The organism is Streptomyces sp. ISL-99 (assembly GCF_018614005.1).
GTDB classification, from domain to species: domain Bacteria; phylum Actinomycetota; class Actinomycetes; order Streptomycetales; family Streptomycetaceae; genus Streptomyces; species Streptomyces flavidovirens.
In genome coordinates this window covers 57,672-149,511 of record NZ_JAGGPC010000017.1, presented here as the reverse complement: position 1 = coordinate 149,511, position 91,840 = coordinate 57,672, and the positions used below count along the sequence as shown (strand labels likewise).

The 91,840-nt window shown below is 70.7% G+C and carries 76 protein-coding genes and 3 pseudogenes (1 of these 79 running past the window's edge); 51 read left to right on the top strand and 28 right to left on the bottom strand.

Annotation, left to right across the window (positions count from 1 at the left end; translation table 11 throughout):
• Nucleotides 1-222 (bottom strand): annotated as a pseudogene (locus J7E91_RS11095) (hypothetical protein); the annotation flags it as partial.
• 136 nt (nucleotides 223-358) lie between these two features.
• On the opposite strand from J7E91_RS11095, the gene J7E91_RS11090 reads away from it, so the two are divergent.
• Nucleotides 359-934: a TetR/AcrR family transcriptional regulator gene (locus J7E91_RS11090; RefSeq protein WP_214901411.1), complete on the top strand. Its 576-nt coding sequence runs from the start codon at nucleotides 359-361 to the stop codon at nucleotides 932-934.
• A gap of 152 nt (nucleotides 935-1,086) precedes the next feature.
• A complete protein-coding gene (locus J7E91_RS11085) occupies nucleotides 1,087-3,306 on the top strand; it encodes an MMPL family transporter (RefSeq protein ID WP_214901409.1) in 2,220 nt (739 codons plus the stop codon).
• A gap of 134 nt (nucleotides 3,307-3,440) precedes the next feature.
• Here J7E91_RS11085 and J7E91_RS11080 read toward each other — a convergent pair whose 3' ends face one another.
• On the bottom strand, nucleotides 3,441-3,824 hold the full coding sequence (locus J7E91_RS11080) for an SsgA family sporulation/cell division regulator (protein WP_214901407.1): 384 nt from the start codon (nucleotides 3,822-3,824) through the stop codon (nucleotides 3,441-3,443).
• Nucleotides 3,825-3,980: 156 nt separating this feature from the next.
• Between J7E91_RS11080 and J7E91_RS11075 the strand changes: the two genes are divergently transcribed.
• The 4 genes from J7E91_RS11075 (at nucleotide 3,981) to J7E91_RS11060 (ending at nucleotide 7,844) form a co-directional block, all read left to right on the top strand.
• Complete coding sequence (locus J7E91_RS11075) at nucleotides 3,981-5,057, top strand: energy-coupling factor ABC transporter permease (protein ID WP_214901405.1); 1,077 nt, start codon at nucleotides 3,981-3,983, stop codon at nucleotides 5,055-5,057.
• 1 nt (nucleotide 5,058) lies between these two features.
• Complete coding sequence (gene cbiQ / locus J7E91_RS11070; protein ID WP_214901402.1) at nucleotides 5,059-5,820, top strand: cobalt ECF transporter T component CbiQ; 762 nt, start codon at nucleotides 5,059-5,061, stop codon at nucleotides 5,818-5,820.
• A gap of 5 nt (nucleotides 5,821-5,825) precedes the next feature.
• Nucleotides 5,826-6,575, top strand: coding sequence for an energy-coupling factor ABC transporter ATP-binding protein (locus J7E91_RS11065; protein WP_374224665.1), 750 nt, complete (start codon nucleotides 5,826-5,828; stop codon nucleotides 6,573-6,575).
• A gap of 111 nt (nucleotides 6,576-6,686) precedes the next feature.
• Entirely contained in the window at nucleotides 6,687-7,844 is a 1,158-nt protein-coding gene (locus tag J7E91_RS11060) for a serine hydrolase domain-containing protein (RefSeq protein ID WP_214901452.1), read from the top strand.
• A gap of 75 nt (nucleotides 7,845-7,919) precedes the next feature.
• Here the strand turns inward: J7E91_RS11060 and J7E91_RS11055 are convergent, their stop codons facing one another.
• Nucleotides 7,920-9,548, bottom strand: coding sequence for a penicillin-binding transpeptidase domain-containing protein (locus J7E91_RS11055; RefSeq protein ID WP_214901398.1), 1,629 nt, complete (start codon nucleotides 9,546-9,548; stop codon nucleotides 7,920-7,922).
• A gap of 532 nt (nucleotides 9,549-10,080) precedes the next feature.
• On the opposite strand from J7E91_RS11055, the gene J7E91_RS11050 reads away from it, so the two are divergent.
• Both J7E91_RS11050 and J7E91_RS11045 read left to right on the top strand, forming a co-directional pair.
• Nucleotides 10,081-10,641 (top strand): hypothetical protein, encoded by a 561-nt coding sequence (locus J7E91_RS11050; protein ID WP_214901396.1) that lies wholly within the window; start codon nucleotides 10,081-10,083, stop codon nucleotides 10,639-10,641.
• 69 nt (nucleotides 10,642-10,710) lie between these two features.
• Entirely contained in the window at nucleotides 10,711-11,250 is a 540-nt protein-coding gene (locus J7E91_RS11045; RefSeq protein WP_214901394.1) for a hypothetical protein, read from the top strand.
• 330 nt (nucleotides 11,251-11,580) lie between these two features.
• Here the strand turns inward: J7E91_RS11045 and J7E91_RS11040 are convergent, their stop codons facing one another.
• Complete coding sequence (locus tag J7E91_RS11040; RefSeq protein WP_214901392.1) at nucleotides 11,581-13,302, bottom strand: dolichyl-phosphate-mannose--protein mannosyltransferase; 1,722 nt, start codon at nucleotides 13,300-13,302, stop codon at nucleotides 11,581-11,583.
• Between the two features lie 61 nt (nucleotides 13,303-13,363).
• Between J7E91_RS11040 and rsmI the strand changes: the two genes are divergently transcribed.
• The 15 genes from rsmI to J7E91_RS10965 all read left to right on the top strand — a co-directional run bounded on the left by rsmI (nucleotide 13,364) and on the right by J7E91_RS10965 (nucleotide 31,859).
• Complete coding sequence (gene rsmI, locus J7E91_RS11035; protein WP_308376346.1) at nucleotides 13,364-14,257, top strand: 16S rRNA (cytidine(1402)-2'-O)-methyltransferase; 894 nt, start codon at nucleotides 13,364-13,366, stop codon at nucleotides 14,255-14,257.
• 150 nt (nucleotides 14,258-14,407) lie between these two features.
• The gene (locus tag J7E91_RS11030) at nucleotides 14,408-14,815 is read left to right on the top strand and encodes a hypothetical protein (protein WP_214901383.1); all 408 of its coding nucleotides are present in this window, start codon (nucleotides 14,408-14,410) and stop codon (nucleotides 14,813-14,815) included.
• An 82-nt stretch (nucleotides 14,816-14,897) separates the two neighbouring features.
• The gene (locus J7E91_RS11025; protein ID WP_214901381.1) at nucleotides 14,898-15,767 is read left to right on the top strand and encodes a TatD family hydrolase; all 870 of its coding nucleotides are present in this window, start codon (nucleotides 14,898-14,900) and stop codon (nucleotides 15,765-15,767) included.
• Nucleotides 15,768-15,946: 179 nt separating this feature from the next.
• Nucleotides 15,947-17,278: a ubiquitin-like domain-containing protein gene (locus tag J7E91_RS11020; protein ID WP_374224667.1), complete on the top strand. Its 1,332-nt coding sequence runs from the start codon at nucleotides 15,947-15,949 to the stop codon at nucleotides 17,276-17,278.
• Between the two features lie 233 nt (nucleotides 17,279-17,511).
• Nucleotides 17,512-18,399, top strand: a complete 888-nt coding sequence (gene rsmA, locus J7E91_RS11015; protein WP_308376344.1) for a 16S rRNA (adenine(1518)-N(6)/adenine(1519)-N(6))-dimethyltransferase RsmA — start codon at nucleotides 17,512-17,514, stop codon at nucleotides 18,397-18,399.
• Nucleotides 18,396-19,295 (top strand): 4-(cytidine 5'-diphospho)-2-C-methyl-D-erythritol kinase, encoded by a 900-nt coding sequence (locus J7E91_RS11010; RefSeq protein ID WP_214901377.1) that lies wholly within the window; start codon nucleotides 18,396-18,398, stop codon nucleotides 19,293-19,295. Before rsmA ends, J7E91_RS11010 begins: the two co-directional genes overlap by 4 nt.
• Before the next feature lie 78 nt (nucleotides 19,296-19,373).
• Complete coding sequence (locus J7E91_RS11005) at nucleotides 19,374-20,708, top strand: acyltransferase (protein WP_214901375.1); 1,335 nt, start codon at nucleotides 19,374-19,376, stop codon at nucleotides 20,706-20,708.
• Between the two features lie 136 nt (nucleotides 20,709-20,844).
• Nucleotides 20,845-22,644: an ABC-F family ATP-binding cassette domain-containing protein gene (locus J7E91_RS11000; protein WP_214901372.1), complete on the top strand. Its 1,800-nt coding sequence runs from the start codon at nucleotides 20,845-20,847 to the stop codon at nucleotides 22,642-22,644.
• A 229-nt stretch (nucleotides 22,645-22,873) separates the two neighbouring features.
• Nucleotides 22,874-24,676, top strand: a complete 1,803-nt coding sequence (locus tag J7E91_RS10995; RefSeq protein ID WP_214901370.1) for a PQQ-binding-like beta-propeller repeat protein — start codon at nucleotides 22,874-22,876, stop codon at nucleotides 24,674-24,676.
• 84 nt (nucleotides 24,677-24,760) lie between these two features.
• Nucleotides 24,761-26,530 (top strand): PQQ-binding-like beta-propeller repeat protein, encoded by a 1,770-nt coding sequence (locus J7E91_RS10990; RefSeq protein ID WP_214901369.1) that lies wholly within the window; start codon nucleotides 24,761-24,763, stop codon nucleotides 26,528-26,530.
• 236 nt (nucleotides 26,531-26,766) lie between these two features.
• Nucleotides 26,767-27,450, top strand: a complete 684-nt coding sequence (locus tag J7E91_RS10985) for a LuxR C-terminal-related transcriptional regulator (RefSeq protein WP_214901447.1) — start codon at nucleotides 26,767-26,769, stop codon at nucleotides 27,448-27,450.
• A 73-nt stretch (nucleotides 27,451-27,523) separates the two neighbouring features.
• Nucleotides 27,524-28,570 (top strand): galactose-1-phosphate uridylyltransferase, encoded by a 1,047-nt coding sequence (gene galT / locus J7E91_RS10980; RefSeq protein ID WP_214901367.1) that lies wholly within the window; start codon nucleotides 27,524-27,526, stop codon nucleotides 28,568-28,570.
• Nucleotides 28,567-29,538, top strand: a complete 972-nt coding sequence (gene galE, locus J7E91_RS10975; RefSeq protein ID WP_214901365.1) for a UDP-glucose 4-epimerase GalE — start codon at nucleotides 28,567-28,569, stop codon at nucleotides 29,536-29,538. Before galT ends, galE begins: the two co-directional genes overlap by 4 nt.
• Nucleotides 29,535-30,698, top strand: a complete 1,164-nt coding sequence (gene galK / locus J7E91_RS10970) for a galactokinase (protein WP_214901363.1) — start codon at nucleotides 29,535-29,537, stop codon at nucleotides 30,696-30,698. The genes galE and galK overlap by 4 nt, the downstream gene beginning before the upstream one ends.
• Nucleotides 30,699-31,085: 387 nt before the next feature.
• The gene (locus tag J7E91_RS10965) at nucleotides 31,086-31,859 is read left to right on the top strand and encodes a response regulator transcription factor (protein WP_214901445.1); all 774 of its coding nucleotides are present in this window, start codon (nucleotides 31,086-31,088) and stop codon (nucleotides 31,857-31,859) included.
• On the opposite strand, the gene tamR is transcribed toward J7E91_RS10965, so the two are convergent.
• Nucleotides 31,818-32,315 (bottom strand): MarR family transcriptional regulator TamR, encoded by a 498-nt coding sequence (gene tamR, locus J7E91_RS10960; protein ID WP_214901360.1) that lies wholly within the window; start codon nucleotides 32,313-32,315, stop codon nucleotides 31,818-31,820. The genes J7E91_RS10965 and tamR overlap by 42 nt on opposite strands.
• Before the next feature lie 401 nt (nucleotides 32,316-32,716).
• On the opposite strand from tamR, the gene J7E91_RS10955 reads away from it, so the two are divergent.
• Genes J7E91_RS10955 through J7E91_RS10935 form a run of 5 tightly spaced genes read left to right on the top strand, consistent with a single transcriptional unit; the run spans nucleotide 32,717 to nucleotide 36,676 of the window.
• Nucleotides 32,717-32,899: a hypothetical protein gene (locus J7E91_RS10955; protein WP_214901358.1), complete on the top strand. Its 183-nt coding sequence runs from the start codon at nucleotides 32,717-32,719 to the stop codon at nucleotides 32,897-32,899.
• A gap of 37 nt (nucleotides 32,900-32,936) precedes the next feature.
• Entirely contained in the window at nucleotides 32,937-33,626 is a 690-nt protein-coding gene (locus J7E91_RS10950; protein ID WP_251015491.1) for a hypothetical protein, read from the top strand.
• A 3-nt stretch (nucleotides 33,627-33,629) separates the two neighbouring features.
• Nucleotides 33,630-34,631 (top strand): hypothetical protein, encoded by a 1,002-nt coding sequence (locus J7E91_RS10945; RefSeq protein ID WP_308376341.1) that lies wholly within the window; start codon nucleotides 33,630-33,632, stop codon nucleotides 34,629-34,631.
• Nucleotides 34,628-35,557 (top strand): hypothetical protein, encoded by a 930-nt coding sequence (locus J7E91_RS10940; RefSeq protein ID WP_214901356.1) that lies wholly within the window; start codon nucleotides 34,628-34,630, stop codon nucleotides 35,555-35,557. The genes J7E91_RS10945 and J7E91_RS10940 overlap by 4 nt, the downstream gene beginning before the upstream one ends.
• Nucleotides 35,558-35,566: 9 nt before the next feature.
• Nucleotides 35,567-36,676, top strand: coding sequence for a serine hydrolase (locus J7E91_RS10935; protein WP_214901354.1), 1,110 nt, complete (start codon nucleotides 35,567-35,569; stop codon nucleotides 36,674-36,676).
• A gap of 27 nt (nucleotides 36,677-36,703) precedes the next feature.
• Here J7E91_RS10935 and J7E91_RS10930 read toward each other — a convergent pair whose 3' ends face one another.
• Nucleotides 36,704-37,393: a TetR/AcrR family transcriptional regulator gene (locus J7E91_RS10930; RefSeq protein ID WP_214901352.1), complete on the bottom strand. Its 690-nt coding sequence runs from the start codon at nucleotides 37,391-37,393 to the stop codon at nucleotides 36,704-36,706.
• Nucleotides 37,390-38,373 (bottom strand): acyl-CoA desaturase, encoded by a 984-nt coding sequence (locus J7E91_RS10925; RefSeq protein ID WP_214901350.1) that lies wholly within the window; start codon nucleotides 38,371-38,373, stop codon nucleotides 37,390-37,392. Before J7E91_RS10925 ends, J7E91_RS10930 begins: the two co-directional genes overlap by 4 nt.
• 232 nt (nucleotides 38,374-38,605) lie before the next feature.
• Here J7E91_RS10925 and ppc point away from each other — a divergent pair, with 232 nt between their 5' ends.
• Nucleotides 38,606-41,332 carry a phosphoenolpyruvate carboxylase gene (ppc, locus tag J7E91_RS10920; RefSeq protein WP_214901348.1) on the top strand — a complete coding sequence of 909 codons (2,727 nt, stop codon included), beginning with the start codon at nucleotides 38,606-38,608 and terminating at the stop codon, nucleotides 41,330-41,332.
• Nucleotides 41,333-41,405: 73 nt separating this feature from the next.
• Here ppc and J7E91_RS10915 read toward each other — a convergent pair whose 3' ends face one another.
• The 7 genes from J7E91_RS10915 to J7E91_RS10885 form a co-directional block, all read right to left on the bottom strand.
• On the bottom strand, nucleotides 41,406-42,170 hold the full coding sequence (locus tag J7E91_RS10915; protein ID WP_214901346.1) for an LPXTG cell wall anchor domain-containing protein: 765 nt from the start codon (nucleotides 42,168-42,170) through the stop codon (nucleotides 41,406-41,408).
• 218 nt (nucleotides 42,171-42,388) lie between these two features.
• A complete protein-coding gene (locus tag J7E91_RS10910; RefSeq protein ID WP_214901344.1) occupies nucleotides 42,389-42,856 on the bottom strand; it encodes a hypothetical protein in 468 nt (155 codons plus the stop codon).
• 66 nt (nucleotides 42,857-42,922) lie between these two features.
• Entirely contained in the window at nucleotides 42,923-43,513 is a 591-nt protein-coding gene (gene pth / locus J7E91_RS10905; protein ID WP_214901342.1) for an aminoacyl-tRNA hydrolase, read from the bottom strand.
• A 145-nt stretch (nucleotides 43,514-43,658) separates the two neighbouring features.
• Entirely contained in the window at nucleotides 43,659-44,243 is a 585-nt protein-coding gene (locus tag J7E91_RS10900; protein ID WP_214901334.1) for a 50S ribosomal protein L25/general stress protein Ctc, read from the bottom strand.
• A gap of 188 nt (nucleotides 44,244-44,431) precedes the next feature.
• Entirely contained in the window at nucleotides 44,432-45,409 is a 978-nt protein-coding gene (locus tag J7E91_RS10895; RefSeq protein ID WP_214901332.1) for a ribose-phosphate diphosphokinase, read from the bottom strand.
• Nucleotides 45,410-45,518: 109 nt separating this feature from the next.
• The gene (gene glmU, locus J7E91_RS10890) at nucleotides 45,519-46,970 is read right to left on the bottom strand and encodes a bifunctional UDP-N-acetylglucosamine diphosphorylase/glucosamine-1-phosphate N-acetyltransferase GlmU (protein ID WP_214901330.1); all 1,452 of its coding nucleotides are present in this window, start codon (nucleotides 46,968-46,970) and stop codon (nucleotides 45,519-45,521) included.
• Nucleotides 46,971-47,173: 203 nt separating this feature from the next.
• Nucleotides 47,174-48,037 carry a hypothetical protein gene (locus tag J7E91_RS10885; protein ID WP_214901328.1) on the bottom strand — a complete coding sequence of 288 codons (864 nt, stop codon included), beginning with the start codon at nucleotides 48,035-48,037 and terminating at the stop codon, nucleotides 47,174-47,176.
• Between the two features lie 155 nt (nucleotides 48,038-48,192).
• On the opposite strand from J7E91_RS10885, the gene J7E91_RS10880 reads away from it, so the two are divergent.
• Nucleotides 48,193-49,542, top strand: coding sequence for a sensor histidine kinase (locus tag J7E91_RS10880; protein WP_214901326.1), 1,350 nt, complete (start codon nucleotides 48,193-48,195; stop codon nucleotides 49,540-49,542).
• A gap of 124 nt (nucleotides 49,543-49,666) precedes the next feature.
• On the opposite strand, the gene J7E91_RS10875 is transcribed toward J7E91_RS10880, so the two are convergent.
• Both J7E91_RS10875 and J7E91_RS10870 read right to left on the bottom strand, forming a co-directional pair.
• Nucleotides 49,667-50,215: an SUKH-3 domain-containing protein gene (locus J7E91_RS10875; protein WP_214901324.1), complete on the bottom strand. Its 549-nt coding sequence runs from the start codon at nucleotides 50,213-50,215 to the stop codon at nucleotides 49,667-49,669.
• A 10-nt stretch (nucleotides 50,216-50,225) separates the two neighbouring features.
• Nucleotides 50,226-50,840, bottom strand: a complete 615-nt coding sequence (locus J7E91_RS10870) for a YwqJ-related putative deaminase (protein ID WP_374224666.1) — start codon at nucleotides 50,838-50,840, stop codon at nucleotides 50,226-50,228.
• A 244-nt stretch (nucleotides 50,841-51,084) separates the two neighbouring features.
• Between J7E91_RS10870 and J7E91_RS10865 the strand changes: the two genes are divergently transcribed.
• The 3 genes from J7E91_RS10865 to J7E91_RS10855 all read left to right on the top strand — a co-directional run bounded on the left by J7E91_RS10865 (nucleotide 51,085) and on the right by J7E91_RS10855 (nucleotide 56,260).
• Nucleotides 51,085-52,068 carry an HNH endonuclease gene (locus J7E91_RS10865; RefSeq protein WP_214901320.1) on the top strand — a complete coding sequence of 328 codons (984 nt, stop codon included), beginning with the start codon at nucleotides 51,085-51,087 and terminating at the stop codon, nucleotides 52,066-52,068.
• Nucleotides 52,069-52,075: 7 nt separating this feature from the next.
• Nucleotides 52,076-55,048, top strand: a complete 2,973-nt coding sequence (locus J7E91_RS10860) for an SUKH-4 family immunity protein (RefSeq protein WP_214901318.1) — start codon at nucleotides 52,076-52,078, stop codon at nucleotides 55,046-55,048.
• A 318-nt stretch (nucleotides 55,049-55,366) separates the two neighbouring features.
• On the top strand, nucleotides 55,367-56,260 hold the full coding sequence (locus J7E91_RS10855; RefSeq protein WP_214901316.1) for a cellulose-binding protein: 894 nt from the start codon (nucleotides 55,367-55,369) through the stop codon (nucleotides 56,258-56,260).
• A 211-nt stretch (nucleotides 56,261-56,471) separates the two neighbouring features.
• Here J7E91_RS10855 and J7E91_RS10850 read toward each other — a convergent pair whose 3' ends face one another.
• A complete protein-coding gene (locus J7E91_RS10850; RefSeq protein ID WP_251015490.1) occupies nucleotides 56,472-57,227 on the bottom strand; it encodes an enoyl-CoA hydratase/isomerase family protein in 756 nt (251 codons plus the stop codon).
• A 259-nt stretch (nucleotides 57,228-57,486) separates the two neighbouring features.
• Between J7E91_RS10850 and argJ the strand changes: the two genes are divergently transcribed.
• The 4 genes from argJ to J7E91_RS10830 all read left to right on the top strand — a co-directional run bounded on the left by argJ (nucleotide 57,487) and on the right by J7E91_RS10830 (nucleotide 62,976).
• A complete protein-coding gene (gene argJ, locus J7E91_RS10845; RefSeq protein ID WP_214901312.1) occupies nucleotides 57,487-58,644 on the top strand; it encodes a bifunctional glutamate N-acetyltransferase/amino-acid acetyltransferase ArgJ in 1,158 nt (385 codons plus the stop codon).
• Nucleotides 58,645-59,184: 540 nt separating this feature from the next.
• Entirely contained in the window at nucleotides 59,185-60,615 is a 1,431-nt protein-coding gene (locus J7E91_RS10840; RefSeq protein WP_214901310.1) for an asparagine synthase-related protein, read from the top strand.
• Nucleotides 60,612-62,102 carry a class I adenylate-forming enzyme family protein gene (locus J7E91_RS10835; RefSeq protein WP_214901303.1) on the top strand — a complete coding sequence of 497 codons (1,491 nt, stop codon included), beginning with the start codon at nucleotides 60,612-60,614 and terminating at the stop codon, nucleotides 62,100-62,102. Before J7E91_RS10840 ends, J7E91_RS10835 begins: the two co-directional genes overlap by 4 nt.
• A 49-nt stretch (nucleotides 62,103-62,151) precedes the next feature.
• Nucleotides 62,152-62,976, top strand: a complete 825-nt coding sequence (locus J7E91_RS10830) for a TauD/TfdA family dioxygenase (RefSeq protein WP_214901301.1) — start codon at nucleotides 62,152-62,154, stop codon at nucleotides 62,974-62,976.
• Nucleotides 62,977-63,062: 86 nt separating this feature from the next.
• Here the strand turns inward: J7E91_RS10830 and J7E91_RS10825 are convergent, their stop codons facing one another.
• Genes J7E91_RS10825 through J7E91_RS10810 form a run of 4 tightly spaced genes read right to left on the bottom strand, consistent with a single transcriptional unit; the run spans nucleotide 63,063 to nucleotide 67,582 of the window.
• Entirely contained in the window at nucleotides 63,063-64,325 is a 1,263-nt protein-coding gene (locus J7E91_RS10825; RefSeq protein ID WP_214901300.1) for an MFS transporter, read from the bottom strand.
• A gap of 3 nt (nucleotides 64,326-64,328) precedes the next feature.
• Nucleotides 64,329-65,528, bottom strand: coding sequence for an argininosuccinate synthase (locus J7E91_RS10820; protein WP_214901298.1), 1,200 nt, complete (start codon nucleotides 65,526-65,528; stop codon nucleotides 64,329-64,331).
• A gap of 39 nt (nucleotides 65,529-65,567) precedes the next feature.
• Complete coding sequence (gene argH, locus J7E91_RS10815; protein WP_214901296.1) at nucleotides 65,568-66,980, bottom strand: argininosuccinate lyase; 1,413 nt, start codon at nucleotides 66,978-66,980, stop codon at nucleotides 65,568-65,570.
• On the bottom strand, nucleotides 66,977-67,582 hold the full coding sequence (locus J7E91_RS10810) for a GNAT family N-acetyltransferase (protein ID WP_214901294.1): 606 nt from the start codon (nucleotides 67,580-67,582) through the stop codon (nucleotides 66,977-66,979). The genes argH and J7E91_RS10810 overlap by 4 nt, the downstream gene beginning before the upstream one ends.
• Before the next feature lie 194 nt (nucleotides 67,583-67,776).
• Here J7E91_RS10810 and J7E91_RS10805 point away from each other — a divergent pair, with 194 nt between their 5' ends.
• Both J7E91_RS10805 and J7E91_RS10800 read left to right on the top strand, forming a co-directional pair.
• Nucleotides 67,777-68,247, top strand: a complete 471-nt coding sequence (locus tag J7E91_RS10805) for a hypothetical protein (RefSeq protein ID WP_214901293.1) — start codon at nucleotides 67,777-67,779, stop codon at nucleotides 68,245-68,247.
• Nucleotides 68,248-68,252: 5 nt separating this feature from the next.
• On the top strand, nucleotides 68,253-68,975 hold the full coding sequence (locus J7E91_RS10800) for a hypothetical protein (RefSeq protein ID WP_214901291.1): 723 nt from the start codon (nucleotides 68,253-68,255) through the stop codon (nucleotides 68,973-68,975).
• On the opposite strand, the gene J7E91_RS10795 is transcribed toward J7E91_RS10800, so the two are convergent.
• The 3 genes from J7E91_RS10795 to J7E91_RS10785 are packed head-to-tail and all read right to left on the bottom strand — an operon-like array spanning nucleotide 68,938 to nucleotide 72,255.
• The gene (locus J7E91_RS10795) at nucleotides 68,938-70,245 is read right to left on the bottom strand and encodes an MFS transporter (RefSeq protein ID WP_214901289.1); all 1,308 of its coding nucleotides are present in this window, start codon (nucleotides 70,243-70,245) and stop codon (nucleotides 68,938-68,940) included. The genes J7E91_RS10800 and J7E91_RS10795 overlap by 38 nt on opposite strands.
• On the bottom strand, nucleotides 70,235-71,224 hold the full coding sequence (locus J7E91_RS10790) for a DMT family transporter (protein ID WP_214901287.1): 990 nt from the start codon (nucleotides 71,222-71,224) through the stop codon (nucleotides 70,235-70,237). The genes J7E91_RS10795 and J7E91_RS10790 overlap by 11 nt, the downstream gene beginning before the upstream one ends.
• Before the next feature lie 50 nt (nucleotides 71,225-71,274).
• A complete protein-coding gene (locus J7E91_RS10785; RefSeq protein ID WP_214901285.1) occupies nucleotides 71,275-72,255 on the bottom strand; it encodes a TauD/TfdA family dioxygenase in 981 nt (326 codons plus the stop codon).
• 422 nt (nucleotides 72,256-72,677) lie between these two features.
• Here J7E91_RS10785 and J7E91_RS10780 point away from each other — a divergent pair, with 422 nt between their 5' ends.
• From J7E91_RS10780 to J7E91_RS10740, 9 genes are read left to right on the top strand one after another with little or no spacing between them, the layout of a single operon-like run.
• Nucleotides 72,678-73,703 carry an Lrp/AsnC family transcriptional regulator gene (locus J7E91_RS10780; protein WP_214901283.1) on the top strand — a complete coding sequence of 342 codons (1,026 nt, stop codon included), beginning with the start codon at nucleotides 72,678-72,680 and terminating at the stop codon, nucleotides 73,701-73,703.
• Complete coding sequence (locus J7E91_RS10775) at nucleotides 73,700-75,001, top strand: M20/M25/M40 family metallo-hydrolase (RefSeq protein ID WP_214901275.1); 1,302 nt, start codon at nucleotides 73,700-73,702, stop codon at nucleotides 74,999-75,001. The genes J7E91_RS10780 and J7E91_RS10775 overlap by 4 nt, the downstream gene beginning before the upstream one ends.
• 52 nt (nucleotides 75,002-75,053) lie before the next feature.
• Nucleotides 75,054-76,304, top strand: a complete 1,251-nt coding sequence (locus J7E91_RS10770) for an ATP-grasp domain-containing protein (protein WP_214901273.1) — start codon at nucleotides 75,054-75,056, stop codon at nucleotides 76,302-76,304.
• Between the two features lie 4 nt (nucleotides 76,305-76,308).
• Complete coding sequence (locus tag J7E91_RS10765; RefSeq protein WP_214901271.1) at nucleotides 76,309-77,529, top strand: lysine N(6)-hydroxylase/L-ornithine N(5)-oxygenase family protein; 1,221 nt, start codon at nucleotides 76,309-76,311, stop codon at nucleotides 77,527-77,529.
• Between the two features lie 7 nt (nucleotides 77,530-77,536).
• A complete protein-coding gene (locus J7E91_RS10760; protein ID WP_214901269.1) occupies nucleotides 77,537-77,902 on the top strand; it encodes a cupin domain-containing protein in 366 nt (121 codons plus the stop codon).
• On the top strand, nucleotides 77,892-79,001 hold the full coding sequence (locus tag J7E91_RS10755; protein ID WP_214901267.1) for an FAD-binding oxidoreductase: 1,110 nt from the start codon (nucleotides 77,892-77,894) through the stop codon (nucleotides 78,999-79,001). Before J7E91_RS10760 ends, J7E91_RS10755 begins: the two co-directional genes overlap by 11 nt.
• Nucleotides 78,998-80,638, top strand: coding sequence for a class I tRNA ligase family protein (locus tag J7E91_RS10750; RefSeq protein WP_214901265.1), 1,641 nt, complete (start codon nucleotides 78,998-79,000; stop codon nucleotides 80,636-80,638). Before J7E91_RS10755 ends, J7E91_RS10750 begins: the two co-directional genes overlap by 4 nt.
• Nucleotides 80,639-80,693: 55 nt before the next feature.
• On the top strand, nucleotides 80,694-81,932 hold the full coding sequence (locus J7E91_RS10745) for an acetyl-CoA carboxylase biotin carboxylase subunit family protein (protein WP_214901264.1): 1,239 nt from the start codon (nucleotides 80,694-80,696) through the stop codon (nucleotides 81,930-81,932).
• Nucleotides 81,919-83,184 carry an MFS transporter gene (locus tag J7E91_RS10740; protein ID WP_214901262.1) on the top strand — a complete coding sequence of 422 codons (1,266 nt, stop codon included), beginning with the start codon at nucleotides 81,919-81,921 and terminating at the stop codon, nucleotides 83,182-83,184. Before J7E91_RS10745 ends, J7E91_RS10740 begins: the two co-directional genes overlap by 14 nt.
• Nucleotides 83,185-83,195: 11 nt before the next feature.
• On the opposite strand, the gene J7E91_RS10735 is transcribed toward J7E91_RS10740, so the two are convergent.
• On the bottom strand, nucleotides 83,196-84,248 hold the full coding sequence (locus tag J7E91_RS10735) for a hypothetical protein (protein ID WP_214901260.1): 1,053 nt from the start codon (nucleotides 84,246-84,248) through the stop codon (nucleotides 83,196-83,198).
• 119 nt (nucleotides 84,249-84,367) lie between these two features.
• On the opposite strand from J7E91_RS10735, the gene J7E91_RS10730 reads away from it, so the two are divergent.
• A complete protein-coding gene (locus tag J7E91_RS10730; protein ID WP_214901258.1) occupies nucleotides 84,368-85,273 on the top strand; it encodes a LuxR C-terminal-related transcriptional regulator in 906 nt (301 codons plus the stop codon).
• 53 nt (nucleotides 85,274-85,326) lie between these two features.
• Here the strand turns inward: J7E91_RS10730 and J7E91_RS10725 are convergent, their stop codons facing one another.
• The 3 genes from J7E91_RS10725 to J7E91_RS10715 form a co-directional block, all read right to left on the bottom strand.
• Nucleotides 85,327-86,952, bottom strand: coding sequence for a cation acetate symporter (locus J7E91_RS10725; RefSeq protein ID WP_214901256.1), 1,626 nt, complete (start codon nucleotides 86,950-86,952; stop codon nucleotides 85,327-85,329).
• On the bottom strand, nucleotides 86,949-87,353 hold the full coding sequence (locus tag J7E91_RS10720; protein ID WP_214901255.1) for a DUF485 domain-containing protein: 405 nt from the start codon (nucleotides 87,351-87,353) through the stop codon (nucleotides 86,949-86,951). Before J7E91_RS10720 ends, J7E91_RS10725 begins: the two co-directional genes overlap by 4 nt.
• Before the next feature lie 234 nt (nucleotides 87,354-87,587).
• Nucleotides 87,588-89,222, bottom strand: a complete 1,635-nt coding sequence (locus J7E91_RS10715; protein WP_308376319.1) for an MFS transporter — start codon at nucleotides 89,220-89,222, stop codon at nucleotides 87,588-87,590.
• Nucleotides 89,223-89,512: 290 nt separating this feature from the next.
• Between J7E91_RS10715 and J7E91_RS10710 the strand changes: the two are divergent.
• Together J7E91_RS10710 and J7E91_RS10705 are read left to right on the top strand one after the other, a co-directional pair.
• Nucleotides 89,513-90,174: pseudogene (locus J7E91_RS10710) on the top strand (ABC transporter ATP-binding protein); the annotation flags it as partial.
• Nucleotides 90,161-91,840: pseudogene (locus J7E91_RS10705) on the top strand (ABC transporter permease) (its annotated part continues 535 nt past the right edge of the window); the annotation flags it as partial. The pseudogenes J7E91_RS10710 and J7E91_RS10705, both read left to right, overlap by 14 nt.

Here is a 91,840-nt window from a genome sequence, read left to right as displayed (position 1 = left end):
GGGCGTCTCCTCGGGCGTCGAACGTTCGGGTACTGCGTTGGTTCGTTCGCGGTGGTTGCGTTCAACGCCCTGCGGGGAGCGCCCCGGCACGTCCCCTCCCGGCACCGTTGACTGCTGGGCGGGGGCGCTGGGGGAGCCGGCCGGGGTGTTCCCTCCTGGCACCGTTGGCTGCTGGGCCGGGGTGGTTTCTTGCGGGCCGGCGGGCCCGGGTGCGTCGCTCACCCCACAATGCTTTCCCCGGGGAGGGGGCGCGGCAACTTGTGGCACAGAACACCATCGAAACGGTTTCGTTTCGATGGGGTGGCGGCGTACGGTTGTGGAGTACGAAACGGTTTCGTTCAGTTGGAGGTGGGTTGCCATGGCGCGTACGCGGCTCACGGCTGAGCGTGAAGGTGAGTTGTACGAGGCCGTGCTGGATCTGCTGCGTGAGGGCGGTTACGACGGCCTCACCATGGACGCCATCGCGTCCCGCACCCGGTCCAGCAAGGCCACCCTCTACCGCCAGTGGGGAAGCAAGCCCGAACTCGTCGTGAGGGCGCTGCGCCACAACAAGCCCGTCAGCGTCGGTGACATCGACACCGGCACGCTGAGGGGTGACTTCCGTGCCCTGGTGGAGCGGACCGACGACTGCCAGCTGGAGAGGGACTCCGCGCTGATGCGGGGTCTCGCCCAGGCCGTGCACGAGAACCCCGATCTCCACCAGGCGCTGCGGGAGTTGCTCATCGCGCCCGAGCTCACCGGGCTGGACGGCATGCTGCGGCGTGCTGTCGACCGGGGGGAGATCCCCGCCGAGACGGCCGCCCTGCGGTACGTCCCGCACATGCTGGTCGGCGCCTTCGTCGCCCAGGAACTCATCGAGGGCCGGTCGCCCGACCGGGCCTTCCTCTCCGACTACATCGATGCCGTGGTGCTGCCCGCGTTGGGCGCCGCCTGATGGCCCCGGTGTAGTGCAATCGCGGCGCCGTGGAGTGCCCACCCGGCGTCCGTCCCCGCAGCAAAGCTCCACCTGACGCGTACCGCTCTCGTCGTCGGGCTGGTCAACCCATGCCCTGTACGTACCAACGACCTGACCGGGAGTACGCCCTCGTGGCCACATTCCTTTACAAGATGGGCCGGCTCGCCTTCCGCCGCCGCCCCTTCGTCGCCCTCGCCTGGATAGTGCTGCTGGTGCTGGCCGGTGTCGGCGCCGCTTCGGCGTCCACTGCTGCCTCCAGTTCGTTCTCGATACCGGGGACCGAGGCTCAGAAGGCATTCGATCTGCTGGACGAGCGCTTTCCCGGTGCCGCCGCGGACGGTGCCACCGCCCGCGTGGTGTTCAAGGCTCCCGAAGGGGAGCGGATGACCGACGCCGGCCACCGGGAGGAGGTGGAGAACGTTGTTGATCGTCTGAAGTCCGGGGCCGGTGCCGATCAGATCGCCTCGGTCGTCGATCCGTACGCGGCCAAGGCGGTGAGCCGTGACGGTACGACGGCTTACACCCAGGTGTCGTACAAGGTCAGTGGTATGGAGCTGAGTGAGGCGGCTCGGGAGGCCCTCGTCGAAGCCGGTGACGAGGCTCGGGACGCCGGGCTGACCGTCGAGATCGGCGGTGACGCTCTGCAGGCCGTGCCCGAGACCGGGGCGGGTGAGATCGTCGGCGTCGTGGTCGCCGCGATCGTGCTGGTTATCACCTTCGGGTCGCTGGTCGCCGCCGGGCTGCCGCTGCTCACCGCGATCATCGGTGTGGGTATCGGTGTCTCCACCATCACCGCGCTCGCCAATGTTCTCGATCTTGGACCCACCACCTCGACGCTCGCGATGATGATCGGGCTCGCGGTCGGCATCGACTACGCGCTGTTCATTGTTTCGCGTTACCGCGCCGAGCTGGCCGAGGGGCGTGAGCCCGAGGACGCCGCCGGGCGGGCTGTCGGGACTGCTGGGTCCGCCGTGGTGTTCGCCGGACTGACCGTGGTGATCGCGCTGGTGGGGCTCGCCGTCGTCAACATTCCCATGCTGACGAAGATGGGCTTCGCCGCGGCCGGCACGGTCGTGATCGCCGTTCTCATCGCGCTCACGCTGGTTCCGGCGCTGCTCGGGTTCGCCGGCAAGAAGGTCTTCGGGCGTAAGGACCGGAAGCGGCAGAGGGGTGCTGCCGCTGAGGGGAAAGCCAATATGGGTACGCGGTGGGCTCGGTTCGTACTGCGTCGGCCGGTTGCCGTGCTGGTCACCGCCGTCGTGGGGCTGGGTGTGGTCGCCGTACCCGCCGCCTCGCTGGAGATGGGGCTGCCCGACGACGGGTCGCAGCCGGTCAGTACCACTCAGCGCAAGGCGTACGACCTTCTGTCCGACGGGTTCGGGCCCGGCTTCAACGGGCCCTTGATGCTCGTGGTCGACGTGGAGGGAGCCGAGCGGCCGCAGGACGCGGTCGGGCGGGTCACCGACATCGTGAAGGGCATGGACGGCGTCACCGCCACTGTGCCGGGGCCGCTGAACAAGGCCGGCGACACGTCGGTCATCACGGTCGTGCCCAAGGACCGCCCCAGCTCGGAGGGGACCGAGGAGCTCGTACGCTCCATCCGTGGGGCCGGTGCGGGTGTCAAGGAAGAGACCGGCGCCGAGGTGCTGGTCACCGGGGCCACGGCCATGAACATCGACTTCTCGCAGAAGATGAACGACGCGCTGCTGCCCTACCTCGCGCTCGTCGTCGGCCTGGCGTTTCTGCTGCTGATGCTGGTCTTCCGCTCGGTGCTCGTCCCGCTCAAGGCGGCGCTCGGGTTCCTGCTGTCCGTGGTGGCGGCGCTCGGCGCGGTGGTCGCGGTCTTCCAGTGGGGCTGGCTGGCGGACGTGATGGGCGTTGAGCAGACCGGGCCCGTGATGTCGATGATGCCGATCTTCATGGTGGGCGTCGTCTTCGGTCTCGCCATGGACTACGAGGTCTTCCTTGTCACGCGCATGCGTGAGGCTTACGTCCACGGGGAGCGGCCGGGGCAGGCCATCGTCACCGGCTTCCAGCACGGCGCGCGCGTCGTCACCGCGGCGGCCGTGATCATGATGGCCGTCTTCGCCGGGTTCATCGGGTCCAGCGAGTCGATGGTCAAGATGATCGGCTTCGGGCTGGCGATCGCCGTGTTCTTCGATGCCTTCGTCGTACGGATGGCCATCGTGCCCGCCGTGCTGGCGCTGCTCGGCAAGAAGGCGTGGTGGCTGCCGCGCTGGCTGGACAAGGCGCTGCCGAATGTGGACGTCGAGGGCGAGCAGCTGCGCAAGGCGCTGGGTGACGGTGCCGGTGATGCCGCTGAGGGCGAGCGGGAGCTGGTGCGCGCGTAGGCACTAGGCACGAAAAAGCTCCGGGGCCGCTCCTTGAGCGGAGGGTGGTCCCGGTCGCGCACCGGCTCGTGGGGACGGGATCCGGTGCGGCGGTGAGGTCCCCCCGGCCACAAGGCCGGGGGGACCTCACCGTTTCAGTGGGTGACCTCAGGGGTGACGGGCTCCTCGGCCGCGTGCGTGCGGCGCAGGAAGCGGAGCAGCGGCGCCCGGTCGAACTGGATCACGGCCATGCCCTGCTCCGAACGCAGCTCCATCACGGCCTGCACCCTGCCGCACGGCCACACCCGTACATCACCGCTCTCGGTTTCGGCCGGACGGGTCATGCCCGCCTCCAGCAGGGCCCGGGTGAAGACCCATTCGTTCTCCGCGCCGTCGGGCGAGACGTCCGGCGGGAAGATCAGGCGCACGGCGCGCGGGTCCTCCTCCGGGTCGTAGCGGAGGGCGACGGGGACGGCGTGGCGCTGGGGGCCGTCCGTGACGAGGCAGGCCCGTGCGTGGTCCTCAATTACTGGATGCATCGGGCTGCTCCTCAGGTTCGGGGGCTTTTGCCCTCTAATGTCCCATATCTTGGGGCGCGCGCTCCGCTCTATTTGTGACCTGTGCGCTCTTGCGACCTCTTTGCAAGAGGGCAATCATCGAACGGTTAATTACACCGCAGGAAGCGGAGCCTCCCCATGCATGTCCCCGACGGATTCATCAACACACCTGTCTCGGCTGTGGCGGGTGTCGCAGCGGTGGGCGCCGTCGCCGTCAGCCTGCGCGGCGCACGCCGTGAACTGGACGAGCGGACGGCCCCGCTCGCCGGGCTCGTCGCCGCGTTCATCTTCGCCGTACAGATGCTCAACTTCCCCGTCGCGGCCGGCACCAGCGGGCATCTGCTCGGGGGCGCGCTCGCCGCGATACTCGTCGGGCCGTTCACGGGTGTGCTGTGCATCTCTGTCGTGCTGCTGATGCAGGGCATCCTCTTCGCGGACGGCGGGCTCACCGCGCTCGGCGTCAACATCACCGTCATGGGCGTGGTGACGGTCGTCGTCGCCTATGGGCTCTTCCGTGGACTCGTGAAGGTGCTTCCGCGCCGCCGCTCGTCGGTCACGGCCTCCGCGTTCGTCGCCGCCCTGATGTCCGTGCCCGCAGCGGCCGCCGCCTTCACGCTGATCTACGCCGTCGGGGGCACGACGGACGTGCCGATCGGGAAGGTGCTGACCGCCATGGTCGGCGTACACGTCCTCATCGGCATCGGCGAGGCCGCGATCACCGCGCTGACCGTGGGCGCCGTCATCGCCGTACGCCCCGACCTGGTGCACGGCGCGCGCGGGCTCTCCGCGCCGCTCAAGCTGCTGGTGGGCGGCGAGCTGGTGGACGCGGCTCCGGCGTCGCGGGAACCGGATCCCGTCGCCGCTCGCTCCACCCGCAAGGTGTGGGGGGCGGGGCTGGCCGCCGCGGTCGTCCTGGCGGGGTTCGTCTCGTTCTACGCTTCCGCCAGTCCCGACGGGCTGGAGAAGGTCGCCGCCGACCAGGGCATCGACAAGAAGGTCGAGGAGCACGCCGCCGCGGACTCCCCGCTCGCCGACTACAGCATCAGCGGCATCAGTGACGGCCGGATCTCCGGCGGCCTCGCGGGCGTCGTCGGCGTCGGCGCGACCGTCGTCGTCGGCAGCGGCGTCTTCTTGACGGTGCGGCGCCGGCGCGGGCAGCAGCAGCCGGCGGTCGTGGCCACGTCGGCCCGTACCGGGGAAAAGGAAACGGCCTGACATGGGCGCGGGGCACGCACACAAGCTCTACCGCCACGGGCACAGCGTGGTGCACGCCCTGCCGCCGCACTGCAAGCTCGCCGCCGTCTTCTGCTTCGTGCTGGTCGTCGTCTCCACGCCGCGCGAGGCGATGTGGGCGTTCGGGTTGTACGCCGTACTGCTCGGCGGGGTCGCGTACGCCGCGCGCGTGCCGGCCGGGTACCTGCTCAAGCGGCTGCTCATCGAGGTGCCGTTCGTGGCGTTCGCCGTCCTGATGCCGTTCGTGGCCCAGGGAGAGCGGGTGGAGGTGCTCGGCATGTCGCTGAGCGTCTCGGGCCTGTGGGGCGCGTGGAACGTCCTGGCCAAGGGCACGCTCGGCGTCGCCGCGTCTGTGCTGCTCGCGTCCACGACGGAGCTGCGGTCGCTGCTGCTGGGGCTCCAGCGGCTGAAGCTGCCGCCGCTGCTCGTGCAGATCGCGTCGTTCATGATCCGCTACGGCGATGTGATCACGGACGAGATGCGCCGGATGTCGATCGCGCGGCGCTCGCGCGGATTCGAGGCGCGGGGCGTGCGGCACTGGGGAGTGCTCGGCAAGACGGCGGGTGCGCTCTTCATCCGCTCGTACGAGAGAGGCGAGCGGGTGCATCTGGCCATGGTCAGCAGGGGGTACACCGGCACCATGCCGGTGATCGACGAAGTGACCGCGACGCGGGCGCAGTGGTCGTACGCGGCGGCGCTCCCGGTGTCCGCGCTGGCGGTCTGTCTGCTGGGATGGAACCTATGACCCCCATGACCATGTCTCTTGAGGTGAGCGGCCTTGCGTACGCCTACCCCGACGGCCACCAGGCGCTCTTCGGCGTCGACCTGAACGTCGCGCGCGGCGAGCGGGTCGCGCTGCTCGGGCCGAACGGCGCGGGCAAGACCACGCTCGTACTGCACCTCAACGGCATCCTCACGGCCGGCGCGGGTTCCGTGACCGTGGCCGGGCTGCCGGTCGGCAAGCGGCACCTCGCCGAGATCCGGCGCCGGGTCGGCATCGTCTTCCAGGACCCCGACGACCAGCTGTTCATGCCGACGGTCCGCGAGGACGTGGCCTTCGGCCCCGCCGCCGCCGGGATGCGTGGCGCGGAGCTGGAGGCGTGTGTGACGGCGGCGCTGGAGCGGGTGGGCATGGCGGAGTACGCCGACCGGCCGCCGCACCACCTGTCGTTCGGGCAGCGGCGCAGGGTGGCTGTCGCGACCGTACTGGCGATGGAGCCGGAGATCCTGGTGCTGGACGAGCCGTCGTCCAACCTGGATCCGGCGTCCCGGCGCGAACTGGCGGACATTTTGCGGTCGTTGGACGTGACGGTGCTGATGGTCACGCACGATCTTCCGTACGCCCTTGAGCTGTGCCCGCGTTCGGTGATCCTGAGCGGCGGAGTGATGGTGGCGGACGAGCGGACGCAGGAGCTGTTGTCGGACGAGGCGGTGATGCGGGAGCACCGGCTGGAGCTGCCGTTCGGCTTTGACCCGGGGTCGGTGCGGGTGGAGGTGTAGGGGGCGGGCGGCGGGGTGGGGAACAGGCTCCGCGCAGCGGCACCCCGCACCCCCCGCTCCCCGTTCGCCGGGGCCATTGTCACCATGGGGGGCATGAGCGCGAGCGCAGTAGTGGATGCACAGGGCACGGTGGCTGCCGGATTCGAACCGGTCAAGGACGCGTTCGTACGTAACTTCGGGCAACGCGGCGAGCGCGGCGCCGCCGTCGCCGTCTACCGGCACGGCCGCAAGGTCGTCGACCTGTGGGCCGGGACCCGCGACGTGGACGGCGCGGAGCCGTGGGCGGTCGACACCGCGCAAGTCGTACGGTCCGCCACCAAGGGGATCGCGGCGGCGGTGCCCCTGCTGCTCCATCAGCGCGGTCAGATCGACCTGGACGCCCCCGTGGCCACGTACTGGCCGGAGTTCAAGGCGAACGGCAAGGAGCGGGTGCTCGTACGGCATCTGCTGTCCCACCGGGCGGGAGTGCCGGTGCTCGACCGCCCGTTGACGCCCGCCGAGGCGATCGACGGCGTCAGCGGCCCGCGCGCCGTCGCCGCCCAGGCGCCCGCCTGGGAGCCCGGCACCGACCACGGTTATCACGCGCAGACGTACAGCTGGCTGATCGGTGAGCTCGTGAAGCGCGTGACGGGGCGAACCGTCGGACGCTGGATCGCCGAGGAGATAGCCCGGCCGCTGGGGCTCGACTTCTGGGTCGGGCTGCCGGCGGACGAGGCGCACCGCGTGGGCCGGGTCGGGCCCGTCGAGGCGCCGCCGCTGGACGGCGGGGCGCTGCGGCTGCGGCCCAAGCGGAGCGTGAGCGAGGCGTACGCGGACCCGCAGTCGCTCACACGGCGCGCGTTCGGGGCGATCGATCCGCTCGCGGACGAGAACGCCCCGGCGTACCGGGCAGTCGAACTCCCCGCGTCGGGCGGGATCTCCACCGCGCGGGCGCTGGCGCGGTGTTACGCCGCGATGATCGGCGAGGTGGACGGGCACCGGCTGTTCGCCCCGGCGACGCTCACGCTGGCGCGGACCGAGGAGTCGGCTGGTCCGGACCGGGTCCTGATCGTCAACACCCGCTTCGGGCTCGGCTTCATGCTGCACGGCTCCGGCGCGCCGCTGCTCGCCCCCGGCTCGTTCGGGCATCCGGGGCGCGGCGGCTCGCTCGGGTTCGCCGATCCGGAGTCGGGGATCGCCTTCGGATACGTAACCAACGGGCTCCAGAAGGGAGTTACCGCCGACCCGCGCGCACAGGCGCTGGTGCGGGCGGTGCGTTCCGCTCTGTGACCGGCTGACGCGGACGACACGTTGCGAGGGGTACGGCCGCCTGCGGGCCAGGTGAACCGGTGGTACCGCCGTCCGTCAGCCGGCGCGCAGCACCGACGCGACCAACGGGCCCGCCGCGTCGCCGCCGTGGCCGCCCGACTCGACGGACGCCGCTGCCGCCACGTCGTCGCTGAACCCGGCGAACCAGCTGTTGGACTTGCCCTGCCCGTCGACCTCCGCCGAACCGGTCTTCGCGCCCTTGTCGCCGCCGACCGAGGCCATCGCCTTCGTGCCCGTGCCCCAGGAGGCCGTCGCCGTCTGGCGCATCATGCCGACCAGCTGGCTGTGCACGGAGGGAGACATGGAGCGGGACGCGACGGCCAGCTCCCGGCCGTCCAGCGACCGCGGCACGATGATCGGCTGCCGGAAGGTACCGGCCTTGGCGGTGGCGGTGACCGACGCCATGTTGAGGGCGTTCATCTGGATCGTGCCCTGCCCGATGTACTGGGCCGCCGCCTCGCCGCCGGTCGCCTCGGGCACGGAACCGTCGGCGGTGGCGATCCCGGTCTGCCAGTTGTCGAGGCCGAGACCGAAGACCTCACGCGCGGTCTTGGGAAGCGCCGCGTCGTCCTTGGCGTCGTCGATCAGCTTGATGAAGGCGGTGTTGCAGGACCGGGCGAAGCTGGTGGCGAAGGTGCCGTCCGGGATGGAGAAGTCGTCCAGGTTCTTGAAGGTGTTGCCCTGGTACATCGCGGTCTTCGGGCACTCCACCTTCTGGTCCGCGCCCGTCAGGCCCTTCTCCATCAGCATCGCCGCCGTCACGATCTTCATCGTGGAGCCCGGTGCCTGCTGGCCCTGGACCGCCGCGTTGAAGCTGTCGGAGCGGTTGTTGGCGATGGCCAGGATCTCGCCCGTACTCGGCTTGACCGCCGCGACCGACGCCTCGCTGTGCTGCTTGACCGCCGTCTCGGCCGCCGCCTGCACGCCCGCGTCCAGCGTCGTCGGCAGCTTGCCCGGCTTGCCCCTGGTGAGGGTGAGCAGGGTGCGCGGGGCGGCATCGCCGCTGCTCTCGATCGCCAGCTCGACGCCGGGTTTCCCGCCCGCCTCCTCGCCGTACTTCTCGCGCAACGCGTCCAGGACGGGCCCGAGCGACGGGTACTTCTCCTTCGTCAGCTCGGCGCCCTTGCGGTCCACGGCCTTGATGGGCGGGGCCGAGGCCTCGCCCGCTCTCAGTACCTCGCCCTCCCCCAGGCCGGGATGGACGACCGAGGGCCTCCAGTCGACCAGCGCCTTGCCCGAGGTCAGGCCGCGCACGACGGTCAGCTCCGACTCGTACGAGAAGGACTTGCTCCGGCCCTTGTACGTCACCGTCGCGTCGGCGGTGAACGGCACCTTCGCACCCACCGCCGTGCCCGGCGTCAGCTTCACCTCGCTGATGTGCGCCTTGTCGCGGTAGGCGAACAGCGCGGGCTGCGCCTCGGCGGCGTTGTCGGTCAGATCAGCGGCCAGCCGGGCGTCGCCCTTCGCCCAGGCGGCGAGGAAGTCCTTCGCGGTCTGTCCGACCTCGTCCGCGCTCGGCGGACCCGACCTCTTCGGCGCCGAGACCGTCTCGGCGTCCGGACCGCCGCTCTTGCCGCTCACCACGGAGTACGCCCCGTAGCTCACCCCTCCGGCCACGGCCAGGAACACTCCGCCGACCACGACGACTTTCGCTACGCTGCGCATGCTGTGCAGTCCCCTCCCCAGGAGTCCCTGCTGAACTGAACGTGTTCAAGAGGTGCTCTACCGCACTGTACGGGACGGTAGTGACACCCGGGGTGACTGTTACAGGGCCGCGACGGACGCCGGGTCGTCACACCCGGGTGTCGAGCCAGATGCGGTCGCACCACTCGTCTACCGGGAGGGTCTGGGTCGTAGCGCAGGTGTTTACCGATGTCGATGTATTCGACCAGGCGCAGGACCTCGGCGTGCGCGTCGGGCAGGGTGAGCCGGCGGGTCCGGCCCCGGCGGTCCGTCTGGCCCGGGAGGGGGGCGCCGTCGATCAGCGGCTCGTGGTGGGCGACACGATTGCGCAGCGAGCCGTGGCTTCGGTGATCGACGTGCGGCCCGCCCCCCGGCACCACTCAACCAGCGTTGCGCCTCCTGCACGGCCGGTATGCCTGACCGTAGCGATTCGTCCCCGCGCCGCGTTTCAAAGGCGAAGAAGCGGAAATTCATCCTAAAATGGAGAAAGAGTGCACATTAGGGGGTCTGCCCGATGTCAACAGGGACACTTCTGGCGATCATCATTCCCATCGTGGTGGTGATTGCCGTGGCAGCCGTGGCGGCCTCGCTGATCATGCGCCGCCGGAAGCTGCGCGAGCGCTTCGGCCCGGAGTATGAACGAACGATGGAGGCTGCCGACAGCCGCATGGCCGGCGAGCGTGAGCTCAGGGCCCGCGAGAAGCGGCATGACTCACTGGACATCAAGCCGCTGGACAGCAGTGTCAGGGATCAATACACCAGAGACTGGACCGGCGTGCAGGAAGAATTCGTGGACCGGCCAGAGGACGCCGTTCACCACGCCGACCGCCTGGTGACCTCCTTGATGCACGAGCGCGGCTACCCGACCCAGGACTTCGAGCAACAGCTCAAGGACCTCTCGGTCCAGCACAGCCGCACACTCGAGCACTACCGGGCCGCCCATGATGTCGACGTGCTCAGCACTCGGCACGAGGCGACGACCGAACAATTGCGGGGTGCCATGGTGCACTACCGGGCCCTGTTCGACGAGCTGCTCGCCGACGGCGGCGAACCCCGTCACGCCGCACCGGCCTGAACGGCTCAGCGAACAGCCCGCCGCCCCAGTCCGGGAGGCCGGCCCGGGCCTCCCGGGAGCGGAGGAGAAATGCAACACAAGGACATACCGGACACCGCCGCCGCGAGCGGCCTGTCCACCGACGACCTCGCCCAGCCTCGCGACAAGTCCACACAGGAGGACGCGGCGAGCGCACAGACCGACGTACCGACTTTCCCTGGCGAGAGCACGACCACGCCGAGCAAGCCCGCCGAGGACGAGCCCGCGGGAGCCGACGTCGGCGCTCAGGACGAGGCGGTTGGAGCCGACTCCAGCACGCAGTACCAAGCCACGGACCAGGGCGGCCACGCCGAGGACGAGGCGCCTCAGCTCCTTACCCCGGAAGATGAGGAAGGCTTCCGCACACGCTGGGAGGAGGTACAGAACAAGTTCGTGGACGACCCACGCGACGCAGTGAACACTGCCGACGCACTCGTCGCCGACGTGATGCAAAGGCTGGCCACCACGTTCGCCGACCACAAACAGGAACTGGAAGGACAGTGGAACCGCGGCGAACAGGCGAACACCGAGGACCTGCGCCAGGCCCTGCGCCACTACCGCTCGTTCTTCAACCGCTTGCTGGTCACCTGACACGACGCGGCGCACAGACAGAAGAAAACGGGGCCGCGACCGCGAGACCGCCCCGCTGGACGGGTTACGGGCGGGTGTCGTGATGAGGCGTCGACTGCCGCGATCTTGGCCAGCAAGCCGATGCCCTCTCCGGCGCGCCGGAACCGGGCCCCGGCCAGTTCGTGCGCGGCACCACTTTGCTCAGTGCCGACCCCGACCTTGACGGCCGCGCTGGTGGCCGGGCCTCGGGCCGCCTGTGGGCCGTCGTCGGGGCCGGCGACGGCCAACGACGCCCCATGAGGACCACCATCCATGCGTCGAGCCGAGGCTCCCCCCGCCCCGGTTCCGCAGCTAGACCCAGGTGTCGAGCCAGATGCGGTCGCGCCATTCGCTTATGGGGAGGGTCTGGCCGGTGTAGATGGGCCAGAAGTAGATGAAGTTCCAGGCGATGAGCAGTACGAGCACTCCCGCGCCCACCGCCCCCGCCACCCGCCGCCGCTCGTGCGCGCCCGGTGGGCCCAGCATCGCGCCGATCATCATCGCCACCGCCAGGCACAGGAACGGCAGGAACACGACGGCGTAGAAGAGGAAGATCGTCCGCTCCTGGTAGAAGAACCAGGGCACCCAGCCCGCCGCGATCCCGCACGCGATCGCCCCCGCCCGCCAGTCGCGCCGGAACGCCCAGCGCCACAGCACGTACACGACCGCGAAGCACGCCGCCCACCACAGCAGCGGGGTGCCGAGCGCCAGCACCTCCTGGGCGCAGTCGCTCGTCTCGCTCGCCGGGCAGCCCTCCTGGCCGGGCTTCGGCGACTCGTAGAAGTACGACACCGGGCGGCCCAGGACGATCCAGCTCCACGGGTTCGACTGGTAGGTGTGACCGGACGTCAGGTTGATGTGGAAGTTGTAGACCTCGGTCTCGTAGTGCCACAGGCTGCGCAGCCAGTCGGGCAGCCACGTCCAGTTGCCGCCCTTGCCGTCACCCTGGGCCCAGTTCCGGTAGTAGCCCTCCTTCGTGACGATCCAGCCCGTCCAGGAGACGACGTACGTCACGAGGGTGACCACGACCGTCGCCACGAACGCCGGCGCGACGTCCCGCTTCAGCACCGCGGCGTACGGCCGCACCGCGCCCGCCGTCCGGCGCGCGCCCACGTCCCACACCACCGTCATCAGGCCGAACGCCGCCAGGATGTACAGGCCGTTCCACTTGGTCCCGAACGCCAGACCGAGGCACACGCCCGCCGCGATCCGCCACGGCCGCCACCCGAGCCGCAGCCGCTCCGCGACTTCGGAGTCCGGGCGCAGTACGCCCTCGTCGTCCGACGGGAGCGCCGCCGCCAGCCTGCGCCGCGCCCAGTCCCTGTCGATCAGCAGACAGCCGAACGCGCCGAGCACGAAGAACATCAGCACCTGGTCGAGCAGCGCCGTGCGGCTCATCACGAAGTGCAGGCCGTCCACCGCGAGCAGCGCGCCCGCCAGGCATCCCAGGAACGTCGAGCGGAAGAGGCGGCGTCCGATCCGGCACAGCATCAGGACCGACAGCGTGCCGAGTACGCACACCATGAAGCGCCAGCCGAAGGGCGTGAACCCGAAAAGCTGTTCGCCGGCACCGATGACCCACTTGCCGACCGGCGGATGCACCACATAGCCGGGGTCGGCCGGGACCGTGACCGACGACGGGTCGGCGAGGATCGATTTGTCGATGTCCTTCGGCCACTGCCCCTCGTACCCCTGGTGAATGAGCGCCCAGGCGTCCTTGGCGTAGTACGTCTCGTCGAATATCACCGCCTTGGGGCTGCCCAGGTTCCAGAACCGCAGCAGCCCGGCGACGAGCGCCACCAGCAGCGGACCGCCCCACGCGGCCCACCGCAGCAGGTGTCCGGCGAGTACGGGCGGCACGCCGAGCACGTGCCAGATCTGGGTGCCGGGCTTGCTGTACGGCGGCACGAGCCGTTCCCGCAGACCGATGACGGGCCGGGGCGCGTAGCCGAATCGGCGCAGCCGTTGCTGCCACGACGGTGGCTGTTCCCCCGGGGCCCGGCTCTGCTGGGCTTCTGACGCGGTACTGGTCACCGCGCCATCGTAGGGAACACATCTGTGCGCGTCGTGTGCGCGCCCTGCGAGGATGGCTCATGTGACTGGAACGACTGGAACGACTGGAACGCTTGTACTCGCCGGGACCCCCATCGGCGACGTCGCCGACGCGCCGCCCCGCCTCGCCGCCGAGCTCGCGACGGCCGACGTCGTGGCGGCCGAGGACACCCGGCGACTGCGCCGCCTGACGCAGGCGCTCGGGGTGCAGACGACGGGGCGTGTCGTGTCGTACTTCGAGGGCAACGAGAGCGCCCGTACGCCCGAACTCGTCGAGGCGCTGGAGGACGGGAAGCGGGTGCTGCTCGTCACCGACGCCGGCATGCCGTCCGTCTCCGACCCCGGCTACCGGCTGGTCGCCGCCGCCGTCGAGAAGGACATCAAGGTCACGGCGGTGCCCGGTCCGTCGGCCGTGCTCACCGCCCTCGCCCTGTCCGGGCTGCCCGTCGACCGTTTCTGCTTCGAGGGCTTCCTGCCGCGCAAGGGCGGCGAGCGCCTCGGCAAGCTGCGCGAGGTCGCCGGTGAGCGGCGCACGATGGTGTTCTTCGAGGCCCCGCACCGGCTCGACGACACCCTCGCCGCGATGGCCGAGGTCTTCGGCGACGAGCGCCGGGCCGCCGTGTGCCGCGAGCTGACCAAGACGTACGAGGAAGTGAAGCGCGGCCCGCTGAAGGCGCTCGCCGAGTGGGCGGCCGAGGGGGTACGGGGAGAGATCACCGTCGTGGTGGAAGGCGCCTCCGACGTCGCCCGGGAGCTCGATCCGGCGGAGCTCGTGCGCAGGGTGCAGGTGCGCGAGGAGGCGGGGGAGCGGCGCAAGGAGGCCATCGCGGCGGTCGCCGCCGAGGCGGGGCTGCCCAAGCGCGAGGTGTTCGATGCCGTTGTCGCGGCAAAGAATGCGGCACGGACGGGCTCCGCGGACGGCAAAGGACTATCGTGAATAGCTAAAGCCGGACCTAAAGACGGCTAAAGGACAGACCGCGCACCGGGCCTTTTTTCCATGGAAAGGCTAAGACCGGTCCATATATTGACAGGACCGATGCGCTCCTGCCTGAACAGGCGTCCACTGGACCAGTGGAAAGGAGCTGGCATGAGCGAGATCGCAGACACCGCCGGCGCAGGAACCACCGTTCACGAGGCCTACGCCTTCGCCTGCATGAGGTGTGGGCACGGGTGGGAGCAGTCCTTCGAGATACATCACCACGTCGACGGCAACGGCCACGCGTTCGTGACCTACACGGCTGATGGCGAGCGCGTTCCCTCGCCGCTGTCCCGCCCCACCTGTATCAACTGCGGCGGACATGTCGTACGGATCATGAAGGCGGGCCAGGTCTCGTCGATCAGGGAGATGCTGCGGGCGGCCGTGGTGGACGCCCCCATGGGCGGACCGGTGGTGGGCATCGCGGGGCCGGCCCTTGAGGACGCCCCCGGCCCGGTGCGGGTGAAGCACGAGTGGCACCTGTCTGATCTGCTGCATCCCTTCCAGCGCCGGAAGTGAGACGCCGCCGCGCCGGCTCGCGCGGACGGGGGGTGCGACCTTCGTACGGCTTTCGTACGGCGGCTTTCGTACGATCGTGACCATGAGCCCCAAGGACGCACTTCCGCCGCTGCCCGAGCCTCTCCGGGGAGAGGTAGCCGATTCGCACACCCACCTGGACATGCAGGACGGCACCGTCGAGGAGGCCCTGACGAAGGCCGCCGCGGTCGGTGTCACGACCGTCGTCCAGGTGGGCTGCGACGTGAAGGGCTCGCGGTGGGCGGCCGAGACAGCGGCGGCCCACGAGAACGTGCACGCCGCCGTGGCCCTGCACCCCAACGAAGCCCCCCGCATCGTCCTGGGAGACCCCGACGGCTGGTCGCGCCAGGGCGCACGGGCAGGGGGCGGGGACGGCGCCCTGGACGACGCGCTCACCGAGATCGACCGGCTGGCTTCCCTGCCGTACGTACGGGGGGTGGGCGAGACCGGTCTCGACTACTTCCGTACGGGCCCCGAGGGCATGGCCGCCCAGGAGCGGTCCTTCCGGGCCCACATCGAGATCGCCAAGCGGCACGGCAAGGCGCTCGTCATCCACGACCGCGAGGCGCACGAGGACGTACTGCGGGTCCTCGACGAGGAGGGCGCGCCCGAGCGCACCGTCTTCCACTGCTACTCCGGTGACGCCGCGATGGCCGAGATCTGCGGGCGCAAGGGCTACTACATGTCCTTCGCCGGAAACGTGACCTTCAAGAACGCCCAGCCGCTGCGGGACGCGCTCGCCGTCGCGCCGCTGGAGCTGGTGCTCGTGGAGACGGACGCGCCCTTCCTGACACCGGCGCCGTACCGCGGACGGCCCAACGCGCCGTACCTCATCCCGCTCACCGTGCGGGCGATGGCGGCGGTCAGGGGGATCGAGGAGGACGTTCTGGCGACGGCACTGGCCGCGAACACGGCACGCGCGTTCGACTACTGACGGCGGCCGACGTAACCCGCTACGACTCTGTGTAGTCGTGTTGCTTTGGAGAGTGACGGTCGCTCCGCTAGTGTCCCGGCCCGCAGCGTCATCGGGTGGACGGACCGGACTTCTGGAGCGTCGTGGGCAATTCGCAGGGCAGTCACCGGGCGGCGCGTCGCGGCAGTGGCCGCCACACGGTGGAGTACGTGGAGGTGACGTACGCCGACACCTACGTGCCGTCGTACGAGCTCCAGCAGCCGCGGCTGCCGCGCCAGAACCCCGGTGCGGTCGCGGCGGCGGACACGGTGGGGAGCGACGCGCGGGGTGGCGCGCGCGGCGATGGGCGGGGCGACGGACGCGGTGACGCGCGCGGCGGCGGGCACGGTGGCAGGGCGGAGGCCCGGCGGGCCGCCCGGCACCGCAAGGAGGCCGAGCGGCCCGAGGCGCTGCGCCGGCTCGTGCCCCAGGCGATGGTCGTCGCGTTCCTGGCCGGCGGCACCTCGGCGTTCGTCGCCAGCGACAAGGCGGTCAAGCTCAGCGTCGACGGCGTACCCCGCACCATGCACACCTTCGCCGACGACGTCACCGAGCTGCTGGAGGACCAAGGAGTGGAGGTGGGGGCGCACGACCTCGTCGCGCCGGCCCCCGGCACGGAGCTGGCCAGCGGCGACGAGGTCGTCGTCCGGTACGGCCGCCCCGTGACACTGACCCTGGACGGGCGGCGGCACCGGGTGTGGACCACCGCCCGTACGGTCGAGGGCGCGCTGCGCCAGCTCGGGGTGCGCGCGGAGGGCGCGTACCTCTCCGCCTCGCGCTCCCTGGCGATCGGGCGGGCGGGGCTGGCGCTGGACGTACGCACCGAGCGGACCGTGACGTTCATGGCGGACGGGCGCGAGCGCACCATCCGTACGAACGCCGCGACGGTGGGGGCCGCGCTGGCGGAGGCCGGCATCAGCCTGCGCGGCCAGGACACCACCTCTGTGCCGGCCGACAGCTTTCCGCGCGACGGGCAGCGGGTCACCGTGATGCGGATCAGGGGGGCGAAGGAAGTGCGCGAGGAGCCGATCCCGTTCGAGGTGATCAGGACCGCGGACGCTTCGCTCTTCAAGGGCACCGAAGTCGTGGTCCAGCCGGGTGAGGTCGGGTCGAGGAGGGTGACGTACTTCGTGCGTACGGTCAACGGGGTGCGGCAGCAGCCGAGGAAGGTCGCGGAGGAGATCGCGCGGGAGCCGGTCGCGCGGCGGGTGATGGTCGGCACGAAGGAGAAGCCGGCGTTCGTGGCCGGGGCCGACGGGCTCAACTGGAACGGGCTCGCCCAGTGCGAGTCCGGGGGGCGGCCGGGCGCGGTGGATCCCACGGGCAACTACGGCGGGCTCTACCAGTTCGACACGCGCACCTGGCAGTCGCTGGGCGGCAGCGGACGGCCGCAGGAGGCGAGCGCCGAGGAGCAGACGTACCGGGCGAAGAAGCTGTACGTGCAGCGGGGGGCCAGTCCTTGGCCGCACTGCGGCGACAGGCTGCGGGGGTGAGGCGGGGGAGGTTTCGGGGAGTGGGTTCGGGGGTGGAGCGGTGGCTTCGCGGTCGGTGCCGCGCCGGGGCGTCTCCTCGGGTGCCGAACGGGCGGGCGGTTGATTCGCGACGCCCAAACCGTGTTCGACACCCTGCGGGGAGCGCCCCGGCACGTCCCCTCCCGGCACCTCGCGGTCCTTGAGCGGCGTCGGGCGGGGGCGAGGCGGGTGCCGGGGACCTTTACGCTTGAGCGGTGAGCAGCACTGAGCCTTCTGAGACGCCTCCCCTGCACGACCTGCTGGGTCCCGCCGACATCCGGGAGCTGGCGGCGGCGCTCGGCGTACGCCCGACCAAGCAGCGCGGTCAGAACTTCGTCATCGATGCCAATACCGTGCGGCGGATCGTGCGGACGGCCGGTGTGCGGGCCGATGACGTGGTGGTCGAGGTCGGACCCGGGCTGGGGTCGCTGACTCTCGCGCTGCTTGAGGCCGCCGAGCGTGTGGTGGCAGTCGAGATCGATGATGTGCTCGCCACCGCGCTGCCTGCGACGATCGCTGCGCGGATGCCGGAGCGGGCCGATCGCTTCACCTTGGTGCACTCGGACGCGATGCACGTCACCGAGCTTCCCGGGCCGCCGCCCACCGCGCTGGTCGCGAATCTTCCGTACAACGTCGCGGTGCCGGTGCTGCTCACCATGCTGGAGCGTTTTCCCAGCATCGAGCGGACGCTCGTCATGGTCCAGGCCGAGGTCGCCGACCGGCTCGCGGCCCGGCCCGGCAACAAGGTGTACGGCGTGCCGTCGGTGAAGGCCTGCTGGTACGCCGACGTCAAGCGGGCCGGGGCGATCGGGCGCAACGTCTTCTGGCCCGCGCCGAATGTCGACTCCGGGCTGGTGTCGCTCGTGCGACGGGCCGAGCCCATCAAGACCTCGGCTTCGAAGGAGGAGGTCTTCGCGGTGGTCGACGCGGCGTTCGCACAGCGCCGCAAGACGCTGCGGGCCGCGCTGGCGGGGTGGGCGGGATCGGCCCCGGCGGCGGAGGCCGCGCTGGTCGCGGCCGGGATTTCGCCCCAGGCGCGGGGCGAGTCGCTCACGGTGGAGGAGTTCGCCCGTATCGCGGAGAACAAGGGGGTGGCGGCATGACGGTCACGGTCCGGGTTCCCGCCAAGGTCAACGTCCAGCTCGCTGTGGGCGGGGCGCGGCCCGACGGCTTCCACGACCTGGCGAACGTGTTTCTGGCGGTCGGCCTGTACGACGAGGTCACGGTCACGCCGGCGGATTCCCTGCGTGTCACCTGCTCGGGGCCCGACGCGGGGCAGGTACCCCTGGACCGTACGAACCTGGCGGCGCGGGCGGCGATCGCGTTGGCCGAACGGCATGGTCTGTCGCCGGATGTGCACATTCACATCGAGAAGGACATCCCTGTCGCGGGTGGCATGGCGGGCGGCAGCGCGGACGGCGCGGGTGCGCTGCTGGCGTGCGACAGGCTGTGGGGTACGGAGTGCCCGCAGTCTGAACTGCTGGGGATTTGTGCTCAGTTGGGCAGTGATGTGCCGTTCAGTCTGGTGGGCGGGGCGGCGCTGGGTACGGGGCGCGGCGAGAAGCTGACCACTCTTGAGGTGGGTGGGACGTTCCACTGGGTGTTCGCGGTGGCGGGCGGCGGGCTGTCGACACCGGCGGTGTACGGCGAGTTCGACCGTTTGACGGCGGGGAGTGAGGTCCCGGCACCGGAGGCGTCCCCGGTTCTGCTGGAAGCCCTGCGTGCGGGTGATGCGGCGCTTCTGGCGGGCGCCCTGGTGAACGACCTCCAGCCCGCGGCCCTGTCCCTGCGGCCCTCCCTCGCCGCCACTCTGGCGGCGGGCACGGAAGCGGGCGCGCTGGCGGGCCTCGTCTCCGGGTCGGGCCCGACCACGGCGTTCCTGACGAAGGACGCGGAGGCGGCCGAGTCGGTGGCGGCGGCCCTCATCGCTTCGGGCACCTGCCGTACGGCGCGGGTCGCCCAGTCCCCGGCGACGGGTGCGACGGTCGTCGGAGCCTGAGGACGGGGCGCTGTACTCAGAAGGAAATGAGTACGGGCGCCCTGCCCGGACGCCGTGCGCGGGCGGGAGCGTACCCGCATGGGAAACAGTGTTCGCGAGCTCGCCGACCGGACGCCCGCCGGGCGCGACCGGTACACAGACCTGCTGCGCGTCGCCTCACTCGGCACCGTCGTCGCCGGGCACTGGCTGATGGCCGCTGTATCCGCCGACGGCAGTGTGGGGAATCTTCTCGCCGTCGTGCCGGGGCTTCAGATCCTCACGTGGGCGTTGCAGGTCATGCCTGTGTTCTTTTTCGTCGGCGGGTTCTCGCACGCGCTCTCCTATCGGTCGCTGAGTCGCAGGCACGAGGCTGCGTACTCCGTGTTCGTACGGGCCCGCCTCCAGCGGCTGCTGCGGCCCACCATGGTGTTCGTGCTGGTCTGGGGCGCCGCCGCCCTCGTACTGCAGCTCCTCGGCGATCAGCAGGGGCTGACCGGTGTCGCCCTTCGCCTCGTCGCTCAGCCGCTCTGGTTCATCGGGATCTACCTGGCGATGGTGGCCTTCACCCCGCCCCTGCTGAAGCTGCACGAGCGTTATGGCTGGGGCGCCTTCGCCGCGCTCGCCCTCGCCGCCGCGGGCGTCGACGTGCTGCGCTTCGCGTTCGGCGTGCCGTACGTCGAGTTCCTCAACTTCGCCTTCGTCTGGCTCGCCGTCCACCAGCTCGGCTTCCTGCGCGCCGACGGGCGCATCCGCAGGCCCGTTGTTCTCGCGGCCGCCGGGCTGGCCGCTGCCGCCGCGCTGGTCGCCTTCGGGCCGTACCCGCTGAGCATGGTGGGAATGCCCGGCGAGAAGGTCAGCAACATGGCTCCGCCCACGCTCGCGCTCCTCGCCCACGGCCTGTGGCTGGTCGGCGCGGTCGAGCTGCTGCGCGCTCCCGGCGCACGCCTCGTCGCACGGCCACGCGTCTGGCGGACCGTCGTCGCCGCGAACGGTGTCGCGATGACGGCGTTCCTGTGGCACCTGACCGCGATGCTCGGCGTGTACGGCGCGATGCTCGCCCTCGACCTGCCGCTGCCCGCACCGGCGAGCGGGGCCTGGTGGGCGCAGGTGCCGCTGCGGTTCGCCGCGGCGGCGGCGCTGACCGCGCTGTGCGTGGCGGCGTTCCGGGCCTTCGAGCGGCCTGCGGGGGGTGGTGGTCTGCCGGCGGCCTCTCCCGGGCGCCTGGCGGGCCCCGCTGCCGCGGTCGGCGTCACGCTGTGCCTGCTCGGGGTGCTGGGACTGTCGATGGTCGGCTTCGCCGGCCTCCTCGAAGGCCGTACGGCCCTGCTCATCGCCGTACGGATAAGCGCCCCGGTCGCGGTCCTCATGGCCCTCGCGGGCTGGCTCCTGGTGGAGACGGCGGGCCGGCCCCGGCCCGCCCCGCTCGCCCGCTGACCCCCTCACGCGGCGGAGCCGCGAAGTGGGGGCGCCTTCCCTCCGCCGGTGGTCGGGACCGGGTGGTCGTCGGAGGGGTTCGGCGGGCGACTACGCTTGAGCGTCTGTCCCTTTCCCGTCCCTGGAGCGCGCACCCATGGCCGTCAACCTGGTCAATGTCGAGGCAGTCAGCAAGGTGTACGGCACCCGTGCCCTGCTCGACGGCGTGTCCCTCGGCGTATCGGAGGGCGACCGGATCGGCGTCGTCGGCCGTAACGGCGACGGCAAGACGACCCTCATCCGCATGCTCGCCAAGCTGGAGGACGCCGACAGCGGCCGCATCACGCACAACGGCGGCCTGCGTCTGGGCGTACTCACGCAGCACGACTCGCTCGACCCCGCCGCGACCGTCCGCCAGGAGATCATCGGCGACCTCGCGGACCACGAGTGGGCGGGCACCGCCAAGATCCGCGACGTACTGAACGGCCTCTTCGGCGGCCTCAGCCTGCCCGGCTTCGAGCACGGCCTGGAAACGGTCATCGGGCCGCTGTCCGGCGGTGAGCGCCGTCGTATCGCGCTCGCCAAGCTCCTCATCGAGGAGCAGGACCTGCTGGTCCTCGACGAGCCGACCAACCACCTCGACGTCGAGGGCATCGCCTGGCTCGCCCAGCACCTTCAGAACCGCAGGTCCGCGCTGGTGTGCGTGACCCACGACCGGTGGTTCCTCGACCAGGTCTGCACCCGCATGTGGGACGTGCAGCGCGGCGCCGTGCACGAGTACGAGGGCGGTTACTCGGATTATGTGTTCGCACGTGCCGAGCGCGAGCGCATCGCCGCCACCGAGGAGACCAAGCGCCAGAACCTGGTCCGCAAGGAGCTGGCGTGGCTGCGCCGCGGCGCCCCCGCCCGTACGTCGAAGCCGCGCTTCCGCGTCGAGGCGGCCAACGAGCTGATCGCCGACGTACCGCCGCCCCGCGACACCTCCGAGCTGATGAAGTTCGCCAACTCGCGGCTCGGCAAGACCGTCTTCGATCTTGAAGATGTCACCGTCCAGGCCGGGCCGAAGGTGCTGCTCCAGCACCTGACGTGGCAGCTCGGGCCCGGCGACCGCGTCGGTCTCGTCGGCGTGAACGGCGCGGGCAAGACGTCGCTGCTGCGCGCCCTGGCCGACGCGGCGGGTACGCAGGGCGACGCCCAGCCGGTGGCCGGCAAGGTCGTCGTGGGCAGGACCGTGAAGCTCGCGTACCTCTCGCAGGAGGTCGGCGAGCTGGACCCGAAGCTTCGGGTGCTCGAAGCCGTTCAGCGCGTACGGGACCGGGTGGACCTCGGCAAGGGCCGCGAGATGACGGCGGGCCAGCTCTGCGAGCAGTTCGGGTTCACCAAGGAGAAGCAGTGGACGCCGGTCGGTGACCTGTCCGGTGGCGAGCGGCGGCGGCTGCAGATCCTGCGGCTGCTGATGGACGAGCCGAACGTGCTGTTCCTGGACGAGCCGACCAACGATCTCGACATCGAGACGCTGACGCAGCTGGAGGACCTGCTCGACGGGTGGCCGGGATCGATGATCGTCATCTCGCACGACCGGTTCTTCATCGAGCGGACCACGGACAAGGTGTACGCGCTGCTGGGTGACCGCACGCTGCGCAACCTGCCGCGCGGTATCGACGAGTACCTGGAGCGCAGGCAGCAGATGATCGAGGCCGCCACCCCGGCGCCCGCCGCTGCCGCCCCCGTGAAGAAGAAGGCCTCCGGCGACGCCCGTGCCGCGCAGAAGGAAATGCAGAAGATCGAGCGACAGCTCGGCAAGCTCTCCGACAAGGAGACCAAGCTGCACGCCCAAATCGCGGAAAACGCGACGGACTTCGAGAAGGTTGCCCTGCTCGACGCCGAGTTGCGCGAACTCGTCGCCGGGCGCGACGAGCTGGAGATGCGCTGGATGGAACTCGCCGAGGACGCGTAGCGATTGCGCGAAGCCGAATAACGAGCGCGTCACGGGCCGGTCCTCCCTTGGGAACAGGGGCGGACCGGGCCCTCGTTCGAGGGGGCTCAAGTGATAGAAAGAAGCCCCGCTCGACTGACGTAGATCTGCGGGGCTCAAGCCCGATTCGCTCCTTTCTGGGGCAGTTACGCCGCCGGAATTGCGGGGGAGACCGAACGGGCGGCGGTCTCGTGTGAAGAGGTAAGCGCTGATGTCTCAGCCGCCCAACCAGCCGCCGCAGGGCGGCTTCGGAGCCCCCCAGGACCCCAGGCAGCAGCCGCCCCAGCCGCCTGCCCAGCCACCGCAGATGCCCCCTGCCCCGCCCGGCCCGCCTGCCCCGCCCCAGCAGCCCCCGGCGCAGCCCGGATACGGCTACCCGCAGGCGCCGCCGCAGCAGGCGCCGCAGCCGGGATACGGCTACCCGGGCCAGCCGGGTCAACAGCCGGGCCAGGCGGGCCCGTACGGCCAGCAGCAGCCTGGACCGTACGGCCAGCAGCCCGGTCCGTACGGTCAGCAGCAGCCGGGGCCTTACGGCGGCTTCCCCGGCGCGCCCGCGCCGGGCACCGGCGGCAGCGGTGGCCCCTTCAAGGGCAGGACCGCGGTCATCATCGGTGCGGCCCTCGCCGCGGTCCTCGTCGGCGGCGGCATCTACATCGCCACCAGCGGTGACGGCGGCGGCAAGAAGAAGCCCGTCGCCAACGGCAAGGAGAACGGCAAGCCGGGTGGTCTGCCCTCCGGCGACACCGGTGACGACTCGGCCGGCGGCCGCGACGCCGGTGACGATCTCAACGCAGGGCGCCAGGCGGGCGAGTCCAAGGTCCTGTGGCTCCAGAAGAACAGCGTGGACCTGCCGCGCAACGGCGCCGACGTGTACGGCCCGTGGTTCACCGACGGCCTCGTCGTCAAGGCGATGTACAAGTCGGTCGCCGCCTACAACACCACTGACGGCAAGGAGAAGTGGAACCTTCCGCTCTCCACCCAGATCTGCGCGGCGCCCGTCAAGGCCGCCGACGACGGCAAGATCGTCATCGGCGTCAAGGACGGCACCACCGAGCGGGCCAAGTGCAGCCGGCTGCAGATGGTCGACCTCAAGACCGGCAAGGCGGGCTGGAAGGCCGAGGTGAAGAAGGAGGGGGCGTTCGACATCCTCTCCGACATCACGCTGGCGATCAGCGGCAACACCGTCACCGCCGGCCGCACCGGCCACTCCACCGCCTTCAGCATGACGGACGGCAAGGAGCTGTGGGGCAAGCTCCCCGGTGAGTGCCAGCCGTACGCCTTCACCAGCAGCGCCAAGCTGATCTCCGCCGCCGCCTGCTCCACCGGCGAGGCCGCCAGGAACCACGAGCGGATCCAGGAGCACGACCCGGCCACCGGCAAGGTCAAGTGGAGCTACCCGCTGGCCAAGGGCTGGCAGGTCGACAAGGTCTACTCCGTCTCCCCGCTCGTCGTATCCGTGCAGGAGCGCCAGAAGAAGACCTGGAGCGTCATCGCTCTGACCGACAGCGGCAAGCTGCGCTCGGAGATCGACGGCGGCAAGGACAAGTTCCAGCCCCGGTGCGGCGGCAGCTTCGTCATCTTCGGCCGGAACCTCGAAGGCTGCACCGGCGTCGCCGCCGACGCGGACACCTTCTACATGGCGACCGCCGAGAAGACGAGCGGCCTTGAGCGCACCAACGAGGTCGTCGCCTTCAACCTCGACACCGGCAAGCCCAAGTGGCGTTCGTCGGGCGACCGGGCCATCATGCCGCTGAAGATGGAGGGCGGAGAGGTCCTGGTCCACATGGCGGCGTCGTACGACAAGGGCGGCGCCCTCGCGACCATCCCGCCGTCGGGCGGCAAGCCGAAGACGCTGCTGCAGAACCCGCAGTCGACCGCCCAGATCGAGAACGGCTTCTTCACGACGAAGATCGCCTACGAGGACAGCCGGCTCTTCGTCATCAGCTCCCGCGTCAGCGCCAGTAACGACGAGGAGGAGAAGGAGACGAAGACCATGATGGTCTTCGGCAAGTGACGGCCAGTGACTGAGCGGGCCAGTGACTGAGCCCAGGGTCTTCCCGCACGTCTTCGACTCCCCTTCTCCAGAGGTACGCACGCCATGACGCAGCCACCGCCCCCGCCGCCGAACGAGCCCCCGCAGGGCGGGTTCGGCGCACCGCCGCCCCCGCCCGCGGGCGGCTTCGGCGCCCCGACTCCGCCCCCGCCCGCCGACCAGCCGGGTTACGGCTACCCGCAGGCGCCCCCGGCGCCGCCCGCCCAGCCCGGCCAGCAGCCCGGTTACGGCTACCCCGCCCAGCCGGGCCAGCAGCCCGGTTACGGCTACCCGGCCCAGCCCGGCCAGCCCAATCCGTACGGGCAGCAGCCGCCGTACGGCCAGCAACAGCTGCCGTACACCTACCCGCAGGGCATGCCCCCGCAGGGCGGCGGCAAGAAGGTCAACACCACCACGGCGGTCGTCATCGCGGCGGTCGTCGCGGTGGCGCTGATCGTCGGTGCCGGCGTCTGGTACGTGTCCGGCAGCGACAACGGCGGCAAGGACGACCCTGCCCAGAACTCCTCCGCGGGCTCGACCGGCGGCGGAGGCGGCGACGACGCCAAGCCCGCCCCCGACGGCGCGGGCAAGGAGGAGCAGCCCTCCAACACCAATTCCAAGGTGCTCTTCCAGCTGCCCGCCCCGAAGGTGACGGGAACCGTCGCCGGCGTCAACGGCTCCTGGATCACCGACAAGGCGTACGTCAAGAGCGGCCTCAACGAGGTCGTGGGCCATGACCTGGACAAGGGCACGGAGCTGTGGACGATCCCGCTTCCGGGCGAGGTCTGCGCGGCGTCGCCGCACGTCACCAAGGACAACAAGACCGCGATCCTCTTCGCCGGGCCGATGCCGGCGGGCGCCACGTACTCGCCCTGCACCGAGGTCGGTGTGATCGACATCGACGCGGGCAGGCTGGTGTGGCAGAAGTCGGTCAAGGACGGTGACGACAAGGTCGTCTTCGGCGAGGTCACGATCGGCGGCGACGCGGTCGGCGCCGGCGGCACCCGTGGCGGCGCGGCCTTCGACGTCAACACCGGCAAGGTCCGCTGGCAGCCGAAGGCCAACGCCGAACAGTGCCGCGACGTGGGCTACGCGGGCGGCGAGGCACTCGCCACCGTGCGCAGCTGCGGTTCGGTCAGCGCGCCCCAGCTCTCCATCGAGTACCTGAACCCGAAGACCGGCGCCCCGCTCGCCAAGTACAAGATGCCCAGCGGTGTGGACCGGGCGAGCATCGTCTCCACCAAGCCGCTGGTGGCCGCCGCCGATGTCGGTGACACCGCCGGTGACGGCAGCGGCGTGTCCGACTTCTTCTCGATCGACGAGAAGACCGGCAAGCTGCGCGCCAGAATCCCGGCCGATGCCGAGAAGTACGCCCCGAGGTGCCGGGACACCGAGGGCTGCACCAAGGTCGTCGTCGGCAACGGCAGGATCTACCTGCCGACCGAGGAGCACGAGGGCGGCACCGAGGGCGGCCGTACGAACGAGATCGTCTCCTTCGACCTCGCGACCGGCAAGCTCACCAGCGACCGGGCCGACGCGGGCGACCGCTACACGATGCACCCGATCCGCATGGACGGGGGCAACGTCATCGCGTACAAGTACCCGCCGTACGACAAGGGCGGCCAGGTGGTGAGCCTCAACGGCAGTTCCATGAAGGAGACGCTGCTGCTGGAGAACCCGGCCGACCGGGCGGTCCGCGAGGTGTCGACGAGCTTCACGGTGGACGCCGCCGAATTCCGGTACGCCGACGGCCGCCTGTTCATGGCGACGCGGCTCATGAGCGCGCAGAGCGCCGGCTTCAAGCGTTACCTGGCGGTCGGCTTCGGCGCCGGCTGAAGCGCCTGGCACAACCGACCCACAGGTCACAGCGGCCCTGGCAGTGGTTTGTTTCCACTGCCGGGGCCGTCCCATGTCACATCCGGCCCGGCAAGTAGTCCTGAATCGCGAGGAATTCGACAATCCGGGAGGCTTCTTACCAGTAAGGGGCGCGCAGCGTCGAACAAGCGTGTAGCTTGCCGGGGCAGGAGCGCCGGGGGGCCAGCTCCAGGAGCAGGGGTATGGGGGGTTTCTCTATGGGCGTGCGGCTCATGGTGGTTGACGACCACCGACTGCTCGCCGAGGCGCTCGCCTCGGCACTCAAGTTGCGCGGGCACCGGGTACTCGCTGCGGCCGCCCCGACCTCGGGGGCGGCGGAACTGGTCGTCAGCAGGGCGCCCGAGGTGTGCCTCTTCGGTACGGCGGCTCCCGCCGATCCAGGGGTGTTCGACCCGATCGTCCGTATCAAGCGCGAACGGCCGCAGGTGGCCGTCGTCGTGCTCGGCCCGGTGCCCAGCCCGCGCGGCATCGCCGCGGCCTTCGCCGCCGGGGCGTCCGGTTACGTACGCCACGACGAGCGCATCGAAGGCGTCGAGCGCGCCATGGTGAAGGCACGCGCCGGGGAGACGGCGGCGGCGCCGCAACTCCTCCAGGGCGCGTTCGCCGAGCTGCTCAACCCCGCCGCGCAGCCCGACGACGAGGGCCACCGGCTGCTCCGGATGCTGACGCCGCGCGAGGTCGAGGTCCTGATGCGGGTCGGGGACGGCGAGGACACGCGGCTGATCGCGGCCGGTATGGGCATCGCGCCGAGCACCGCCCGCACGCACGTCCAGCGGGTCCTGATGAAGCTGGGCGTCGGCTCCCGCCTGGAGGCGGCGGCGCTCGCGGCACGCACAGGGCTGCTGGACCGCGCGGCGCGCGCGGAGGCGGATCATCATTGACGACCACTGTTGAGACATGATTGGTTGTGTTCAATTATGTTGTTCAGTGGTGGGTCTGATGAGGAGCCTGCGTGTGAAGAAGACGTCGACTCGGCTGGCCGACGGTCGCGAGCTGCTCTACTACGACTCCCGCGACGACGCCGTGCGCGATGCCGTTGACCCGCGGCCCCTCGACCCGATCGCGACCACCTCGCAAATCCGCCGCGACCCGCTCCTCGGCGACTGTGTCGCCATCGCCTCGCACCGCCAGGGCCGCACCTACCACCCGCCCGCCGACGAGTGCCCCCTCTGCCCCTCGCGCGACGGCCGGCAGAGCGAGATCCCGGCCGCCGAGTACGAGGTGGCGGTCTTCGAGAACCGCTTCCCGTCGCTGGCCGGGGACGCGGGACGCTGCGAGGTGGTCTGCTTCACCTCCGACCACGACGCGTCCTTCGCCGACCTCACCGAGGAACAGGCCGCTCTCGTACTGGAGGCGTGGACCGACCGGACGGCCGAGCTGGCGGAGCTGCCCGGGGTCCGGCAGGTGTTCTGCTTCGAGAACCGGGGCGCGGAGATCGGCGTCACCCTCGGCCACCCGCACGGCCAGATCTACGCCTACCCCTTCGTCACCCCGCGCACGGCCCTGATGCTGCGTTCCCTGGCCGCGCACCTCGCGGAGACCGGCCGGAACCTCTTCGACGACGTCGTGGCGCGGGAGCGCGCCGAGGGGACCCGGGTGGTCCTGGAGGGCGAGCACTGGGTGGCCTTCGTGCCGTACGCCGCGCACTGGCCGTACGAGGTGCACCTCTACCCGAAGCGGCGCGTGCCCGACCTGCGCGGACTCGACGACGGCGCGCGCACAGAGTTCCCACAGATCTATCTGGAACTGTTGCGCAGGTTCGACCGGATCTTCGGCCCCGGCGAGCCGCCGACGCCGTACATCTCCGGATGGCACCAGGCGCCGTTCGGCACCTCCGGCTTCGCACCGGAGTTCGCACTGCACCTTGAGCTTTTCACCGTCCGACGTACTTCGGGCAAGCTGAAGTTTCTCGCGGGTTCCGAATCCGGCATGAATGTGTTCATCAACGATGTGCCGCCGGAGACCGCGGCAGCGCGACTGCGAGAGGTAGCGAGCGAGTGAGTCAGCACAAGTACTTGGTCACGGGCGGTGCGGGGTACGTCGGCAGCGTGGTCGCGGCCCATCTCCTGGAGGCCGGTCACGAGGTGACCGTCCTCGACGACCTCTCCACCGGCTTCCGCGAGGGCGTCCCGGCCGGCGCGACGTTCATCGAGGGCCGCATCCAGGACGCCGCGCGGTGGCTGGACCCCTCGTACGACGGCGTCCTGCACTTCGCCGCGTTCTCGCAGGTCGGCGAGTCCGTCGCCGACCCCGAGAAGTACTGGGCGAACAACGTCGGCGGGACCATGGCGCTGCTCGCCGCGATGCGCGGCGCGGGCGTCCGGAAGCTGGTCTTCTCCTCGACGGCGGCGACGTACGGGGAGCCGGTCTCCACGCCCATCACGGAGACCGCGCCGACCGCGCCGACCAGTCCGTACGGCGCCTCCAAGCTGGCCGTCGACCACATGATCAGCGGCGAGAGCGCCGCGCACGGCCTGGCGGCGGTGTCGCTGCGCTACTTCAACGTCGCGGGCGCCTACGGCACCTGCGGCGAGCGCCACGACCCCGAGTCCCACCTGATCCCGCTCGTCCTCCAGGTCGCGCAGGGCCGGCGCGAGTCGATCGCGGTGTACGGCGACGACTACCCGACGCCCGACGGCACCTGCGTACGCGACTACATCCACGTCGCCGACCTGGCCGAGGCACACCTGCTGGCACTGGACGCCGCCGCGCCGGGAACCCACCTGATCTGCAACCTCGGCAACGGCAACGGCTTCTCGGTCCGCGAGGTCGTGGAGACCGTACGGAAGGTCACGGGGCATCCGATCCCCGAGACCCCGGCGCCGCGCCGGGCAGGCGACCCCGCGGTGCTCGTCGCGTCCGCCGACACGGCGCGCGAGAAGCTCGGCTGGAAACCGTCCCGCGCGGACCTCGCGGGCATCGTCGCGGACGCGTGGGCGTTCGCCCGCCGGGAGGAACAGGACGTATGACCGACGCAGTCGCCGCCGCCGTCGCGAAGGCCTTCACCGAGCTGTACGGCGCCGGGCCGGACGGGGTGTGGGCCGCCCCCGGCCGGGTCAACCTCATCGGCGAGTACACCGACTTCAACGACGGCTTCGTGATGCCGCTCGCCCTGCCCCACACGGCGGTCGCGGCGGTCGCGCGCCGCGACGACGGCGTGCTGCGGCTGCACTCGGCGGACGTCGACGGCGGCATCGTCCAGCTGCGCACCGACGAGCTGGCGCCGCCGCTCGCCGGCGGGAGCTGGGCGGCGTATCCGGCCGGTGTCGTGGGGGCGCTGCGCGAGGCGGGCCACGCGGTCGGCGGTGCGGACATCCACCTGACGTCGACGGTGCCGACGGGGGCGGGGCTCTCGTCGTCCGCCGCGCTGGAGGTGGTCACGGCGCTGGCTCTGAACGACCTGTACGCACTCGGGCTTTCCGGCGCCGAACTGGCGGTCGTCGCCCAGCGGGCCGAGAACGCCTTCGTCGGCGTGCCCTGCGGGATCATGGACCAGACGGCGGCGGCCTGCTGTACGGAGGGCCACGCGCTGCACCTGGACACGCGGAACCTCACGAGCCGTCAAGTCCCGTTCGACCTGGCCGCCCACGGCCTCGAACTCCTCGTCGTCGACACGCGCGTCAAGCACGCGCTGGGCGACGGGGCGTACGCGGAACGGCGGGAGGGGTGCGAGGCGGGGGCTCGGGCGCTGGGCGTGGCGGCGTTGCGTGATGTGCCGTACGCGGAGCTGGCGCAGGCGCTGGGGTCGCTCGGCGACGAGCGGATGCGTCGCTACGTACGCCATGTGGTGACCGAGAACCACCGGGTGGAACGGGTGATCGCCCACTTGGACGCCGGCGCCCCGCGAGCGGTGGGCCCGCTGCTGACCGAGGGGCACGCGTCGCTCCGCGACGACCTGCGGGTCTCGTGCGCCGAGCTGGACCTGGTGGTCGAGTCCGCCGGTGCGGCGGGGGCGTTGGGAGCGCGGATGACGGGGGGCGGGTTCGGTGGCTCGGCGATCGTCCTGGCGGAGTCGTCGGCGTCGGACACCATCACCAAGTCGATCGAGGCGGCGTTCGAGGCGACCGGCCTGACGCCACCCCTCGTCTTCCCGGCGGTCCCGTCCCGCGGAGCGCGCCGCGTGGCGTGAGGCGGGGTTTTCCCACCCCGGGGTTTTCCCCACTCCGCCCCGGGTGGCTCCGAGCCGTTCGCCCGGCACAGTGCGTCGTTCTTTGTCGACTTCTGTCTCCATACGAAACATGAGACACACCTTCAACAACTCGGCCCATCAGTTCTGTGATTTACCTTCCGCTCCCCGCCCCCGGCCGTACGCTGAAGCAGAGCGCCGGTGGGGGCCGGTGCTTGATCAGGGGGCGAGGCAGTCGGGTACGTCGTCCGGGGTGGGCAGTGGTCAGTGCGTCACGGCGGCGGCCGTGCGCGCCTGAAGTGCCGTTCCTCCGGGCGTCGTACCCGCACACGGTCCGCCTCCCCGGGGGTCCAGGGGGACGCCCCGGAACGATGCGGCATGGGGGTGTCTGTGGCTCGTATCCGGGTACTGGTGGTGGACGATCACCGCATCTTCGCCGAGTCGCTCGCCGCGGCCCTCGCCGCCGAGCCCGACGTCGACGTGTCCGCGGCCGGCAGCGGCCCGGCCGCCCTGCGCTCGCTGGAGCGGGCGGCGGCGGAAAGCCGCAGATTCGACGTGATGCTCGTCGACGCCGATCTCGGCGCCTGCGCCGCGCAGTCCGCCCGCGCCGTCCACGTGCCGGAGCCGGGCGAGGACAGCCTGGTGGACGGCATCTCCCTGGTGGCGGGCGTCCGGTCCGGTCAGCTCGCTGTCCGGACGGTCGTACTGGCCGAGAAGGACGACCCGCGCCGCGCCGCCCTCGCCCTCCAGGCAGGGGCCGCCGGGTGGGTCGCCAAGGACTGCTCGCTGCAACGTCTGCTCACCGTCATCCGCGGCGTACTGCGCGACGAGACCCACCTGCCGCCGGCGCTTCTCACGGGCGTACTGCGGGAGTTGACGGCCGCCCGCAAGCACCGCACCGAGAGCGAGCGGCTCGTCGAGTCGCTGACTCCGCGCGAGCGCGAGGTGCTGCGGTGCATGGTGGCGGGGCTGGGCCGCAAGGCCGTCGCCGAGCGGCTGTTCCTCTCCCCGCACACCGTCCGCACGCACATGCAGAACGTGCTGGGCAAGCTCGGCGTGCACTCCACGCTCGCCGCCGTCGCGCTCGCGCGCCGCGCCGGAGTCGGCCCGGCGGACCTGGGGCTAGCCCGGGATGTTGTCGAACGGGGCGGTCAACTGGCGTAGCAGCCCGGCCAGTTCGCCGCGCTGCGCGCGGGAGAGCTCGCCGAGGATCGCCCGCTCCTGCGCGAGCAGCCCGGCGAGCGCCTGGTCGGCCCGGTCGCGGCCCTCGTCGGTGAGCCGTACGAGCACGCCGCGGCGGTCGCTGGGGTCGGGCAGCCGCTCGACGAGGCCCTTCTTGGCGAGCCGGTCGATGCGGTTGGTCATGGTGCCGGAGGTGACCAGGGTCTGGGTCAGGAGCTGGCCCGGCGAGAGCTGGTAGGGGGCGCCCGCTCGGCGCAGCGAGGTCAGTACGTCGAATTCCCAGGGCTCCAGCTGGTGCTCGGAGAACGCTATGCGGCGGGCGCGGTCGAGGTGACGGGCCAGCCTGGAGACACGGCTGAGGACCTCGAGTGGTTCCACGTCGAGGTCGGGGCGCTCGCGGCGCCATGCAGCGACCAGTCGGTCGACCTCGTCCTCCATGACGATCAGTGTAGTTGGTGTGTCGACATGAAGTCTCTTGAGGTCAAGTCTCTTGACATCGAGATGTCTGCCTCGCCACGCTGCTGTGCATGACCGTACGGCCGAATCACGGGTTACGTCGTCGGCGGCCCTCGAACCCGAGGCGTATCTGACCCGCCTTGTCGCGCTGGGCATCAACCCGGGCTTTCCTCGTGGAATATGCCTCCGGCCTACGCGCGGCGCATCCGGAGGAAAGGCGCCGGGCCACCGCACATCTGACGGATGGACAACGTTTGCGCGGAAAACCCAAAAACTTACGCCGTCAACCTGAATCCGTGCGCCCGATATCGCACCACTTGCGACCAAATGTGACTCATGTAAGCCTAGTTACACCAGCCGAGCCGCAATAAGGAGATGGTCCAATGCTTAAGGACCGGACTTTGGTCGAGTCGGGCACACTCACCGACGAGGTCGAGAGCCTGCTGGACTCAGCCGAGCCAGAGGGCGTCTTCCACGACACACGCGAGTGCTCAGGCAAGGTATTGCTCGCCGCCCTGCTGCTGGCCTCGCCGCCCACGCCGCGCCCGAAGACGGAAACCCGGTAAGGGGCACGCGTTGGACGAAAAGGCGACGCAGGGAGCCATGCCACTGAGTGCTGTGGTCGCAGACGTCGCAACTGGGGTTGTCCTTGCCCTGCGGGGTGGGGGCGACCCTTATGCGCTCTCCCGCGTCCTCCCGCAAGGTGACCCGCTGGCGCCGGCCGCGATCCGGGTGCTGGGCGCCGACGCGCTCGCGCCGTACGCACTGGATCACCGATCCGCACCCGCCGGTGCGGACGACGAGACGGTGGTGCGGCAGGCACTCGCCGCTTACCCGCCCGGACCTGACGCCTCGGAGGTGTCGGTGTGGACGTACCGGGGCCTGATCGAGGCCTCGCGTGCCCTTCTCCCCGGTGACCCCGGCGACGCGGACCGTGCCTGGCCGCAGGCGCCGCGCGCCACAGCCGCCTGGATCACCACCGATCCGTGGCCGAAGCTCGCCTTCCGGGCATCACAACTGGCCGCGCTCGCGCTCCCGGGCCTCGCACCGGACCTGGCCGACGGGCTGGCGGCGCGTACCGACGACCTGGCTCGCGGATTCGTCCGGGCGGTACGCCGCCGGGACTGGCTTCAGGCGGCAGGTCTCGGCCGTTGGCTCGCCCGGCTGCCGCATGTGCCGCCGACTCTCGGCCTCGACAGCGGGCTGGTGTTCGTGCAGCAGATGAGCGACGGCGACGCCCGGGTGGCGCTGCACGTCGTGGCCGCCCGGCAGTTCTACGGCCGGGGCGGGTGACCGGTGACAGCGACAGCCGATCGAGGCGCCGCCCACGCCGCCGCAGCGACACTGCTCGACCGTGTCGTCCGCGACAGCCTGCGGTGGCTGGACGGAGCGCGCCCGCAGTTCCGGCTGCCTCCCGACGTGGCGACGGACGCCGATCCCAACCTCACACTCAAGCCGCTGGGCGAACTGGCCGAACTGACGCACCTGATCCGCACATCGCACCCCCGCGCGGACATCCGGGCGGCGGCGGACGGCCTGTTCACCTTCGCCTGGAACGAGACCCGGGAGGGCGAGCTGTTCGCCGAACTCGTCCGCAGCGAGCCGCATGCGACGTACCCGCTGGAGATCTACGCCGCCTTCGCGTATGCCGGTCTGCACAACACCGCCGTGGAGGCGATACTGCCGACGACCACAGGGCTGCGCAGCTGGCGGGTGGCCCGCGAGGACCACACCCGTACGCTCAGTGTGCTCGACGCGGAGCGGCGGACAGGTCTGCGGCAACACGCCGATTTCGACACCGTGCTGGGCCTCACCGGCCTGGGCCTCATGGCGGAGCCATGGGCGCTGGACCGCAAGGCGGTGTACGGCATCACTCACGACGTCTTTCACCTCACCGACTGGGGGCGCGAGCGCCGACGGGTGCCCGCCGAGTTGGCCGACTACCTGCGTCTGTGGCTGCCCTCCTGGCTGGACAGCTGGCTGGAGGAGCAACTGTGGGACCTGGTCGGCGAACTGCTGGCCGTGGCCGCCTGCCTGCCGTCGCCTCCGTACGATCCGGTGGCCTGGCAGCGGCTGGCCGAGGCACAGGCGGCCGACGGCAGCGTGCCGGAAATGGGCGCGGCGCCGGAATCGGGCGACGGCACCGAGGTGTTCAAGGCCTGCTACCACTCCACCCTGGTGACTGCCTTCGCGGGAACGCTGGCCCGGACCGGGCTGGAGGAGTCGCCGGCGGCGGAGGCGGGGCAGGCGCAGGCGGTGGCCGGGCGGACCACGTACAAAACGGAGGAGCCTTCATGACAACAGCCGCAGTCGCCGCAGCCGCACCCCCCGCGCTGCTGCACGCTGTCGGTGACCGGGCTCTGACCTGGCTCGACAACCACCGTGAATTCTTCCGGCTGACCGCCGAAGAGCGCGCCAGTGGCACCGTCTTCGAACGGCTCAAGCCCATCGGCGAGTTGGCGCTCAACATGCAGGTGCTGTTCCGGGAGGGCGTGGCAGGCTCGCGCCAGCACACCCGCGCAAGCCGACTGCTGGACTTCGCCTGGCGCGAGCTGCTGGACGGCGGCACTGTTTTGACCGAGCTCCAGCGCGACGAGCCGGTCTCTCCCGTGGCCCTGGAGGTCTACGCGACCTTTCGCGAACTGGGCTACCGCGATCCCGCCCTGGAGGCGGCGGTGGAAGTCAACCGGCGCACCACCACCTGGAAGGCGCTGGAGATGGTGCCCAACCGGCGACTCGGCGTGCTCAACGCCGAGCGCAAAGCGGGCCTCACGCCCAGCGAGGACTTCGACGGGGCAGTGAGCCGTACCTGGCTGGGCCGGCTGCCCGAGCCGTGGACGGTGCAGTACCACATCGCGTACGACATCACGCACACCGTCTTCCACCTCACCAACTGGGGCGAGGCACCGGACCGTATCCCTCCAGAAATCGCCTCCTACCTCGCGCTGTACCTGCCCGCCTGGATGGAGGACTGGCTGGACGCCGAGAACTGGGACCTGCTCGGCGAACTCCTCGTCGTCGACACATGCTTGCCGCGCCCCACGCTGGACGCGCGGATCTGGGAGCGGTACGCCGCCGCCCAGTCCGACACCGGCGCGATGCCCGCTCAGCGCGGGATGCCGGAGGGCGACGCGTCGGATGTCTTCGACGTCGTCCACCACCCCACCCTGGTCGCGGTGTTCGCCTCCGCGATGGCCACATCCCGGGCCCTGCAATCGGCCTGACGAGCACTCATGAGCACCCACGCGAGGACGCCCGCCACCACCGCTGCGGATGACCACCTCGCGAACGGCGTCACGAACCGCGTCGCGGATGCGCTGGCCGCGATCGAAGCGCCGGACGTGGTGCTGGCGGTCACCCGCCGAGGCCGACGGACCATGATGACGGCCGGTACCCGCACACCCGCCACAACGACCCCACCCCGCACCCCACGGGACAAACTGCGCTATGAGACCGGCTCACTGACCAAGACCTTCACCGTCCTGCTCCTCGCCGACCTGGCCCGCGCCGGTGTCCTGTCCCTCGACGACCCGCTCGCCGCCCACCTGCCGGCCCTGCCGCTGCCCCACCCCGACTCACGGCGGATCACCCTTCGCCACCTGGCGACCCATACCGCTGGGCTGCCCCGTATCCCGGGCGACCTGGTGCCCGGCGCCCTGCTGCACCCGTACACCAGCGGCTACGCCCGATACGACACCGAGCGCCTGCTGCGGACCTTCGCCCGCACCCGCCCCCGCCACCGGCCCGGAACCCGCTGGCACTACTCCAACTTCGGCGTCGCGCTGCTCGCCCCCGCGATGGCCAGAGCCTCGGGCACCGACTACCCCACGCTGCTCACCACCCGCGTGCTGCGCCCCCTGGGCCTGACCGGCACCACTCCGGGACCCGCCCACATCACCACCACCGCCATCGGCCACCGCAGGGACGGCCGCACACCGGTCCCCGCCATGGACATGGGCGCCTTCACCGGCTGCGGGGCGGTGCACTCCACCCCCGGAGATCTGCTCACGTACGCAGAAGCGCACCTGACCCCCGAGGCCACACCGCTGGCCCTGCCCCTGCGAGACGTCCAGATCCCGCAACTGCGCTGCGGCCGGCGGCATCGCGAAACCCACACGCTGACCTGGTACCACCACCCGGCCCCGAACGGCCCGATGCTCTTCCACAGCGGAGCCACCTTCGGCCAGCAGACTTTCCTGGGTTTCCACCCCGCTTCAGGAACCGGCGTCGCCGCACTCGCGACCCGCCGGGGCGACAGATGCCGTCTGGTGGAAACCGCGTACGAGCTGCTGTACGCCCTCGCCGCCGATTCCGGCGGCGGAGGAGCCGATCGCACTCGCTGAGCGGCCCGAGGCCGTCTCGTCAGCCCGTCAGCTCTTCCTGTGACCTATCAGGCGGGGCTTGGCCTCCAGATTCTCCAGTCCGTGCCAGCACAGGTTGACCAGATGCGCCGCGACCTCCGCCTTCTTCGGCTTGCGCACATCCAGCCACCACTGGCCCGTCAGCGCGACCATGCCGACCAGGGCCTGCGCGTACAGCGGGGCCAGCTTGGGATCGAAGCCGCGGGCTTTGAACTCCAGGCCCAGGATGTCCTCCACCTGGGTGGCGATGTCACTGATGAGGGAGGCGAAGGACCCGGTCGACTGGGCCACCGGCGAGTCCCGGACCAGGATCCGGAAACCGTCCGTGTACGTCTCGATGTAGTCCAGCAGGGCGAACGCGGCCTGTTCGAGGAGCTCACGCGGATGGCCCGCCGTCAGCGCACCGGTGACCATGTCGAGCAGGCGGCTCATCTCACGGTCGACCACCACGGCGTACAGACCCTCCTTGCCGCCGAAGTGCTCGTACACGACCGGCTTGGAAACGCCGGCCTTCGCCGCGATCTCCTCGACCGACGTGCCCTCGAAACCCTTCTCGGCGAAGAGGGTGCGGCCGATGTCCAGCAGCTGTTCGCGGCGCTCCTTGCCGGTCATCCGGACGCGTCGGGCACGCCGGCTCGGAGTGGGCCTGCTCTTCTCGCTGTTCGTACTGCCGCCGTCGATCGCCACGTCACCCATCATGCCGCTTCGGAGGGCTCACTCTTGCGCCGGGAGTCGATACGGTCCGCGCTCGGCCACCGGACGTCGTACGCCCAGCCGGCCTTCTCGAACCAGCGGATCAGGCGGGCACTGGAGTCGATTTGCCCCCTCATCACACCGTGGCGCGCCGACGTCGGGTCGGCGTGGTGCAGGTTGTGCCAGGACTCACCGCAGGACAGCACGGCCAGCCACCACACATTGCCGGACTTGTCGCGCGACTTGAACGGGCGCTTGCCCACCGCGTGGCAGATGGAGTTGATCGACCACGTGACGTGGTGCAGCAGGGCCACGCGCACCAGCGAGCCCCAGAAGAACGCCGTGAACGCGCCCCACCACGACATCGTGACCAGGCCGCCGACCAGCGGCGGAATGGCCAGCGACAGCATCGTCCAGTACGCGAAGTCGCGGGAGACGCGGCGGATCGCCGGGTCCTTGATCAGGTCCGGTGCGTACTTCTCCTGCGACGTCTGCTCCTCGTCGAACATCCAGCCGATGTGCGCCCACCACAGGCCCTTCATCAGCGCCGGGAGCGTCTCACCGAACCGCCACGGGGAGTGGGGGTCACCTTCGGCGTCCGAGAACTTGTGGTGCTTGCGGTGATCGGCGACCCACCGGACCAGCGGGCCCTCGACCGCCATCGAACCCATGACCGCCAGGGCGATGCGCAGCGGGCGCTTCGCCTTGAAGGAACCGTGGGTGAAGTAGCGGTGGAAGCCGATCGTGATGCCGTGGCACCCGAGGTAGTACATGAAGACCATCAGGCCCAGATCGAGCCAGCTCACACCCCAGCCCCAGGCGAGCGGCACAGCCGCCAGCAGGGCCAGGAAGGGGACGGTGATGAAGAGGAGAAGTGCGAGCTGCTCGCTGGAGCGCTTGGACTCCCCGCCGCGCGTCGCGGAGGGGGCCGAGGTGTCTTCGCCCGCCTCGCGGGAGTCATCGAGCACGTCGGAACGAGTGGTCATGGGATCCCCTGGGGGTGAGGGAAGTGTTCAGAAGCTCTGGTTGCCGAAGCCGTAGCCGCGAAACCTTTACTACGGATGCGTAACCTACGGCGTCGTAAGTATGGCAGCGCTTTGCCCGGCGGCAAGAGGCCGCGGGGAAAGGGTTCGGCCGCGCCGCATATCCTGGGTGCCGTCGGACAGCGTGGTCCACAAAACCTCCAGACGTGCTCAAACACTGCAAGGAGCCGCACCTGTGAGCAGTGCCGACCAGAACCCCAACACCAGCGCGGAGCTGCGTGCCGACATCCGCCGTCTCGGCGACCTGCTGGGCGAGACCCTCGTACGGCAGGAGGGCCCCGAGCTCCTTGAGCTGGTCGAGCGGGTGCGCGCCCTGACGCGCACCGACGGCGAGGCCGCCGCGGAACTGCTCGGCGACACCGACCTGGAAACCGCAGCCAGGCTGGTGCGCGCCTTCTCGACGTATTTCCATCTTGCCAACGTCACCGAGCAGGTGCACCGCGGTCGTGAGATGCGCGCCAAGCGCGCCGAAGAGGGCGGACTCCTCGCCCGTACGGCGGACAAGCTCAAGGACGCCGACCCCGAGCACCTGCGCCACACCGTCAAGAACCTCAACGTCAGGCCCGTCTTCACGGCGCACCCGACCGAGGCCGCGCGCCGGTCCGTACTCAACAAGCTCCGGCGCATCGCCGAGCTTCTCGAAACCCCCGTCATTGCCTCCGACAGGCGACGGCACGACCTCCGTCTGGCCGAATCGATCGACCTCATCTGGCAGACGGACGAACTGCGCGTCGTACGCCCCGAGCCCGCCGACGAGGCGCGCAACGCGATCTACTACCTGGACGAGCTGCACGCCGGCGCGGTCGGTGACGTCCTGGAGGACCTCGCCGCCGAGCTGGAGCGGGTGGGCGTCGAGCTGCCCGCCGGCACCCGGCCGCTCACCTTCGGCACCTGGATCGGCGGCGACCGCGACGGCAACCCGAACGTCACGCCCGCCGTGACCTGGGACGTCCTGATCCTTCAGCACGAGCACGGCATCACCGACGCCCTGGCGCTCGTCGACGAGCTGCGCGGCCAGCTGTCGAACTCCATCCGCTACACCGGCGTCACCGAGGAGCTGCTGGCCTCCCTCCAGGCCGACCTGGAGCGGCTGCCGATCAGCCCCCGCTACAAGCGCCTGAACGCCGAGGAGCCCTACCGGCTCAAGGCCACCTGCATCCGGCAGAAGCTCGTCAACACCCGCGAGCGCCTCGCCAAGGGCACCGCGCACCAGCCCGGCATCGACTACCTCGGCACCGGCGAACTGATCGCCGACCTCGCGCTCATCCAGACGTCGCTGCGCCAGCACCGCGGCGGCCTCTTCGCCGACGGCCGCATGGACCGTACGATCCGCACCCTCGCGGCGTTCGGCCTCCAGCTCGCCACCATGGACGTACGCGAGCACGCCGACGCGCACCACCACGCCCTCGGGCAGCTCTTCGACCGGCTCGGCGAGGAGTCCTGGCGGTACGCCGACATGCCGCGCGAGTACCGGCAGAAGCTCCTCGCGAAGGAGTTGCGGTCCAGGCGGCCGCTGGCCCCCACACCGCCCCCGCTGGACGCGGCCGGGCACAAGACGCTCGGCGTGTTCACCACGGTCAGGGAGGCGCTGGAGCGCTTCGGGCCCGAGGTCATCGAGTCCTACATCATCTCGATGTGCCAGGGCGCGGACGACGTCTTCGCCGCTGCCGTCCTGGCGCGCGAGGCGGGTCTGGTCGACCTGCACGCGGGCTGGGCGAAGATCGGCATCGTGCCGCTCCTGGAGACCACGGACGAGCTGCGCGCGGCCGACGTCATCCTCGACGAGATGCTTGCCGACCCGTCGTACCGGCGGCTCGTCTCCCTGCGCGGCGACGTGCAGGAAGTCATGCTCGGTTACTCCGATTCGTCGAAGTTCGGCGGTATCACCACCTCGCAGTGGGAGATCCACCGCGCCCAGCGCCGCCTGCGTGACGTCGCGCACCGGTACGGCGTACGCCTGCGCCTCTTCCACGGCCGCGGCGGCACCGTCGGCCGCGGCGGCGGCCCCTCGCACGACGCGATCCTCGCGCAGCCGTGGGGGACGCTGGAGGGCGAGATCAAGGTGACCGAGCAGGGCGAGGTCATCTCCGACAAGTACCTCGTGCCGTCCCTGGCCAGGGAGAACCTGGAGCTGACGGTCGCCGCCACGCTCCAGGCGTCCGCCCTGCACACCGCGCCCCGCCAGTCCGACGAGGCGCTCGCGCGCTGGGACGCGGCGATGGACACGGTGTCCGAGGCCGCCCACACGGCGTACCGGCGGCTCGTCGAGGACCCGGACCTCCCGGCGTACTTCTTCGCCGCGACACCCGTCGACCAGCTCGCCGACCTGCACCTGGGCTCGCGCCCCTCGCGCCGCCCCGACAGCGGCGCCGGACTCGACGGCCTCCGGGCCATCCCGTGGGTCTTCGGCTGGACACAGTCACGGCAGATCGTGCCGGGCTGGTACGGCGTCGGTTCCGGCCTGAAGGCACTGCGCGAGGCGGGCCTCGACCCGGTCCTGGAGGAGATGCAGGAGAACTGGCACTTCTTCCGTAACTTCCTCTCCAACGTCGAGATGACGCTCGCCAAGACCGACCTGCGCATCGCACAGCACTACGTCGACACGCTCGTCCCGGACGACCTCAAGCACGTCTTCGAGACGATCCGCGCCGAGCACGAGCTCACGGTGGCGGAGGTGCTGCGGATCACCGGCGGTGAGCGGCTGCTCGACTCCAACCCGGTGCTCCAGCAGACGTTCGCCATCCGCGACGCCTACCTGGACCCGATCTCCTACCTCCAGGTCTCGCTGCTGGCCCGCCAGCGCGCGGCGGCCGAGCGCGGCGAGGAGGCGGACCCGCTGCTGGCCAGGGCCCTGCTGCTCACGGTCAACGGTGTCGCGGCGGGCCTGCGCAACACGGGCTGACCGGGCGGTACAGACACGTAAAACGGCGGTGGCCCGAAGGGACCACCGCCGTTTTACGTGTCACGCGACCGGGTCAGTGCCGACGGGCCGTCCGGCGACGCGCCACCAGGAAGCCGCCGCCGGCTACCAGAGCGGCCGCAACGGCCGCGAGCATGCCGACAGGCGCACCGCTGCCGGTCTCGGCGAGGTCGCCGTCGCCGTTGGCGTCGCCATGCGCGGACGGAGCCGGAGCGGCGGCCGCCGCGTCCGGGGCCGGCTCCTCCGAGGGGGCCTGGGCGGAGTCACCGCCCGGCGTGTCTGCGGAGTCCTGCGCCGGCTCCTTCACCGGCTCCTGCGCAGGCTTCTCGCCAGGCTCCTGCGCCGGCTTCTCGTCCGGCTCCAGTACCGGCTCCTCGCCGGGCTTCTCGCCGGGCTTGGCATCGTCGTCGCCGCCCGGGCAGTCGGTCCAGAAGACCTTGTGCTTGGCCTTGCCGTGCTCGCCGTCGAAGTTCCAGAACAGCTTGTAGTGGCCGTCGGGGAGCGTGAGGTCCTCGGTGCGCTCGTGACCGTCATCGTCGAGCGTCAGCGAACCGGACATCACCTGCTCGCCCTTGACACCGGCGGTCGGGGCCCAGGCCTCGATGCGCCAGTCGACCTGCTGACCGGCGTCAAAACCGAAAGCGTCGAGGTAGAACGAGCAGACGTGCGGCTCGTTCTTGCGGAGGTCCTCGCCGGTCTTGGCGTCGTGGATCTTCACGGTGCCGTTGTCGCCGGACGGGGTGGCGAAAGCGGTGGGAGCGGTCGGCAGAGAGAGTGCCGCTGCCGTCACCACAGCGCCGATGGAAAGAGATACGCGCATGGGCAGTCCATCGTGAGAGGGGAGGGTGCCGTGGGGGGCGGCTCAGCCTCCTGTTAACGCGCGGGGCCCGTCAAGGTGCGTTGCGACCCATCCGTACCCAGAACGTCCACTCGTCCAGGTAGTCCTCGATAACGATCGGGTGAATGCGTCACTCCGCTTAGACAGCCGGGAGGTCAGGGAACCGGCAGCTCGGGAACCGGGAGCTCGGGGAGCCGGGGTCAGAGCGCGAGGAACGCCGCCCCCAGCAGCGCCCCGCCCGCCAGCGCCGCGCCCCACGCCAGCCGGGTCATCCGCAGACCGCCCGCGATGACCAGCGCCGCGAGCAGCAGCGCGCCGCCCAGTGGCGCCCAGGCGTGGAGCACGCCGGGGGCTCCGGCGCGTACCGCCTCGGCCGTTCCCGGCTTCAGGACGACCGGGAGCTGCGCGCCCTTCCGCACCGCGATCGACTTGTCGATCGTCACGCGCGGATGGTCGGGCGTACGGCCCTCGGGGGTGTACGGACCGGTGCACGTCTCGGGCCCGCACGCCGCGACCGTCAACGTCCCGTGCTCACGCCCCTTGGCGAGCATGACGTGCTGGGCCGCGCCCCAGGAGGAACGGACGCCGGCGATGAGCAGCAGCAGGGCGACGCCGGCCATCGCCGCACGTCGGGCGTACAGGAGGGCTTGGGTCCGCTTCGAGGCCATGGACCGCGATCCTTGGCCATATGACCGCGCTCGGTCAACCTGTGGCCAAGGTGACCGGGTCGATTGTTATGAGTGGTACGCGCTCTGCGCGCGCTCAAGCCCTTCGGTGACCAGACACTCCACCGCGTCCGCCGCCCGGTCCACGAAGTAACCCAGCTCCTTGCGCTCCGTCGACGAGAAGTCCTTCAGCACGAAGTCGGCCACCTGCATCCGACCCGGCGGCCGCCCGATCCCGAAGCGCACCCGGTGATAGTCCGGCCCCATCGACTTGGTCATCGACTTGAGGCCGTTGTGCCCGTTGTCGCCGCCGCCGAGCTTGACGCGCAGCGTCCCGTAATCGATGTCCAGCTCGTCATGGACCGCCACGATGCGGGCCGTCGGCACCTTGTAGAAGTCACGCAGCGCGGTGACCGGGCCACCGGACAGATTCATGTACGACTGGGGCTTGGCCAGCACCACACGCCGGTTGTCGGGGCCCGGCGCACCCATGCGGCCCTCGACGACCTGGGCCCGCGCCTTGTGCGCCTTGAACTTCGCCCGCATGCGCTCCGCCAGCAGGTCGACGACCATGAAGCCGACGTTGTGCCGGTTGGCCGCGTAATCAGGACCCGGATTGCCCAGACCCACGATCAGCCAGGGCTCGGCTGCGTCCGTCATCTGCATGTCTCCTTCATACGCCGGTTCTGTACCGGTTCATACGCCAGCCGCCGTCCCGCGCACAGAGGCGCGGAACGGCGGCTGGACGGTTGCTGCACTACCCGGAGGCAAGCCTCCGGGCCACCAGCGAGCCGAGCGGCGAGGCTCAGGCCTCGGAGCCCTCGGACTCACCCTCGGCCGGGGCCTCCTCGGCCTGCGGGGTCAGAACCTGGATGACGATGGCGTCCGGGTCGGTGACCAGGGTCGTGCCCTCGGGCAGCGGAACGTCCTTGGCGTGGATCGAGGCACCGGCCTCGAGGCCCGCGATGGAGACCGTGACGGACTCGGGGATGTGCGTGGCCTCGGTCTCGACCGACAGCGTGTTCAGCACGTTCTCCAGCAGGTTGCCGCCCGGGGCCAGCTCGCCCTCGGTGTGGACCGCGACCTCGACCGTGACCTTCTCGCCCAGCTTGACCGCGAGCAGGTCGACGTGGGTGATGGTGCGCTTGATGGCGTCACGCTGGACGGCCTTGGGGATGACGAGCTCCGTCTTGCCGTCCACGTCGAGGCTCAGCAGCGCGTTGCTGGTCTTGAGCGCCATCATGAGCTCGTGACCCGGCAGGCTGACGTGTACGGGGTCGGCGCCGTGGCCGTAGATGACGCCGGGAACCTTGTTGGCACGGCGGGTCTGACGGGCAGCGCCCTTGCCGAACTCGGTACGGACTTCAGCGGCGATCTTGATCTCAGCCATGGCTGCACTCCTCGCGGGTGACGAAAAAACGGATGGGTCACCCGGCCACGAAACGGCCTGCTACGAAGAGCGCGTCGATAACGGATGCGCCGTACTGCATGAGTACGGCCTCCCTCGCCGAGCAACTCAGGGAGTCTACCCGGCGGGGAGGCCGTACCAGAAATCGATCTACGGATCAGACGACGACGTTACGACTGCTCCTCGAAGAGGCTCGTCACCGAACCGTCCTCGAAGACCTCACGCACCGCACGCGCGATCGTCGGCGCCATCGACAGCACCGTGATCTTGTCGAGCTCCAGTTCGCCCGGCGTCGGCAGCGTGTTCGTCAGCACGAACTCGCTGACCTTCGAGTTCTTCAGCCGGTCCGCCGCCGGACCCGAGAGGATGCCGTGCGTCGCGGTGACGATGACGTCCTCCGCGCCGTTGGCGAACAGCGCCTCCGCGGCGGCGCAGATGGTGCCACCCGTGTCGATCATGTCGTCGACCAGGACACACACCCGGCCCTTGACCTCACCGACGACCTCGTGGACGGTCACCTGGTTGGCGACGTCCTTGTCGCGGCGCTTGTGAACGATCGCCAGCGGCGCGTCCAGCCGGTCGCACCAGCGGTCCGCGACCCGCACCCGGCCGGCGTCCGGGGACACGATCGTCAGCTTGCTCCGGTCCACCTTCGCGCCCACGTAGTCCGCGAGGACCGGCAGCGCCGACAGATGATCGACCGGACCGTCGAAGAAGCCCTGGATCTGATCCGTGTGCAGATCGACCGTGAGAATACGGTCCGCGCCCGCGCACTTGAGCAGGTCGGCGAGCAGGCGGGCCGAGATCGGCTCACGGCCACGGTGCTTCTTGTCCTGACGGGCATAGCCGTACGACGGGATGATCACGGTGATGCTCCGCGCGGAAGCCCGCTTCAGAGCGTCGATCATGATCAGCTGCTCCATGATCCACTTATTGATCGGAGCCGTGTGGCTCTGGATCAGGAAGCAGTCCGCACCACGCGCCGACTCCTGGAAGCGGACGTAGATCTCACCGTTGGCGAAGTCGAAAGCCTTCGTCGGCACGAGGCCGACACCCAGCTGATGTGCGACCTCCTCGGCCAGCTCGGGGTGGGCGCGGCCGGAGAAGAGCATGAGCTTCTTCTCGCCGGTCGTCTTGATCCCGGTCACAGCACTGTCTCCTCAGACGTGTCCTCTGGCCGCGAGCCACTTTCGCGCGAACCAGCCGAATTTGTGTGCACGTATCACGGTACGCCGAGTTCGACGCACCTGTTTCCGGTCAGCTTTCGCCGTCGGCCTGTTCGGACACCGCGGAGGCCGCCTGCGCGGCAGCACTCCCCGGACGCTTACGAGCCACCCAACCCTCGATATTCCTTTGCTGCCCACGGGCGACGGCGAGGGAACCGGGCGGCACATCCTTGGTGATGACAGAGCCGGCGGCGGTGTACGCCCCGTCCCCGACCGTGACAGGCGCCACAAACATGTTGTCCGAGCCCGTCCGGCAGTGCGAACCGATCGTCGTGTGGTGCTTTGACTCACCGTCGTAGTTCACGAAGACGCTCGCAGCGCCGATGTTCGTGTACTCGCCGATGGTCGCGTCGCCGACGTACGACAGATGCGGCACCTTCGTGCCCTCGCCGACCACGGCGTTCTTCATCTCCACGTACGCACCGGCCTTCGCCTTCGGGCCGAGCTTCGTGCCGGGCCGCAGGTAGGTGTACGGGCCGACCGTCGCGCCCTCACCCACCTCCACGCGCTCCGCCACCGTGTTGTCCACGCGGGCACCCGCACCGACAACCGTGTCCGCGAGCCGCGAGTTGGGACCCACCTCACACCCCTCACCGAGGTGCGTCGTACCGAGCAACTGCGTACCCGGATGCACGACCGCGTCCTGATCGAACGTCACCGTCACGTCGATGAACGTCGACGCGGGGTCGACGACCGTCACACCGCCGAGCATCGCGCGCTCAAGCAGCCGGACATTGAGCAGCCTGCGCGCCTCGGCCAGCTGAACACGGTTGTTGATGCCCAGGATCTCCCGGTGGTCGGCCGCCACCGCGGCACCCACCCGGTGACCGGCCTCACGCAGGATGCCGAGCACATCGGTGAGGTATTCCTCACCCTGACTGTTGTCCGTACGCACCTTGCCCAGCGCGTCGGCGAGCAGCCGCCCGTCGAACGCGAACACCCCGGAGTTGATCTCACGGATCGCACGCTGAGCGTCGGTGGCGTCCTTGTGCTCGACGATCGCGGTGACCGCACCGCTGTCCCGGTCCCGCACGATCCGCCCGTACCCCGTCGCATCGGGAACCTCGGCAGTCAGCACGGTGCACGCGTTGCTGTCGGCGGCGTGCGTCCGCGCGAGACGGGTCAGGGTGTCGCCGGTCAGCAGCGGGGTGTCCCCGCAGACGACGACCACAGTGCCGTCGACCCCGCCGCCGAGCTGCTCCAGGCCCATGCGGACGGCGTGGCCGGTACCCTTCTGCTGCTCCTGCACGGCGGTACGGATGCCGGCGTCGATCTCGCCGAGGTGCGCGGCGACCTTCTCACGGGCGTGGCCGACGACTACGACGAGGTGCTCGGGGTCCAGCTCTCGGGAGGCTGCGACGACATGCCCGACGAGCGAGCGCCCGCTGATCTCGTGCAGAACCTTCGGAGTGGCCGACTTCATGCGGGTGCCCTCACCCGCTGCGAGGACGACGACGGCGGCGGCCGGGCGGTTGGCGCTCACGGGGATGCCCTTCGGCTTCGGGTGGTGGACACCCGCAGGATACCGGGGGGTGTCATGCCCGAAACGCGGGCGGGTCCTGACCGGTGTGGTCAGGACCCGTACAAGTGAGCTCCCCTATCAGGATTTGAACCTGAACAGACGGTACCAAAAACCGTAGTGCTGCCTGATTACACCATAGGGGAACGATCTGGCTAAACCGGACACTAGGCCGGGGTTACCGGATCGGCACTACACACTATGCCGTACCAAGCCCCTTCCATGCGACGGTAGAGGTCGGCGCTCTTGGTTACGTAGATGACGAGGCAGCCCCTGTACGCGTCGGCCGTGTTCTTTCGGACGGTACTCGGGTTGTGCTTCTTCAGCGTGGCCTTCTGGAACGTGGACGCGTCGACCCGCGCCAAGTCGGCCCAGAACTCCTCGGCCTCTGCGGCATTGGCCGACTCGTGAATGCTGACCCGGAAATGCATGCGCTCGCGCGGCACCTCCAGCAGCTCGAGCCAGCGCAGGTACAACTTGATCACGTTGGGGTCGCTGTTGATGAACTGCAACACCTCGCTGCGGCGATACGACTTGTCTTTGGAGCCTTCGGCCCAGTACAGCGCGACTCCGGTGAGAAACAGTTCCCTGTCCGACAGCGGGCCAACCGACTCGCGGGCGACGCGCTTGATCTCCTGCCGTTCCAGGTCCTGCGTCGCGCGCAGGTGTGCGAGACCCGCGTTCATGAGTGCGCGGCGCTCCTCGTCCGTGTATCGCGGCTCCGGCTTCGGCAGGTCGCGGACCCACAGCGAGATCGAGCTCTTCGGGCAGCCCAGTTCTAGTTGGATCTGGTCGTACGTGAGTCCCTGGAGGCGCAGCTCGCGCGCCTTCTCGCGAAGGTCGTCCTTGGCGTTCGGACGCTTGGTCCATGCCGGAGCGGGTTCACCCTGGACGAGGCGGCTGAGGATGTCGTTGTTGAAGATCTTCAGGCGGTCCCTGATCTGCCGGAGGCTGAGCCCTTCTCTCCGAAGGCTGATCGCTTGTTCGCGGAGGCTCTCGAGGTCGGCGTACTTGCTGTGCGTCTCGGTCATGTAAGCAGCCTTGTCCGGAATGCGGACGTCCGGCTCGAAAGTCTGGTCGATTCAGTCCTTCGTGCGGACAACACCCGTTTCGCGTGACGCTCGCCGCGTTCCGTGCTCGTCCGGTCGCCGGATATCGGGTGGCGGCCGCCCGTAGGGTGGATGGCATGACCGTAACGGGGGCAGACCAGGACGCCACGGGCATGACCGCCCGGCGCTACTGGTGGTGGGACAGGCGGCGCGGTGTCGTTCTGGATGTGGGGCTGGCGCTGGTTTCGGCGCTCGAATGTGCGTTGGAAGGGGTGGGGTTCGCGGGGGATGCGGGGCTGCCGGTCCCGCTGGGGGTGGTGTTCGGGCTGGTCGTGGGGTCCGCGCTGGTGGTGCGGCGGCGGTGGCCGATCGCCGTGGTGCTGGTGTCGATCGCCGTGACACCGGCCGAGATGGCCTTCCTGATGGGCATCGTGTCGCTGTACACGCTGGCCGCGTCGGAGGTGCCGCGCCGGATCACCGTGGTGCTGGCGGGGATGTCCTTTGCCGGGACGCTGATCGTGACGTTCGTACGGACCCACCAGGACGTGGCGAACGCGGCGGACGGGGACTTCCGGCCCGGTCCCTGGTACGTGCCGCTGGTGTCGCTCTTCATGTCGCTCGGGCTGACCGGGCCGCCGGTGTTGTACGGGCTCTATATAGGGGCGCGTCGGCGGTTGATGGAGAGCTTGCGGGAGCGGGCCGATTCGCTGGAGCGGGAGCTGTCGCTGCTGGCGGACCGGGCGGAGGAGCGGGCCGAGTGGGCGCGTACGGAGGAGCGGACGCGGATCGCACGTGACATGCACGACGTGGTCGCGCACCGGGTGAGCCTGATGGTGGTGCACGCGGCGGCGATCCAGGCGGTGGCGCTGAAGGATCCCGCCAAGGCGGTGAAGAACGCGGCGCTGGTCGGGGACATGGGGCGGCAGGCGCTGACGGAGCTGCGGGAGATGCTCGGCGTGCTGCGTGCGGGGGATGCGGGGAACGCGAGGGAGAGGGAGCGGCAGGGGCCGGTGGCGTCTGCTGTGCCGCTGGCGGCGGTCGGTGTTGCGGCTGCGGCTGCTGCGGCGGCCGAGGCGGAGGACGGGCCGTGCCTGGCTGATCTTGAGGCGCTGGTGGGGCAGTCGCGGCAGGCGGGGATGGTCGTGGAGCTCTCGGTGGAGGGTGACCCGGTCGCCTGCGGGCCGCTGGTGGAGCAGGCGGCGTACCGCGTGGTGCAGGAGGCCCTGACGAACGTGCACAAGCACGCGGCCGGTGCGAAGACGTGGGTGCGGCTGGCGCACCGCGGCTCGGAGATCGCGATGCAGGTGGAGAACGGGCCGTCGGACGCCGGAACGGCGGACGCGGGGCTGCCGAGCGGGGGGAACGGTCTGGTGGGGATGCGGGAGCGGGTGACGGCGCTGGGGGGTGTCTTCGTGTCCGGCCCGACGGACGCGGGCGGCTTCCGCGTCTCGGCGGTGCTCCCGGCCCGGCCGCGCGGGGTGTCGTAGTCCGCTTCAGGGTGGGGCGTGCGGCTGCCGCGTGCGGGCCGCTGGTACGGCGGGGCTACGGGGTGTCGCCTCCCGGCGCGGGGTCGCGCCGCCCCGCCGCCCCGCCGCCGCCCCGCCGTGCGGCTTACGCCGGGGTCAGGCGGCTTGGCTGGGTGCCGGTGATCAGGGTGGCCAGGGCCTGGTCGAGGTCGGGGCCCAGGTACCAGTCGCCCGTGTGGTCCAGGCTGTAGACGCGGCCCTCCACGTCGATCGCGAGCACCGCCTGGCCCTCGTCCCCCTCGCCGCCGAGCTCCGTGCCCAGTGGGCAGACCTCCGTGCCGAGTGCCCGGCCGAGGTCGGCGAGCGTACGCGCGTGGTGCAGCCCGCTCAGGGGATCGAAACGTACCGGTGTGGGAGCGATCTGCCGGCCGGGCCCGGACGGTGTGATGTGCAGTCCGCCGAATTCGGCCCATGCCTCGACCGCCGCCGGAAAGACGGCGTGCCGGTGGCCCGCCGGTGAGGTGTGCGCGCGCAGGGTGTCGGCCCAGTGCTCCGCCTGCCGTATGTCCCAGCGCCCCGGCTGCCAGCCGGCTGCGCGCAGGGCGACGTCCACGGCCACCGGGAAGCGGGTGGTGCTGGTGTTGGGGTGGGCGGGGGCGCTGGTGTTGGCGTTGGTGTGGTGGGGGGCCGGCATCGGCTGCGGGTCAGCCCTTCTCGGTAGTGGTCGCGGTCGGGTCTACGGCACGTACACCGAAATGGGCGAGCATGGGCGTACAGGAGCGGCACGGCGGCGCGTAACTGCCGTGCAGCGGGTCCCCGTCCTCGCGGATGCGGCGCGCCGTGAGCTTGGAGTGCTTCAGGGAGCGGCGGGCTTCGCCTGCGGTGAGGGGCTTGCGGGAGGCGCGCTTGGAGCGTGAACCCTCGGTGGCGGTGATGTGGCGGGAGAGGAGGATCGCTTCCGGGCAGCGTCCGGTGAAGCGTTCCCGTTGGCCGCTGCTGAGGGTGTCGAGGAAGTCCTGGACGAGCGGGTGCAGCTGGGGCGGCTGGTCGCCTCTGCCCGCGGTGCACGTCAGCGTGTCGGTGCCGCGCACGGAGAGTGCGGCGGCGACTGTCGGGAGGATGCCATCGCGGCGGTGGCTGATCGCGGGCACGCGGGTGGGTTCGGTGCTGCTCCAGCTGAGGCGCGGGTCTCCGGCCGTTCCTGTGCCCGTTCCCGTGCCCGCGTCGGCGCCTGTGGCCGTCGCTGTCGCCGCCGTCGTTGTCGCTGTCGTGGTCGTGGCCGTGCCCGTCGGTGTCGTCGTAGCGGCTGTCTGTGCGATGTGCATGGTGGTGCTCCCCTCCCGTGCCCGCGACGGTAGCCGCTGGTGTGCACGCCCCCGCGTTGCTGGACAGCCTGCCAAATGTGTCCAGTGGTACGGAAGCTGGGTCAGTGAATCTTGTACGTGTGTCGCCGGGCGGTGACCTGGGTGTGACGGTTCGTTACGCAAGGCGAGGGGCGGGACCGCCTGTTGCCCCAACGCATAGGCTGTGCGAATCAGCCAGACGCAGCAGGGGGCATCCGCCATGACGACAGGTCGGCTCGGGCAGCAAGCCGCGCCACCGAACGCGGCCTACGCCGGGCAGCTCGTGCATTTCCCGGACCCGGTCCGGGCCGCCCGCCACCCCCAGGGTGTGCGTGTGGACGACAACGGCTTTCCGGTTTTCACGCCGTACGCGCGTGCCGCCGCGGAGATCGCCGAGCCCCCGGAGGGCTTCGGTGTCGACGAACTGCGGCTCACCGACTACGTGTCCGCGAACGCGGCGCTGGCTGCCGACGGGCACGACCTGTGGGACACCATTCCGGCGGTCGCCACCCCGCACGGCTGGACCTGGCACCACGTGCCGAACACCCGGCGCATGGAACTCGTACCCGTAGAGGTGAAAGCGCTGTTGCGCCACCACGGCGGGCTCGCGACGGCTGCCGTCGACCAGGAGAAGCGGGGCACGCGCCCGTTGCAGGAGACGCGGCCGGCCCATTTCGGGCTGCCGAAGGGTTCCGTATCGGTCACTGAGCAGCAGATCCTGGGCGTGGAGGAAGACCTCGGTTACCGGCTTCCGGGCGCCTACCGGTCCTTCCTGAAGGCGGCGGGCGGCTGCGCGCCGGTGGGCGCGGCGCTGGACGCGGAGCTGGGGCTGCTGGTCGACCAGCCGTTCTTCACGGTGCGGGACGAGGCCGCGGTGAACGATCTGGTGTACGTCAACAAGTGCCTGCGCGACCACATGACCAAGGACTACCTGGGCGTGGCCTTCGTGCAGGGCGGCCTGCTGGCCGTGAAGGTCAGGGGGGAGGGCGCCGGGTCGGTGTGGTTCGTCGCGTACGACGACGCGCGGGACCGCGACGGCTGGACGGTGCACGAGCGCGTGGAGCGGCTGCTGCTGCCCTGCGGCGACGACTTCGACGCCTTTCTGCAGCGTCTGGCGGGCAATCCGCCGGAGCTGGAGACCGTGGCGAACCTGATGGTCGACGGCGGCTTCGCGCGCGCCGTCCCGGTTTCGGACGAGGGGTGACGGTCCGATGGTGACCTTCGCGCAGGCGCAGGAGCGCGCGGAAGAGTGGGTCAACGGGGACGTGCCCGTGCCGTCGCACCGTGAGGTGCGGGTGCGCGAGTTCGAACTCGGATTCGTGGTGTGGGCGGAGGACCGTGCGGGTGGTCCCGCCTCGGGCGGCGGCAGGCAGCGCCTCGTCATAGCGCGGGACAGCGGCGAGGCCACGCTGTGGCCCGGTCTGCCGGTGGGTGAGGTGATCCGCCGGTACGAGGAGGAGTACGGGGCGCCGGACACGTCACCGGCAGCGGACGCGGGGCCGGCTCCGGCGCAGCGGGTGGATCTGGAGCAGACGTCGTTCCTGTTGACGCCACCGGAGTGGCTCCAGGACGCGGCGGACAAGATGGGCATTCCGGATCGTCGCGGGGCGGACGCGGGGGCGGACGCGCCTCCTATTGGGCCGGGGCCGGGGCCGGGGGCTGCGGGTGGGGCCGGTGCGAGTGCGTCTTCGGTGGATGGCGACTGGCCTCTCGCCGGTTCCGCCGGTTCTGCCGGTGTGGACGATAACGGGCCGCGAGACGGGGCCGGTTCGGCGTCGTCGCGCGGTGACTGGGCCGATGCCGTGAGTGCGGGGGCGGCTTCCGCCACGGCGGGTGGTGCCCGTGGGGTGCAGGCGTCGGCAGGTTCGCCTTCGGCGGGTGGGGACTTGGCCGGTACGGGGGGTGGGGGCGGCTCGTCCTCCGGTGCCGGTTGGGGCGGTGCCGGTGGCCAGGCGGTACCCGGTGACGCCCGATCGGTGTCCGCCGACGGGAGTTTGGGCGGGGCCGGTGTCCGCGGGGTGTCGGGTGACGCCAGTTCGGCCGCCGGTACCGGGAGTTGGGGCGGCGCCGGAAGTGAGAACGCTTCGCAGGCCGAACGCGGGTCCAGCGGTACTTCCTGGCCCGCCGCGGGCCAGGGTGACCATGAGCCCACCGCCTCCGACGGGGTCCCCGCGGCGCCCGCCGGGGCGACCCCCTGGGCCGGGACCGACACCAACTCGGCCACCGGCTCCGACGACGCGTCCGTTCCGCTGCCGGCGACGGTTTTCGCGCCGCCGCTCAGCGGGTCCGACGAGGACGACGCCCCGCCGCCCGGCGTGCCGCCGGAGGCCAGGACGGCGCTGATGTCCGGCGGCAGTGGCTTGCCCTCGACCACGGTGGCCCCCGCGGTGCCCGGTGCGGCTCCGCAGCCGCCCGCGACGCCCGTACGCCCCGGTGGGCCCCGGTCCGACGCCGAGGAGATCGCCGACGCCGCGACCGGCAAGGCCGCGGTGCCGGGCGCCGCGCGCGGGAGCGGTTCGACGCCCCCGCCGCCGCCCGGCGCCCCCGGTACGCCGGGTGCGCGCCCCGGTGCCGTTCCGCCGCCTCCCTCGGGGCCGGGCACGCCCGGTGCCCCGGCGGGTGGGTACGTACCGACGCAGTTCGTTTCGGCGCTGGGTCCCGACGGGGCGCAGCCGCCTGGTTCGACCCCGCCGCCCGGTGGGGGCGTTCATCATGCGGCGACGATGTTCGCGGATCCGAGCCAGGGTGGTGGCATGCCGGGGGTTCCGCAGCCTCCTGGGCCGCCGGGTGCTCCTGGTCGGCCGACTCCGCCCGGTCCGCCCGGTCCGCCTGGTTCGACCCCGCCGCCTGGTGGGGGCGTTCATCATGCCGCGACGATGCTGGCCGACCCGAGCCAGGGCGGTGGCATGCCCGGCGCTCCCCAGCCTCCCGGCCCGCCGCAGCCTCCCGGCCCGCCGCAGCCTCCCGGCCCGCCGCGGCCTCCCGGTCCGCCCGGCGGCGATGTGCACCACGCGGCGACCATGCTGGCCGGTCCCGGCCCGGTCGGTCCGCCGCCCGGCGCCCCGCAGCCTCCGGGGCCTCCCGGTCCGCCGGGAATGCCGCCCGGCGCCGTGCCGATGCCGCAGCCCATGCCCATGCCGCAGCCTCCGCAGCCGCAGCGCCAGGGCTACGGCTATCCGCAGCCCCAGCCGACCGGGCTGCCGACGGTCGGCCCCGGCTACCAGGCCGTACTGCGCTACCGCGCCCAGGACGGCAGCGAGCAGCAGCTCATCCGCCGCTCCGCGCCCGGCACCCCGCACCCGGAGTGGCAGATCCTGCACGAGCTGCGCGCCATGAACGTGCCGCCGCAGCAGGTGCTGGAGCTGCACACGGAGCTGGAGTCGTGCGAGCTGCCCGGCGGTTACTGCGCCCGCATGATCCGTGAGACCTGGCCGCAGGTGCGGATCACGAGCGTGGCGCCGTACGGGAAGGATCACGCGAGCCGCCAGCAGGGCATGCGGCATCTCCTCACCCATCAGGGCGAGTTGCACCAGGTCGCGGACGGTCCGGCGCGCCCCGCGCCGGTGCGCGTGCCGCTGCCGCCACCGGGTCAGCTGATGCAGGCGCCGCCGATTCCGCCCGAGGGCATCGCGCACGAACTGCTGGGGGCCTTCGGGCCGCAGGGCATCTTCCGCTTCGACCAGGCGGCGGTGTCGCGTCAGGGCGTACCGGAGATCGTGGCGCGCACACTTGTGTGGGCGGGCCTGCCCGTCGATTTCGGGCCGTTCTTCTGGGCGCAGGCGGTGCCGGGCCAGCCGGTGCCGACGCTCGCGGAGCTCGCGGCGCAGCGCGGGGTGCAGTCGGCCTCGGACGCGGGCTCGTACCTCGTCATGGGCAGCGACTTCGGCCGGGCGGTCTGCGTGCAGTACGGCACGGCGAACATCGTGGCCGTACCGGTGGAGGCGGGTCCCGGCGGGCAGCCGGTGCCGCCGCAGTTCGTGAACACCGGGTTGCCGGAGTTCACCCGTTCGCTGGCGCTGCTCGGTCACATGTGGCGACTGCGCTTCGGCCTCACGCCCGAGCAGGCCGGACGCTGGACCGTCGACTTCCAGGCGCAACTGGCCGCGCTGGACCCGGCGGCGCTGGCGTCGCCGGAGAGCTGGTGGTCGGTGCTGCTGGAGCAGATGTGGGACGGACTGCTCTGAGCGGACTGAGGGACTGAGGGCTGACGGATCGTGAAATTCGGGGCGCTCGACCTGCACGGCGGGTCGGGCGCCCCGGTCGTGCTCTTATGGTGCGCCGTCGGGCGAGTCGGCGACGCCGGCCCAAGCGGTCGTGTGGGGCGAGTCGGCGGCCGAAAAGTTCTTCGGCGCGCTGCCCGACGACGTACCGATTCGGACTTCTGACGGCAAATAACGCACCCTTGACCGGAGTGATCAGGCGGAGTGTCGGGTTTTGGGCGCTTGAGTGTGATCCGCCAAGATGACGACGGATTGTGTCGTGCGTCGAAGAGGGGTTCAAGGATGAGTGCATCGGTTTCACCGTCACCTCACGGCTTCGTCGCCGGACGGGGCCGCGGCTACCGTCCGGACCAGGTGGAGCGGTACGCCGCCGGGCTCTCCCAGGACCGCGACGCCGCATGGGAGCGCGCCGCGCGCCTCACCGTCCTGACCAGGGAGATGGAGGCGGAGGCGGCGCGGATGCGCGAACAGGCCGCCGGCCTCCCTCCCCAGACGTACGAGGCCCTCGGCGAGCGCGCCCAGCACCTGCTCGCGGTGGTCGAGGAAGAGGCGGCGGAACTGGCGGCCGCGGCACGCGACGAGGCCCAGGCGCTGCGCGACGAGGCCGCGGCGGCGGCCGCCGCCACCCGCGACGCGGCCCGCGAGCACGCGGAGACGGTACTGGCGGACGCCGAGGCCCGCGCCCGGCAGATCGTCCTCGGAGCCCAGGGCACCGCCGACGAGATCAGGACCGGGGCACGCCGCGACGTGAAGGAGTGGCGGGGCGAGGCCGTCGCGGCGCTGAAGGAGATGCGGCAGCGTACCGCCGCCCTGCTCGCCGAGCAGGAGAAGGAGCACGCGGAGCGCTGGGAAGGCGCCGAGCGTGAATTCGCCGGTCGGGCGGCGGAGTTGGACGCCCGCCACGCCGAGCTGACCGCCCTGGCGGAGGCCGGCCTCGCTGACGCGAAGCGGGCCCTGACGGAGGCGGAGGAGGCGGCCCGTCACGAACAGGAGAACGCGCAGGCGCAGGCCGCCGAGATCCTCTCCCAGGCGCGAGTGCGCGAGGAGCGCGTCGTACGCGAGACGGAGCGCGTTCTGCGCGAGCACGACGACGCGCGCGAGGAGATGCAGGCCCACATGACCCACGTCCGCACCAGCCTGGCCACCCTGACGGGCCGCGCCCCGGCAGAGGGCTGACCCGGCAGGCGGCACGCGGCACGCGGCGTCGGCGCCGTTCCGGGCGTCGGCCGGCGCGCTCTCGCGGGCTCGCGCGCCTCGGGCCGCGCCCGCTGGTCCGTACCCGCGTTGGTCTGCGCTCGGGTGGGTCTGTGCCCGCGTTTGACCGTGGAGGGTGTGGCAAGAGGGCCCGGCCGGCGGGCGGTCGGACCACCGCGTCAGCCGTCGGGCATCAGTCCTTGCCGATGATGCGGCGCATACGCTGCTGCGCTTCGCCGGCCGAGAAGGCCGTGCGGTGCGAGCGCTTGCCCTCCTCTCGTACACGCACCAGGCCCTCGATGTAGGGGCCGTTGACGCGGGGGCGGGTGGAGCGAACGGCTGCGGCGGTGTAGTCGGCGATCCGCCGCGCGTGGGCGACCGCGCGGTCCAGCAGGGCAGCGGGTTCCGTGACCTCGTGGAGGAGCCGGTCGGCCAGGGCGCGATCGGCGGGCCACTCGGCGCACGTGTACAGCATGTCCTGCATGACGCTGCGGCCCACCACGGTCTCCAGCATGTAACCGCCGAAGTTGCAGGCGATGCCCACGCGGAACTCCGGCATCACGAGTTTGGCTTCGCGACTGCCGATACGGAAGTCGCAGCAGAGCGCGATCTGGAGGCCGACACCGATCGCGTAACCGTCGATTGCCGCCACGACGGGCTTCGATATGCCGGCGATGGTCGTGTACAGGTCGGTGATGTCGTCGATCCAGCCGTCCACCTCGTCTCCGCCGGTGAACTCGGACACCTCGTTGAAGTCGCCGCCGGCACCGAAGGAGCGTCCCGGGCCGCCGGTGAGGACCACGCACGCCACCGAGTCGTCCGCGTCCAGCGAGCGGAGCAGACGCGTGAGTTCCCGCATGCGGGCTCTGCTGAACGGGTTCTGTTCGTGTGCTTCGGAGAACTCGACGAGAGCCACCGCTCCGGGGAGTATCTCGCATCTCATGCTCATCGTCTCAGGATTGCTCGTAGGCATGCGGCCTCCCCTTTCGGAGGATAGGTATGCGGCAGTCAGCATGCTCAATCGGGTGGGCGGCGAAACGCAATGGGCGTCCACCATGCGGACCAGCATGGGAAGTTGGCGTCCGATGGCCTGTTTCGGCCTGGCCGCCGCAGTGGTGGAACCGTACGGTGCCTGGAATTTTCATGCGTTATGGTCGGGCGCATTGCACTCGTACGGCCGCCTCGGCGGCCACGCATGGAGGTCGGCCATGGACGACGCCGCGGTCCCCCGGGGCTTTCGCAGCATCACGAAGAACATGGGACTCAAGGACATCGGCGACGACTTCGCGGTCGTCGTCTCGGAGGTTCCGGCGAGGTCGGCGGCGGTGTTCACGCAGTCACGCTTCGCCGGGCCCAGCGTTGTGCTCAGCCGGGAGGCCGCGGCTGCCCGGCGGGGCCGGGGCATGGTCGTCCTGTCGCGCAACGCGAACGTCGCGACGGGCCGGGCCGGGGCCGAGCATGCCGCCGAGGTCCGGGGGCGAGTCGCGGAGATCATCGGAATCGCCCCCGAGGAGCTGCTCATCGCCTCGACCGGCGTGATCGGCCGCCGCTACCCGATGGACAGCATCCGGACGGGGCTGGATGCGCTGCGCTGGCCCTTCCCGGACGCGGACTTCCGCCGGGCGGCCGGCGCGATCATGACGACGGACACCCGGGCCAAGCACTGCTCCGTGCCGTGCGGCGAGGCTGTGATCACCGGGATCGCCAAGGGCGTGGGCATGATCGAGCCCAATATGGCCACCCTGCTGACGTTCTTCTTCACCGACGCCGACGTGCCCGCCGACCAGCTCGACGCCGTGTTCCGGCGGGTCATGGACAGGACGTTCAACGCGCTCAGCATCGACACGGACACCTCGACGAGCGACACCGCCGCCATCTTCGCCAACGGCCTGGCGGGGGCCGTCGACCCGGACGCCTTCGAGGAAGCTCTGTACCGCTGCGCACTCAGCCTCGTGCGGGACATCGCCTCGGACGGCGAGGGGGCGTCCAAGCTCATCGAGGTGCACGTCACCGGCGCCCGGGACGACGCCCAGGCCAAGCGGGTCGGCAAGAGCGTGGTCAACTCCCCGCTGGTCAAGACCGCCGTGCACGGGGCCGACCCCAACTGGGGCCGGGTGGCGATGGCGGTCGGAAAGCTGCACGACGAGACGGACATCGACCCCGAGCGCCTGAGTATCCGGTTCGGTGACCTCCCGATGTACCCGCAGGAGCCGGATGACGCCCTGTTGGCGAAGACCTCCGCGTACCTCCGGGGGAGCGAGGTGGCCATCCAGGTGGACCTGGGGATCGCCGACGGCGCCTTCACCGTGTATGGCTGCGACCTCACCGACGGGTACGTGCGGATCAACGCCGACTACACGACCTGACGCGGCGGCCGGCTTGACGCGCCGGCCGACTGCCGGCTGACCTGACGCGCCGGCCGGCCTGACGGCTGAACTGCCGGCAGGCCGGCCGGCGTTGTCCGTGGACGGCCGCCGGCGAGTCGGCGAGGAAGGGCACGACCGTATACGTCGAATCCGCCGCGCGGTGACCTCACCCGGCGGCGGTCGCGCGAGCAGGCGGTCACGCGAGCAGGGGGCGGGGCTGTCAACCTCAGGCCACGGCACCAAGTGGACAGGGTCACGCCCTTGATGGCTCAGCCGTACCGGACGAGAGTTGCTGCGTGCACGCATGCCGAAGCGGCCACGCCCAGCAGCCCGGGCGACGCGCCCGGTGCCACGCTGCGGGAACGCCGGGCAGTGCCGGCGACGCCGCTTTCAGCATGCGGATCGCTTCCTCACCGGACGGGTCCTGGGAACCGTGGTACCACGCCGGGCGGCGGAACGTACCGGCGCTCCATCCCGCGCCGGCGGTCCGCCCACAGCAGCGTGCGCCCCCCTGCACGAACCGAGCGGAAAGGTTCCTTCATGGCAGCCAGTACATGGGTCGTAGTGGCGAACTGCAAGATTCCCGAGCTGGAGGGCATCTCCACCCGGCTCGACGTGGACCGGTTCCACCTCTACCACCAGGGTCTCGAACTGCCGACATCCGTGCTGCCGTCTTTCGACGTGGACGTACGCACCATGCGCGCCGCCGCGTCGGACCACCTGCCCCACAGTGCGCCCCGGATGGCACACACCAGCATCCGGCTGGACGAGGACGTGGTCGCTGTCGCGACGTCGGCCTTCAACGAGGACCCCGTCTACACCGCTTCGGGACGGCTGAACGGCCGGTTCGCCTACTTCACCGACCTCTTCCTCGCCCCGCTGATCCTTCCGTCGCTCGGACTGCCCGTCGTACAGCGGCACGTGGCCGCCGCCCCCGTCGAGGACGAGACCCTGATCGAGCACGTCCGCCGCGTCAGCTACAACACCGTTCAGGAGACCCGGCGCACCAGCCGCGGGTGGGTGACCAGGACGGTGCACGGCGACGATCCGCTCAACCGCTACCGGCGGCCCACCCGGCACAACCCCATGCGGGCCGGCAACGATCAGCTGCACGCCCTGCGGCAGGTCATCGGTGACTACGCCGCCGCCTCGCCGCACACCGCGTTCACCACGCTGCTCTCCGGCGGTATCGACTCCGGCGCCGTGACGTTCCTGGCGGCCGAACTCGGCCTTCCCGTCGTGGCGTGCAGCGTGGGATCCCCCTGGGGCAACGAGTTCGAGGGGGCGAGGCAGCTCGCCGGACTGGCCGGTGTGGAGCTGGTGGAGGCAGAGCTGTCCGAAGACGCCTTCGTCAGGGCGATTCCTGACACGGTGCGCTGGCTCGGCGGCATCGCGCCGGAGGTCGTGGAGGTGGCCCTGACCGCCACAGCGGTACACCGCGACGGCGTACTGCCCCCGGACCGGGCCCTGTTGACCGGGTACGGCAGCGACCTGATCAACGCCGGCCTGTACTCCCCGTACGACTCCGACAAGGAACTGACAGCCCAGGTACTAGAGGCCGTGCACCGTACCCGGTTCACGGAGGAGCTCAACAGCCGGTCGGCGCTCGCCCATGGGCGGCCGGTGTTCCATCCGTTCTGGGAGTGGCCTGTCATGAAGGTGGCGCTGGAGACGGCACCGGGCTGCAAGGTACGTGAGGGCCGGGAGAAGTTTCACCTCCGTACCGCCTTCAACGCGTCCGTGCCCTACGAGGTGGCCTGGCGGCAGAAGATCGCCGTACACCACGGAGGCGGTCTGCAGGCCGGTGTCGCCCGCAGACTGGCGGCCGACACCGGCCACGACGACCGTCGGCGCGTCTACCACCACTGCTTCGCCCTGCTCCTGGAGAGGGCAGCGGACGGCCACCTCGACGACTGGGAGTCCGAGGAGATCTACGAGCGTGCCGCGCACGCGGCCAAGGCGACGCTGTGACCCGCCCCGTGAACCGCGACGTGAACCGCGCTACGAGCAAGGAGCAGTCCGTGCTGTTCGACGCCTTCCGCGAGGTGGCCGCGGAACGTCATGACCAAGTGGCCGTGCGTACGACGAGCGGCGAGACCCTCACGTACGGGGAACTGTCCCAGTACGCCCAGGAGTTGTCCCAGGGCCTGGCGCGGCACGGCGTGCTGCCTGGCACCGTCGTCGCCACGCGACTGGAGAACAGCCCCGGTTACGTCGCCCTGATGCTCGCCCTGTGCCGGCTGGGCGCCATCCACCTGCCGATCAGCCTGGCGTCCCCGCCCGCCCGTGCCCAGTGGCTCACCGACCAGGCGCGCCCCGCACTGCTCGTCACCTCGGGCGATCCCGCCGCCGCCCCGCACGGCCCGCAGGCCGTCGCGTTGTCCGGGATACGACGGCGGAGGGGCGAGGGAGCAACCGAGGTGCGGCCGGTGCTGCCGGATGCCGGGGACGTTCCGTTCCGGCTTCTGGAAACGTCCGGGTCGACCGGCAGGCCCAAGTTGGTCGCCTGGCACCAACCGGACCTGCTGAGCGACCGGACCGAGTGGATACGGCTCCTTGGTATCGCGCCCGGCGACGTGCTGGGCTGCATGCACCCGCTGGACGTGGCACACGGGACGGACGTCCACATGTGGCCGGCCCTGCTGTCCGGCGCCGAACTGCTCCTGGTGTCGCCCACCGCCCCCAGCGACGTACTGGCCGCGCTGCGCGAGCACGCGGTGACGGTGTTCAGCGCGCTGCCCCGGCACTATGAGCAACTCGCCGAAGCGGCCGGGGCACTGGGTGGCGTACAACTGCCCCACCTGCGCCTGCCGCTGTCCGGCGGCGCCTACCTGGGCGGCTCGACCGTGCGGCGGGTCAGGAAGACCCTCGGAGTGGGCATGCGGCGGATCTACGGCTCCACCGAGTTCGGCATCGTGCTGGGCAACTTCGCCGACGAGCACCAGGAGGAGCGGGGCATGCGCCCGCTGCCGGGGGTCGAGGTCAGGCTGGCACCCCTGCGGCCGGACGCCCCCCGGCTCGGGGAGCTCATCGCCAGGTCGACGGCCACGGCTTCGGGCTACTACGGGAACCCCGAGGCCACCGCGGCTTCCTTCCAGGACGGCTGGTACCACACCGGGGACGTGGCCGAACTGGGCCCGGACGGGGAGTACCGCCTGCTCGGCCGGGTCGGTGACGCGATCCCGGCCGGTGACGGGGTGGTGTTCGCACCCCCGCTGGAGGAAACCCTGGCGGACCGCTGCCCGGTGCGCGAAGTGGTCGTGCTGGCCGGTGCGACGGGTGGCGTGCTGATCGTCGCGGCGCCGTCGCCAGGTGTGCCGGCGAACGAGGCGGTCGACAGCCTGACGGCGGTACTGAAGGACGTCGGGCTCGCGGCGCCCGTCCGCATCACCGACGAGATCCCGCACACGCCGGTGGGGAAGCCGGACCGGCCACGTGTACGCGAACTGTACGGCTGACCGGCCGGGTTCGATTCGCAGAACGCTGATGAAAAACGAAGGAGATGGCATGACCAGCCAGTCCGTACAGTCCCGTCGGCTCACGGAGTCGGGCATGGGAGAGCTGCTGTCCCTGCCGCCCACGGTGACACCCGAGGGCATCGGCAAGCAGGTACGGGAAGCCGCTGTCAACTCGGGGTGTGTCCTGGTCCGGGAGCGGTCGCTGGACCAGGACGAGTTCCTGCGGCTGGTGGCGGCCGTGGGCGACAAGGTGGAGTACAAGCTGGGCGAGGGCCGGGCGGACCTGCTGATGCTCAACGCTTCCCGCGACAAGGACAAGGTCGTCACGGGGCGGGGACCGCTGCCTCTGCACACCGACGGGGTGCTCGTCGGCACCCGTACAGACCTGATCATCCTGTACGCGGTCGACTTCAAGGACACCCCGGGCTCCGGTGAGACCTACGTCGTCGACCAGATGGCGGCCTGGAAGGAGATGCCCGAGTCCCTGCGGTCGGTCATCGAGGAGCGCGATTTCGAGTACCGCGTCGAGGAACCGGACTTCTACCCCACCGCACCGGCGGGCTGGTACGCGGTTCCCAACTTCCGGGACTACGGGGGCGGTCACCGGGCGCTGAACCTCTCGACCGGTTACCAGGCGGACTCGGAGCCGCGCTCCTGGAGCGTCAGAGTGCCCGGGATGACGGCGGAGGAGTCACGGAGCTTCCTGGCGGAGCTCGACGGCTTCCTCAGAAGCCCCCGCTACACCTACCAGCACCGCTGGCAGAGCGGTGACCTGCTGCTCATCAACAACCAGCGCACCATGCACGGCCGCACGCCGATCAGCCCGGACGGAATCCGGCTCCTGTGGCGCGGTCAGGTCGCCGAAGTGGCCTGACCGGCACCGAGCGTCGCCGCCCCGGCGGGACGCCCGCACGTCGGCCCCCTCACCACAGGGGAGTGAGGGGGCCGACGGAAGCGGGGTCACTGATCACGGCCGGCGACGGCGTCGGTGGGCACCGGGTCACGACCGGGCCCGCCGTCGCTCACCACGGCCTTTCCACGGCCGGCCGCGAACGCTCCGGCGGTGACCACCAGGGCCACCAGCCACAGGGCGGTCAGCGACCAGGGCATGCCGTCGGCGCCCAGCCAGTCCGTCGCCGCTCCGGTGTACGGCGGTCCGAGCACTCCCCCCACGCCCCAGACGATCGCGAAAGCCGTGTTGGCCAGCAGCAGGCTGGTACCCCGCAGTCCCTCCCCCAGGAGCGTGAGCACCAGGGGGTACCCGGCGAAGGCGATGCCTCCCCACAGGGCCACCGTCGGGTAAAGCCACCCCGGGCCGCCGTCGACGGCGAAGGGCAGCAGGAGCGCGCCCAGCGCGCCGACCAGGAGTGAGAGCAGCAGCGCGGTCCGCGCCCCCAGCCGGTCGGCGAGCCAGCCCAGCGGGAACTGGAAGAGGATCTGCCCGATGAGCAGCGCGGTCAGGGCGAACGCCGCCTGGCCGGAGGTGAGTCCCGCCGCCTCGCCGTACAGGGGCAGGAACTGGAGCGTGACGGCGTCGAAGACCGACACGGTCAGCACCGCGACGAGCAGCACGGACAACTGCCGGGCGAGCGCCCCGACGGGTACCGCTCCGCTCGCCGCCATGCCCGGTACCCTGCGGCGGCCGGTGCACAGAGGCCACAGCGCCAGCAGAGGGCTGGCGACCGCGACGGTGAGCGCGGGGCCCGGAGCGTTGCCGGACACGGTCAGCACGGCCGGTCCGATGCAGAAGCCGAGGGCGAGCACGGAGGTGTACGCCGTGAACAGCCTCGCCCGATTGGCGTCGGAGGCGATCGCGCTGATCCAGGTCTCGCTGAGGATGAACATGGCGACCGCGCAGGCGCCCAGCGCGAAGCGCAGGACGAACCACAGCCCCAGGCTGTCGGTGAGGGCCAGTACGGACAGGATCGCCGACGTGCCCACCGACGCGCCCACCATGACCGTCCACGGTCCCCATCTGCGGACCGCCGCCGGGATCAGCGCGGCGGTCAGGACCATGCCGAGAGGCGTCATCGCGCCGTTGAGGCCCACGACGGTGCCGGAGACCCCCTGCCGCTCCAGCATGAGGGCGAACAGGGGGTACGTGATGCCGAGCGTCACACCGAACACGCCGATGATGACGACAGGACCGACGGCCCCGGCGGCCCCCGTGGCGCCGGGGCGAGGGGTGGTGGCGGGGCGCCGCCCCGGGGGGTTGTCACTCATGAGTCAGCCGTTCACCTGGTTCCACACCCGGCCGGGCAGCCCGAAGATGTCGATGAAGCCCTCGGCGCTGGCCTGGTTGAAGGTGCAGTCCGAGCCGTACGTCACCAGCTCGTGCTGGTACATCGCCCGCGCCGCGACGCGGGAGGCGATCGTGGCCCGGCTCTTGAAGAGGCGGAGGGTGATCTCCCCGCTGACGTACTGCTGGGTGGAGTCTATGAAGGCGTCGAGGGCCGCGCGGAGCGGGCCGTGCCACAGACCGTCGTACACGACCTTGGCGTACGCGGTCTCCAGGGGCTTCTTGTGGGCGAGGACGTCCGCCGGCAGGACCAGGTCCTCCAGCTCCCGGTGCGCCTGGATGAGCAGCAGCATGCCCGGGGCCTCGTACAGCTCACGGGACTTGACACCGACGACCCGGTTCTCCAGCATGTCGATCCGGCCGATCCCGTGGCGCCCGCCCAGCGTGTTGAGCCGGGCTATCAGCTCCCGTGGTGCCAGCGGAGCGCCGTCCAGGGTCACGGGGACTCCCTCGGCGAACCCGATCGTCACGTACTCGGGGGTGTCGGGCGTCTCCTCGACCGGTCGCGTCAGGCTCCACACCTCCTCCGTCGGTTCCCAGGTGAGGTCCTCGATCAGCCCGGCCTCGACGTTGCGGCCCAGGACGTTGAGGTCGATCGCCCAGGGCTTCTCCTTGGTGACATGGGGCGCGATCCCGTGCTTCTCGGAGTAGGCGATCGTGTCGGCGCGGCTGAACTTCCAGTCGCGCGCCGGGGCGAGGATCCGCAGGGAGGAGTCCAGGAGTGCCACGGTCAGGTCGAGGCGCACCTGGTCGTTGCCCTTGCCGGTGCATCCGTGGGCGACCGCGCCGCAGTCGTACGCGTGTGCCGTCTCCACCAGCAGGTCACCGATGAGGGGGCGGCCCAGTGCGGAGGACAGCGGGTACTGGCCGTCGTAGAGCGCGTTCGCCTTGACCGAGCGGAACCCGTAGTCGCGTACGAAACGGTCCTTGGCGTCCACGACGATCGACTCGTCCGCGCCCGCCAGCAGCGCCTTTTCACGCAGGGCCTCCAACTCGTCGCCCTGGCCGAGGTCCGCGGCCATGGCGACGATGTACGAACAGCCCATCTCGTGGCGCAGGTAGGGAATGCAGGCAGTGGTGTCCACACCACCCGAGTAGGCGAGTACCACACGGTCGGTGGAAGCCATGAGAACTCCTCTGTGTGCTGAGGGAAAGGGGGGAAGGGGTCAGGGAGAGGGCACCGGCTCGGCGTTGCGCCGGCGCAGTTCCGCGGCCGCCTTCCGCACGAGAGCGGGTGCGGTGCCGCCGGGGGAGCGGCGGCGGTCCACCGCGTGGTCGACGGTCAGCACCTCGGCGGGCAGCCCCGCGAGGCGGGTGTCGAAGGAGACGAGCTCCTGCGGTGAGGCGTCCTTGAGTTCCTTGTCCCGCGCCTGGAGCCAGGCGACCAGGCCGCCGACGACGCTGTGGGACTCGCGGAAGGGAAGTCCCTTCTCGGTGACCAGCCAGTCGGCGAGATCAGTGGCCACGGTGTTGCCCAGCTCGGCGTCGTGCCTGGTCTTGGCCGGGACGAAGGTGATGCCCTGAAGCATGGCCGCGGTGGCGCGTACGCACAGTTCGAGGTGGTCCGCGGAGTCGAAGAGGGCTTCCTTGTCCTCCTGCATGTCCCGGCTGTACGCGAGCGGCAGGCCCTTCATCACGGTGAGCAGGGCCATGAGATTGCCGAAGATCCTCCCGGACTTGGCCCGCATCAGCTCGGGCAGGTCGGGGTTGCGCTTCTGCGGCATGATCGACGAGCCGGCACAGAGGTCCTCGGGGAGCTTGATGAAACCGAACTGCGGGGTGCTCCACAGGACGAGTTCCTCACCGAGCCGTGAGATGTGCACGGCAAGGGTCGCTCCGGCGGACAGGTAGTCGAGGACGAAGTCACGGTCGGAGACGGCGTCCAGCGAGTTGCGTGCCGTCCGCTCGAAGCCCAGCCGCCGTGCGGTGCCGGCGGGGTCGATGGGGTAACCCGTACCCGCCAGGGCGGCGGCGCCCAACGGGGACTCGTCCAGCCTGCGGCGGGCGTCGCGCAACCGGTCGCGGTCCCGGAGGAACATCTCGCCGTACGCCAGCAGATGGTGGCCGATGGTGACCGGCTGCGCGCACTGGAGGTGAGTGAAGCCGGGCATGACGTCGGCGTGGTGGGCCGCTGCCCGGTCCGCCAGGATGCCGATCACCCCGGCGAGCAGGGCGTCCAGCCGGTCGATCGCGTCACGTACCCACAGCCGGGTGTCGACCGCGACCTGGTCGTTGCGGGACCGGCCGGTGTGCAGGTGCCCGGCCGCGGGGCCGATCAGCTCGCGCAGCCGGGACTCGATATTCATGTGTACGTCTTCGAGAGCCGGATCGAAAACGAAGGTGCCCGCCTCGATTTCGGCCTGTACCTGTTCCAGTCCGGAGATGATGGACGCGGCATCCGCGGCGGAGATGATCGATTGTTCACCGAGCATGGCGGCGTGCGCCTTGGATCCCTCGATGTCCTGTGTCGCGAGCCTCCGGTCGAAGCGGACCGAGGCATTCATCTCTTCAAGGAGGGAATGCCCACCGGTGAGCCAGCCGTCCCAGATTCCGGATTCCTGTGGGGGTTTGCCGCTCATTTCTTGATTCCTTCGGTGTGGAGGAAGGCGACCTTGAAGTCGAAAGTGCAATCCAGTTCCCGGCGTTTGCGTCTCATTTCGCGAATGCGGTAGAAGCTGCACAGCCACTGGAATGTGTAGATGTATTTGAGGAAGATGCGGCGCCCCGGCATCCCCCGGACGAACGCGTCTTCGTCGGCATGGATGTCGAAGCCGTGGTCCCGGGCCAGAGCGCCCATCGGGCTGCCCTCCGAGTAGAAGAGGAGCAGTCGCTTCCCGGTGTCCGCCATCATGTCCAGCGCGCCCGCCAGGAGCTGTCGGCCGTACCCTCTGCCACGGTGTTCCTCCAGCACGAACACCACCGCTATCTCGGCCCACCCGCCCACCAGGTGGTGGACGAGCAGGGCGCCGACGAGTTCGCCCCCGTCCCGGCGGACCAGTGCGAAGGTGTCCCGACGGCCCCGCCACTCGGACCGGCTGTAGCCGGTGATCTTCGGCGAGCGCCGGATCTGGGCGACGACCTCGTCTGCTTCCGCACGGGTCAGCGGACGCCTTTGGAGTACGCATTCCACGGGGACCGGACCGGCGGCACCGATGCTGACCGAATCGCTGTACGCGGGCACGGAGTTGACTCCCTCTCGGGCGTTGGGCAATGGCATCGAGTCATCATCCTTTCGCCGCTCATCGGGGGCGTCCAGCAAGGCGGCTGGCCGGAATGCGTCATGTCCGCGAACGGACAGGCGTACGGCGCTTCGCGTCTCGCCATATGGGCGAGACTTGACCGGCCGTTGTTGAACGCCCCAAGGGAGTGGGAAATTTGAGGGAAAGGGGCGGTGAACGTCACTGGTCCGTATTCGCCGCTACCGGGGCGGCGATCATCGCGGTGTGCTGCGGGTTCGCGCGGTACGCCTATGGACTCTTCGAGCCGACATTCCGTGAGGTCTTTTCGCTGTCGGGCGCGGGGCTGGGACTCCTGGGCGGTCTCGCCACGACGGGGTACGCCCTCGGACTGCTGCTCGGGCCGGGGGTGTCCGGCCGTTCGCCCAGAGGAACGGTGCTGGCCTCGGGGGCGCTGGCGGCAGGGGGAGTGGCGACGGTGGCCGTGGCGCAGCGGGTACCGGTGCTGGCGGTGGGCGCCGTGCTCGCCGCGAGCAGCGCGGGGCTGGCGTCGACCGGGGTGGCACAGCTGATCAGCCGACGTGTGGCCGGCGCCGGTCACCGGTCGGCGCAGACCTGGGCCAACACGGGGACGAGTCTCGGGCTGGTGCTGTCGGCGCTCACCCCCTGATCTCGGTGGGCTGGCGCTGGAGCTGGGCGTCCTTCGCGGCGATCGCCGCCCTGGCGACGGCGGTGACGTGGCTCGTGCTGCCCGCGCGACGGGACGCCGGGCAGCACGAACCCGAGGGCTTCGCGGTCTCCGCCGGCGGTGGCCGGGGACCGGCCTGGCGGGATTCCGATGTACGGCGACTGGTGGCCAGTTCGCTCGTCCTGGGCGCGACGTCCGCCCCGTACTGGAACTTCTCGCAGGGGCGGCTGGTGGAGGCCGGTCTGGCGGGGGTGCCCGCCGCCGTCTGCTGGTGTGTGATCGGCGTCGCCGGTCCGCTGGGCGGACTGACCGGCCGGCTGACGGAGGCGGCCGGCCCGCGCCGCGCCGCGGTGATCCTGTGGCTGCCCTGGTCGCTCAGCCTCGCGCTGCCGGGGCCGGTCCTGCCCGTGGCGCTGGTGTCGGCGGCCCTGTTCGGCGCGGCCTACATGGGGCTGAGCGGACTTTTCATCCTGTGGGCGGTGGACCTGTTCCCGCGCGCCTCACAGGGGGTCACGGTGTCGTTTCTCGCGCTGGCCGCGGGGCAGGCCGCGGCGGCCCCGGTGGCCGGCCTGCTGGGTGACCGGGTGGGCCTGGGCCCGGTGTTCGGGCTGGCGGCGGTGGGCGGGCTCGCCGGTCTCGTGCTGCTGCCACGGCACAGGCGGGAGCCCGGACTCACATCGGCTCCGCTCCCTTCGTCTCGCGCATGGTGACGTAGACGACGGTCGAGATCAGCGTCAGCCCGGAGACGTACCAGCCGAACCACTCGCCGTGGCCGCTGTCCATCAGGGCGGTGGCCAGGTACGGGGCGGTGCCGCCGAACGCGGCGACCGTGGCGGCGTACGGCAGACCGATGCCCGCGGTCCGCACGCGGGCGGGGAACAGCTCCGCCATCACTGCCGCGCTCACCGCCGTGTAGCCGGTGAGCAGCACCATCCCCGCACAGCTGATCAGCAGCAGGCTCCAGAAGGAGTCGCTCAGCAGCTCCAGCATCGGCACGGTCAGAACGGTGAAGCCGACGCCGAAGGCGATCAGCAGGGGCTTGCGGCCGATCCGGTCCGACAGCAGCCCGGCCAGCGGCTGGATGGCCGTGAAGAACGCCAGCGCGAGGGTGCTGACCGTGAGCGCCGATGCCGGATCGAAGCCGACGGCGAGCTCGGCGTACGTGGGCAGGAAGGTGGTCCAGGTGTAGAAGGTGACCGTCGCGCCCAGGGTCATGCCGACGATCAGCGCGGCTTCCCGGGGATTGCTGCGCAGGAAGTCGAAGAGCCGCGGCCGGGCGGCCCGCTCCGCGAGGGCGGGGTGGGTCTCCTCCGTACCGTGGCGTACCCAGAAGCCGGTCAGACAGGCGACCACGCCGATACCGAAGGCGACGCGCCAGCCCCAGGAGTGCATCTGCTCCGTACTCAGCTGCCCGGCCAGCAGTGCGGCGACGCCCGCCGCCAGCAGCTGACCGAGGTTCGCGCTCACGTAGCTGACGCTGGAATAGAGGCCGCGGCGCCGGGGCGGGGCCGACTCCACCAGGAAGACCGCCGCGACGGCGAACTCACCGCCCACGGAAAGCCCTTGGACCAGTCTGATGACCACCAGCAGCACCGGCGCGGCCATGCCGATCTGGTCGTACGTCGGCAGCACGGTCATCGCCAGCTGTCCGGCACCCATCAGGGCGATCGTCGCGGTCATCGCTGTGCGGCGCCCACGCCGGTCGGCGAGGACACCGAGCAGCAGGCCGCCGGCCGGACGGGCGGCGAAGCCCACCGCGAAGACCGCGAAGGAACTCAGCGCCAGTACGACCGGGCCGCCGCCGGGCGGGAAGATCTGGTCGGCGAAATAGGTGGCGAGGTAGGCGTAGGCCAGCCAGTCGTACCACTCGACGAGGTTGCCGGCGGAAGCCGCGAGCAACTGGCGCCTGCGGTTCTTGACCGGTGGCGGGGCGCCCGGTGGCGAGGCGGGAGAAGGGCCGGGTGCGGCGTCAACGCTCAAGGGGTGTCTCTCTGGCCGGGGCGGCGGCGGTCGTGGTCAGTTTGCGGTCGGCGGCGGCCGGTGTCACCTGGTCCGCGAGCTCCGGTTCGGATCCACCTCCGCCCGCCGAACCGAGCTCGATGACGTACATCGCCGCGAGCACGAGGGCCGCGCCCAGCAGTTGGAAGGCGGTGAGCTCCTCGCCGACCAGCCGCCCGATGAACGCGGCGAACACCGGCTCCATGGTCATGACGATGGCGACCCGGGTGGCGCTGATCCGGGTCTGCGACCAGGTCTGGATGACAATGCCGATGGCCGTCGCCAGGACGCCGGTGTACAGCACGCCGAACCAGGCGCCCGCGTCCGGCGGGACCATCTCCAGGCCGCCCGGCGCCGCGGCGACCCCGCACACCACGGCGACGGTGGCCATCTGCACCAGGACCAGGGCGTACGGATCGCGTCCCGCCACCCACTCGCCGGTGCCGACGATCTGCAGGGCCAGACACAGGGCGCAGCCCAGAGTCAGCAGTTCCCCGATCCCGATGGAGAAACCGCGCAACGTCAGCAGCGCCAGGCCGGCCAGGGCGAGCACCATGGCGGCCCAGGTTCCCAGTGACAGCCGGCGGCGCAGGACGACGGCGGTGATCAGCGGCGTGAACACCACGAACATGCCGGTCACGAAGGCCGACACCGTCGTGGAGGTGTAGAGAAGCCCGTACGTCTGGAACAGGTACGTGCCGGCCAGCGCCAGGCCCAGCAGCACACCCCGCACCAGCCCGCCGCGATCCAGCGACCACAGCGCCCGGGGCCTGATGACCACCAGGACCAGAGCGGCGACCGCGAACCGCGCGGCGGTGAAGTCCAGCACCGGCATGCGGTCGATCGAGTCCTGGATGATCACGAAGGTGGAGGCCCATACGGCCGTGACCGCCACCATCAGGAGCACGGCGCTGGACGCTCGGCGTGACGGTGGTGCCGGAGCCGTGGTGTCAGGAGTCATCCGAGGGTCTGTCCTTCGTACGGGGGCGGGGTGCGGACGCCGGGAGCGGCTCAGGCCAGCACGCGGGAGCGGGACCGCTCGTGCACGTAGCTGCGCCGCAGGTCGCGCACCATGCTGGTGCGCTTGAGCCAGCGGTCCTTGCCGTCGTAGCGGGGCGTGAAGACCTCGCGGCCGTGTATCACCCGGTAGTTGTCGAGGAAGGCCGCCTCGCCCGGCTCCAGCACCAGCCGCTCGGTAGCCGCGGCCAGCGCCTCCGAGCACAGGCGCAGCGCCTCTTCGGCTTCGGTGTCACCGGGTACGGCGACGGTGAAGTCCGGGTCGATACGCAGGTAGTGGTCGTCGGCCGGGCCGAAGAGCACCGGCCCCTGCTCGTACGGCCGGTCCGTGAGCGCCACCGCCGGCGCGGCTGCGTCGGCCGGGACGGTGATGTGCGAGTCGTCGGGGTAGAAACGGAAGCGGCTCTGCCGCAGCACGTCCATGACCCCTTCCGGCAGCATGCCGGGCAGGACCCGGGCGACGGTGGTGCCGACCGCGTCAGGGTTGCGCAGGCACATCAGGGCCACGTAGTCACCACGGCAGGCGTGGAAGACGTCTTCGGTGTGCAGGGTCAGCTGCGTCTCACTGCTGGCGCTGGTCAGTGAGTCCTCCATGCCCTTGGAGGGGCAGACGTCGTGGACCAGCCGGCCGTCCTGCTGGTTGGCCCACGAGAAGGGGTCACCGAGAACCGAGGCGCACAGCAGCAGCGTGACCTCCTCCAGCCGGCCGGCCTCCTCACGCTCGGCGTCCCGCCAGCCGGCGGGCGTCGGTGCCAGGTCGGGGGAGACCGGCAGATTCGCGAGCGTGATGACGGCGTCTTCCCGCGTCCGCGCGTCCACGAGGAACTTCCGCACACCCACGGGAAGTTCCTCGGCCTCGGTGCGCAGATCGTCGATGGCGGCCAGCGGACGCCAGGGCTGATGGTTCCTCAGGAATTTGTCGGCGATCTCCGCGATGTGTGAACTCTCACTGTTGTCGAGGACGTAGCGGCTCATGGCAAATCACCTCTCTGGTGTGCGGGTGCGTGGCATCGGAAAGGGGCTCGCCGGAGCATCAGTTGTCCCCGTTTTTCAGGTGTGCGTATGCGGACATGACGACGCGGCACCACTGGCGGTCCGCGTGACGATGCTCGCCGGGTCTGGTCAGGAACCGGGGCGCCCATGCCGAAAAGCGATTGGAGCATCACCCTAGGCTTGACGATCTGTCAACCCCCCTTCTCGGTCCGTGAACACCGCGCCGCCAGGAGGCGTCAGCCCAGTGGCGCGGTGTCGCGCAGGTCACGCCGTGCCGCCACCTGGGCGTCATCTCGCCCTCGCCATAAGTTCGTTAGGATTCGTCGCCAAGACGCGCATGGCATGATAGAAATCGCCACCGGACGCTCTCTCGATTGAGGAAAGCGCTACGGAGGAAGACGCGGATGTTCGGTACGGAAACGCTCGACGCGCTCGATCAGCGCATTCTCAACGCCTTCCAGATCGATCCGCGCGTCAGCTGGGGCAAGCTGGCGGAGGTACTCGGCGAGAACGACCGCACGGTCGCCCGCCGGGCGCAACGCCTGCTCTCCAGCGGGGTGTCGCGCATCACCGCGATCCCCGACGACCAGCGGTACGGGAGCCGGGTTCCGATCCACATCTGCGCCCAGACCCCCATGGGCGAACTGGACCGGGTCGCCGAGGAGTTGGCACAGCGCAGCGATGTGCGGACCGTGCTGGCGACCACCGGTGACGAGGGCCGGCTGTGGTTCGAACTGGTCGTGCCGGAGCGTGCCCGCATCCACTCGATCCTCGCCGACGAGCTTCCCGCGCGGTTCCCGCTGCGCGGCATGCGCTCGCACGTCGTCCTGCGGATGTTCAGCGCCACGAGCCAGTGGTACGCCCGCCATCTCACCGACGAGGAGGTCGCGGCTCTGCGCCGCGGATCGCCCGCGTACCAGGACGACGTGGAGCCGTCCCCCGCCACCGGAACCGGCCGGGACCGGATGGACGAGCTGGACGTACGGATCGCCAAGCTGCTGCAGCGCAACGGCCGGGCGACGATCAGCGGGATCGCCGAGGAACTCCGGACGTCGGTGCCGACGGTGAGCCGCCGGCTGGAGGCCATGCTGGCCCGCCGGCATGTCCAGCTCCGCGCCGAGATCGCTTCCACACACCTGGGCCTGTCCGTGGAAGCCCAGCTGCACCTGGCGGTCAACCCCGGGGCAGTTGAGGAGACCGGGCGCTACCTGGCCACCCTGCCCGAGGTGCGCTACTGCGTGGCGATGACGGACAGCCGGGCGCTGCTCCTCGACATCGCCGTGGCCGCGGAAGAGGACGTCTACCGCTTCATCAGCCATGTCTCCGGCGAGCTGCCGGGCATCGTCGGATTCGAGGTGTCGCTGATCACCAGGACCTACAAGCGTGGCGGCCTCCGCAGGGACGGCTCACTGATACAGGAGTACGCATGATCACAGGCGAGGATGAAGTCGCCCGCCTTTGCTCGGAATTGATACGCATCGACACCTACAACCACGGTGACGGCCGCGGTGCCGGGGAACGCCTCGCCGCCGAGCAGGTCGCCACCTGGCTGACCGAGGTGGGACTGGACCCCGTCTACGTCGAAAGCGCCCGGCGGCGCGGCAATGTCGTCGTCCGCCTCCCGGGCACCGACCCCTCCCTGCCGGGGCTGCTGATCCACGGTCACCTCGACACGGTGCCCGCCATCGCCGGAAGCTGGACCGTGCCGCCGCTGTCCGGCGAGATCATCGACGACTGCGTGTGGGGCCGCGGCGCGGTCGACATGAAGAACATGGACGCGATGATGCTCGCGGTCCTGCGCGATCTCGTACGCAGCGGCCGCCGCCCCCGGCGGGACCTGGTGTTCGCCTGGCTGGCCGACGAGGAGGCGGGTGGTGAGTTCGGCGCCCGCCACCTGGTGGAGCACCGGCCCGATCTCTTCGAGGGCGTCACCGAAGCCATCAGTGAGGTGGGCGGCTTCTCGGTTCAGGTGGACGCCGGAGTGCGGCTGTACTTCATCGAGACGGCGCAGAAGGGACTGCTGTGGCTGCGCCTGACGGCCGAGAACCGGGCGGGACACGCGTCGCTGATCCACCCGGACAACGCCGTGACCGAACTGTGCGCCGCCGTCGTCCGAGTCGGCCGCCACCCCTGGCCCTTCCGGCTCACCCCCGCCAGCCGCGCGCTGCTGCGGGAGCTGTGCGACGCGTACGGGCTCGCGTACGACGAGGAGGATCCCGGCCCCGCGCTGGCGGCCCTGGGCCCACTCGCCCGGCTCGTTGGCGCCTCCCTCACCCACATCTCCAACCCCACCCGCCTGCACGCCGGTTACGCGACCAACGTCATTCCGGAGACGGCGACGGCGGAGGTGGACGGCCGCTTCCTGCCGGGCGCCGAGAAGGACTTCCTGGACACCCTCGGCGAGCTGCTGGGCCCGGGGGTGCGGCACGAGGTCATCGACCGGGACCCCGGCATCGAGGCCCCGTTCGACGCCCCCCTGGTGGACTCCATGCTCACCGCCCTCCAGAAGGAGGACCCGGGCGCCCGGATCGCTCCCTACTGCCTGCCGGCCGGCACGGACAACAAGGCCTTCCACCGGCTGGGTGTGCGCGGTTACGGATTCGTTCCGCTGCGCCTCCCCCCGGAGCTGGACTTCGCGTCGATGTTCCACGGGGTGGACGAACGCGTGCCCGTGGACGCCCTGCGCTTCGGGGTCCGCGTTCTCGACCGGCTGCTGACCACCTACTGAGTACCGGTCCGAACACCGCCTGACCAGCAACCGACCGCAGTGAGGAAGAACAATGCAGCATCTCTCCACCCGGCGCGTCCTCGTGATCGAGGCGATCTCCGCCGGTGCCGCGGTCACCAGGACCGCGCACGCCCTGGGCATACCCGTCGTTCTGTTCTCCCACGACGCGGGTGACCGGAAGGTCCCCGAGGATCTGCGTGAACTTCTCGACACCCTGGTCGTCGTCGACACCAACGACCGCGCCGCCCTGGAGCGCGCCGCCAAGGAACTGCACGCCCGCACACCCGTCTCGGCCGTCCTGCCCGGATGCGATGTGTACGTGCCGGCCGCGGCCCGCGTGGCCGCGGCGCTGGGGCTTCCGGGCCTGGCCGCCGACACCGTCGACGAGGTCAGGGACAAGGGCCTGATGCGGGCGCGCACCGCCGCCGCCGGGCTGCTGGTGCCCAGACACGCCGAGGTCACCTCCGCCGACGGGCTCGCCGAAGCGGCCGCGGTGACCGGGTTCCCGTGCGTGCTGAAGCCGGTGGACGAATCGGGCAGCATTCATGTCAGCCGCGCCGACGACCAGGCCGCACTGGACGCCGCGTACGACCGGCTCGTCTCGGACCCCCGGCTCGACCTCGGCCGCCCGCTGTCCGGGCGGGCGCTGGTGGAGGAGTACGTGAGCGGCGACGAGTACAGCGTCGACGGTTATGTGCACGACGGCGACGTCCATGTACTGGCCGTCACCCGCAAACTGCTCGGCCCCGAACCGTACTTCGTCGAGACCGGTCACCTCACCCCCGCACGGCTGGAGCCGTCCGTGGCCGAGGAGACACACGCCTATGTGCGCCGGGTCGCCGAAGCAGTGCATCTGACCACCGGTCCCTTCCACTGCGAACTGCGGCTGACACCGCGGGGCCCGGTGCTCATCGAGATCGGGGCGCGGCTGCCGGGCGACTACATCACCGAGCTCGTGGAGCTGACCACCGGCGTGGACCTGTCGAAGGTCGCCCTCGCCACCGCGCTGGGCGTCCACCCGGACGAGCTCGGCGCGCGCGGCCCGGCGCGGGTGCCCAGTGCCGGAGTACGGTTCTTCACCGCACCGGACGGCACGCACCACTACCGGGAGCTGACCGGATGGCAGGAAGTGGGGCGGCGGGCCGAAGTGCTGCGTACCGCTCTGGCGATCCGCCCCGGCGAGCCCATACCCGAGCCCGGAGACTTCCGGTGCCGCATCGGGCACGCGCTGTTCACGGCCGGTTCCCCGGCGGAGGCGGAAGACACCTGGCAGGCGCTCGGTGCCGCCGTCACGGTGGTGTGACCCCATGGACGAGACGGTTTACGACTATGTCGCGGTCGGTGTCGGTCCCGCCAACCTGAGCCTGGCGGCGCAGGCTTACCAGTGGGACACGGTGTGCGGGCTGCACCTGGAGCGCAAGGAGTCCTTCTCCTGGCACCCCGGGCTGCTGCTGCCGGAGGCCACCTTGCAGATATCGCCGCTGAAGGACCTCGTCACCCCGGTCGATCCCACCAGCCCCTTCTCCTTCCTCGCCTTCCTGGCCGACCAGGACCGGCTGTACGAGTTCCTCACGGCCGACTTCCCCGCCGTGCACCGCACCGAGTTCAACCAGTACCTGACCTGGGTGAGCGAAAGGCTGCCGAGCCTCAGGTTCGGCGCGGAGGTACGGGAAGTGAGCTTCCGCGACGGTGCCTTCGTCATCCGTACCGACGGTGCGCAGACCCGTTCACGGCACCTTGTCCTGGGCACCGGCCTCACACCGCGGGTCGACGAGCGCTTCCGGACGAACCTGGGGCCGACGGCCTTCCACGCCGGGGAGTTCCTCACCCGCGGGCCACAGACGGCGGGCCGGCAGGTGGCCGTGGTGGGCGGCGGCCAGTCCGGCGCCGAGATCGTCCGCCACCTGATGACCCGGCCGGACCCGCCGCGCGGCATCACCTGGATCAGCCGCCGCCCCTCGTACCTGCCGCTGGACGACTCGCCGTTCACCAACGAGTTCTTCTTCCCCGACCGGGCCCGCGCGTTCCACCGCCTGGCCCCGGAGCACCGCGCGCGGCTGCTGCGCGAGCAGAAGTACGCCAGTGACGGCATCGACCTGCCCACGCTGGAGGAGATCTACCGGCGGCGCTATGTGGCCGAGCGGATCGAGGGCCGCACGGACTGGCTCACGCTGCTGCCCGCCTGCGAAATGACCGAACTCGCCGGGGAGCAGGGCCACTGGAAACTCACCGTCGAGGGTGCCGACCCCGCCGACTCCCAGGTGCTGGACGCCGACCTCGTCGTGTTCGCCACGGGCTACGGCTACGAGCTGCCCGCCTTCATGGCCCCACTCGCCTCGCGCCTGTCCCGTACCGGCGGACTGCTCGACGTCCACGACGACTTCCGCGTCGGGTGGGACGGGCCGGCGGCCAACCGGATCTACCTCCAGAACGGAGCGCGGCACGCCTGGGGCATCGCCGACCCCAACCTCAGCCTGCTGGCCTGGCGCAGCTCCCTCATCCTGCACAGCATCCTCAAGGACCGGTGAGACGCACATGACCCACGCCGCCCGGAGCGCATACGGCCCGGCCGTACCCTTCCTGCCCACCGAGACCGACCCCTGCGGGATGATCCTCAACGAGGCCGACTTCTCCCGCTCCGCCGTGCCCGACGCCCCCTTCAAGTCCGCCCGTTTCACCCTCCCCGCCGGAAGCAGTACCCCGCCGGACGCGCACGACGAGTCGGAGGTGTGGTTCGTCGTCGCCGGCGGCGGGTCCGTCGCGGTCGACGGAGTACGGCGTCCCGTGACGGCGGGGGACATGGTGTCCTTCGGCCCCCGCCAGAGGCACGTGGCGGCCGCCGACGCCGGGGAGGACCTGGTGGTGCTGTCGATGTGGTGGGGCGGCCCCGATGACCGGTGAGACGCCGGCGGGGGCCGGGCCCTTCGACCTCGCCGTCGTCGGCACCGGCATCCTCGGGGCGATGGTGGCCTACCGGGCGATGCTGCGGCACCCGGGGTGGCGGATCCTCGCCGTCGACCGGCAGCGGGCGGGCGCCGGGGCGACCGGCATGTCCGCCGGGTTCGACGTGCCGACCGGACGTTGCGAACGGCAGCGCTCGATGGCGGCCAGGAGCACCGCGTTCTACGCGGAGCTCGCCGGTCGGCGGCCGGCGTCGGCCCGGCGGGCCGTCGACGTGTTCTGGCTGGTGAGCGCGGGCGGCCGGCAGGCCCTGGCGGACACCGTGCACGGCAGCCCTCCCGAGGAGGTGGACGCGGCCCGCGCGAAGGAGCTGGCAGCCGTCTTCCCCGGGCTGGCACCCGGCCCGGAAAGCGTCCTGCTCGCCACCGGTCCCGGCAGCAGGGCCGTACCGGCGAAGGTGGCCCGGGACCTGCTGCGCGAAGTACACGACACACCGGGCAACGCCGTCCGGGACGGCTGGCACGTGCGGGCCGTTGAACCGGCGGACGACGGGCTTGCCCTGCTGAGCTCGGACGGCACCGGGGTCACCGCCCGGCGCGTGGTGGTGGCGACCGGCCCCTGGGCGGTGGACGGACCGTACGGGGACCGGGCGCTCGCTCACGGACTGCGGACCAAGAAGGTCGTGGCCTTCCACGTCCAGTCACCGCCACCGGCCGGGGCTCCCACGCTGGTCTTCGAGGACGAGGACGCCTTCCTGCTGCCGCAGCCCGAGCACGGACGCTGGCTGCTGAGCATCACCTCCCAGGAGTGGGACGTCCCGGCCACCCGGCCGGACCGCTTCGTTCTGACCGCGGAGGACCGGGACATCGCACGAGCCGTCCTGGACCGTCATGTGCCCGGCTTCGGCGCCGGCCTGGCCGGTGGCCAGGTGCACTGCGACAGCTATCCGCCGGACGGCCTGCCGCTGGTGACCCGCGCCGACGACACCGGAAGGGCCGTGCTGGCCGTCGGCGGCGCCGGAGCGGGGTACCGCCTGGCTCCGGCCGTCGCCGAGGACGCACTGAACCTTTTCGAACCCGAGGGACCTGATACCGCATGAACACCAAGCTGGGCGCGGACTCCCGCCCACCCCGGAACTACCTGCTCACCCTGCCCGAGCCGACCCCGAACGGGCCCTTCCACCTGGGTCACATCGCCGGGCCCTACCTGCGCATGGACGTCATCGCGCGCTTCCTCCGGTGCCGCGGCGACCGGCCCGTCGTCGTCTCCGGCAGCGACGTCTACGACCCGTGGGTGCCGCTCAAGGCAGGGGAGGAGGGCACCACCCCGCGCGAGGTGTCGGCGCGGTACCACGCCCGTATCTCCAGCGACCTGTCCGACCTGGCGATCACGACCGACGCGTTCATCAACGTGTCCGAGGAGCCCTGGCGCGACCGCTTCGAGCGGGAGGTCGATCATTCGCTGGCCCACCTCCGCGGCCGCGGAGCGGTCGTCGAACGCACCGAGCGAGTCCTCTACAGCGAGTCGGCACGACGCCATGTCGTCGGCGCGTGGCTGCTGGGCCGATGTCCCGACTGCGGTGCCGGCACCGCCAGTTACTTCTGCGAGGAGTGCGGCGCGCACTTCCTGCCGGAGAACGTGGTCGAACCGCGCTCCCGGAACGACGATGACGGCCCCCTTGCCTGGCGTGAGATCGACAGCCTCTTCCTCGCCCTGCCCGACGCCGAGCGGCTCGACGCCCGGCTGGCACGGATGTCGGTGCCCGAGCGGTACCGCGCCACCGTCCGGCGCTTCCTCGCCAGGGAAGGTCTCGCCGTACGGCTGAGCGCTCCCCAGGAGTGGGCCGTCGACCTCGGGCGCACCGAGCCGCAGGTGCCGCGCGGACTGTTCTCGTACACCGGCACGTTCATGTTCACCCGCCTCGCCGGGGAGATCCACGGCATGCTCACCGGCACCGGTGTGAACGCCTTCGCCCCGGAGTCCGACGTGGTCACCCTCACCAGCCTGGGCATCGACAACGTGATTCCGGTGCTGGTGGGCATCGTCGGCACCTCCCTCATGTATGAGGACATGCGGACCTACGACCGCTGCCTCATCACCGACTTCCACCAGCTGGCCGGAGAGAAGTTCTCCACGAGCAGGCGGCACGCCATCTGGGTGGCCGACATCGCGCGGGCCCGCAACGTCAGCGTGGACGCCGTGCGGTACTTCCTCGCCAAGGTCAACCCCGAGGCGGGCCCGGCGAGTTTCGAACCGGCGGAGTTCCTGGCGGAAGCGGGCGACCGGCTGAGCGGACGGTTCGGCGCGAGCCTCGCGGCCTGCCACCGGCGGCTGCCGGAGCGGCCCGGCGCCCCCGACGGCAGGCTGATGGCACGGCTGGACGCGCTGCTCGGCGACCAGGAGCGGGCACTGGACTCGCCCCAGGTGTCGACCGCCGCCGCGGTACGCGCTTTCGACACCTGGTGCGACAGCGCTCCCGGCCCCGACGCGCACCCGGACACCGCCTATTGGTGGCTCAAGGGAGCGGCGGTGCTCGGCTGGCCGGTCATGCCCGGCTTCGCCCAGCAGACCTGGACCACCCTGGGCGGCGACGGCGAGCCGAGGCTCAGCGCCTTCCTCCACCCCACAGCGCCGGTCACCGCCGGCGGGCCCGTGGTGTTCCCCCGGCCGACCGCCGCGGACCTGGCGCCCTGCCTGCCGGAGACGCTCGGCAGCCCGGTGAGTCCCGTCTCGTGACCGCTCCCACCGCGAACGTCCCGCGCCCCCCAGACACCCACGGAAGGCCACAGCCATGGCAGGTCCTGCCGCACCGACCGCCCGCTACCTCGTCCTGAACCGCTTCGACGACGAGTTCGGCGCCTACCACCGGTACGTCGACACCACCCGGTACGCGCTGGCGTACCTCACGCTCGCCGACTGTGCCGACGTACTGGACCGCGACAACGCGCTCGACACCGTCGTCGTGGCCGACCTCGCCTTCGAAACCCTGCTGCCGGAGGCCCGGAGGCTCCACGAGCGCCACGGCTTCGACGGGATCGTCGGACTGTCGGAGTACGACCTGCTGACGGCGGCCCTCCTGCGGGCCGAGCTCGGTGTGAGCGGGTGGAGCCCGGATTTCGTACGCGACTTCCGGGACAAGCCCCGGATGAAGCAGCGGGTGCGTGCCGCGGGCCTGCGCGTACCGCGCTTCCTCGAACTGGACGCAGATACCGGCGCCGACCGGATCATCGACCAGATCGGCCTGGCCGTGGTCCTCAAGCCACGGGCCGGCGCCGCCTCCCACGGGGTGGCACTGGCCACCGGGCGCAACGAGCTCGCCCGGGCGCTGGCCTCGGTCGACCCGGCCGAGTACCAGTGCGAGGAGTTCGTGGCGGGGTCGGTCCTCCATGTCGACGGTGTCCGGCGTGCCGGGGGCTTCCACTTCGTCAGCGCCTCCCTCTACGTGAACACCTGCCTGGCGTTCGCCGCCGGAGAGCCGCTCGGCTCGGTCCTGCTGGACGACGGGCCACTGCGCCGGCGCGCGGTGGAGTTCTCCGCCGCGTGCCTCGACGCGCTGAACCTGTCCGACGGAGCCTTCCATCTCGAACTGCTCCACAGCGCGTCGACGGACGAACTGGTCTTCATGGAGGTCGGCCTGCGGCCCGGTGGCGCCGAAATCCCCCTGCTGCACCGCGACCTGTTCGGTGTCGACCTCATGGGCGAGGCGTTCCGGGCGACCTTGGGGCTGCCGCCCGTCGACGACCCCGCCGACTTCCGCACCGCCCCCGGTGGCGGCTGGGTGCTGATCCCCGAGCCCCGGCCGTTCCCCAGCCGGGTCCTGTCCCGCACCCCGCTCGTGGGCAAGCTGCCCGAGGTGTACGCGGAGACCGTGCCCGAGGTCGGGGAGGTGTTCGACGGGCACGGCGGGTACCTCCACATCGGCGGATCGTTCCGGTTGCGCGGGCCCGGACAGGCCGCTGTGCACCGTGCCGTTCTCGACGTCATCGACCGCTACGAACTGATCGCCGAGCCGGCCCATGACCACGACTGAGCGCCTGCCCTCGCCCTTGCGGGTCCCGGCGTTCCGCAGCCTGTGGCTCGGTGAGACCGTCGCCGGACTGGGCTTCCAGAGCACGCAGTTCCTGTTGCCGCTGCTCGCGCTCACCGCGGCCGGCAGCAGCGCGACGGGCGCGGGACTGGTCTCCGCCGCGCAGTTCCTGCCGGTCATCGTGTTCTCGCTGGTCGCGGGCGCCACCGTCGGCAGGGTCTCCGTGAAGGCGCTGCTGATCACGTGCAACGTACTGCGCGGCCTGACCATGGGTGTGCTGGGCATCGTCGCTCACGCCGCCGGGCCGGGCATCGGGCTGCTGATGGCGGTGGCTTTCGTCGTAGGAGCCCTGACGGTTTTTCACGACATCGGACACCAGGCGGCCGTGCCCCACTCCCTGGCCGCCGGCCGGCTCACCGAGGGCAACGGGCTGCTGGAGGCGAGCTACTCGGTGGCGCAGATGGCCGGCCCGGCCGCCGCCGGATACACCCTCCAGGAATTCGGCCTTCCGGCCACCGCGGCGGCCACCGCCGTGGTGTTCACCGTCGCGCTCCTGTGCTTCCTTCCCCTGCGCCTCCCGTCGGTGGCGGGCGCTGAGGCGACGCTCGCTCTGCGGTCGGTGCTGAAGGGCCTGCGCTTCACCTGGCGCCATCGGGCGCTGCGCGACCTGTGTGTGCAGTCCGCCCTGTTCAACCTCCACGAACAGGCCCTCATCACCGCGTTCATGGTGTTCGCGGTGCGGTCACTGGGCCTGTCCAGCGGCATGGTGGGCGTCATCGTCGGACTGGGGAGTGTGGGCGCGCTCGCCGGGTCCCTCTGGGTGGGGCGGTACGCCGCCCGGCTGCACGTCGGCGCTGCCGTCACCTGGTCGCTCACCGTGTCGGCGCTCTCGCTGCTGGCGGGCGTGCTCCTGGCTCTGACCGGGCCGGCCGTCCCCGCGCTGGCGGGGGCCTTCGTCGTCAACGGTCTGGCGCTCGCCGTCTACAACGTCTACGCCCTGAGCCTGCGCGGGGTGCTCGCGCCCCCCGAGCGCCTGGGGGTCGTCATGGCGGGCTACCGGCTGGTGTCGATGGCCCCGATACCGCTGGGCGCGGTCATCGGCGGTGCACTGGCCCAGTCCGCAGGACCGGGCGCCGCGATGGTCGTCATCACCGCTTCCCTGACCCTGGCCTCCTTCGCGCTGCGGCGTTCACCGCTGCGTCGCATCCGGCGGCTGACCGACCCGGCGGCTGAGTCATCCCTGGAGCGAAGATGACCTGCCGGCCCTCACAGTCTCTGGCTCAGCTGGAAGACGACGGAACCGTCTCCGGTCGCGCGCTCGGCCACCACCTTCATTCGCCCGGACGCCTCACGCAGCTTCCGGTATTCCTCCGCGGCGAATTTCAGGCAGTAGTTCGTCACGAAGACCTCGTTCACCCGCGTCCCGTCCCCGGGAATGACCTCGGCGGTCACCGCCGCCATGGTCGGCGCGCCGTCGTCGCCCAGCGCGAGTGGCGTCAGATAGACGCCATATTGGGATTTCCGTACGTCGGGCCGGCTGCGCTCCAGCGCGAGCCGGGAGAAGCGGCGCATCAAATCGCACTGGTAGAAATTGAATACGTGCTGCCAGCCGGATTCGGAAAGCACCTGCATTTCGGAGAGGAAGAGGTCGCCGGGGAGCAGGAGCTCGTCGAGCATCGCGCTCACCGCCCCCGGGTGCTCGTTCCCCTCCTCGAACCCCAGCATGGTGACCAGATTCCTGGTGCCCGGCAGCCGGTAGTCGAGCCGCCCGAGTTCCTCGAAGAGCGTGTGATGGCAGGCGAACCGGCCGGCCGGAAGTACGGGCGCGAGTTCCCGCTCCATCGTGGCGCGCGAGGCGGGGTTGATGTCGACGCCGTGGTAGCGCCGGACGTCGACGCCGCGCTCGCGCAGCCGCCGCAGGACGAGACCGGTCTTGACCGGCTCGGGCCCCAGCTCCGTGTACTGGATCGGCTCCCCGTCCAGGCCCTCGCAGAGGTCGTCGACAACGTGCGTGAGAGCACTCCTGAGCGATGGGCCGTCCCCCTCCGCGCACCCCAGGCGGGCATCCGTCATGCCGCGCTCGTTGAGGGACCGCATGAGGTGGAACACCTCCTCCAGGGAGGTGTCGGCGGTGCGGGGCGCGGCCTCGTCGTAGTACTTCTCGGCGTTCGCCGGAACCGTGACGCGCGATGCGGGGACCCGCAGCAGCGCCGCCAGGGAGTTCCGTATCCGTTCGGTCAGCGGCTCGGCCCGGAAGACCGGTTCGAGCGCGTTCACCGACGACGACTTCACCGACGACGACACCACATACGAATGCACAGAGCGGCTCCCCAGGGGGATTAATGACCAACGACGCAGTTGTTCAGGCACAGCGGTTGTTCCGATTCATTCTGACCTCTCCGGAATGGTCCGCCGCGACGGCCCGCGAGAAACTCGGCATGACCCAGCTGCAATTCGACCTGGCTCAGTACTTCCTCGTGGAGGCCGGCCTCCTGCGCGCATCGGACGACCCCTCCGGGTACACCCCGGTCTCCCCGGAGGCCGCGGTCGCGCGGCTGCTGGAATGGGAGGAGCAGGTCGCCACCCATCAGCTGTCCACTGTGCGGGAACTGCGCTCCACCATGTCCACGCTCGCCGCCAACCTGACGCTGCTCCAGGCCAACGCGCGGGGTGAGACCGGGGCCAAGCTGCTGATCGGGGAGGAGAACATCTGTGCGGCCCTGGAGAGCGCTTCCGTACGGGCCCGTTCCGAGGTGCTGAGCATGTGGGCACACCCCGCCCCGGCCCAGGACGCGCTCGACGACGTCGTGCGGTGCACCCGTCTGGCGGTGGACCGGGGGGTCGTGGCGCGCACGATCCATCTGGAGGCGATGACCAAGGTGCCGCACGGCATGTCGTATCTGGAGGAGCTCCGGGCCTTGGGGTGCGAGGTGCGGCTCGCCGCGGTCCTGCCGTTCCAGCTCATCCTGGTGGACGACTCCCTCGCGTACGTCTCGACTTCGTCGCGCGAGGGCTGGAGCGCGGCCCTGGAGGTCGAGTCCCGGGAGCTGGGCCGGCTGATGCGGCACACCTTCGAGTACTGCTGGGTGCACGGTTCGACCCCGCTGGAGCCCGTCGACCGGCCGGACAGCCCCATGGAGCCGTCCGCGCGGGAGGCGGCCGTTCTCCGGATGCTGGCCATCGGCAGGACCGACGAGGCCATCGCCCGGTCTCTGGGCGTCTCCACCAGAACACTGCGCAGGATGATGACGGGGCTCATGGACAAACTGGGTGCCGAGAGCCGCTTCCAGGCCGGCGTGCAGGCGGCGGCCCTCGGGCTCGTCGACTACGCCCACAGCCGGTGACGCACTTGCGGTCTCCCCGGTCGCGGCGGCCGTAGCGGCGTCGGCGCACCTGCTCATTCCGCGGGGGATCTGCCGGGCGCGCCGTCCCCCGCGCCCGCCAGAATCCACGCCTCCACCGCCTCGTACCGGCGCCGTTGCCGCTCGCCCGAGCCCCGGTGGCTCAGGAACGTACCCAGCCAGCCCATGAAGAAGCCGAAGGGGATCGACACCAGGCCCGTCGTGGTGAACGGGTACCAGTTGAAGTCCTGGGCGGGGAACACCGATTGCGGGGAGCCCGAGACCAGGTTGGTGCCCGTCATGAGGACCATCACGCACAGCGTGCCGCCGATGAGTGTGCACATCAGGCCCGTGCGCGTGAAGCGGCGCCAGAAGAGGCTGAAGACCAGGGCCGGGGCCAGCGCGGAGGCGCCGATGCAGAAGGAGAGGGTGACCAGGGGCTGTACGTTCCCGTGGCGGGCCAGCACCGCGAGGGCGATCGCGGGGATGCCGACGGCGACCGCCGCCGCTCTCGCCACCGCCATCTCCGTCGCGTCGCCGGCCGTGGACTTGCGGATGCCGTGGGCGAAGAGGTCGTGGGCGAGCGAGTTAGCGCAGGCCAGGATCATTCCGGCCACCGAGGCGAGCAGCGTCAGGAAGATCGCTGTCGTCACGGAGGTGAAGACGAGGGTTTCGAGCGAAGACGTGTCGCCGCCCACCAGCGCCTGGCTGACCAGCAGGATCGACGTATTGCCCTGCGGGTCGGACGCGGTGATCGTCTCGCGGCCGACGAGCGCCGCCGCGCCCAAGCCGATCACGGCGATGAGCAGGCAGAAGACGACTACGGCCGAGACCGCCCAGGACATCGAGCGGCGTACGGCGAGCGCGTTGCGCGAGCTGTACATGCGCATCGTGATGTGCGGCAGGCAGGCGGCGCCGAGTACTACCGTCAACTCCGAGCTGATCATGTCGAGTTCGTTGCCGCCGAACTGAAGACCCGACATCAGGAACGCGTCGCCCGCCCCGCTGCCGTCCTTCGCCACGCCGAGGAGTTCCGCCGTACTCCAGTCGAAGCGGTTCAGGATCAGTACGCAGAGGATGACGCCGGTGCCCTGCAGGAACACGGTCTTGATGATCTGGATGAGTGCCGTGCCCTTCATGCCTCCGATGGCGGCGTAACTGATCATCAGTACGCCGAGGACGACGATGCAGCCGGTCCTGAAGCCCGAGCCCTCGAAGCCGAGGATGAAGGAGAGGAGATGGCCCGCCCCGGCGAGCTGTACGACCATCATCGGGAGCAGCGCGGCGAGGGTGACGGCGCTCGCGGTGATGCGTACGGTGCGGCTCGGCGCGCGGTGGGCGAAGGCGTCGCCCATGGTGAACCGGCCCGCGTTGCGCAGGGGTTCGGCCAGCAGGAACATCAGGAGGACGAGGGAGAGTGCTGTGCTCAGGGCCAGTACTACGCCGTCGTAGCCGGTGAGGGCGATGACGCCGATAGTGCCGAGGACGGTGGCGGCCGAGATGTAGTCGCCGGCGATGGCGAGGCCGTTGCGCATGGGGGAGAGCGAGCGGTAGCCGGTGTAGAACTCGGCGAGGTCGTCGCGGTCGGGCCCGGTCATGACGCACAGGAGGAGCGTGACCGTGGCCACCGCTATGAAGGCGACCAGGGACGTCTCCTGGGCGGAGTCGCTGAATCCGGTCACTGGGCTGCCCGTCGGCCGAGGCCCTGTCGGCGGAGGCTCTCGGCGAGCGGGTCGACGCGGTGGCGGGCGGACTGCTCGTACACGGCGATGGCCACGAGGGTGACGGGGAGCTGGCACAGGCCGAGCAGGAGGCCGGTGTTGAGGCCGCCGGGCAGCTCGCTGCCCATCAGGCCGGGTGCGAGGCCGGAGAGGAGGAGGAAGAGCGTGAAGTAGCCGAGGGCGGTGAGGCTCGCCACGCGGCGCAGCCGGCGGTACGCCGAGCGGAGCCTGCGCAGGTCGCTGTGGCGGCCGGGGGCGTGCTGGTGGGTCGGGAGGGGCTGTTGGGGGAGGGGGTGCGGGGGGAGAGGCGGTGCGGGCGGAGAACTCTGCCAGGGGTAGAGGTATTCCGGGTAGGGCGACATGTGCGGGCTGCTCCTTGCGCGGCTGGGTCCGGGGCGGACTGCAGGGAGAAGCGCGACCGGGGCCGGGGGAGCGGCGGCGGGGCGCTGGTCGGGCCGCGTACGTTACCCATCGGTATCCCCGCCGGGGAGGCTTTCGTGCGAACTGGCGTGGCGGATCCGTCCGTTACCGCAGGTAATCCGATCGGCATGCGTCCTTACTGGCGGTAACGGGGATAGCCCCCGGCAGGACCGCTTTCAGTCGGCCGGTGTTTCCTCGGTGATGACGGGGAAGCGGCGCGGGGCCACGAAGACGAGGGCGAGCAGGGCCAGGACGGCCGCGATCGCCGCGCCGATGTAGACGTGGTCGACGGCCGTGTCCACCGCCCGGCGCAGATAGTCGGCCGCCTCCGCGCTGAGCGAGCCCGGATCGGCCAGCGCGTGCGAGACCGAGTCGAGGTCGCCGGGAAGGCCGTCCCGTATGCCGTCGGGTGCGGCGGCGAGCCTGGACGCGAGGGTGGCGTTGGCGACCGCGCCGAAGAGGGCCGCTCCGACGGACTGGCCGACCTGGCGGCAGAAGAGTACGGACGCGGTCGTCGTACCGCGCTCCGCGTACCCGACCGTCGACTGGACGCCGACGATCAGGGGGAGCTGGAAGAGGCCGAGCGCCGCGCCGAGCAGCAGCATGATCAGGGCGGGCTGCCAGGCCGCGCCGGGGAAGGGGAGGAGCGGGAAGGCGAGCAGGATCAGCGTCGAACAGGCGATGCCGGTGATCGCCGTGAGGCGGAACCCGATGCGGTTGTACGCGTGCTGGCTCAGCGCCGCCGACACCGGCCAGCTCAGCGTCATCACCGACATGACGAAGCCGGCGGCGATCGGGCCGAGTCCGAGGACCGCCTGCGCGTAGGTGGGGAGGAAGACCGTCGGCGCGACCATGAGGAGGCCGAGCGCGCCGAGGGCGAGGTTCACGGCGGCGATGGTGCGCCTGCGCCACACCCAGCCGGGGATGATCGGCTCGGCGGCGTGGCGTTCGATGACGACGGTGGCGGCGGCCAGCAGCGCGCTCGCGCCGAACAGGGCGAGTGAGGGCGCGGAGAGCCAGGGCCAGGCGACGCCGCCCTGGACGAGAGCGAAGAGCAGCAGGCCGCCGCAGGCGAACACGGCCAGGGCGCCCGCCCAGTCGATACGGGGGCGGGAGGCTGCCGTGGTCTTCGTGCGGGACGGTTCGTGCAGGTGACGGACGATCAGCCACAGGGCCGTGGCGCCCACCGGCAGATTGATGAGGAAGATCCAGCGCCAGTCCGCGTACGCCGCGAGCAGTCCGCCGACCGCCGGGCCGGCGACGGCCGACACCGCCCACACGGTCGACAGTTTCGCCTGGATCTTCGGGCGTTCCTTGAGGGGGTAGAGGTCGGCGGCGATCGTCTGGACCGTGCCCTGGATGGCGCCGCCGCCGAGGCCCTGGACGACGCGGAACGCGATCAGGCTGCCCATGTTCCAGGCACAGGCGCACAGCAGTGAGCCGATGAGGAAGAGGACGGTGCCCGCGATCAGCACCGGCTTGCGGCCGAAGGTGTCGGAGAGCTTTCCGTACACAGGGAGGGTGACGGTGACGGCGAGGAGGTAACCGGAGAAGAGCCAGGAGAAGACGGCGAAGCCGCCGAGGTCGCCGACGATCTGGGGGACGGCGGTGGAGACGATCGTGCCGTCGAGCGCGGCGAGGGCCATGCCGAGCATCAGCGCGGCGACGACGGGGCCGCGGCGGGCGTTCGCGTGCGCGGAAGTCCCTCCGGGAGCCTCCGGCCGGCCGGGGGCGCCCCCGCCGCCGGGTATCGCGCTGGTGCTGTCCGCGTTTCCGGTACTGCCGCCCGCACTGCTTCCGGTGCCGCTCACCAAGATCCCTTCACCGTGCACGTATCTGGCCCTCGACACCTTCTCACTTGCAGGTCACGCAGGGGGAGGGTGCAGGCTGCCCGGAGTCGGGGTCCACCTGCGGGTGGAGAGCCCCTGGGGGGTTCTCCTTACTTCTGGCCAGAGGGCGTTCGTCCCGGTGGAGGACGAGGCGCACGCGTCCGTTCTCTAGCTTGGTTTTACGGCGGTCTTACGGGCCACCGCACCTCGGGGGGGTGCGGCTGGGGTGCCGCCGGCGCTTTCGCTGCTCACACGACTTTAGGAGACCGGCCGTGACAACGGCTATGACCATTCCCAGGCACGGGGGCACTGGAGGGCGTACGGCCGTTGCCGCGAGCGCGCGGCAGGTCGTCAAGGCGTACGGGTCGGGGGAGACCCGGGTCGTCGCGCTCGACCACGTCGATGTGGACATCAACCGGGGGCAGTTCACCGCCATCATGGGCCCGTCCGGCTCCGGCAAGTCCACGCTCATGCACTGCCTCGCCGGTCTGGACACCGTGACGTCGGGCGAGATCCACCTCGACGAAACCGAGATCACCAAGCTCAAGGACAAGAAGCTCACGCAGTTGCGCAGGGACCGGACGGCTTCATCTTCCAGGCGTTCAACCTGCTGCCGACGCTGAACGCCCTGGAGAACATCACGCTGCCGATGGACATCGCGGGCCGTAAGCCGGACGCGGCGTGGCTGAACCGGGTGGTGGAGACGGTCGGCCTCGCGGACCGGCTCAAGCACCGGCCCACCCAGCTCTCCGGCAGCCAGCAGCAGCGCGTCGCGGTGGCGCGGGCCCTGGCTGCCCGGCCCGAGATCATCTTCGGTGACGAGCCGACCGGAAACCTCGATTCGCGGGCCGGGGCCGAGGTGTTGAGCTTCCTTCGCAGGTCCGTCGACGAGCTGGGCCAGACCATCGTGATGGTCACCCACGACCCGGAAGCTCTTCGCCGCCACCTCGGCCGACGTCACCGTCAGCCCCAAGGCGGCCGAGGAGGAAGACAACGGGCCGCGGACCGGCAGGCCCGAGGCGCTCCCCGCGTCCCTCGTTCAGCAGGTGACGAAGGCGGACGGCGTGAAGTCCGCCGAAGGCGCCGTCGTCAGCATGTCCGTGACCGTCGTCAACAGCGCCAACAAGAACATGGGCTCGGACAGCGGCGCCCCGACGATCGCCGGCAACTGGACGCGCAACGACCTCAAGTCGATGGACATCACCTCCGGACACGCCCCGCGCGGGCCCACCGAGGTGATGGTCGACGCCGACACCGCCGACAAGCACGGCCTGAAGCTGGGCGACGAGCTGCGCACGATCGCCGTCACCGGCGACATCAAGGCGAAAATCTCCGGCATCGCCGCCTTCAAGATGACCAACCCGGGCGCGACCGTCGTCTTCTTCGACACCGCGACCTCGCAGCAGAAGCTGCTGGGCAAGCCGGGCCTCTTCACGCACGTCTCCGTAACCGCCGAAGAGGGCGTCAGCGACGCGCGGTTGAAGCAGCAGCTCGCCGGCGCGCTCGACGGACCGTACAAGTTCCAGCCGGCGAAGGAAGCCGCGGACTCGGGCCGCGAGGAAGTCGGCTCCTTCCTCGACGTGATGAAGTACGCGATGCTCGGCTTCGCCGGAATCGCCTTCCTCGTCGGCATCTTCCTCATCGTCAACACCTTCTCGATGCTGGTCACCCAGCGCACCCGCGAGATCGGCCTGATGCGGGCCATCGGCTCCAGCCGCAAGCAGGTCAACAGGGGCGTGCTGGTGGAGGCGCTGCTGCTCGGCGTCGTCGGCTCGATCCTGGGTGTGGGCGCCGGTGTCGGCCTTGCCGTCGGCCTGATGAAGCTCATGGGCTCGATGGGCATGGAGCTGTCCACCAAGGACCTGACCGTGGCCTGGACGACCCCGGTCGTCGGGCTCGCGCTCGGCATCGTCGTCACCGTCGTCGCCGCCTACATCCCGGCCCGCCGGGCCGGCAAGGTCTCCCCGATGGCCGCGCTGCGCGACGCCGGGACACCGGCGGACGGCAAGGCCGGCTGGATACGGGCCGGGATCGGCCTGGTGCTGACCGGTTCGGGCGGCGCGCTGCTCTTCCTGACGACGCAGGCGGAGAAGGCGAGCGAAGGCTCGCTGTTCCTCGGCGGCGGTGTCGTCCTGACCCTGATCGGCTTCGTAGTCGTCGGCCCGCTCCTCGCCGGAGTCGTGGTCAAGGCGATCAGCGCCGTCGTGCTGCGGATGTTCGGCCCGGTCGGCCGGATGGCCGAGCGCAACGCGCTGCGCAACCTCGGCGTACGGGAGCTACGGGCGCCGCACTCATGATCGGCCTCGCGCTGGTCGCCTGGGCGCTGCGCGCGGCTCCCGACATCGAGCACGTCACCAGCTACAAGATGATCAAGGCCGAGCTGACCTCTCCCGACGGGAAGAAGGAGACCGAGGAGCTGGCCGCCGCCGATCCGACGTACGCCGAGGACCTGCGGCGCGAGACCGTCGCCGGTGAGCTGAGCGCGGCGTACGGCAAGAACGCGATGTCGGTCGGCAGCGACTACGCAGGGCGGCACGGCATCAAGGTCGGCGACACGATGACCGTCGCGTTCAAGGGTGGCGAGACCGCGAAGCTCCGGA

Coding starts and splice junctions, on each gene's coding strand:
- J7E91_RS10925 (WP_214901350.1), bottom strand. CDS start 38,373: ATGACCACTCGTTCCGACGTGCTCGATGACTCCCGCGAGGCGGGCGAA.
- J7E91_RS10885 (WP_214901328.1), bottom strand. CDS start 48,037: ATGACCGAGACGCACAGCAAGTACGCCGACCTCGAGAGCCTCCGCGAA.
- J7E91_RS11000 (WP_214901372.1), top strand. CDS start 20,845: ATGGCCGTCAACCTGGTCAATGTCGAGGCAGTCAGCAAGGTGTACGGC.
- J7E91_RS11045 (WP_214901394.1), top strand. CDS start 10,711: ATGCAACACAAGGACATACCGGACACCGCCGCCGCGAGCGGCCTGTCC.
- J7E91_RS10930 (WP_214901352.1), bottom strand. CDS start 37,393: ATGATGGGTGACGTGGCGATCGACGGCGGCAGTACGAACAGCGAGAAG.
- J7E91_RS10830 (WP_214901301.1), top strand. CDS start 62,152: ATGACCAGCCAGTCCGTACAGTCCCGTCGGCTCACGGAGTCGGGCATG.
- J7E91_RS10875 (WP_214901324.1), bottom strand. CDS start 50,215: ATGCCGGCCCCCCACCACACCAACGCCAACACCAGCGCCCCCGCCCAC.
- galK (WP_214901363.1), top strand. CDS start 29,535: ATGACCGACGCAGTCGCCGCCGCCGTCGCGAAGGCCTTCACCGAGCTG.
- J7E91_RS10880 (WP_214901326.1), top strand. CDS start 48,193: ATGACCGTAACGGGGGCAGACCAGGACGCCACGGGCATGACCGCCCGG.
- argJ (WP_214901312.1), top strand. CDS start 57,487: ATGGACGACGCCGCGGTCCCCCGGGGCTTTCGCAGCATCACGAAGAAC.
- cbiQ (WP_214901402.1), top strand. CDS start 5,059: ATGGGCGCGGGGCACGCACACAAGCTCTACCGCCACGGGCACAGCGTG.
- J7E91_RS10750 (WP_214901265.1), top strand. CDS start 78,998: ATGAACACCAAGCTGGGCGCGGACTCCCGCCCACCCCGGAACTACCTG.
- J7E91_RS11065 (WP_374224665.1), top strand. CDS start 5,826: ATGACCATGTCTCTTGAGGTGAGCGGCCTTGCGTACGCCTACCCCGAC.
- J7E91_RS11080 (WP_214901407.1), bottom strand. CDS start 3,824: ATGCATCCAGTAATTGAGGACCACGCACGGGCCTGCCTCGTCACGGAC.
- J7E91_RS10935 (WP_214901354.1), top strand. CDS start 35,567: ATGAGCACCCACGCGAGGACGCCCGCCACCACCGCTGCGGATGACCAC.
- J7E91_RS10910 (WP_214901344.1), bottom strand. CDS start 42,856: ATGGCCTCGAAGCGGACCCAAGCCCTCCTGTACGCCCGACGTGCGGCG.
- J7E91_RS10865 (WP_214901320.1), top strand. CDS start 51,085: ATGACGACAGGTCGGCTCGGGCAGCAAGCCGCGCCACCGAACGCGGCC.
- J7E91_RS10755 (WP_214901267.1), top strand. CDS start 77,892: ATGACCGGTGAGACGCCGGCGGGGGCCGGGCCCTTCGACCTCGCCGTC.
- J7E91_RS10780 (WP_214901283.1), top strand. CDS start 72,678: ATGTTCGGTACGGAAACGCTCGACGCGCTCGATCAGCGCATTCTCAAC.
- J7E91_RS11075 (WP_214901405.1), top strand. CDS start 3,981: ATGCATGTCCCCGACGGATTCATCAACACACCTGTCTCGGCTGTGGCG.
- J7E91_RS10995 (WP_214901370.1), top strand. CDS start 22,874: ATGTCTCAGCCGCCCAACCAGCCGCCGCAGGGCGGCTTCGGAGCCCCC.
- J7E91_RS11005 (WP_214901375.1), top strand. CDS start 19,374: ATGGGAAACAGTGTTCGCGAGCTCGCCGACCGGACGCCCGCCGGGCGC.
- J7E91_RS10720 (WP_214901255.1), bottom strand. CDS start 87,353: ATGTCGCCCTACCCGGAATACCTCTACCCCTGGCAGAGTTCTCCGCCC.
- J7E91_RS11030 (WP_214901383.1), top strand. CDS start 14,408: ATGAGCGAGATCGCAGACACCGCCGGCGCAGGAACCACCGTTCACGAG.
- J7E91_RS10730 (WP_214901258.1), top strand. CDS start 84,368: ATGACCCAGCTGCAATTCGACCTGGCTCAGTACTTCCTCGTGGAGGCC.
- argH (WP_214901296.1), bottom strand. CDS start 66,980: ATGAGCGGCAAACCCCCACAGGAATCCGGAATCTGGGACGGCTGGCTC.
- J7E91_RS10985 (WP_214901447.1), top strand. CDS start 26,767: ATGGGCGTGCGGCTCATGGTGGTTGACGACCACCGACTGCTCGCCGAG.
- J7E91_RS10775 (WP_214901275.1), top strand. CDS start 73,700: ATGATCACAGGCGAGGATGAAGTCGCCCGCCTTTGCTCGGAATTGATA.
- J7E91_RS10785 (WP_214901285.1), bottom strand. CDS start 72,255: ATGAGCCGCTACGTCCTCGACAACAGTGAGAGTTCACACATCGCGGAG.
- J7E91_RS11055 (WP_214901398.1), bottom strand. CDS start 9,548: ATGCGCAGCGTAGCGAAAGTCGTCGTGGTCGGCGGAGTGTTCCTGGCC.
- J7E91_RS11090 (WP_214901411.1), top strand. CDS start 359: ATGGCGCGTACGCGGCTCACGGCTGAGCGTGAAGGTGAGTTGTACGAG.
- J7E91_RS10745 (WP_214901264.1), top strand. CDS start 80,694: ATGGCAGGTCCTGCCGCACCGACCGCCCGCTACCTCGTCCTGAACCGC.
- J7E91_RS10940 (WP_214901356.1), top strand. CDS start 34,628: ATGACAACAGCCGCAGTCGCCGCAGCCGCACCCCCCGCGCTGCTGCAC.
- pth (WP_214901342.1), bottom strand. CDS start 43,513: ATGACGGACGCAGCCGAGCCCTGGCTGATCGTGGGTCTGGGCAATCCG.
- J7E91_RS10855 (WP_214901316.1), top strand. CDS start 55,367: ATGAGTGCATCGGTTTCACCGTCACCTCACGGCTTCGTCGCCGGACGG.
- J7E91_RS11025 (WP_214901381.1), top strand. CDS start 14,898: ATGAGCCCCAAGGACGCACTTCCGCCGCTGCCCGAGCCTCTCCGGGGA.
- J7E91_RS10770 (WP_214901273.1), top strand. CDS start 75,054: ATGCAGCATCTCTCCACCCGGCGCGTCCTCGTGATCGAGGCGATCTCC.
- J7E91_RS10825 (WP_214901300.1), bottom strand. CDS start 64,325: ATGAGTGACAACCCCCCGGGGCGGCGCCCCGCCACCACCCCTCGCCCC.
- J7E91_RS10850 (WP_251015490.1), bottom strand. CDS start 57,227: ATGAGCATGAGATGCGAGATACTCCCCGGAGCGGTGGCTCTCGTCGAG.
- J7E91_RS10765 (WP_214901271.1), top strand. CDS start 76,309: ATGGACGAGACGGTTTACGACTATGTCGCGGTCGGTGTCGGTCCCGCC.
- J7E91_RS10915 (WP_214901346.1), bottom strand. CDS start 42,170: ATGCGCGTATCTCTTTCCATCGGCGCTGTGGTGACGGCAGCGGCACTC.
- J7E91_RS11050 (WP_214901396.1), top strand. CDS start 10,081: ATGTCAACAGGGACACTTCTGGCGATCATCATTCCCATCGTGGTGGTG.
- J7E91_RS10860 (WP_214901318.1), top strand. CDS start 52,076: ATGGTGACCTTCGCGCAGGCGCAGGAGCGCGCGGAAGAGTGGGTCAAC.
- J7E91_RS11010 (WP_214901377.1), top strand. CDS start 18,396: ATGACGGTCACGGTCCGGGTTCCCGCCAAGGTCAACGTCCAGCTCGCT.
- tamR (WP_214901360.1), bottom strand. CDS start 32,315: ATGGAGGACGAGGTCGACCGACTGGTCGCTGCATGGCGCCGCGAGCGC.
- J7E91_RS10790 (WP_214901287.1), bottom strand. CDS start 71,224: ATGACTCCTGACACCACGGCTCCGGCACCACCGTCACGCCGAGCGTCC.
- J7E91_RS10955 (WP_214901358.1), top strand. CDS start 32,717: ATGCTTAAGGACCGGACTTTGGTCGAGTCGGGCACACTCACCGACGAG.
- J7E91_RS10990 (WP_214901369.1), top strand. CDS start 24,761: ATGACGCAGCCACCGCCCCCGCCGCCGAACGAGCCCCCGCAGGGCGGG.
- J7E91_RS10820 (WP_214901298.1), bottom strand. CDS start 65,528: ATGGCTTCCACCGACCGTGTGGTACTCGCCTACTCGGGTGGTGTGGAC.
- J7E91_RS10840 (WP_214901310.1), top strand. CDS start 59,185: ATGGCAGCCAGTACATGGGTCGTAGTGGCGAACTGCAAGATTCCCGAG.
- J7E91_RS10740 (WP_214901262.1), top strand. CDS start 81,919: ATGACCACGACTGAGCGCCTGCCCTCGCCCTTGCGGGTCCCGGCGTTC.
- J7E91_RS10760 (WP_214901269.1), top strand. CDS start 77,537: ATGACCCACGCCGCCCGGAGCGCATACGGCCCGGCCGTACCCTTCCTG.
- J7E91_RS10950 (WP_251015491.1), top strand. CDS start 32,937: ATGCCACTGAGTGCTGTGGTCGCAGACGTCGCAACTGGGGTTGTCCTT.
- J7E91_RS10900 (WP_214901334.1), bottom strand. CDS start 44,243: ATGGCTGAGATCAAGATCGCCGCTGAAGTCCGTACCGAGTTCGGCAAG.